The organism is Polaromonas glacialis (assembly GCF_000709345.1).
Classification (GTDB): Bacteria; Pseudomonadota; Gammaproteobacteria; order Burkholderiales; family Burkholderiaceae_C; genus Polaromonas; species Polaromonas glacialis.
This window is the reverse complement of record NZ_KL448323.1, coordinates 3,770,987-3,883,744: the sequence shown is the minus strand read 5'-3', so window position 1 is coordinate 3,883,744 and position 112,758 is coordinate 3,770,987. Positions and strand designations below refer to the sequence as shown.

The following is a 112,758-nucleotide window of genomic DNA, read 5'->3' as shown; positions in this document are numbered from 1 at the left end:
TCGTCTGCGCCCGGTAGGGCTGGCATGCCCGAGGTACAAAACCATAGTGGGCCGCGCAGGCCAGCAGTTTGGCGTTGTAGACAATGGGTTTATTTGCGTCTAGCGGTAGTTTGTTAAATCCGAAGGTAGAGGTTAATCCCGTGGCCGGCGTTCAGGGCGCCGAGCAACGCGGCGAGTTCGGCCGGCGGGGGCGCGCTGGCAAAGGCGCGCCAGCAGCGCGCCAGCCAGTACGCCGGGGTCAGCCAGGCGCGAACCGCGCGCAGCAGGCGCGGCCAGCACGGCAGCGCCTTGACGGGGCCGGTTTTTTTTCCCGCCCCGGGCGGCGCTTTGGGGATACCAGGCAGTGGCGAGTCGTCTGCGCGCGCTTGCAACGCGTGATGCCGCCAGCAAAAGGCAAATGCGCAGCACACCAGCGTCCAGTGCCGGCGGATCGCCCGGTCGCTGCGAACCATGAAGTCGGCCCAGCCGAGCTCGTCCTTCATCTGTTTGTAGCCCTGCTCGATCCAGTTGCGCAAGCCGTAGATGCGCACAATCTCGGCCACAGGCGCGGGCAGGTTGGTCGTCAAATACCAGGTCGACAGCTCCGGCAACGCGCGCCGGTCGGTCGTGGCGCAGAGCGCCCGCACCGGCTTGAGCGGGCCATAGCCGAACAGTGTGAGCTCGGCGGCCCACCAGCGCTCGGTGTGGCCATCCCGGAAGCGGCGAATCACTGGCTGCCAGGCGCGCAGCGGCAGCGAGCGCGCCGCATCCCTGAACGAATGGTCCGCCTCGGCTGGCGCCCAGCCGCGCCCGGGCGCGCCGCGGCGCGCCAGTACATGGGGCAGACCGCGCGTGAGCAGCGCGGTTTCGAGCCCATTGTTGTCGCCATAAAAACAGTCTGCCACGATGGCGCAAAACGCGATGCCGGCGGCCTGCGCGCGCTCGACCAGCTCCAGCGCGATTTGCGGCTTGGTGCGAAACGCCGGATCCCGCTTTCCCTCTGGCTGCCGCTTCTCGGGCGTGTAGGGCATCACATGCAGCGGGTAGTAATGCGCCTCGTCGGCCCACAGCGTGGTCACCGCGACGATTCCGTTGTCGACCTTGCCCACCGAGCCCAGGTACTGGCGCGCCACGTGGTCGGTGGCACTGCCGTCCTTGCGATCCCCCGTGTCGTCAATTGCCAGTACGCCTGTGGCCGAAGGTGCCGTCGCCGGCTCGGCCACCAGCAGCGCCAGGCGCCTGGCATTGATCGCTTCGGCGTCCCAGGCAGCCTCAGACAGGAAAAACTGCAGCCGCTGCACCTGCGCTGCCTGGGCCTGGACGAGAGGCTCGGCGCCGACCAGCGCGGTCAGTGTCTTGGACCGGTCTCGCGGCAGCAGCAAGCCCGACAGGTAGGTGCGAAAGCCATGGCGCTGGGCCGGCGTCTTGAGCAAGGGATCGAACTGCACCGCGTAAGCCTCCAATGGTCCTGGTGCAGGAGGACATGAAAGACGAGCAGACATGATCTGGACCCTCCTGTCACTTGGACAGAACAGGGGATGAAATGGTTCAACAAACTACCGCTAAGCAGCCTCAAGGAATCGGAATAGCCAAAACCAGCATGTATGGCAGGATGTTTCCGGTTTCTATCGGGCTGCCGATCGCCGAGCCAGACTTGGTTCTTGCGCCTCCGGGAAAAATCACCGGCCTTTAAGCAGGTTGCACAGATGTTTTCATGGAGTTTTCAGCCTTTTGCGCAATATCCACGGTACTTATACGCTATCTAATTAATAGCACAACAAGAACTGACGCGGCAAAGTCAGTCCGCCCTTCTTGCACACGCATCAAGTCGATTCGACTGGAACCGCTTTCAACCTGCCATCTGCGCCCGGCCCTACTGATTCACCTTCACCTGGTAGGTCACCGACAGCTGCGCGCTGGGCATCAGCGAGCCGGTAAATGTCCACTGCAGATCGCCCTGTGTGCCTATGCCGGGCTGGGCACTCACGCTGCAGGTGCTGATCCCGGCTGGCAATGCGCCCGGACAAGCGGCGGAAAGATATGTCGTGAATGCAGGCGTGGCATCGTTGATGATCAAGGTGGACAAGGGCTCACTGCCATTGTTCTGCGCCTTGAGGCTGTACTGCAGGACGTTGCCCGGATTGGCAACGACTGTTGTTGCGGCAGGGCCACTCAAAGTGATGTTGCTCACCAGTTTGTTTAATGCCAGCGCGCTTCGCAGGCCTACGGTGGTGACATCGTTGGCAGTGAGGGTACTGGTCAGCGGGGGGGTCGAATTGGTGTAGCTAAACGCTGCGTTGAGGGTAATCATGTTTTTCGCCCCCATCGCCGCAGCGGCCGGTATGAACTGCTTGACGACGAGGCACAGCGTTTGCCCTGCCGTTACGGTGATCGCTGCGGTGACTTGCGGCTCCGAGCCCTCAAGTGTGCTGCTGCAGTCGCTGTCGCGGTAAAGCACCTGGCTCCAGGGCAGCCCGGTGGGAGTGGCCGCGTTGGCGAGCGAAAACGTAACCTGCCCTCCACTGCCTGCAGTGAATGTATGGGCATAAAACACCACCGTGCCGGGCTGACCCGTCTCCGCGCCGTTGGGGGCCAGCGTGTTGGCGGGAACGAGGCCGAAATTCACCCCCGTGTAGGTTTGCCCTGCCACTGGCGTGAAGTTGATCACGTTGGGACGACTGTAGCTGGCGCCGGCGGCGGGCGAGCCGACGGCTCCCCCTGTCGCCACATACCCGCTGGGTGCGCTGGGCTGGATGGTGACGGTGCCTGTGACAGTGGCAGCCACCCACAGCGTGTAGCTTCCGTCTCCAGCCGTGCTGGCGCTGGCTGCAGCGGTGGAACCACTGAGGGCATTCACCGTAATGCTGGCAATACCTGGTTCGGTACCGTCCTTGCTGCCGTTGTTGGCAGTACCAGACCCCACGCCGGTATCAGCAAACACAGTGCCACTGAGCCTGGAGCCGTTGAACAGGCCGAAATTGCTCGGAACTTCGGGTGGCGCACTCTCCACCACGATCTGGCTCACACCGGTTCCGTTTTGCGTTCCAAGCCAGCCGGCAGGGGATGTGGACGTGATGTCGGACAGAGTGTTGTTGTTATCCAGGATCAGGCAGTAGCTGCCCGGGGCGACTGCCTGCAGGCTGTAGGCGCCGGTGCTGGGGGTGACCGCTGCGGCTGCGCTGGCCGGGTTCTGGCACACACCGCCTGTCGATGAGGCGAGCTTGACATAAAGACCCGCAACATTGGTTCCGGCTTCTGTGCCGTCCTGGCTGAAGTTATGGCTGGCATCGTTGTAGACCGTGCCGGTGACGGGAGAAAAAATCGGTGTGTTGGTGAAGGTACAGCGCACCGAATCGCCATATTGCAAGCTGGGAATGGTGTAGGAAGACCCGGAAACACCCACAGGCAACGCCGTTGTAGAAGCCGTATTGGCGTTGACGCATGTCAGTGACACGGTGTAATTGGCCAGCGTGCCGGTACTGCCGCCGGCCATGACTTCATCAACGACAAAAGGATAACTGGCCGCAACGGTAGGCAGACTGGCTGTCGTGAAGCCACTCAAAGCTGTTCCAGAGGTGACGCCAGACGTCATCGTCGCACCCGCCGTGGTTTTTACCGCGTAGGTGAACTGGTCTGGGGCGTTGTAGCGCACGCCGGTGATTTGCGAGACCACCGAAATCGACGCATAGCGCACACCCACGATAAAGCCCTGAAGACCCGAGCCTTTGAATTGGGCCGTTATCTGGGTCGGATTGTTGAAGGAGCCAAAGACATAACTACCTGTTGGCGAAGGCAGCCCGCCCCCGTCCTCATTAACGGTCTTGCTACCGAGACCGGTAACAGTTGGATAGTTCGTCGAAGTGCCGTTTGCAATTTTCGACAACTGCAGCCAGTTATCGCCATTTGTAGTGAATGAAAGGGTTTCACTGCCGTCAGTGGATTCACCATCGCCCACGATGATGGCGTACTTGGCAATACCTGTGCCGCCGGCCGGAGGCGATACGGTGATATTGCTCATGATCACTCTGACCGTCGAACCATTCGAGCCCGTGTACAGAATAGTCTGCCCGGGAATCCCGTTAAACGCGGTGTTGCCAAAAGCGGCGCCGGTCCAGGATGGCACAGTCTTGGTAACGATCTCGGGACTGCCGGTACTGGTGACCTTGACTGTCTTGAGGGTCATGCTCAAGGTCGACAGATCGGGCAAGGTGAAGCTGAACGCCTGGCCGGCGGTGGTCTGTGCTGTTGCGTCGTTATAGCCCGTGAAATCCAGCCAGCAGTAATCCTTGTAATCAGCCGGTGCCGTGCCTTGGGTGGCGGCTGGCGCGCAGGTATTGGCCCACACCAGACCCGGCATCCCCAAAGCTGCGAACAAACCGAAAACGAAGGTGAGGAAGAATTTTTTCATGCGTGTTTCATGCCGGGCGCTCGCCACGCAAGATCAATTGGAGACGGCTGCGGCAGAAGCCGAAGGGGCTCGGTCAGTGGAAGACTCAAACAGTTTTTCGTCAAATTTGAAGCGCAGCCGCAGGTACACGCCGCGCTGAGTGTAAGCGTCGCCTGCCAGCTCTGCCGCCTTGAAGCCCTTGGCGTTGTACCCCAGTGAAAGCCAGAGGTTTTTCCAGACCAGGTAGCCAGCCTCGATACCCATGGCGGTTTCTGCGGCGCCATTGCCCCACATGCGGTAAGCCTGCAGGCCGATATCCAGGCGATCGGTGATGTCCCAGGTAGAACGCCCGCCCATGAGCTGGGTGAAAGAGCGGCTGTCCAGCGTGCCGGCACGGTCGGTTACCCATCGCGCGGCATATCGGCCGGTCATCAGCCAGTGATGGCTGGGCTGGAAATTCACATGGGTGGATACCAGCCAGGACGACTCATCACGATTCAGCCCTGCCCCCAAGGTGCTGTCCAGGTCCCGCTTGAACTGGATGCGGCTCAGCGCGTTCAACTCATCGGTTTCAACGGGACGGTATGAAAAACCGGACTGCGCCGTAACCAGCTTGCGCTCCCCGCCAGCTGCCGCAAGGTTGGTCTGCAGGCTGTACAAGGCACGATTAAGCAGCGTCCAGTCGGCATCGAGCTTGTTCGCCAGAGCTGCTGTGGCAAGCCAGCTGCGCGAGGCCGAAGATGTTTGCCACTGCACCTGGGCGGAGCCCTTCCAGTCGGCGGCGGCCACGTAATCGACACCCAGCGTCACGGCACTGGAATCGTCCGCCACCACGCCAGTCAAAGGCTTGATGCGCTGTACGCTGCCTGTAAGACCAAGGCCACTTTCCAGGCGCCAGAGCCGGCGCAGGCCGACGGCAGCTTCACTGCTGCGGCCATTGAGGCTGTCGCCCATGCGGTATTCATTAAAAACTTGCGTGCTGTCCGGCAACTCGGTGTTGATGCCGGCCACGGTTGTGTATTGCGATACGGCCGGATTGAGGTTGTAGGGGCCATTCAGACTGTTGGCAAGGTCGTGGCGCAGGTACAGCTTGGTTGTTGGATTGACGGCATAGTTGCCGCCCAGGCCCATCTGACGCCCTCCGCTGCCGTCAATGGCGTATTCAGCGATTCCGAAAACATCAGCCTGCGGAAAATTGGGCACGGGCACCGTCAACTTGACGCGTGCGCTGGTAAAGCCGGTCTGCGCAGAAGCGGCGGCAAGCGCAGCTGTATTTGGAATGACCGGCAACGAAGTGCCAGGCAGCGGCAAGGCCGTCAAGACCGAACTTGCATTAGCGCGGCTGTAACGCAACCCGGCTTCAATCCGGGCATTGCCTGGCAGGCTGTGCTCCAGCTTGAGTTCGGCGCCGGTCTGCTCAGCGCCAGTGATGGCATCTGAAGTTTTAAGGGCTTCTGCCACGAGCCGGTTTTTTTCGTCCAGCGGAATGCCTGCCTTGACGCCGTACTCAGACCGGCCCGCTGATTGCGGGCTGTTGGGGTTGAAAAAGCCTGCATCCGTAAGCACCGCCCAGACACGCGCTTGCAAGGCCGGGTCGTCATGCCGGATTTCAATGCGCTGGCCGGCACCGCTACCCTGGAGGTCGGTCGAGCTGCGAGCGATTTCTGCGGTAGCCTGCGTCTTGTCGCCCAACCTGGCGACCATGTTGATGCCTGCCAGACTTTGCTGATTGGCCGGGTCGGCATCGCGAATGAGCGTTGCGCCCACGGCAAGGTTGGGTGTCAGCTGAACCTTGACATCGGTGCCGGCCACCGAATGCTTCGGGCCACCCGAATCCACGGCATAGCTGACCCGGATGAACACCGGATTGAGGTCGGCATCCACGCTGGGCACCGGGCTCTTGAGCAGCAGCTGGCCAGAATAAGGCTCCAGCTCATAGTCAGTGAAGGCGGCGAGCGGAACATCCTTGACAATGACCGAAGGCTGGTTGCGGTCACGCGTGAGAATGTTCACCTGCTGGCTGTTGACCACGCCGTTGACATTCAGCCGGAATGGCCCGGAAGTGCCGTTGGCCCGAAACTCTTCCACCAGTTGCGTAGTCGAGGTGCGACTGGCAAAGCCTTCGACCGTATAGACACCCTCCTGTACGCGACCCTTGACACCATTGAGGGCGCGCGAATATTGCGTCAACTGACGCGCAGGATTGTCGCTCTGGGTCGAGTAGTCGCCCAGCAGCGCATAACTGGTGCCGTTTTGCACCATGACATAGAGTTTTCCAGTCGACTGGGCATCAAAGCCACGGGCTGACGAGTCACCGTACACCGGGTAAAACTGGTTGGGCTGGATGTCTCGGAACAGCGCGGTATCCGAGGGTTTGTCAGAGTCGTAAGCCAGGGTCAGCAGGGTGGAGCCGAGCACCTTGCCCTTCAGAAACAGTGCGGCGCGGGCAGCCACATCGCCCTTGCCGTTGTCAAAGCTGCGCGAGGCACTCTGGATCTGGCGCTCGAACACATCACCGCTTTGCATGGGCTGCAGCCCCGAAGGCGAGAGGTTGCGCAGGTTGATCGTTCCTTCCACAAGGCCGACCGCCATCATGGGGCGCAGCTTGGGCAGAAATTCGACCTTGGCCACGGCACTGACCTTGCCACTGGCGGCACTCAGTTCGGCTTTGCCTGGCTGGGCCGGCGGCAGCAGCAAAAAGCGTGCTTCGCCGCCTTCAACGAATACCTGAATACCCGGCTGTTGCGGGTCAAGGTCGGGCGTCTGCCACTGGCCCAGGGTGGACTGCAGGGTGACCTGGGTGCGGACCGCAACGGGCAGATCTTGCACATCGCGCAAGTGAAGGGTGACAGGCAGTGGCGTGGCGCTGTCGGCAACAGGTTGCGGTGAAACATCAATCCGGATTTTTGCGAGCGCACCGGGCGCTAGCAAGGTGATCCGTTCCTGGCCGCGCAGATTTCCAAAGGGGTCCGTCGCCCGCAGGGTCAAGGTGTTGCGCCCCGGCTTGAGGTTGATGCCGATGTATTCCCAGGCGAGCGTGCCATTCTTTTCCAGGCTGCTCTTCTTGCCGACCTGGGTGACGGGCACCTGCTGGTCATTCACCAGAAGTTCAAAACTCCCGCCCACGGGGCCTTTGACGCGGACCCGGGTCTGGTCGCTGGTCAATACCTGCTCATTGCGCAAGTTGATAAAACCAACTTCAGGGCCAAGACGGGGCAAAAGGTTTTCCAGCGGCTCCATCAACTGGTTTTGCTCGTCAGGCACTGACGGGGAAGCCGGAATATGAGCCGAAGCCACCGCATCAGGAAGCGCCTTGCCGGGCGTGAAAAGCGGCTGGGGCACCCCTTGCGCATTCGGTGCGTAAGAGCCGCCCGGATCACCGACCGCTCCCAGCGCACCGGCTGAGGAAGCCGCCAATACGGTCACACCAGGCGAGGTCGTGGCGGGCAGGAGCTTGGGGCTGTTGCTGCCACTGGCTTGCAGCGCGCCAGGCAGGCCGATGGTGCCGCTGGACGGCAAGGTGCGTCCGTCAACAGTCACCGACGAAGCGGCAGACGAGAGCAGAAGGCCGGCGGCCTGCAGGACTTCGTTGGGAGCGCTCAGCGCCTTGCGCCGCGCCGCGATTTGCTCACGAATGCCCGGTGTGCATTCGGCAATGGCAAAGTCTGCCTTCTGCAATTCACCGTGGGTCAGGTCGACAAACCGGCTGACCGGATCCAGCGCATTGCGGTTGCCCAGCACTTCAAGCGTGGCACCCGCTAGCAAGGTGGTACTGTCGACTTTGACCACATGGGTGCGAGGGGTCAAACCGTACAGGCTGTATTTGCCCTCTTCATCGGTGACGGCATGGGTGCCGTCCTCCAGATAAAGCCGTACACCGGGAATGCCGGGTTCACTCGCATCCTGGATGCCGTTCTGGCGGCAGTCGGCAAACACCTTGCCGATGAGATAGGCCTTGTTTGAAAACACGCCGCCGACAAGCTGAACGCGAACGCTCGAATTGTTGGACAGGACATTGCCGCTGGCCGCCTGCGCCGTGTTCACGCCATTGCCGCCCTGGCTGCCGGCGCCGACGCGAACGCGATAACTCAGGACCGGCTGGGCGCCCACCGCCACGCTACCCAGCGAAAAATGCAGGGCGGGACCGGTTCCGCCAGCGGGATCAGGAAGCGGCACGCCATTGAGCCTGGCCGTACCCCGCACATAGGCAAAACCCGCCGGCAGGCTGTCGTTGACCACGGTAGCTGGAAGCCGCACGGCGGTGACATTGTTGAACTTGACTGAATAGTCGACGAAATCACCGATTTCGGCAGTGGTCTTGTTCGCTGTTTTTTGAATGAAGAGCCCGCCGGTCGCGCCCGCGTCAAGCGGCACATCAAACCGTACCGGTGCCCTGTCCGTGCTGGCGATGATGAACTCCTTGCCATAAGAGCCATGCGCATCAATCAGACGCCCCGCCGGCTGAAGCGCTGCCGGCAGTTTCGAGGGGAAGGTATAACCCACCAGTGTGCCCAGCATCAGTTTGTAGGTGCTGGGCGCCACCAGCGGAAAGGCAAAACTGCCATCGGCCAGGGTGACAACCTGACTTGGGGCCGGTGCGCCGTCAGGCAGGAATACCGTCGCCGCACTGCCCGCTTTCCCGCCATTGCCCGCGCCGGTGACATCGATCAGTTGCACGGTCACGCCTGCAACCGGCTGGTTGGTCTTGCCGTCATAGACCACGCCGCTGGGATCGATCAGCAAGGTGGTGGTCGCCGAAACTGAAATGCTGCCACAGGCGGTGATGGTCGCACTGACCACATCATCACGCAGCACCTCCAGGATGCCATCGCCCGAGGCCACGACATGGAACGCTGCATTGGCTGTCGGCACGTTGGGCAAGATGCGGAACAAGCCCGTGTTGACACCCGTTTCGACCGCAGTAAAGCGTTCCGTATCGCCGGTGAGCTGGCTGACCAGTGTCACCGGTGCCGTATTGATCTGGGTCGAGCTGCTATTGCAGGCGGCCGCATCCACTTGGACGAACAGCGGGCTGCCGGTCAGGTTCTGTATTGCGGGGGTGAGGTAGCTTGTGCTGGTATAAAAAGCAATTTTGGCTGCCCGGGCAGGCAGAGGCAGCACCACGGTATTGCTGCCAGTAACTAACGGGGCGGCTTGGTCCGTCCAGTCGGTATAGGCCGTGCCGGCAATCATGCCCGCCGCATTGGCGTTAACGGTGACGGCGAACTGCCCCTGCAGGTTAGCGCCCGGTGAAAGGCTGGCAACGCCCCAGGCCACGACATCAACCACGGCGCCAGCTGGCAAGCTGGTGACATAGGTATCGGTGGCACTACCCAGAAGATGGTAGAGCACCTGCGCGCCAGGGCTCACCGGCGTCTGGATGGATACAAAAGTCACGTTGACGGGAACGGGTACACGCAGCACAAACAGAGTGGCCGGCGCACCATTCAACGTAACCACCGTTGGCGCAGCGGCTGCGCTGCCCTTGTTGACTGCCGTGGCGGTAAAACTGAGCGACGCTTCAGGTGCGGCGGTGGCAGCCGATGCCGCCAAAGTTGCCACAATCGCAGCCCCGGTGGTCAGCGTTATGGTGTCGGTATTGCTGGCACTGACGCCTTGCAACGAACTCACGGCCGCAATCACCAGCTGTGCGGTCTGCCCCGGCGTACTCGTTGCGGGCGCTTGCGCCGTCAGCAGCAAATTGACGCTGGCCCCGGGCGCCAGCGAGATGACGCCGCCGGAGGCAATAACGGGTTCGCCCGCATCGGCACGGCCATTGGAATTGGTGTCCTGGGTCACCTGCACACCAAGAGGCGTAAACGCGCTGCCAGCAGCAACACTGGCCGTGATGCGGTAGGAGGTCAACGCATTGCCGGTGTTGGTCAGCGTATGGCTGATGGCAAATGAAGTGCCACTGGCCACCAGCACTGTCTGGTTGGCGGAAAGGGTCAAGGCTTCCAGCATCGTGATGGTGGTGTTGACGGTATTGGATTTCAGCCGCACTGACAAGCCGGAGACGGAATCCACATACGTACCCGTACCCGTGTTGCTGATGACTGTGCCTGCAGGCGCGGGCCCCGCCTGTGCCGCAGTCAACAAGACCAGCAACAGCCAACAGGACAACAGCGTGCGAAACAGGCGAAAAAGCATGGAGGGGTTGGATGGGTATGGGCTGGCTCGCGGTATGCCGCTTTTTAGAAACCACGTTGCGGCTGGTTTCTAAAAAGCGGAGGGAGGCTTTCGCCTCCCTCCGCAAGAAGCTCACGACCTTGTTACTGGTCGATCTGCACACCGAAAGTCACCACAGCCGACTGGCTGGAAGTGAGTGTGCCGATAGTGGCTGTGATGGCGCCTGTAGCGTTGACGGCAGGACCGGTAACAGTCCCCGCTGTCGTGGCGGCCAGGTTTTTCAGCTTCGTATAGGTCGGTGTTACGTCAGAAACGACAACCGTGGTGGCATCAGCAGAACCAACATTGGTGGCGATAATCTGGTACAGCACGCATTCGCCAGGCTTGGCGCTCAAGTTGGCGGAGGTGTAGATGGTTGAGCCTGTAGCACCTGCACAACCGGTGTCAAGCGACTGGGCCTTGGTCAAGGTCAGGTTACCGGCGATGACCGTGGTGCTGTCCGTAGACACAGCAGCAGCAGGAACGGTGGTGATGTAGGTGCCATTGGCGGTATTCACCGTGATGGTCGTTGCATTCACCGCACCAGGAACGGCGCCACTGGGAGCAATCACCTTGTCGAAAATGGTGATGGACTGGCCAGGCGCAAGACCCGCAGCCAGCACAGCATTCAGGGCACCAGTGATCAGGGGATCAGCCGCGTCCAGTGTGCCGTTACCGTTGTCGTAATACAGCGTTGAGGTCCAGCCAGACTGGTTGTTCACGGCAGCCAAAGTGATGGAACTGAGCGCGCCATTTCCTTCAAGCACGTTGCCGTTGTTGGTCAGCGTGTGGCTGTATACATAGGAGCCGCCTGGGTAGGTCTGGCCAGCGCCGTTCGGCGTGATGCTGAGCGAACGCACTGCGTTGACCGTCACTGCGTCATGCAGTGTGTCGCCGACACCAGAGGTGGGCGAAAGAACACGGAAATACAGGTCATTCGTTCCTGCAGCATAGCCAGCAGGCACTGTTACCTCGGCGCAAACCATGACTGAGCCGGCAGGGGCCACGGAGCCTGAGTTGATGATGGTTGCACCCGTACTGGTGCAAGCACCTGCAACGCTGGCCTTGAAGGTCACCGTCCAGCCCGCAGGCAGGGTCAACGAACCAAAACCGGATACCGTGCTGGCACTGAAGTTGAAGGTGTCAGGCGATGGGCCCGTATTCTTGGCGACGAGTGTGAAAACCGTCGTGGTGCCTGGATTCGTGGTGTTGGTTGCTTGTGACGTGGCTTCAGGGCCTGCACCAACGCCGGGCACGCCCGCAGCGGCGGCCAGGTTATTGGTCAAGTCAACGGAAGCGTTGGCAATGCTTGTCAGCGTGTCAGCAGCAGTAGCCGACTTGGTGGGATCAAACACCGAAGTGGCGATCTTGTTGATGCTGAACGGCACACCGGTATTGGTGGCATTAGGCGGCAGCGTGGCCTTCAGGATCACGCCGTAGGTAGCGCCAGCGGCCAGCGGGCCGGTGTCGATGGTGCCATCGCCATTGGTGTCGACCAGCGGCGTAGTGCCGCCGCTCTTGAACAGTTGGAACGTGGTTCCCGATGGGAAATTGTTGGTCGCACCCAAAGTGATATTGAACGTGTCAATACCGGTACCGGTATTGGTCACCACATTGGTGAAGCTGACCGTGGAACCCGGTGCGGCAGGACCTGCCACCGTTGCGCCCGTCAGGGTCACATTGGCGCTTTGCGTCACGGTGAAAGGAACGATGTTGGACGTGCCTGAGCCTGTTGCAGGGCCTGTGCCGTTGTTGTACGACGTGGTGGCAACGTTGTTCAGCACGCCGGGTGCCGTGGCAACGTCCACCTTGACCTGGAAAGAAATGGTGCCCGACTGGCCTGCCGTCACTTGGGACAGGGTCGCCAGAAAGGTCTTGGTGCCTGACGTGTACGACGAAGTCACCTGATTGGGTGCAGTACCCACTGCGACCCCGGTATCAATTGCAGTCGTGGAACCCGTTACGCTCCAGCGCGCAGAACCAGCGACATACGTCATGCCGACAGGAATCGCATCGGAAATTGCAACGCTGGTCGCCGTGCTGTTACCTGTATTCGTGTACGTCAGGGTGTAGGTGTAAGGAACTTGCGCAGCTACCGAAGCGGGCGAAGGTCCACTGGAAACACTCACTGCTTTCGTGAGCGTCACCACGGCGTTGGTGGTCACGGTGGTGGTGTCGGTGTTCGATGCATTCTGAGTCGGTGTCAGCGCGCTGGCACCCGTCACGATGATTGCATTGGTCTGCGTTGCAGTTGCCGTGTTAGGCAAGGTGCCGACCACGATGAACTTGAAGGCAGCGCCTGCAGCGAGGGGGCCGCTGGACGTGATGACCGATCCGGTGGGCTGTCCGCTGCCGTTGTCGGCAAAGACCTGCACGGTCGACATCGAGAACATGCCGCTGTTGGTGGTGCTCAGGTTGAATGTGTCCGAACCGTTACCCGTATTGGTCAGGGTGTGCGGGTAATAAACGACACTGCCCGGCGTAGCGGTCTGGGCGCCGTTGGCGGTCAGGGTCATGCTGGCCACCTGCGTCACCGTGGTACTGACCACGTTGGAGGTCACCGTACGCGAGACGCCCGAGCCGTCGGCATAACTGGCTGAGGCCTGGTTGCTAATGGAAGCGCCTGCAGCAGGCGCTGCAGCATGTGCCGGCATGGCGGCCAGCGCCAGCAAAAAGACAGCAAACAAAGCTGCCAGCCATCTTGTGAAGAAATGGGGCAGGCGCAACGGGTGCGGACTGATGGGATGGGCATACATGATGAGGTTTCTCCTGAATTCAAAAAAAGACAAAAACAACGAACAACTGACAACGAACACGCGAACGTTCAGCGCCGGGCCGCCTGGCTCAGCGCTGTCGTATGAAACTCAAACAGATTTAGGGTTTGGCGCCAGAAGCGGCGACAGGTGCGTCAATGCGCACGCGCAGGCTCACCACGGCGCTGGTGCCAGCGCCCAGCGAGCCGACATCCCAGCGCAAAGCGCGGTATTCAGCCAGCGGAACGGTTTCCTTGCGCTCGCTGCCGTCGGCTTGCCTGACCATGCGAGTCAGCGGCAAGGGCGCAAAACGGGTGCCGTCGATGGACGCCAGTGCCGCTGCCGGCAGGGCGCTGCCAGGAACAAACGTGGTTCCGGCAGGCACGGGCACGATGGCCTGGAGCTTGTCCACTGCGGTTGTGCCGGCGTTGCGGTAAATACCGCTGTATTCAATGACCTCGCCCGGCTTGCTCTGGGCCGCGGGTTTGAGTACCGCCTTGCCGTTCACCATGTCCACGCGCTGCGCGGTAAGGGTGGAGGTGACTGCGGGGCTTTGAGCCAGGGCGGCTTGTCCCAAGGTCAGGCTGGCAACTAGAAAGCAAAGATTGAGGAGTTGTTTCATCAGGGTGATATCCGGCGGTGACACATCTGATGCGAACCACTGCGATAAACGCTGGAGGCTGCAGCACAACTTGTTACTGTGTCGATTGCAATTTAAATAAAATGTAACTCTATGCTAAAAGATATTAAGCAAGTTACAAAAATTACGAATAACATAGCAAAAGACGAATAAATTCACGAAAACAACGGAAATTTCCCACTTAAAAACAACAATTAATCAGTTTTTTAGCAAAATAATTACTTACTGTTACTTTTAAAACTGACATTTTCTCTTCTGTATTCGTAACTCTCATGAAACATATTTTGCAAAGAATCGCCCAAGACAAGTGAGGCTGATGGCGCCACCTTCAAAACGCCATGCGCACGAACAGCCGGCCCCTTGCATGCAGTGGCGCAGCCATTGCCCGGCAGCAGGCATTCCTCTAGCGGCAACTGGTTACAACAAGCGTGTATTTCCGCCATCGAATCGGGATTCGAAACAAGGTAACGGACTTGCAATCCACGCAGACGCAATAAAAATCCGGACAGCGCTCTTCATTCGGCTGGGCGCACCGGGGTGATTTCTGTCGAAAACAGGCTGAGATTCCATATGCCCGTGCGTAAATTGCTCTGCAATTAATACCCAATGCAGAAAAGAAAGGGCCTGCAAGCCACCGGTTCCCAGACGCAGCCGGGTAGGCCCGAAAGCGCTTCAGCGCATGCCATCCCGCAGCCGCGTGAATACTTTCCAGAACGCGGCGTCTTGCGTCGTCGCGAAGTTGATCCGCATCAGCGTGCCGGGCTTGCGCACCGCATGGAACAGCGAGCCGGGCGCGATCAAATAGTCCTCGTCGAGCAGGCGTTGCGCCAGCGCGTCGGTGTCCACGCCGGTCTCGACCCAGCCGAACAGGCCTGCGGGCTCGGCGGCGAAGCTGCAGCCATGGGCCAGCGCCAGCTTGACGCTGCGCCCGCGCGCCTGGTCGAGCCGGCTGCGGATGCGTTCGGCGTGGCGGCGCAGCTGGCCCTGGTCGATGCACCACGCCAGGGCTTTCTCCAGCAGCGCGGGCGTCGTCAGGGTGGCGAGCAGCTTGGTGTTGAGCAGGCGCTCGACCAGCTCGGGCGGCGCGGCCATGAAGCCCACGCGCCAGCCGGGCGCCAGAATCTTGGAAAACCCGCTGACGTAAATCGTGCGCTGCAGGCCGTCGAGTGCGCACAGCCGCGTGGCATGGTCGGGTGCCAAATGGCTGTAGGTGTCGTCCTCGGCGATGTGGAAGTCGTGCTGGCTGGCCAGTTGCAGCAGCCGGTGGGCGCTGCCAGGGGCCAGGCAATGGCCAGTCGGGTTGTGGAACACGCTGACGCTGACAAACAGCTTGGGGCTGTGCAATTGGCAATACTGCGCCATCACCTCCAGGTCGGGTCCGTCGGCACGGCGCGGCACCGGCAGGATGCGCATGCCCAGGGCATCGAGCCGGGCAAACTCCACCGCCCAGCCGGGCTCCTCGACCATCACGCAGTCGCCGGCGCGCAGCAGCGTGCGGCTGATGATGTCCAGCGCATGGGTGGCGCCGACGGTGGTGATGATCTGCCCGGGATCAGCCGGAATGTTGAGCGCGCCCAGCCGCTGCGACAGCGCGCGGCGCAGGCCGCTGTCGCCCATGGGCTCGCCGTAGTGCAGCGACAGCTCGCGCAGCGCGCTGGCGCTGGTGACCTTTCGCACTGCCGCCAGCAGGAAGCCCGCTTCCAGCCATTCCGCCGGAAACACGCCCATGCCCGGTTGCGGCTTGTGGCTGACCGAATGGAACATGCCGCGAATCAGCGCAGCGGCATCGACCGGCGCACGCGCTGAGACTGCTATGTTTTCAATAGCTGCTTGCGCATATGCAGCCTGCGCAAACGGCATATTTGATGCCAAATCCCGGACAAAAAATCCCCGGTTCTTGCGCGCCACCACCAGCCCCTGCGCCTGCAGCTGGTCATAGGCGGCCACCACGGTGGACACGCTCACGCCCTGCTGCTCGGCGCACAGCCGCACCGACGGCAGGCGTGCGCCAAGGGCCAGCAAGCGGGTGCGGATGCGTTCGGCGAAACGCGCGCAGAGCTGTTCAGCCAGGGACTGGGAAGCGGTTTTCATCAGCATGGCTGTCTTTTCTGGCAGGGCGCCCTGCCGTGTGCTGTCAAAACGGGCAATACAGTTTTTTGATTTGTTGCTCAAACTGTATTGGCAGTGTGCTGCTGCAAACTATAAAGTCATCGCCATGAACTGGCAAGAATTTACCGCGCTGCTCGTCCTGGCCACGGCCATGAGTTTCACGCCCGGCCCCAACACCACGCTGTCCACCGCGCTCGCGGCCAACCATGGCCTGCGCCGCGCCATGCCATTTGTCTGCGCCGTGCCGGTGGGCTGGGGCGTGCTGCTGGCGGTCTGCGCGCTGGGCCTGGGGGCGCTGGTGGTGGCGGTGCCGCTGCTGAGCTGGGCGATCAAGCTCGCCGGCGTGGCCTACCTGCTGTGGCTGGCGTCAAAAATAGCGCGCTCGCGCCAGTTGAGCCAGGCCGACGCAGCGCGGCTGAGCGTTACCTTCTGGCAGGGCGCGGCGCTGCAGTTTGTCAACATCAAGGCCTGGATGCTGGCGCTGGCGATTGTCAGCGGCTGGATTGCCGGCCGCGCCGACCCCGGCCAGCGCATGGCCGTGGTGCTGCCGGTGATGCTGGCCTTTGCCTTTGCCAGCAACCTGACGTATGCGCTGGCCGGCTCGCTGCTGCGCGAATGGCTGGCCGGACCGCTGGGCTCGGGCCGCCGGCTGGTCGTCTTTAACCGCGCCATGGCCGCCGTGCTGGTGGTCACCGCCCTCTGGATGCTGTTCATATGACTCACCCCGACAACACCCGGCACCCTCAGGCCGATATCACCCGGGGGCTGTGGCTGGGCCTGCTCGGCATCGTGATTTTTGCCGCCACGCTGCCCATGACCCGCCTGGCGGTTGGCAGCCATGATGCGCCGCAAATGTCCAGCGTCTTTATTTCGATGGGCCGGGCTGTGGTGGCTGCTGCCTTGTCCGCGCTGCTCCTGTTTGCGACCCGGGCGCCGTTGCCCCGGCGGCAGGACTGGCGGCCGCTGGCGATCACGGCGGCTGGCGTGGTGCTGGGCTTTCCACTGTTGACCTCGCTGGCCATGCGCCATGTCGAGGCTATGCATGCCAGCGTCATCATTGGCATGCTGCCGCTGGCAACCGCTGCCGTGGGCGCCCTGCTGCATCGCCAGCGGCCTTCGAATGGCTTTTGGCTGTGCGCATCCGTGGGCAGCGCGCTGGTGATGGCATTTGCCCTGCTGCGCTCCGGCTCCACTGACGGTTTGCGCATTCAGCCGGCTGATCTGCTGCTGCTGGCGGCTGTCCTGTGCGCCGCTGTCGGCTACGGCTACGGCGGGCGGCTGTCGCAGCAGATGCGCGCCGACCATGTGATTTGCTGGGCGCTGGTCATGGCCCTGCCGCTGACGCTGCCGCTGTCCATCACCAGCTGGCCGGTGGCACCCCTGAAGGCCAGTGCGTGGTGGGGCTTTTCGTATGTGGCGGTGTTTTCGATGTGGCTGGGGTTTTTTGCCTGGTACCGGGGCCTGGCGCTGGGCGGCACGGTGCGGGTCAGCCAGGTGCAACTGGTGCAGCCTTTCCTGTCGATGCTGTTTGCCGTGCCGCTGCTGGGCGAGCGGCTGGACGCAGTGACGGTGGGCTTTGGCCTGGCGGTGATGGCGACGGTGTTCATCGGCAAGAAAATGCCGGTGAACGCGATGCCCTCCAAGCCCCTGACGGCCAAAGGCTGATTCGGCCGGCATCCCCATCTATCTGACAATCGGGTCATCAACAGGAGACTGAAATGAAATGGACACAGGCGCGACGCGCCGAAAAAATGAACCCGTCGGTGATCCGCGAGATCCTGAAGGTCACCGAAAAGCCCGGCATCATCAGCTTTGCCGGCGGCCTGCCCTCGCCCAAGACCTTTCCGGTCAGCGCCTTCAGCGCGGCCTGCGAAAAGGTGCTGCGCGAAGACGGCCATGCCGCGCTGCAGTACGCGGCCAGCGAAGGCTACGCGCCGCTGCGCGAGATGGTGGCAGCGATGCTGCCTTGGAACGTGGACCCGGCGCTGGTCTTGATCACCACCGGTTCGCAGCAGGGACTGGACCTGGTCGCCAAGGTGCTGATCGACGAGGGCAGCCGCGTGCTGGTGGAAACGCCGACCTACCTCGGCGCGCTGCAGGCCTTCACGCCGATGGAGCCAGAGATTGTCAGCGTCGCCAGCGACGATGGCGGCGTGGACATTGCCGACCTGGCCGCCAAGGCCGAAGGCGCGCGCTTTTTCTACGTGCTGCCGAACTTCCAGAACCCGACCGGCCGCACCATGCCGGAATCACGCCGCGCAGCGCTGAGCGCGGAGGCGGCGCGCCTGGGCCTGCCGCTGGTTGAAGACAACCCCTACGGCGACCTGTGGTTCGACACGCCGCCGCCACTGCCCCTGACCGCGCGCAACCCCGAGGACTGCATCTACCTGGGCTCGTTCTCCAAGGTGCTCGCGCCGGGGCTGCGGCTGGGTTTCATGGTCGCGCCCGCGTCCATCTTCCCCAAGCTGCTGCAGGCCAAGCAGGCCGCCGACCTGCACAGCCCCGGCTTCAACCAGCGCCTGGTGGCCGAAGTGATGAAGGACGGCTTCCTGGATCGCCATGTTCCGACCATCCGCGCGCTCTACAAATCCCAGCGCAACGCCATGCTGGCCGCCATGACGCGCGAGATGCCCGACGGCGTCGAATGGAACACGCCGGCCGGCGGCATGTTCCTGTGGGTGCGCCTGCCCGAAGGCATGAATGCGGTGGAGCTGCTGCCCAGGGCGGTCGAGCGCAATGTCGCGTTTGTGCCGGGCTGGGCGTTTTATGCCGGCAAGCCCGATGCCCGCACGCTGCGGCTGTCCTTCGTGACCTCCAGCGTGGCGCAGATCGACATCGGCATTGCCGCGCTGGCCGCTGCCATCCGGGACATGCGCGCCGACGCAAGCGCTCTAGCGGCCAGCATCAGCCAGCCCCTTGAAGCACTTCCCCTGGTTTGAAACGCCGAGACCCTGCCCAGGAAAGCAATCCATGACACCTCGTCCGTTCCGGCAAGTTGACGTTTTCACATCCGTTCCTTATCAGGGAAACCCGCTGGCGGTCGTGCTCGACGGCAGCGGGCTCGACGACGTGGCGATGCAGCGCTTTGCCCGCTGGACGAACCTGTCGGAAACCACTTTCCTGCTGCCGCCCACCGATGCATTGGCCGACTACCGGGTGCGCATCTTCACGCCCGGCGGCGAACTGCCCTTTGCCGGCCATCCGACGCTGGGCAGCTGCCACGCCTGGCTGCAGGCCGGCGGACAGCCGAAGGAAGCAGGCCTGATCGTGCAGGAATGCCAGGTGGGCCTGGTCAACATCCGGAGTGAAAAGGGAACGCAGCGGCTTGCCTTTGCCGCGCCGCCGCTGCTGCGCACCGAGCCCGGCGCCGAACTGCTGGCGCAGGTGGTCCAGGCACTCGGGCTGCAAGCCGGGCAGGTGCTGGACGCGCAGCTGCTGGACAACGGACCGGTGTGGCTGGGCCTGCTGCTGGGCAGCGTGGAATCCGTGCTGCAGCTGGCGCCCGACCATTCGGCGCTTGAAAAATTCGGGGTGAAGGTCGGCGTCGCAGCCCTTTACCCGCCCGAGGAAACGCCCTTGCTGATCGCCCGGGCCAACCGTGAAGCGCGCGCGTTCGACCTTGACACCGCGAAACAGCACGGCACCCCGGCCGCGCCTGACCTGGAAGTGCGCGCTTTCGCCGCCGCCATCGGCATTGCCGAAGACCCGGTCACCGGCAGCTTCAATGCCAGTCTGGCGCAGTGGCTGATGGCCGAAGGCCGCATGCCCACGCGCTACCTCGCATCGCAAGGCGTTTGCCTGGGGCGTGCCGGCCAGGTCCATGTCGAGCGCGATGCGCAGGGCCAGGTCTGGGTCGGCGGCGAATCGGTGACCTGCATCGAAGGCCAGGTCATGCTTGGCGCGAGCCTGGGCTGAAAACGGCCCCCTGCCAGACCGGCGCTTGCTCTGGGTAACCAGAATCGGCGCCGGTATTTCACTTATCCCTGACCGCTGCAAGGTGGCGGTCCAATGGCCGGGCTGCCAGCCTAGAATCCCGGGAAGCGACACGCGCGCAATGGAGCCTTTCCCTTAATCACGGGCAGGACCTTGCAGCACAACCTCCCCTTGCCAACGATGGATTTCCAGGATGACCCCGAAAACTTTGACCAGTCCCCCTCTGCCCGGAAATGCGCCGGGCGCCGAGTTGTCGCTGCTTGAAGAAGGCGCGCGGTACGCCTTGCTGCAGCGCCTGACACCGGTGCTTCAGCACCAGATCATGGGCAATTTCCAGTCGATGGACATGATTGCCGTCATGATGGACCGGCGCCTCCAGTCGGCCAGCCCGGACCTGGGCAGCATGCGCCAGGACTGCGACCTGCTGGGCAGCGTGTCGGAGTCGGCCATCAAGTCCGTCATCGACCTGCTGACGTGGGTTCATCCAAAACCGGCTGCCTCCCAGCGCTTTGACGCTGGCGTGGACGAATGCGCCACGCTGCTGTTCAACGAGTTCAAGCTCAAGGGTTTCGTCATTGCCAATGAGGTGTCGCAGGTTCCGGCAGAGCTTTCCAGCCGGGCGCTTCGCAGCGTTGTCAGCGCAGCGCTTGTCTGCCTGAGCGACGAATCAACGGCGCCCGCCACGCTCACGCTGCGCGCCCAGGTGTTCCCTGACCGCATCGACCTGTCGATTGACCTGAGCCCGCAGGAACGGCAACAGGCAAGAATGGCGATGGCGAACGGCTACCGGCTGTTGAACTGGCGGGATCTGGAACTGCTGGCGGGCGCCGAAGCCGTCGGGATCGCGCGCAGCGACAGCGGTGCGCGCCTGACCTTCTCCCTTACTTCTCAACATCAGGGATTGCCCGCCGATCGCGCCGGCACGCGCTGAATCATTCCTGCTGGCCATCCGCATAGCGCACCTTTTGACGCAATATTTAACTGACAAATCTCAATTTAATTTTGATAAATTTGATTAAATAAAGTAGAGTCAGGACACGGAAAGCATCCACATTTCGTAAATTTCGGATCGAATCCGACACTTTTGTAATAAAGTGACCTTTCCACGCCTTACTGACGGGTGTTCCGGGCTGTTTCCTGAAAAGCATGTCCTGCCTTCGTTCAAAGGAAAACAATGGCTCTAAGAGTGTTTCTGGTTGAAGACAGTGCCGCCCAATGTGCCTACCTGACGCAAATCCTGACGGCGGAAGCAAAGGCGGTGGTTGTCGGCATGGCCGCCACGGAACCCCAGGCGGTTGGCTGGCTGGATCGCCATCCCGACGAGTGGGACATTGCCTTGGTCGATCTTTTCCTGAGCGAGGGAACCGGTGTCGGCGTCATCAGGCATTGCCAGAACCGGCGGCCCGAGCAGAGCATTCTCGTGATGACCAACCATGCGCGCAACGACCACCTGCTGCACCATTGCGAACGGCTGGGCGTCGATGCGGTTTATCACAAGGCCACCGAACTCGACAGCCTGGTGGCTTACTGCAAGTCGATGGCCGCCAGAATGCCCCAGTGCGCGGCCTAGTGTCGCTAGACGGGTAACACCCATATCTGGGGCGCCCAAGGGTAAACGCCGGGACGGGCTTGTTGCGAGAGCAGGATACGAAAGCGCAACTCGACTGGCGTCGTTTTCATGCCGTGGCCGACGGTCTGAATGCTCAGCATTCCGCCGAAACGATCGAGCGAGGCGACGCCGCCGTTGCCGCGCACCTCGGTTCCCCTGGCGAAATCGGCCTGGCTCTCGATCGCGAGCAGGTAGCCGGTTGGGCTGTTCGAACGGATTTCCAGCGTCGAGGGAATGGCTACGTCCACATACCCGCGGGCGATGTCGGCCTGTGAAATACTGACCGTGCGCGGCGCCGTCAACATATGAATGCCGGCATGGCGCAATACCGTGGCGCCGACGGCGACTTGGGCATTGGCGCCGTCCGCCGCCTCGGCTGGCGGGACTCCCGCCACCGCGCCCACGGCGAGCATGGCCGCCATCGCCAACTGCTCCCGCGTGCGCTGCAGCCGCAACCCGTTGGCAACCCAAAACCACCTGACAGAGCCGGCCCGAGCACGCGTTGCGCCCTTCAGAAATGCCATGACTTGCCCCATGACTCGCAGCCGCATTTCTTTCATGATGACCACCGTGCCTTGCAACCGCGCCAAAGATTACTTGCCACTCGCCGAAATTTCATCGGCACCACATCACTCATTCAAGCAAGGTGGCAACTCATGAACGACCAATAAATTGATCATTTAAAATTAAATTTTACTTATATTAACAATATTGATTAAAAAATCAATATTGTTTTGATGAATAAAAATTGACAGCCGGCTGCTAAAAGCATTTTTCTAGTTGCAGCACGCCACGCTGCCGCCCACTGCGTCCTGTAGCGAGAAACTTTGTGGTGGTGGACTGAACGCGCGCGGCGACCCACCTTGATGCCGATAAAGCTCAGCCATTCCCGGGAGTTGCCTGTGCTTCGGGGAGGTGGCGACCGATAAGGCGCAGGGAGCGGCGGCTAGCGCTCGTTTGGCCACGCCACGCGCGGCGCGCTATGTGGCCGGGCTTGCTTGCCGCTTCAACCGGCGCGCTGCCCTGGCGGCGACGAAGCCGGCGCGCCCAGCCAGCGCACCAGTTGCGCACTTACCTCCGGCCGGCTCAGCAGATCCATGTGGCCCATGCCATGCGCGATCCACTGTTGGTCCGGCGCGAACGCCAGCGTGCGATGCGGGTCTTCGTGCCGGCCGAGCGCGCTTTCAAGCGGCACCAGGCCGTCGCCCACCATTTTGTGGCTCAAGGCGTGCCGGACCGGTGCCAGCGGCCCGGCCCCATGGGCGACGGTGGTGGCGGCTACCGCGTAGCAGGCGACGCCAGCCGGCAGCGGCAAGACCTGCCGGGCATCGGGCACGCTGACAAAGCGGCCGGCGTGCCGCCAGTCGGCCTCCAGCACATTGCCGTAGCGCAGGTCGGTGATGCCGGCACTGCGGATCTGTCCGATTTTGGCGAAGGGCCGGGTGACCGCCTGCTTGTCGAGTACGGCATCGATCCAGTTGCCCACCCGCTCCAGCGGCGCGCCGTGGTGCGGCGTTCCCAGGAACACCAGCCGCTTGAGTTGCGCCGGCCAGGCGTGACCGGCTTGCGTGGCCTGATGCACGGCGCTCCTTGCCAGCAAGCCGCCCATGCTGTGCCCCAGCAGCGTCAGTTCCTGAACCGGCTGCGGCCAGGCGGCAAGCAGTTGCTCCAGCAATCCGGCCAGTTGCAGGCCGTTGACGGAGGTGTGCAGGCCGCTGTTGTAGTGCAGGTAAACCGGCGTGTAGCCCAGTTCGCCCGCCAAGTGCAGGCCGTGGTCGTGCGCGGGATGCAGCGCGCTTGACGCACCACGAGGGCGCCACTGCAGGTCGTTCATGCACAGGCCATGAATCAGCACCAGCACCTTGCCGGTCGCGCCGGTCAGGCGCTGCGCCAGCGCCGCCTTGTCCAGCGCCAGCGGCTGGCCCTGGTGGCGCAGACTCATGGAAATGGCCAGCGGGTTGGCCGTTTCAAGCAGCATGTCTCCCAGCACGCCGTTGAGGGCTGCGAGCATCGCTTCGCGCCGACGGGAAGGGGTTTTCTTGCCCTGCAGCGCCTTTGCCCGCGACAGCAGCGCACCGGCAGCCCCGCCCGCCAGCCGGGTCGCGCCCTTGACGCTGCCGTAAACCAGCCCGGTGATCCCGAAGGCCTTGATGCCGCTGCGCCCGGGCATGCCGTCGACAAACCGGGCCCCCAGCGGGCCAAAGTAGGCAGCGACCGCCTTGTACACATTGCCCTGAACGTTCTCGACCAGGTCGGTGACGCCCAGCGCGCCCTGCATGGCGAGTTGCGCCAGCCCCTGGATGTCGGACAGGTGCAGGTAGCCGGGCAGGCGCGAAAAACGGGGTGTGGCCTTTTCGGCCGCCGGAGAAGTGGGCATGCGCCGATTGTGCTGAGTTTGGGCCGCTTGCGCCAGTGCCCCGCGACCCGCCACACACCGCTATTGATTAAATAGCTGTTTGCGCACGACCCGCCTGCGCAAACAGTTGTTTTGGCTTGAAAAATCCGCTCAGAACTGCTCGTGCGGCATCAGGTAGCGCCACTGGCCGATCGGCAGGTGGCCCAGGTTGACGCGGCCAATGCGCACGCGCTTGAGACCGGTCACGAACAGCCCGACCTGCTCGCACATGCGGCGGATCTGGCGCTTCTTGCCTTCCTTGAGCACGAAGCGCAGCTGCTCGGGGTTTTGCCAGCTGACCTGCGCCGGGCGAAGCGGCTGGCCGTCCAGGCTCAGGCCATGGCATAGCAGCGCCAGCCTTTCAGCGGGAAACGCCGCCTGCACATTGACGTTTTCAGGCCCGTAGCTCACGCGCACCAGGTATTCCTTTTCCATCTCCGAGTCCTCGCCGATGAGCTGGCGCGCCACGCGGCCGTCCTGCGTCAGCACCAGCAGGCCGATCGAGTCGATGTCCAGCCGGCCGGCCGGCGCCAAGCCGCGCAATTGTTCAAAGCCCCAGCGCATGCGGCTGTTGCACTCGCGCCAGCGGTTTTCGGGCTGCACCAGCGCCACCGCCGGTTCATGCCCGTCCTCGGCCTGGCCGCTGACGTAGCCGACCGGCTTGTTGATCAGGATGGTGACCTGCTGGCGCTGCTGCTGCTCGGCTTCGCGGGCGACGTCGATGCGCGCGTTGACCGCCACCGGCTGGCCCATCACGGCAGGCAGCCCGTTGACGCGCACCCAGCCCCGGGCAATCCAGTCGTCGGCCTCGCGGCGCGAGCACAGGCCGAGGTCGGCCATGCGTTTGTTCAGGCGGACGGTGGGCGCGGGCGCGCCGTCGGCGGCCGGCGTGGCGCGAATGCGCACCGCGCCGGAGGCAGGAGGTTTGGGGAAATTTTGGTCGGACATGGCCGGGGTATTTTAGGACGGCTGCGCTGACGCCGATGGCCGGTGCCGATAGGGTCGTTCGCAGGGCCGGTATGACCTTTTGGGCGGGCACGGGTATATTTTCTTTTTTTATCCAGGCGCCTACCGGCGTTGCGAAAATTCGGCCTTGCCGCGCACCTGATCGTCCAAGCCATGAACACCCTCCCCTCGACACCGGACGGCCCCCAGCCCGCTGCGGACGCCGGTGAAAACGCACCCTGCTGGCAACTCAGGCGCCGCTGCGCGCTGACACCCGGCCAGCTGCTGCTGAGCTATGCAGCGCTGGTGGCGTTCAGCATCACCATCGCCCTGTTTTTTGGCTGGCACGGGGTGTGGATGATTCCGCTGTGGTGCCTGCTGGAGATCACGGTGGCCGGGGCGCTGTACCTTTTTTACATGGTGCATGCGGCCGATGGCGAACAGATCAGCTTCGGCCCGGACGGCCACCTGGCCATCGAGGTGGTGCGCGGCATGAACACCGCGCACTACCGCATGAATCCGGCCTGGGCGCGCCTGGAGCGCAGCGGCGTGCGCATGGAGCGCTTGTGGCTGTGCTGCAGCCCGCAGCGGGTCGAGGTGGCGACGCAGCTGGCGTCCGGCCAGAAACGGCGGGTGGAGCGGGAAATAAGGCTGGCTTTGGCCGCAAGACGGGCGGGTGCGCCCGTGCAGGCGCCCTAGCGGTCTGGCTCGCTGCCATTTACTCCTTAATCCATAGCAAACATTGCTTTCTGGACGTGCGGAAACGGCTATTTTTACTTGACTTTCAGGCCGCCAGCCGGTAGCCCACGGCGGTTTCGGTCAGCAGATGCTGCGGCTGGGCCGGGTCAAGCTCCAGCTTTTGCCGCAGGTGGCCCATGTAGATGCGCAGGTAGTGGCTCTGCCCGGCATGCGACGGCCCCCACACCTCGCGCAGCAGCTGGCGGTGCGTCAGCACCCGGCCGGCGTTGGCGATCAAGACGCTGAGCAGTCGGTACTCGATGGGCGTCAAGTGGACTTCCGCGCCAGCGCGGCGCACCAGTCGCGCCTGCCGGTCCACCTCGACCGCGCCGAAGCGAAACACCGGGTCGGCCTCTTCCGCCGTCGTGCCGTCGGCGGCGGCGGCGCGGGGCCGGCGCAGGTTGGCGCGCACCCGGGCCAGCAGCTCGCCAACACCGAAGGGCTTGGTCAAATAATCGTCGGCGCCGGCATCGAGCGCGGCAATCTTGCCGGCTTCGCCGCTGCGCGCCGACAGCACGATGATCGGCACACCCGACCAGCCGCGCACGTCGCGGATCAGGTCCAGCCCGTCGCCGTCGGGCAAGCCCAGATCGAGCACCAGCAGGTCGGGCTTGCGCGTGCCCGCTTCGCTCAGGCCTTTTCTGGCCGTGTCGGCCTCGAACACCTGCCAGCCCTCAGCCTCCAGCGCGCTGCGGACAAAACGGCGGATTTGCGGCTCGTCTTCGATGATGACAACAATGGGAATGGGCATCGGCAGAGTTTATTCCGGCGCCGGCTCGGGCGGCAAACCGCGCGGCAGTGTCACAGTGAACTCCGCCCCGCCGCCCGGGGCATTGCCAGCCACGATCTTTCCGCGATGCGCATCGACGATGGCCTTGCAAATCGCCAGCCCCAGCCCGACGCCCGGCGTGGCCGACTCGCTCTGGCCACGGGTGAATTTCTCGAACAGTTCGGCCTCGCGGCCGCGCAGCGCGCGCGGCAGCCCCGGCCCGTGGTCGCGCACGCTCAACACCAGGCTGCCCTGCGTCGCCCGCGCATGGATTTCAAACGGCGGCGCGCCGTATTTGGCCGCGTTTTCCAGCAGGTTCACCAGCACGCGCTCCATCAGCACCGCGTCAAACTCGACCAGCGGCAAATCCGGCGGAATGTCGGCTCGTACCGCCCGGCCGTCCAGCGCGGGCTGCGCGGCGCGAATCGACGAACCGACCACCTCCTCGACCGACTGCCATTCGCGGTGCAGGCTGACCGCGCCGTTCTGCAAGCGCGCCATGTCGAGCAGGTTGCTCACCAGCGCATTGAGCTGGCGCGCCTGCTGCGTCATCGCCTGCGCCATGCCGGCCTGCTGCGGCGCCAGCGGCGGCTGCGAGCGCTGCAGCGACTCGGCCAGCCCGATCAGCGCCGTCAGCGGTGTGCGCAGATCGTGCGAAATCGCCGCCAGCAGCGTGTTGCGCAGCCGCTCCGACTCCATCTCGACCACCGCCTGCTGGGCAATCTCCACGTAATGCACGCGCTCCATCGCAATGGCGATCTGCCGCGCCAGCGTGTCGATCTGCTGCAATTGCTCGGGAATCAAGAGCCAGCGGGGCTTTGCGGGCTGCAGAGCCAGCACGCCGCGCACCCGCATGGTCGCCTTCAGCGGCACGTAATGCCAGGGCTGGGCCGACAGCGTTGAGGTGGCCAGGCCGGCGGCCTGCGAATGGCGAAACGCCCAGTCGGCCACGCTGGCGTCAAAGCCCGGCGGCGCGTGGCCGGGCGGCACCAGCTGGTCCCGGGCGTCGATGGCCAGCACCAGCGCCTGCCCGCCGAAGTCGCGCTGCACAGCGGCTTCGCCCAGCTCGGCCACCTGCGAGGGCATCAAGGCCGCCGACAGGTCGCGCGTCAGCTCGAACAGCGACTGCGCGCGGCGCTCGCGGCTGCTTGAGATGCGCGCCTGAAAGCGCAGGCCCGCCGTGAGCTGGCCGGTCAGCAGCCCGACCACCAGCATGACGGCGAACGTCACCAGATACTGCACGTCGCTGACCGCCAGCGACAGGCGCGGCGCGACGAAGAAAAAATCAAACGCGGCGACATTGAGGAACGCCGCCAGCGCCGCCGGGCCGCGCCCGAACTTCAGCGCCACCAGCACCGTGCCCAGCAAAAACAGCATGACGATGTTGGCCAGATCGAAAACATTGAGCAGCGGCGTGGCCAGCACGGTGATGGCCACGCTGCTGGCCAGCGCCCAGGCATAGCGCGGCAGGCTGCCGTGCCAGGCGGCAGCCGCGTCGTCATCGCTGCGCAGCGCAGCCGGGGCCAGGCGCCGGGTGCTCTGGGCATGGCCCACTTCCACAATGTCCAGCGTGGGGGCCAGCAAGGCCAGCCGGCGCGTCATGCTGCGCCCGCTCCACAGCGTTCGCCAATCCGCCGGCGCGGGCCGCCCGACCACCAGCGTGGCGCAGTTGAGCAGCTGCGCCTGCGCCACCAGTTCGGCGGCCACATCGCTGGCCGCCAGCACGGCGGTGGCGGCGCCCAGCTCATCGGCCAGCTTGATGACGGCCAGAATCCGGTCGCGCTCGGATTCCTTGAGCCGCTGCAGGCGCGGGGTTTCCACATACACCGCATGCCAGCGCACATTGAGCTGGCCGGCCAGCCGCGCCGCCGTGCGCACGGCCTGCTCGGCGCCTTCACGCGGACCGATGCAGGCCAGCAGCGCGCCTTCGGTGTTCCACACCGGGGCGATGGATTTTTCGACCCGGTAGCTGCGCACATCGTCCTCGACATGCTCGGCAGTGCGCCGCAGGGCAATCTCGCGCAGCGCGATCAGGTTGCCCTTGCGGAAAAAATTCTGCGCCGCGCGCTCGGCCTGCTGCGGCAGGTAGACCTTGCCGGCCTTGAGGCGCGCCGTCAGCTCGTCGGGCGTGACATCGACCAGGATGATCTCGTCGGCCGCGTCCAGCACGGTGTCGGGCACGGTTTCATTGACGCGGATGCCGGTGATGGCGCCGACCGTGCCGTTCAGGCTTTCCAGGTGCTGCACGTTGATGGCCGACCAGACGTCGATGCCGGCATCGAGCAGCTCCTGCACATCCTGCCAGCGCTTGGGGTGGCGCGAGCCGTCCACATTGCTGTGCGCCAGCTCATCGACCAGCGCTATGTCCGGCTTGCGCGCCAGCGCCGCGTCCAGGTCGAACTCCCTGAGCGTTTTGCCCCGGTAGGCCACCTCGCGCAGCGGCAGCTGCTTCAGCCCAACCAGCAGTTCGGCCGTTTCGCTGCGCCCGTGGGTTTCGATCACCCCGACCAACACATCGCGGCCGTCTTTCATCGCGCGCTGGGCGGCGCTGAGCATCGCAAAGGTCTTGCCGACGCCCGCGCTGGCGCCGAAATATATGCGCAGCCGGCCGCGCGCGCCCTGCTTTTCCTGCTGCTGCAGCCGCTGCAGCAGCTCGTCAGGGTCGGGGCGCTGGCTGGCGGGTGTGTTCATTGTGCGCAGGTTACTGCATCAGCCCGGCGCATTGACGCGCTTGAGCGCATCGAGCGCCAGGTTAAGCCTGAGCACATGCACGCGCGGCTCGCCCAGCAGCCCGAACAGCGGCGTTTCGGTTTCCTGCGTGACCAGTTGCTGCACCTTTTCCAGCGGCAACCCGCGCACCCGGGCGACGCGCGCGGCCTGGTAGCCGGCAGCGGCCGGGCTGATATGCGGATCGAGCCCGCTGGCCGAGGCGGTCACCAGATCGACCGGCACGGGGCCGGCATTGCCCGGATCGGCGGCGCGCAGGGCGTCTATGCGGCCCTTGACGGCATCGACCAGCGCGGGGTTCAGCGGCCCCAGGTTGGAGCCGCCGGACGCCGAGGCGTTGTAGGGCATGGGGCCGGTGGCCGACGGACGGCCCCAGAAATGGCCGGGGTCGGTGAAGTTCTGGCCGATCAGCGCGGAGCCGACCGGCTTGCCATCGCGCAGGATCAGGCTGCCAGCGGCTTGGTCCGGAAACAGCAGCCGCGCCGCGCCGGTGACGGCCAGCGGATAGGCCACGCCGGTCAGCAGCGTAAGCAACAGAAACAGGACCAGCGCGGGACGAAGTATGTTTTTCATAATGGACTCCTTTGAAAATTCAGGCCAGGTTCAGCGCGACCAGCAGCAGGTCGATCGCCTTGATGCCGATGAAGGGCACGACCAGCCCGCCCAGGCCGTAGATCAACAAGTTGCGCCGCAGCAGGGCGGCAGCGCCCACTGCGCGGTACTTCACGCCCTTGAGCGCCAGCGGGATCAGGAACATGATGATCAGCGCATTGAAGATCACCGCCGACAAAACCGCCGACGACGGGCTGCCGAGACGCATCACGTTGAGCGCGGCGAGCTGCGGGTAGGTGGTGACGAAAATCGCCGGAATGATGGCGAAATACTTGGCCACGTCGTTGGCAATTGAAAACGTCGTGAGCGAGCCGCGCGTCATCAACAGCGCCTTGCCGGTTTCGACGATTTCCAGCAGCTTGGTCGGGTTCGAGTCCAGATCGACCATGTTGCCCGCTTCCTTGGCCGCCTGCGTGCCGCTGTTCATGGCGACCGCCACGTCGGCCTGCGCCAGCGCGGGCGCGTCGTTGGTGCCGTCGCCGGTCATGGCCACCAGCCGGCCCTCGGCCTGGTACTGGCGGATCAGCTTGAGCTTGTCCTCGGGCGTGGCCTCGGCCAGGAAGTCATCGACGCCGGCCTCTGCGGCAATGGCGGCCGCCGTGAGCCGGTTGTCGCCGGTGATCATCACGGTCTTGATGCCCATGCGGCGCAGCTCGCCAAAGCGCTCCTTGATGCCGGCCTTGACGATGTCTTTCAGCTCCACCACGCCCAGGACCTGCGCGCCATCGCTGACGGCCAGCGGCGTGCTGCCCCGGCGCGAGACTTCTTCGGAGGCACGCGTGACTTCCGCCGGCACGCTGCCGCCCAGCGATTCGACGTGTTTGCGAATCGCATCGACCGCGCCCTTGCGCAACTGGCGCGTGCCACCGCCGGGCTGCTGCACGTCCATGCCGCTCATGCGGGTTTGCGCCGTGAAGGGAACTTCGGAAATGCTGCCGACCAGCGGCTCGGCGGCGCCCGCGCGCTGGGCCAGCGTGACGATGCTGCGGCCTTCGGGTGTCTCATCAGCCATCGACGCCTGCATGGCGCAGACGGCGAGCTGGAGGTCGGTCACGCCCGGCGCCGGGAAGAAGCTCGACGCCTGGCGGTTGCCGTGGGTGATGGTGCCGGTCTTGTCGAGCAGCAGCACATCCACGTCGCCCGCCGCCTCGACCGCCCGGCCCGAGGTGGCGATCACATTGGCCTGCATCATGCGGCTCATGCCGGCCACGCCGACGGCCGACAGCAGGCCTCCGATGGTGGTCGGGATCAGGCAGACCAGCAGCGCGATCAGCGCGGTGATGCTGACCACTGAGCCCGCGCCGGACGCGGCCACGCTGAAGATCGAAAACGGCAGCAGCGTGACCGTGACGATCAAAAAAACAATCGTCAGCGCCACCAGCAAGATCGTCAGCGCGATTTCGTTGGGGGTTTTGGCGCGCTTGGCGCCCTCGACCATGCTGATCATGCGGTCCAGGAAGGACTCGCCGGGGTTGACCGATATGCGCACCACGAGCCAGTCGGACAGGACCCGCGTGCCGCCGGTGACGGATGAGAAGTCGCCGCCCGACTCGCGCACCACCGGCGCCGATTCGCCGGTGATGGCGCTCTCATCGACCGACGCCACGCCTTCGATGACCTCGCCATCGAGCGGCACCATGTCGCCAGCCTCGATCAACACCACATCGCCCTTGCGCAGGTTTTCAGCCTCTTCCGGCAGCCAGGTCGCGCCGTGTGCAGGCTCCTTCAGCTTCTTGGCCCAGGTGCTTTTCTTGAGGCTGCGCAGCGAAGCGGCCTGCGCCTTGCTGCGGCCTTCGGCCAGCGCCTCGGCGAAATTGGCGAACAGCACGGTGAACCACAGCCACAGCGCCACGGCAAAGATGAAGCCGGACTGCGCTTCGCCCGGGGCCTGCAAGGCCTGCAGGCCGAGCAGCGTCGTCAAAATGCTGCCGATGTAGACGACGAACATCACCGGGTTGCGCCACTGCACGCGCGGGCTCAGCTTGGCGAAGGACGCTGCAATGGCGGGCTTGAGCAGCGCCGGATCAAGCAGGACGAAAGGTTTTTTAGTTGTCATGGTTGTAATACCTTGCGGTTTATTGACCGGGCCACAGCATCAGGTGCTCGACCACCGGGCCCAGCGCCAGCGCTGGCACGTAATTGAGCAGCCCGACCAGCAGTACGGTGCCGATCAGCAGCATGACGAACAGCGGGCCATGCGTCGGCATCGTGCCAGCCGTGACGGGCAGTCGCTTCTTGGCGGCCAGGCTGCCGGCAATCGCCAGCACCGGCACGATCACGCCGAAGCGCCCCAGCCACATTGCCACGCCCAGCAGCGTGTTATAGAACGGCGTGTTGGCCGACAGGCCGGCAAAGGCGCTGCCGTTGTTGTTGGCGGCCGAGGTGAAGGCGTACAGGATTTCCGAGAAGCCGTGCGCGCCCGGATTGGCCACGCCCGCCCTGCCCGCGCCTGCCAGCACGGCGATGGCGGTGCCGGCCAGCACCAGGATCGGCGTGACCAGGATGGCGATGGAGGTGAGCTTCATCTCGTGCGCCTCGATCTTCTTGCCCAGGTATTCCGGCGTGCGGCCAATCATCAGCCCCGAGATGAACACCGCCAGGATGGCAAACACCAGCATGCCGTAGAGCCCCGTTCCGGTGCCGCCGAACACCACTTCGCCCAGCTGCATCATCACCAGCGGCACCATGCCGCCCAGCGGCGTGAAGGAGTCGTGCATGGCGTTGACGGCGCCGCACGACGCCGCCGTGGTGATGACGGCGAACAAAGCGGAGGCGGTGATGCCGAAGCGCATTTCCTTGCCTTCCATGTTGCCGCCCGACTGCAGGGCGCTGGCCAACTGGTCAACGCCCAGGGGGCTCAAGAGCGGATTGCCCGCCTGCTCGGCCGGCACGATGGCGACCACGGCAATGACAAACATCACCGTCATCGCCGCCAGCACGGCCCAGCCCTGGCGCCGGTCACCGACCTCGCGGCCAAAGGCAAAGCACAGCGCGGCGGGAATCAAAAAGATCGCCAGCATCTGGAAGAAATTGGTGACCGCATTCGGGTTCTCGTAAGGGTGGGCGGAATTGGCGTTGAAAAACCCGCCGCCGTTGGTGCCGAGCAGCTTGATGGCTTCCTGCGAAGCCACCGGACCCATGGCCAGCGTCTGCGTGCTGGTCCTGGCGTCCTCCATGACAGCAGCGCCTTGTGCGTCTGTCAAAGGCTGGCCGTCGGGACCGGTTTTAGGCTGCTGGTAGCTCGTGGTTTCCAGCGTGCCCACGTCCTTGTAGGCATCAAAATTCTGGATCACGCCATTGCCCGCCAGCAGCAGCGCGAACACCAGCGACAGCGGCACCAGCAGCCAGGCGGTGATGCGCGTCACATCGACCCAGAAGTTGCCGATGGCCCCGGTGGCGCGCGCGGCAAAGCCGCGAAACAGCGCAAACACCACCGCGATGCCGGTGGCGGCGGATAAGAAATTCTGCACCGCCAGCGCCAGCATCTGCGTCAGGTAGCTCATGGTGGACTCGCCGCCGTAGCCTTGCCAGTTGGTGTTGGCGACAAAGCTGATGGCGGTGTTGAAGGCCGAGTCGGGCGAGACAGCCGCCATGCCCGCCGGATTGAGCGGCAGCACGGCCTGAAAACGCTGCAGCGCATAGACCGCCAGCAGGCCCACGGCATTGAACGCCAGCAACGCCAGCGCGTACTGCCACCAGTTCATCGACTTGTCGGGCGACGTGCCCGCCAGGCGGTAGAGCGGCGCTTCCAGCCGCTGCATCCAGCCTGGAAGCCGGCCCGAACTGATGCGCGCCAGCCAGATGCCGAGCGGCCAGGCCGCCAGCAGCAAAACGCCCAGGTAAAGGGCCAGCAGGCCCCATGAAGCGCTGCTCATCAAAACTCCTCGGCGCAGATCAGCGCGTAACCCAGGTAAGCCAGCAGCAAGATGGCGCAAAGGCCGCCAAAGCCGTACAGCACTTCAAGACTGATCATGGGCGGCCTCCCTGCGGTTGATCGAGATTTTTGAAACCCCGGACCAGCAGCGCCGTCAAGCCCCACAGCAGGGCCAGCCCTGCGACATAAGCAATATCCATTCACCTTCTCCCACGTAAAACGATGAAAGGAAGCTTAGCTTTGGGGGTATAAAAACGGGGTAGAAGAACGCTGGCGCCGTATAAAGAAAGCGTAAAAATGCTGTCGCCGGCTGCGATGGCACATTCAACCGTCAATGCTATTAATTTAATAGCTAAAAACACATGCGCAACCTGCGCAAAGCGTATTTTTTTATTAAAAACTGCCGCAGCGCAGCGCCTTGAGGTCGAGCACCCGCAGGCCGCCGTATTCAACGCGAATAATGCCCTGCGCCTCCAGCGTTCGCAGTGACTCGTTGACCCGCTGGCGCGACAGGCCGACCAGGTAGGCCATCTCCTGCTGCGTGATGCGCAGCACCTCGCCCACGCCGGGGTAAAGCACCGGATTGAACAGCGCCGCCAGGCTGCGCGCCACGCGCTGGTCGGGGTTGTTCATGCGGTCGATCTCGCGCGCTGAAATGAACTGGCCCAGGCGCTCGTTGAGCTGGTTCATGACAAAACGGTTGAAGCCGATGGAATGGTCGAGCAGCCAGTGGAAGCTTTCAATCGGCAGGCCGGCCACCACGCTTTTGCGCAGCGCCTGGATGTTGTAGCGGTAGGGCTCTCGCTTGAGCGCCGTGCCTTCGCCAAACCAGCCGCCGGGCGGCAGGCCGGCAAAGGTCATGGTCAGGCCCTGCGCATTGTCGGCGCTCATCTTGAGCAGCCCTTCGACCACGCCGAACCAGTAGGTTACCGGCTTGCCGACGCGGCACACATAGTCGCCGGCCTGCGCATCGCCAACCTGCAGGCTGGCCGCCGCGCGCGCGCGCTCGTCGGGGCGCAGCAGGGCCAGCCACGGAATGCTGTTCAGCTCGTCGGTGGAGGGCTGCCTGCGGCGCTGGTGAAGGGTCAGGTCTGTTGACATGGATCAGGAAAAAATCTCTTGCCACGGCATAGCGCAAATCAAGCCATCCAACTGGCCTTGGATGTAAGCCAAAACACAAATTTAAAGCATAACATCGCCCGCGCCCTTTCACCCCTGAACTACATCCGAGACAAAGCATGACCCATCCCCTTCCCCTCCTGCCTGCTGCGACGAACCATGACGCGGCAGCAACACTGTCAAGGCGGGGGGTTCTGGGCGCCCTTGCGGCGCTGCCACTGGCCCTTCACGCACCGCTTTGGGCACAAGACACCGGCCCGCTGAAAATCTTCCAGTCCACCGCGCTGACCGGGCCGCTGGCCGACCTCGGGCAGGCCGTGCATCAGGGCGCCAAGGTGTACTTTACGGCCCTCAATGCGGCTGGCGGCGTCAACGGCCGGTCGATTGAACTGAATGCCGTGGACGATGGCTACGACGTGCCGCGCGCACTGGCCAATGCCAAAAGCTTCATCGCCGACCGCAACTGCTTTGCGATCTTCAACTGCCTGGGCACGCCCATGGTCGAGGCCATGCTGCCGCAGGTGATCGAATCGGGCATTCCGTTTTTTGCGCCCTTCACCGGCGCCGCGTCGGCGCGCCCCAAAAATGCCCGCAACGTGTTCAACATCCGCGCCAGCTATGCCGACGAGACCGGGCACCTGGTGCAGCACCTGGCGACCATCGGCATCAAGCGCATCGCCATCGTCCACCAGAACAATGCCTTCGGCAAGGATGTCGCCGCTGTCGCCCGGCAGGTGATGGCCAGCAAGGGCTTGAGCGAAGCGGCGGTGGCGACGATCGAGAACAACTCGTCGGACGCCGCCGCTGCGGCCGCGAAGATTGCCGCGTCGCAGCCCGAGGCCGTCATCATGGGCCTGGCGGGCCAGCCCACGGTCGAATTCGTCAAGGCCATCCGCCAGCAGCGCAAGGGGCTGGCGCTGTACGCCCTGTCGGTCATGGGCTCGGCGGCCACGCTCAAGGCCATGGGCGATGACGCCACCGGCATCACCGTGTCGCAGGTCATGCCCCTGCCGGCCAACAACATCCTGCCGCTGGCGCGCGAATTCCAGCAGGCCTGGAAAGCGGCCGGCGTGGCGCTGGCGCCTTCGCACCTGGCGCTCGAAGGCTATGTCAACGCCCGGGTGTTCGCCGAAGCGCTGCGCCGGGCCGGACGCAATCCCACGCGCAGCAGCTTCATCGACAGCGCCTGGGCGATGAAACGTTATGACCTTGGCGGCTTCGAGGTGAGTTTCACCAACTCCTCCAAGGGCGCTTCACACTTCGTGGAACTCAACATGGTGGGACGTGACGGCCGCCTTATCCGATAAAAGCGCCCGACCCCGGGGACACCCCACTAGGACTTTCCCCTAAATTGTCGTTGCAACGACATCCCAGCGTCAAATGGAGCCCTACCATTCGTTTCACACCGCAGATTTCCTTAAAAAGAAACTGCCCCACCTGGAGAGAAGACCCGGATGCAGACCACATTTCCCCAATTGCTGCTCAAGCATGCCGCCGACCGTCCGGCCGCGCCGGCCATGCGCGAGAAAGAGTACGGCATCTGGCAGGCGCACAGCTGGTCGTCGCTGGCCGGACTGGTCGGGCAACTGGCCGCAGGATTGAGCCAGGCCGGCCTGAAGCGCGGCGAGCACATGGTTGTGATTGGCGCCAACCGCCCGCGCCTGTACGCCACCATGCTGGCGGTGCAGTCGCTGGGCGCGGTCCCGGTGCCGCTGTACCAAGACGCCGTTGGCGCCGAATGCGTGTTTCCGCTGAACAATGCCGAAGTGCGCTTTGCCATGGTCGAGGACCAGGAGCAGGTGGACAAGCTGGTCGAAATCCGCGACCGCTGCCCGCAAATCTCCAACATCTATTACGACGACCCGCGCGGCCTGCGCACCTACAGCGAGCCCGGCCTCGCCTCGCTCGATGCGCTGATCGAATCGGGCGCAGCCTTTGCCGCCAAAAACCCGCAGTGGTTTGCCGCCGAAGTCGCCAAGGTCCAGCCGAATGACGTGGCCGCGATGTTCTTCACCTCCGGTACCACCGGCAACCCCAAGGGCGTGGTCCACACCCACAGCACGCTGCTCGACCGCGCCACCGCCGGCGCCGAATTCGACAAACTGACAAGTGCCGAGGAAGTGCTGGCCTATCTGCCGCCCGCCTGGATTGGCCAGAACATCTTCAGCTACGCCCAGTGGCTGGCCTGCGGCTACGTGGTGAACTGCCCCGAGTCGGCCAGCACCGTGACGATTGACCTGAAGGAAGTCGGCCCGACCTACTACTTCGCACCGCCCCGGGTGTTTGAAGGCCTGCTGACCAGCGTGATGATCCGCATGGAAGATGCCGGCGCGCTCAAGCGCAAGATGTTCGAGGCCTGCATGAACGTCGCCCGGCGTGTCGGACCGGCGTTGATGAATGGCGAATCCGTCGGCGCGCTGGACCGGCTGAAATACGCCATCGGCAATGTGCTGGTCTATGGCCCGCTGCGCAACAACCTGGGTTTCAGCCGGGTACGCGTGGCCTACACCGCCGGCGAAGCCATCGGCCCCGACCTGTTCACGTTTTACCGCTCGATCGGCATCAACCTGAAGCAGCTCTACGGCTCAACCGAAACCGCCGTCTTCGTTTGCCTGCAGCCCGACAACCAGGCGCGCGCCGACACCGTGGGCGTGCCGATTCGCGGCGTACAGATCAAGGTCGCCGAAAACGGCGAGATCATGGTCAAGTCGGCCGGACTGCTCAAGGAATACTACAAAAACCCGACGGCCACGGCCGAGGTGCTGACCGCCGACGGCTGGTACCACACCAGCGACGCCGGTTTCCTCGACGCGCACGGCCATCTGAAGATCATCGACCGGGTGAAAGACGTCGGCCGTATCAAGGGCGGACCGAACGATGGCGCGATGTTCGCGCCCAAGTATGTAGAGAACAAGCTCAAGTTCTTCCCCTTCATCAAGGAAGTCGTGGCGCTGGGCGACGGGCGCGACCGCGTCTGCGTCATGATCAACATCGATTTCGACGCCGTGGGCAACTGGGCAGAACGGCGCAACCTGCCCTATGCGGGCTACACCGACCTGGCGCAAAAGCCCGAGGTCTACCAGCTCATGAAGGAATGCGTCGAGAAGGTCAATGCCGACCTGGCCAGCGACGCGCTGCTGGCCGGCAGCCAGGTCAGCCGCTTTTTGATCCTGCACAAGGAGCTGGATGCCGACGATGGTGAACTGACGCGGACCAACAAGGTGCGGCGCGGCTTCATCGCCGACAAGTACGGCGTGCTGGTCGAGGCGCTGTATGCCGGCAAGGCCGAGCAGTACATCGAAACCGTCGTCAAGTTCGAGGACGGCCGCACCGGCAGCGTCAGCGCCACGCTCAAGCTGTCGGATGCCAAAACCTTTTCCCCGGTCAAAGCCGCTGCCTGAATAGACAACCATGACAAAAAAGAAGACCGGCGACGTCATTTTGGACGTCAACAACATCAGCCTGCGTTTTGGCGGCGTCAAGGCGCTGACCGACATTTCCTTCAATGTGAAGGAGCATGAAATCCGCTCCATCATCGGCCCCAACGGCGCCGGCAAAAGCTCGATGCTCAACTGCATCAACGGCGTGTACACGCCGCAGGAAGGCTCGATCACCTTCCGGGGCAAGAAGTTCTCGCACATGTCCTCGCGCCAGGTGGCCGAGATGGGTGTGGCGCGGACCTTCCAGAACCTGGCGCTGTTCAAGGGCATGAGCGTGATCGACAACATCATGACCGGGCGCAACCTGAAGATCAAAAGCAACTTGTTCATGCAGGCGCTGCGCATCGGCCCGGCCGAGCGCGAGGAAACGCGCCACCGCGAATATGTCGAAGGCATCATCGATTTCCTGGAAATCCAGGCCTTTCGCAAGACGCCGGTCGGCCAGTTGCCCTACGGCCTGCAAAAGCGCGTCGACCTGGGCCGTGCGCTGGCGATGGAGCCGCAGGTGCTGCTGCTCGACGAGCCGATGGCCGGCATGAACGTCGAGGAAAAGCAGGACATGTGCCGCTTCATCCTGGATGTGAACGAGGAATTCGGCACCACCATCGTGCTGATCGAGCACGACATGGGCGTGGTGATGGACATTTCCGACCGTGTCGTGGTGCTCGACTACGGCAAGAAGATCGGCGACGGCGAGCCCGAAGAAGTCCGCGCCAACCCGGACGTGATCAGCGCCTACCTCGGCACCAGCCACTAAGCAGCGGAAGAACAAAAATGGCATTCTTTTTAGAAACACTGATCGGCGGCCTGATGGCCGGCATGCTGTATTCGCTGGTCGCCCTCGGCTTTGTGCTGATCTACAAGGCGTCGGGCGTGTTCAACTTCGCGCAGGGCGCGATGGTGCTGTTCGCGGCGCTGGCAATGGCGCGCTTCTCGGAATGGGTTCCGAAATGGACCGGCATTGACAACCTGTTCGTCGCCAACATGATCGCCTTTGCGATTGCCGCCGTGCTGATGTTCGTCGTCGCCTGGCTGATCGAGCGGCTGGTGCTGCGCCACCTGGTCAACCAGGAAGGCGCGACGCTGCTGATGGCCACACTGGGCATTGCCTACTTCCTCGAAGGCCTGGGCCAGACGCTGTTTGGCAGCGACATCTACAAAATTGACATCGGCATGCCCAAAGACCCGATCTTCATGCTGGACTCGGTGTTTCCGGGCGGCATCCTGGTCAACAAGGAAGACGTGATTGCCGCCGCCATCGCCGCCAGCATGGTCATCTTGCTGAGCATCTTTTTCCAGAAAACCACCACCGGCCGCGCCCTGCGCGCCGTCGCCGACGACCACCAGGCGGCCCAGTCGATTGGCATTCCGCTGAACCGCATCTGGGTCATCGTCTGGTGCGTGGCGGGCGTCGTCGCGCTGGTATCGGGAATGATCTGGGGCTCCAAGCTGGGCGTGCAGTTCTCGCTGACGACGATTGCGCTGCGCGCCTTGCCGGTGGTGATCCTGGGCGGCCTGACCTCGGTGCCCGGCGCGATTCTGGGCGGGCTGATCATCGGCGTCGGCGAGAAGCTGTCCGAGGTCTACCTCGGCCCCTTCGTCGGCGGCGGTATCGAGATCTGGTTTGCCTATGTGCTGGCGCTGGTGTTTTTGCTGTTCCGTCCGCAAGGGCTGTTCGGCGAGAAGATCATTGATCGCGTCTGAACTGACAAGAAGAACAAGGAACCCACATGCTCTACCGCGAAAACGGCCAGTTCAAGACGACCTACCGGGCCGACCAGCAAATTTTCCCGATCACGCAGGACCGCATCGCCATCGGCCTGATGCTGCTGTTTGCCTTCATCGCCGTGCCGCTGCTGGCCAGCGACTACCTCTACGCCTCGATTTTGATTCCGCTGGTCATCATGTCGCTGGCGGCCATCGGGGTGAATATCCTGGTCGGCTACTGCGGCCAGATCTCGCTCGGCTCGGGCGCCTTCATGGCGGTCGGGGCCTACGGCGCCTACAACTTCTTCGTGCGGATTCCCGGTCTGCCCTTGATTCCGGCGGTGATTCTGGGCGGGCTGTGCGCCATGGCCTTCGGCATCTTGTTCGGCCTGCCCAGCCTGCGCGTCAAGGGCCTGTACCTGGCCGTGGCGACGCTGGCGGCACAGTTCTTCAGCGACTGGATGTTCCTGCGCATCAAGTGGCTGACCAACGATTCGGCCTCGGGTTCGGTGTCGGTGACCCAGCTGCAGGTGTTCGGCCTGCCGATCCAGAGCCCGACGTCCAAGTATTTGTTCTGCCTGGCGATCCTGGTGGTCGTGGCGCTGCTGGCCAAGAACCTGGTGCGCGGCGCCATCGGCCGCGAGTGGATGGCGATCCGCGACATGGACGTCGCCGCCTCCGTCATCGGCATCCGGCCCATGTACGCCAAGCTCAGCGCCTTTGCCGTGAGCTCCTTCATCATCGGCATGGCCGGCGCGCTCTGGGCCTTCGTGCACCTGGGTTCGTGGGAGCCGGCGGCGTTCTCGGTCGAGATTTCGTTCCGCCTGCTGTTCATGGTGATCATCGGCGGCCTGGGCTCGATCATGGGCGGCTTCTTCGGCGCGGCCTTCATCGTCGTGCTGCCGATTGCGCTGAACCGCTTTTTGCCGGCCTTCATGGGCCTGTTCGGCATCGAGATTTCAACCGCCGGCGTGTCGCATGCCGAACTGATGATTTTCGGCGGCCTGATCGTCTGGTTCCTGATCGTCGAGCCGCATGGCCTGGCCCGGCTGTGGTCCATGGCCAAGCAGAAACTGCGCCTGTGGCCTTTCCCCCATTGAATGGATTCATTCAAGACCCTCGTTTTTCCCCCGTGCTTCAACACTTTTATTCCAAGGAGACATCCATGAAGCTTTCAAAACTCGTCGTTGCTGCGGCCGTGGTCGCGGCCGGGGCAGCGTCGCTGTCCACCAGCGCCTTTGCGCAGGCCAAGGAGCAGTTCTTCCCGCTGCTGTCTTACCGCACCGGCCCCTACGCGCCCAACGGAACGCCCTGGGCCAACGGCAAGCAGGACTACATCAAGATGGTCAATGCGCGCGACGGCGGCATCAACGGCGTCAAGCTGACGTTCGAGGAATGCGAAACCGGCTACGCCACCGACCGGGGCGTGGAATGCTACGAGCGCCTGAAGAACAAGCCCGGCGTGGCGCTGATCGACCCGCAGGCCACCGGCATCACCTTTGCGCTGACCGAAAAAGTCCCCAACGACAAAATCCCGCTGATCACGCTGGGCTACGGGTTGTCGGTCGCGCAGGACGGCCAGGCGTTCAAGTGGAACTTTCCGCTGATGGGCAGCTACTGGACCGCCGCCGACATCCTGATCCAGCACATCGGCAAGAGCGCCGGCGGCCTGGACAAGCTCAAGGGCAAGAAAATCGCGCTGGTCTACCACGACAGCCCGTTCGGCAAGGAGCCGATTCCGCTGCTGCAGGAACGCGCCAAGATGCACGGCTTCGAGCTGCAGTTGCTGCCGGTCACCGCGCCCGGCGTCGAACAAAAAGCCGCCTGGCTGCAGGTGCGCCAAGCCAAGCCCGACTATGTGCTGCTGTGGGGCTGGGGCGTGATGAACTCGACCGCTCTGAAGGAAGCGCAGGCCACTGGATTCCCGCGCGAGAAGCTCTACGGCGTGTGGTGGGCCGGTGCCGAGCCTGACGTGCGCGACGTCGGCGAAGGCGCCAAGGGCTACCAGGCGCTGGCGCTCAACGGCTCGGGCCAGGAATCGAAAGTCATGCAGGACATCCTCAAGCTGGTCCATGACAAGGGCCAGGGCAGCGGTCCAAAGGACGAAGTAGGCTCGGTGCTGTACACGCGCGGCGCCATCATCCAGATGCTGAGCATCGAGGCCGTGCGCCGGGCGCAGGAGCGCTTTGGCAAGGGCAAGGTCATGACCGGCGAGCAGGTGCGCTGGGGCCTGGAGAACCTGTCGCTGGACCAGAAAAGACTCGATGCGCTGGGCTTTGCCGGCGTGATGCGGCCGATTTCCACCAGCTGCGCCGACCACATGGGCTCGACCTGGGCGCGCGTGCAGACCTGGGACGGCAAGAAGTGGGCGATGAGCTCCGACTGGTACCAGTCGGACGACCAGATCATCAAGCCGCTGGTGAAGGCCGGTGCCGAGAAGTACCTGGCCGACAAGAAGCTGACGCGCCGCGACGCAGCCGACTGCCAGTCTTGAAGACTTGACCCCTGCGCGGCTTCTTCGGGAGCCGCCAGGCGAAAGGCCTGCACCGCAAGCCTTTCGCCTGGCACAGACAGACACATTGACAAGAGAAACCCCATGGAACCCCAAAAAATTGTCCTGAACGTCAACGGCATCGAGGTGATCTACAACCATGTGATCCTGGTGCTCAAGGGCGTCTCGCTGCAGGTACCCGAAGGCAAGATCGTCGCCATCCTGGGCGGCAACGGTGCGGGCAAGACCACGACGCTGCGCGCCATTTCCAACCTGCTGCAAGGCGAGCGCGGCGCCGTCACCAAGGGCTCGATCGAGCTGCGCGGCGAGCGCATCGAGAACCTGTCGCCGGCCGACCTGGTGCAGCGCGGCGTGGTGCAGGTCATGGAAGGCCGGCACTGCTTCGCCCACCTGACCATCGAGGAAAACCTGATGACCGGCGCCTACACGCGCAGCAACAAGGGCGAGATTGCCGCCAACCTGGACAAGGTCTACAACTACTTTCCGCGCCTGAAGACGCGCCGCACGTCGCAGGCCGCCTACACCTCGGGCGGCGAACAGCAGATGTGCGCGATTGGCCGCGCCATCATGACCAATCCGAGCATGGTGCTGCTCGACGAGCCGTCGATGGGCCTGGCGCCGCAGATCGTCGAGGAGGTGTTCAACATCGTCAAGGACCTGAACACCAAGGAAAAAGTCACCTTCCTGCTGGCCGAGCAGAACACCAACATGGCGCTGAAATACTCGGACTACGGCTACATCATGGAATCGGGCCGCGTGGTGATGGACGGCATCGCCAGCGACCTGGCCAACAACGAGGACGTGAAAGAGTTCTACCTCGGTGTCGGCGGCGGCGAACGCAAGAGCTTCAAGGACGTGAAAAGCTACAAGCGCCGCAAGCGCTGGCTGGCCTGATGTTGCCCCCACGGTCGCCCACTGCGTGTGGCTCCCTGCCCCCCGAGGGGGCCGCTGCGCCTGCGGTCTGGCTAAGCCAGTCCCGCGGCCCCGGCTGGCAGGGAACTGGCGCTCCCACGCTTTTCGCTGCACGTATTCCGCTGCTCCCCGAAAAGGCCACTGAGCCAATGGCTTCCCTCCTTACGCCCGCCTGCGTGCTTTAACTTTCAACCCAACACCCTTTCATGACATCACTCCACATGGATGCGCTGGAAATCCGCCCCCCAGCCGAACGCGAAGCGGCACTGCTCGCCGCCCTGCCCGCGCAGATCGCCCATGCGCGCACGGCCTCGCCGGCGTTTGCCGAGATCCTGGCTGGCATCGACCCTGGCACGATCTGCAGCCGCGCGGCCCTGGCCACGCTGCCCGTCACGCGCAAGTCCGAACTGCTTGAACGCCAGCAGGCAGGGCGCGCGCAAAACGTGTTCGGCGGCTTCAGCACGATCGGCTTTGGCGCCGCCATGCCGCGCGTATTTTCCAGCCCCGGCCCGATGTACGAGCCAGAAGGCACGCGGCGCGACTACTGGCGCATGGCGCGTGCGCTGTACGCAGCGGGTTTCCGGTCCGGCGAGCTGGTCCACAACAGCTTTAGCTATCACTTCGTGCCGGCCGGCTCGATGATGGAAAGCGGCGCGCACGCGCTGGGCTGCACCGTGTTTCCGGGCGGCACCGGCCAGACCGAGCAGCAGGTGCAAGCGATGGCCGAGCTCAAGCCCGCAGGCTACATCGGTACGCCAAGCTTTCTGAAAATCATCGTTGAAAAAGCCGCCGAGATGAAGGTTGCCCTGCCCAGCGTGACCAAGGCGATGGTGTCGGCCGAAGCCTTTCCGCCGTCCTTGCGCGACTGGCTGGCCGAGCGCGGCATTGCCGGCTACCAGTGCTACGCCACCGCCGACCTGGGCCTGATTGCCTATGAAACCGAGGCGCGAGAGGGGCTGGTGCTCGATGAAGGCGTAATCGTTGAAATCGTCCGTCCCGGCACCGGCGACCCGGTGGCCGAAGGGGAAGTGGGCGAGTTGGTCGTGACCACCCTGAACCCCGACTACCCGCTGATCCGTTTCGGCACCGGCGACCTGTCGGCGGTGCTGCCGGGCCACTGCCCGAGCGGGCGCACCAACACCCGCATCAAAGGCTGGATGGGCCGGGCCGACCAGACCACCAAGGTGCGCGGCATGTTCGTGCATCCGGCGCAGGTCGCCGAGATTGCCCGGCGCTTTCCCGAAGTCATCAAGGCCAGGCTGGTCGTCAACGGCGAGATGGCCAACGACAGCATGAGCCTGCGGGTCGAAACCCGGTCTTCGCCTGCCGGGCTGGACCAGCGCATCAGCGACGCGATCCGCGATGTCACCAAGCTGCGCGGCACCGTTGAACTGCTGGCTCCCGGCAGCCTGCCGAACGACGGCAAAGTCATCGAGGACGCGCGCAGCTACCAGTAGGCGATGAAGGGAATCCCCCTACGTAGTTCCCGCGATATACGCCAAAAAAATGATCTCTTAGACTAGGTTAGCCGATAGGTCAACCCGTTAATTTATTACAAAGGAGACGTTCATGAAACGCCTGTTAGTTCTTGCCGCCGCTGCGGCCACCCTCTTCTCGGCTTTCTCGGCCAGCGCCCAAACCTTTCCCGGCAGCAAGCCCATCAGCTTTGTCGTGCCTTTTGCCGCAGGCGGCCCGACCGACCGCGTGGCGCGCGACCTGGCCGAAGCCATGCGCAAGTCCATGGGCGGCAGTGCCAACTTCGTGGTTGAAAACGTGAATGGAGCCGGCGGCACGATTGGTGCCAACAAGGTGGCCAAGGCATCGCCCGACGGCCACACGCTGTTGCTGCACCACATCGGCATGGCGGCCGCCCCCGGCCTGTACCGCAAGCTGCAGTACAAGCCGCTGGAAGACTTTGAATTCCTCGGCATGATCAACGAAGTGCCGATGACGCTGATCGGCAAGCCCCAGCTGGAGGCCAACACCTACCGCGACCTGGAAAACTATATCCGCGTCAATGCCGGCAAGCTCAACATCGCGCATGCCGGGCTGGGATCAGCCTCGCACCTGTGCGGCCTGATGTGGCAGTCGGCCATCAATGCCAAGGAAGCCATGACGACCATTCCCTTCGGCGGCACTGCGCCGGCGATGAACGCGCTGGTCGGCGGGCAGGTGGACATGATGTGCGACCAGACCACCAACACGACCGGCCAGATCGAAGCCGGCCGCGTCAAGGCCTATGCGGTGACGACGTCCAAGCCGCTGAAAAACAACAAGGTACTCAAGGACTTGCCCACCCTGCAGGAAATGGGCCTCAAGGGCTTTGACCTGACGATCTGGCACGGCCTGTACGCCCCCAAGGGCACGCCGCCTGCCGTGCTGGCGCAAATCAATGACGCCCTGAAAAAAGCGCTGAAAGACCCTGACTTCATCAAGAAGCAGGAAGGCCTGGGCGCCGTGGTGGTGACCGACAAGCGCGTCGAGCCCGCCGCGCACAAGGCCTTCGTGACGGCCGAGATCAACAAGCTCAAGCCGGTGATCGAAGCCGGCGGCAAGTTCGCCGACTGATACGCGCTGCGCGTTCCGTCAAGCCGCCCGGTGAATGCCTGGCGGCTTTTTTCATGCCCGGATTAACCCTGTTGAAAGAGCGACTGCGGGCGGCTAAGGTTGACGCACAACACCAACGGAGATCCTGTCAATGCATTTTTTCAAGCCAAATCGACGCTCTGCGCTTATATACAGTGCGCTAGCAGCTATTACTTTCGTAGCAAATCCGGTCATGGCCCAAAGCACCTGGCCGACGCGCCCGGTCAAGATCGTCGTGCCCTTCGCGCCCGGCGGCACCACCGACATCCTGGCCCGCGCCATGGCACCCGAGTTGCAAAAGGCCTTTGGCCAGCCCTTCGTGGTGGAAAACCGCGCCGGTGCGGGCGGCAACATCGGCGCCGACGTGGTGGCCAAGTCGGCGCCCGACGGCTACACGCTGCTGATGGGAACCGTCGGCACGCACGGCATCAACAAGGCGCTGTACAGCCGGATGGCGTTTGATCCGCAAAAGGATTTCGCGCCGATCACGCTGGTGGCCGGCGTGCCCAATGTCATGGTCGTCAACGCCGAAAAAGCCAGGGCCGCCGGCATCAACAACGTGGCCGACTTCATCCGCGTGGCCAAGGCCAGCCCCGGCAAGTTCAACATGGCCTCCAGCGGCAACGGCACCTCGATCCACATGGCCGGCGAGCTGTTCAAGACCATGAGCGGCACCTACATGATCCACTTCCCCTACGGCGGCTCGGGCCCGGCGCTGATGTCGCTGGCGGGCGGCGACATGGACGTGATGTTCGACAACCTGCCGTCGTCGATGCAGCTGATCAAGTCGGGCAAGCTCAAGGCGCTGGCCGTGACCAGCGCGCAGCGCTCGGCCGCGCTGCCCGACGTGCCGACGGTCGAGGAAGCCGGCGGCCCGGCGCTCAAGGGTTTTGAAGCCAGTTCCTGGTTCGGCCTGCTGGCGCCCGCCGGCACGCCGCCGGACATCGTCAGCCGCATCCAGCAGGAAGCGGCCAAGTCACTGGGCACGCCGGCCATCAAGGAAAAGCTGCTCGCGCAGGGCGCCATTCCCGGCGGCAACACGCCCGAGCAGTTCGCAGCCTTCATCAATGCAGAACACAAGAAATGGGCGCAGGTGGTGAAGACCTCAGGGGCCAAGGTCGATTGACGCGGCGCTTGCCGCCAGACGTACAAAAGCCCCGTTGCCGGGGCTTTTTCAGTTCAGCGCCGTGGCGTCGTGGGCAGGCTTAAACGCCCCAGACCACTTCCTGGCCCACCTGGATGTTCCAGCGCAGCATGTCGATGAAGGGCTTGGCGCGCTGGTGCAGGCCGACGCCTTCGGGCAGGCCTTCGCCGTCCTTGTCATCGCCCGACTCTTCGAGCCTGATCGCGGCCTCCAGCGCCTCGATGGCGGACGGCATCTGCTCGGGCAGGATGATGCCGCGCGGGCCGGGCGTCTTGCCGATGATTTCCAGCATCTGCCGGCCATTGGGCTCCAGCATGATCACATCACCCATATTTTTTGACTTGAATCGGTACAGCATTGAATGCGCCTCCTTGGGTTGAAACAGCGGATTCATTATCCGCAGCTTTGCATGGCATGTATGTAGGTTGAACTCATTTCTTGCGGGACGGGTCCGAGCCCCGGAACATCTGGCCGCAGAGGAGTCTGCGTCAAGCAAAATAGCGCCCATGTTCAATATTGCCACCGTTCAAAAACCCGCCGACCAGGCCCTTCGCCAGGACGGGCTGAGCCTGCTGATGCCGGCTGATCTCACCGCCAGCCTGAAGCTTGATGCGCCGCCCTGGCAGCAAGGCTGGAATGCGCTGACCGATTCCTGGGACCGGCTGCCGCCCGACGCGCACCTGTTGGATGGAGGCCACTACCGGCGCCGGCGCCATGCCTGCTTCATCCAGGAGCTGGCCGGCGGCACGCTTGAGCAGACGCCGCACCGGGCGCACTGGCAACCGCTGGACTACAACGCGCTGCATGGCGGCTTCGAGCGCTGGTTCGACCCGGTCGAGCCGGCCGTGGCCGAGGCGCCGGCGTGGCGCGAACTGCTAGCCAGCCTGGGCCGGCTGTTCGCGCAGGTCAAGGCGGTGCCGCGCTGGTACATCGAAGCGCATCAGTTCCGCATCGACACCACTGAAGGCGTGGGCCGGCCGACGCCCGAGGGCGCGCACCGCGACGGCGTGGATTTCGTCGTCGTGCTGCTGGTGGCGCGGCGCGGCGTCAAGGGCGGCGAAACCCGCGTCTTCGATGCCCACGGGCCGCACGGCATGCGTTTTTTGATGCAGGAGCCGCTGACGGCGCTGCTCATGGACGACGAGCGGGTGATCCACGAAACCACGCCGATATTCCCGGCCGACGGCCAGGACCGCCAGCGCGGCGTGCGCGACACGCTGGTGCTGACCTACCGGGCCGGCGGCTTCCAGTCGCCTTGAAATGCCGAACGAAGCAGGCGAAATTCGTCGCTTTTCGCTTGACGAAATTAGTTTACACATAAACAATTAAGACAAGATCAATCCAGATGCCCTCGCCCGAGCCGGGGGCCGCAACACCGCAGACGACGCAGTGGACACCGCACGGCTGTTCAAGGCCGCCGGCTGTGATCGACGTGATTGACATGTCGCCGGGCCAGACCACGCGCGCTGCCCGGCCGCAAGGCCGGCAGGTGGACCGGCCCCAGCCCTAGCTCAGTGGCCGGGACCAGTTCCACCGCGAGATTTTCAAGCATAAAAATGCGCTTACGCTCGCTGGGCAAGCGTCAGCAGCTATTAAATATATAGCAAATTGAAGTCGATACGCCAAGGAGTCACGATGGACATGGAAGCAAGAGGCCGCAGCGAGCATCCCGAGGCCCTGCGACTGTGGCTGCGCATGCTGACGCTGACGCAGCTGATCGAAAAGCAGGTGCGCACCCAGTTGCGCGAGCAGTTCGGCACCACGCTGCCGCGCTTCGACCTGATGGCGCAACTCGAACGCAAGCCCGACGGCCTGAAGATGAACGAGCTGTCGCGCCGCATGATGGTGACCGGCGGCAATGTCACCGGCATCACCGACCAGCTGGCGGGCGAGGGGCTGGTCGAGCGGGTCGAAGTAGAAGGCGACCGCCGCGCCTACCGGGTGCGCCTGACGCCGGCCGGCCGCGCCTTGTTCGGCGAGATGGCGCGCCAGCATGAAATCTGCATCGTTGCCGCCTTCGACAGCCTGTCGCCCGCCCAAGCGCAAACCCTGCACCAGCTCCTTGGCAAGGTCAAGCAGCACTACCACCGAGACACCCTGCCCGAAAGCGAATGAGCCACTACATTGGCACGGCCAGCCGCCAGAACTGAAGCGCCACTTTCCAGGCGAATCGATTCAGTTCATTTTTACGTGATCGCAACAAATTGTTGCTGAAGCTTCACGCTGCGTTAACACAATAATGAACGGAAACCCCATGTTTCGGAGGCGATGAGAAAGCGCCACCGGCTACCGGCTGGACAACGCTTTCCCCCGGCAGCGGCTGTACAAGACGTTTTTTGCGCCCTTGTGACAGGCCAGACACCCAGCGATATAGCTACCATGCGCCGTTGTTACTCACTATTTCTATCGAAACTGCGTGTTACTTCATTCGGGTTGACCCTCAACAGCTCGACAGACAAAATCCGTTCACTTTTCGTTCACCGGCTCATTTGCCACTTTCGAATGGATTGCAGCCTGTGCAGGCATCGCTTGATGACGCGTACCCCGCCCTGGCTTCGCCGCCCGGCGCCAGGCTGAATTTTCAGCGCTGGCTGGACGCCGGGCTCCTATTTAATCCGCAGTTATTCGGTTCATTCATTGGATCAAATGATCCTTCCACGCCCAAAATTCAACATGATGCATTCACGCCCTCAATTCAATTCGATCACCAAAGCCTTGACTGGCGCCCTTGTACTTTGCCTGGGCCAGGCAGCCAGCGCGGCAGAGGTAGCCCCCTATTTTCATTCATGGGGCGGCTCGTTGGTTGATGCGAAGCAATCCGTCGGCATGAACAGTGCGATGCTTGCCTTTGCCACCACCAATGGCAGCTGCGCGCTGGTTCCCGATCTGACGAACAAGCTCCCGGATGCGCGCAATTACGTCGCTGCGGGCGGACGGCTTCTTATTTCGTTCGGCGGCGCGCATGGCGTGTATGCCGAAATTGCCTGCAACGACGACCAGCTGTTCAACCTGATGGAAAAGCTGATGAGCGACGCGAACACCCGCCGCTTCGATTTCGACATTGAAGGCCACCAGTTGAAGGACGTGGGCGGCACGGCCCGCAGGGCGCGTGTTCTGGCGCGTCTCCAGGCAAAGTATCCCGACCTGTATGTCTCCTTTTCATTGCCAGGCTGGCTGATGGGCCTTGACCCCAATTCCATGAATCTGCTGAACACGACCGTGGCGGCAGGCGTGCGAATCGACATGGTCAATGTGATGACGCAGAGCTTCGGCGTCGAGAACCTGCGGACCATGGTGTCGCCTTCCACAGTGGGCGAGGCGTCGGTCATGACGGTTCGCGCTGCGGCCAATCAGTTGACATCGGTCTTTCGTGGCAAGACCCAGGGACAGATGTACGCCATGATGGGCATCACGCCCATGGTTGGCAAGAACGACGATGGCTCGACCTTCACCCTGGACGATGCGCAAACGGTTGCCAACTTTGCCAGGCAAAACGGGCTGGGCCTTATTTCCTACTGGTCATTCCAGCGAGACCGCGCGCAATCCTACAGTGGCTCGACCAACCTCGGTTCGTACAGCGGCGTGGCACAAGGCGACTTCCAGTTCTACAACATCTTCAAAAATTCCGGCGGCGGCGCTGTGACCGCAGCCGCAGCCGCAGCCCCGGCGCAGGCACCAGCCGCGGCCGGAACCTGCAGCGCATCGAACTGGAGCCAGGGCAGGCAGTACGCGGCTGGCAGCGTCGTGTCCTATCCGGACAGCAAGATGTACATCGCCAAAGTCGCCAACCCTGGCTATAACCCGACCATCAGCACGTACTACTGGTCGCAGTACGTCTGCTGAGGGTTCCTTGAACCCGTGGGCCAAGAACTGGATTTGCCTTGGTCACGGGTTTAAAAATTTGCAAAGCTCAGGGTCCGGTGAAGCAACTTGGGCAAATGTGCATGCTTGAAGCCGCGCGCATGGCGGCATTTTCAATTCGCCAGGCCGCAAAGGCATTCATCGTCTGGCTACTCCTGGTGATGCGCGCTTTCCTCGAACACGTAAGTCGTGAACTCGTCAAGTTCGGTTGACTTGTCAAAAAACGCATCGGCGCCCGCCGACATGCAAAGTTCGCGCATTTGCGGGGTCGGATAATTCGTCAGGACGACGATTTTCTGCGAAAGCGTCCGGTTGAGGTGCTTGATCACCTGCAGGCCATTGCCCTGCGCAAGCCACAGGTCCACCACCGCCACGTCCCACGAACACCTGTGCGCGTTCAGCCAGCGGCATGCTTCGCATTCGGTTCCCGACGAGCCGATCACCTTGGTATCGGTCAACTCCTCCAGGGCTTCGGCCAGCCACTCCAGAATGATCGGATTGTCTTCAACAAGGTAGATTCGCAACTGCATGAACAAGGGTAACCAGCGCGCGGCTGGCAAAGGTAGGACACCGGCCTTCCTGCGCCTAAGGCTGATACGCCCGTTGCGCCTTTTTCCGTCCGCAGGCGGCACATTCGCTGCGCACCCGGCAACGCCCGCCGGCCCGATATGTACGTCAACGCACATACTTTTTCATGTCACCGTGTTAAGTTGGGCGGCAAAACCTCGACGCGACCTGCCTGGTCGAACTCGTTTCGACCAGCAAACACATTTTTAGCATCAAATATGCCTCTGTCGCTGGCACAGCTTGCGCTAGTAGCTATAAATTCAGTAGCGAAAAGAAGTGGGCGCCGTAACGCAAGGCAGGGTTGACTCCGATCTGGCCGTCACGAGATTGATGCAGCGCGCATGCTGGGTCATCAAAGAAGCGGTGGAGCCAGTCCATCAGGAGCAAACGGCTTGAAACGCCAGGAAAACTGACCCCTATGATGAACGATTTTTTAGCCAATAACCGCGACAACCTGATTGCCAGGTGCGTCGAAAAGGTCGCCAAAAGACCGAAACGGGCCGCCACCGCCGGGCAGTTGAAAAACGGCATCCCGATGTTCATCGACCAGCTGACCAGAACCCTGCAGGCCGAGCAAAGCAATCAAGACGCGACCAGCCTTCGGATTTCCGGGCCGTCGGGCGGCGATGTATCCAAACTGTCTGAAATGGGGCTTGCAGCGGCCGCGCATGGCAAGGCCTTGCTGCACCTGGGCTACAGCGTGGACCAGGTCGTGCATGACTATGGCGACCTCTGCCAGGCCATCACCGACCTGGCCTTCGAGCGGGACGCGCCTTTCAGCATCGACGAATACCGAACCTTGAACCGCTGCCTGGACAATGCCATTGCTGACGCCGTGAGCGAATTCAGCGCCCAGCGCGACGCGGCCATCACGGTGCAGCAAAGCGTGCATGAGAACGAGCAGCTCGGCTTTTTGATGCACGAGCTGCGCAATGCGCTTGGAACGGCAAGCCTTGCGGTCAGCGCCATGGAAAAGGCCAACCTGACCCTGGCAGGCGCCACCGGTGCGGTGTTAAAGCGCAGTCATGCGTCCATGGCCAGGCTCATCAGCAACGCCCTGGCCGAGGTGGCCGTCAAAGGCGGAGCACGCGGTCAAACGCAGCCCATCTCGCTGGCGTCTTTCATTGCCGACGCCAAAAGCGGCGCCGACCTGGATGCGACCACCCGAGGCAGCCGTTTCACCGTGGCCGACGTGGACCCGCGCCTGGGCATCAGTGTCGACCGCGACCTGATGCTGGGCGCGCTGATGAACCTGCTGCACAACGCCTTCAAGTTCACGCACCGGCATACCGAAGTCACGCTGGCGGCGTACGCCGTGGGCGAGCGCATCCTGATCGACGTGAAGGACCACTGCGGCGGCCTGCCCCCCGGAAACGCCGAAAAGATGTTCACGCCGTTCAGCCAGCGCAGCGGTGACCGGACGGGCATGGGCCTGGGCCTGTCGATTGCCCGAAAAAGCGTCGAGGCCGACAGCGGCCTCCTGAGCGTTCGGGATAGGCCGGGCGAGGGATGCATTTTCACCATCGACCTGCCGCGCCATGCGCTGGGGTAAACAGCATCGGGCGGCGCGGTGCGCGCGTCGATTAGTGCTTATCTCGGGGTTCAGCCGACGCAAGGCTGGCAAGGGCTTCATTGACAGGATAGTGTTTGGGCATGGTGTGCTCGCGGTGTGAATTGGTTTTGACAAAGCAAAGCCCTATGACGATTTCCGTCATGGGGCGCGTAAAGTGAAATGCTGATGCTTGGCAGTTATTGCCCAGACTTGGCCGAACAAGTCGAGCCAAGCGGGGCGGTAACATGCGGGCGCGTCCTACAGACGCCGATCAGTGGCCGCGTGAAGCTACCTGATGAGCTTATTTCGAACTTAATGGATTCCACAATGACCCGCTTCCTGCACTCCACGACCCCACGCCGCCTTGTCGCGCTGGCCATAACCTCCCTTTTTTTTGCGGCAGCTCCTGGCTTTGCCAAGGACCACGGCGACGAGGGAAATGGCGAGGGAAAACACGCGCAGAAGGAATACCAAAAGGCCCAAAAACACGCTGAAAAAGAATATGCCAAGGATCGCAAGGACGATCACAAGCAGTATGAAAAGGCTCAGAAGCAGGCCGAAAAGCGTCAGCGTGAAGACATTAAGCAAGGCCGCTACTTCGATGACCGGCAACGTACCTCTGTGCGTCAGTACTACACCCAGACCTACGGCAATGGCAAAAACTGCCCACCGGGACTGGCCAAAAAGCACAATGGCTGCATGCCTCCGGGGCAAGCCCGAAACTGGCAAGTCGGCCAGCCTGTGCCCAGGGGCGTGATGGTTTACACCGTGCCCCAGCCCGTGATTCGCCTGCTGCCGCCTGCCCCATACGGCTATCGTTACGCCCGAATCGGCGGCGACATTGTCTTGGTGCAGCAACAAAACAACCTGATCGTGGACATCATCATCGGCCTGCTCGGCTGATCTGATTCGAGCAGCCGACGCAGCGGCTGTCACGGGCGAAGCGGCAGTGACACCTGTGGCGCACGCGAAGCGCGGCCTACCCGATTGCCGTCAGCGGCTGGGTATTGGGACACGGTACGTTGGTGGATAGGCGGTCATCATCCTGAACACTTGGTGGTTAATACCGGCACCATGAACACGCCTTATCCGTGTCAGTGTGCCAGCCGTGTCAGTGAAAATATCGATCGCAGGTCAGGGTCTTTAAGCCCGCACCACTGGCATATCTGCCCAGCACGTCGTATACCCCGGCGTGCGCCTTTCCTGCTTCATTGCCCAGGCCCGCCGGTCTCCTGCCAGCCCGGCGCTGGCCATCTGCACGGTGCCCCGGCCGTAGCGTTGGTTGAGATTGTCCATGGCTGCCATCAGGCCGCTTCTGTCGGACGCTTCATCCGCCTGCAGGTCCAGCTCGGCCTGCAGGACCGTATTGGGCTGGAGTTCGAGCAGCATCACGCCCGCCTTGGCCAGCTGATAGCCCGGCCGGTAAATGGCACGAAGCCCCCTGAGCGCTGCCGCGACGATCACACCCGTATCGGCGCTGGGCCGGCGCAGCGGCAGGCTGATCGAGCGGCTGTACTGCGCTTCTGGCCGAAAAGGACTGGTACGAATGAAGACCAGCACCTGACCGGCCAGGCTGCCTTGACCGCGCAGCTTGTGCGCGGCCCGGCTGGCGAACTCCGTCACGGCTTCGCTCAGGTCCGCCAGACTGGTGACGGGATGCCCGAAGGAACGCGTACAGGCAATTTCCTGCTTGCGCGCAGGGGCCAGTTCCAGCGCAATGCACGGCATCCCCTGCAACTCGCGCACGGTGCGCTCCAGCACCACCGACCAGCGCCTGCGCACCATGCCGGGCTCCAGCCGGGCCAGGTCCAGCACGGTATGGACACCGCTTTCCCCGAGCTGCGCCGTCAGGCGCCGCCCGACGCCCCAGACTTCATTCACGGCCGTCGCTGCCAAGACCTCTTCCAGCACTGCCGGGGCCAATGACGCCAGATTGCACACCTGTGCCAAGTGGGCCGGATAGCTGCCCGGCTTGCGCTCGGCTGTTTTCGCAATATGGTTGGCCAGCTTGGCCAATGTCTTGGTGCTGCCGATGCCCACGCAGCACGGAATGCCGATCCAGTCGAGGATGCGGGTGCGCACCTTGAAGCCACGCTCCAGCAGGCAGCCGCGCACGCCGGTCAGGTCAATGAAGGATTCGTCGATCGAGTAGATTTCCTGCGCCGGCCCGAGACCAGCGGCCAGGCTCATCATGCGGTCGCTCATGTCGCCATAGAGCGCAAAGTTGGCCGACAGCGCCACCAGCCCGCTAGATTCCGCCAGGTGGCGGATCTCGAACCATGGCGCGCCCATGGCAATTCCCAGGGCCTTGGCTTCGTTGGAGCGGGCAATCGCGCAGCCGTCGTTGTTCGAAAGTATGACGACCGGGTGGCCGACAAGGCTGGGCCGGAATACCCGCTCGCAACTCACGTAGAAGTTGTTGCCATCGACCAGGGCATACATGGCGGGCTACGTTTAGGCGGGGAACTGCTTGATGCAGGCGGTGACCACGCCCCAGACCTCCAGCAACTGGCCGTCATGGGGCACGATGTCGGGAAAGGTCGGGTTGGCCGCCTGCAGCTTGGTGCGTCCGTTCAACTGGTACAGGCGCTTGACGGTGAATTCTCCATCGACCACCGCCACGACGATGTGTTTATGCCGGGGGGTGACGGCGCGGTTGACCACCAGGATGTCGTTGTCAAAGATGCCCGCTTCCATCATCGAGTGGCCCTGCGCGCGCAACAGAAACGTTGCCTGTGGATGCGTGATCAGCACCTGTGTGAGATCAATGCGCTGGGCGCCCAGGTCTTCGGCAGGGGACGGAAAGCCGGCGCGGACCCGGCTGATGAGCAGTCTTGCCAACAGCGGCGCGTCGGAAATGAGCACCGGTTGGGCTGGCGAAAATATACTGGTCATCTATGGCGCTGTTCGCATTACGTATTGATTAGCTGTCTTCCGAGCCCTGAGACGACGAAATACTCGGGCTTTAGGTCACCCTTGTACCATTCGGACATACGCATCCAAGCCAAGTAATTGGGCATGTATTTGGTGGCTACGCCTCTTAGGTCGCGATTGAGCCAAGTCTTGAGGCGCTCGTGGTAACTGTTGACGGACTGGACATGGTAGACCCCCTCTACTACGCGTGGTCCATACGATACCGCCACCGAGTGGTACGCCGCACCCAAATTCTTTGCGGCCCCTCTCAGTGCTGCGCTACCGTCAATACACATCAAGGTCTCTGACCCAACGACTCCGCGCAGGGCTTGCGTGGCTTGAACGACGGTCATGGCGCCCAATACCTGGTCTGCAATGTAGGGTTGGCCGCGCAGACGCCCAACCAGTACGGGCACCAGGTCCTTGCGCGACGCACTCTTGCCCCGCTTCTCCCCGGTCGGCGGCTTACCGCCATGGTGGCGCGCGGGCCGTGTCTTGACGGAGTTTTCGGGGGACTTGAGATTTCGGCTGCCTTTCTGGGACTCCCTAAAGTACGTCTCGTCGGCCTCAAAGATGCCTGCTACATCCTTGGGCTGGTGCTCAACGACAGATTCAAGGAACCGGTGTCGCCATCGGAAAGCGGTACTTGCCGCCACGCCCAGTTCCTTGGCAGTTTGCCGGATGGTCAAACCCTTTTGCAGACACTCACCGTGTTGAAAAAACTGTTTCTTCGAGTGAAGGTGGGATAACGGTGTGTTTGTCGCGGCGTTGAAGGTTCTCGAGCAGTCCTTGCAGCGGTAGCGCTGGACGCCCCGTCCTTGTCCGTTTTTGGTGTGCTTGAAGCTGTTGCAATGTGGGCAACCGGCTCCTGCCATCGCCGCATCAATGGAACTCAGCGCTTGGGTGTGCTGGTGCAAGAGGTCTGCTGCCGCCCGCAGATTCGCAAGCTGCTCGGCGCTGAGTTGGGGCAATTGGGCAAGCAGATTTTTGAACTGAGAAGTGCGCATGCGAAATTCTCCTCTGAAAATCCCGAAAACTCAACAAAACCCATACTATTTGCGAACAGCGCCTCATCCGTACAGTATATGGTGCCGCAGGGGTTTGACCTGAAGGTTTCTAGCTCGGCTGTTAGAAACGCTCCTGACGCCATCGAAGGCGAATCGGCCCAAGGGCGGCAAAAAGCCCGCACGTGGCGGGCTTTGCTGGCGAAGTGAACTTTGGCTACACAGCTATTAATCGGCGGCGAAGAATCGGCCGGTTTGATTCAAGGCGTGGTCTTTTTCTCGCCGTGCTTGTGCGGTCCGGTCGGAGAATTGGTCGAACTCTTTTTGGCCTGTGCCTTGTCGCCTGTCTGGCCCGTGGCTGCGGTTTTCTTGGGTGCGTGGTTTTTGCCGCCTTGGGAGTCTTTGGTGTTTTGAGGCATCTTCATTCCTTGGGTCTTACGGCTGAACCATTTCAACCGGCCAGTTCACTTTAGGTAGGCCGCAAGCGCTGCGATGTCGGGAAAATAGCATCTGGCCGTAGGACGATTTCATCAGCTGGACATTCCCGATTTGTCCTCCGTGGTATCTGATCCGTAAGCGGTCCGCGAACCACGCCCTTTTATTCGTGAGCTGATTCGATGATGCTATGTGTCCATCTACAACTACATGGACACCTATGACAGAGATGAACGCAGAGTTGCTGGCCCGGCTGGTGGTCGGGCGCAAACGCGACGGACGGTGCACTTACGACCCGCTGGCCAAGCAGGCGCTAATTGACGAATGCCTCAAGCCTGGCGTGTCGGTGGCGCGCGTGGGGATGCTGTACGGCATCAACGCCAATTTGCTGCGCACCTGGATTGCCAAGTCAGGCCAGCCCAACCATGGCAAAGCGCTGGCGTCGCCAGCGGCTTTCGTGGCCGTGCAGGTTAGCGAGCCGGCAGCGCCGGCTGCAACAACCGCACCAGTCGCACTTTGCCTGCACGTGCGCCTGCCCAACGGGGTGGCGCTCGATGTGGGCCAGGTCCCGCTGGAGGCGATGGCGCCCGTGCTGCAACTGCTGGGCACACTGGCGTGTTCACGCTGAACGCCACCCGTGCGGTGTACCTGCACCAGGAGGCCATTGATTTTCGCAAGAGCATCAACGGTCTGGCCAGCCTGGTCGAGCATGGCCTGGGCCTGGACGCGTTTGCCCAGGCACTGTTTGTCTTTGCCAACCGCAGGCGCGACCGCATCAAGATTCTGGGCTGGGATGTCAACGGGTTTTGGCTGCTGCACAAGCGCCTGGAGAAGGACCGCTTCATCTGGCCGCGAGGCGAACTCGGCGTCGTGACGCTCAGCGTGGAGCAGCTGCACTGGCTGCTCAAGGGTATCGACATCCAGGCCCTGCGCGGACACCAGGCCGTGCGCTACGAGCGCGCAGCGTAAGGGGGACAAATTCTGGCTTGGAAGGCAAGGCTCAGACTCGGATTTTTGGGAACTTTCACCCGCGCCGCCTTGTCTAAACGGGCATGCTCGCTGTGCCTGATGCCCAAGAAATAGACGCCTTGAAAGAGGCGCTGGCGCAGGCTTTGCAGCGCAGCGACGCCCTGGCGGGGGAGTTGCGTATGGTGCGCGCCGAGCGTGACCTGCTCCAGGAGCGGCTCAAGCAGTTCATGCGCAAGCTCTTTGCCGCCCGCAGCGAAGCGGGCAGCCCGCAGCAAAGGGACCTGTTCTTCAACGAGGCCGAGGCGCTGGGCGCGGCCAGCGAACCGGCCACTTGCGACGGCCACGAAGATGGCAGCCAGGAGGTCCGCGCCCATCAGCGCGTGCCGCGCGGACGCAAGCCGCTCGATGCGGCCTTGCCCCGGGAGGTGGTGCGCCACGAACTGCCCGAAGACCAGCGGGTGTGCCCGCACGATGGCACGGCGCTGGTGGAAATTGGCGTGGAGACCAGCGAGCAGCTCGACATCATTCCCCAGCAGGTTCGCGTGATTCGCCATGAACGCGTCAAATATGCCTGTCCCTGCTGCGATGGCGCCTTGCGCCTGGCGTCCAAGCCGGCGCAAATCATCCCCAAGGGCTTGTTCAGCGAAGGCCTGCTGGCCTGGGTGATTACGTCGAAGTATTGCGACGGCCTGCCGCTGTACCGCCAGACGGCGCTGCTCTCGCGCTTTGGCGGCGGCGACCTGGCGCGCAACACCCTGGCCGCCAGCGTCGTGCGCGTGGGCCGGGAGGTGCAGCCCATCATCAATGTGCTGCGCGACCATTTGCTGGACTCGCCCCTCATCCATGGCGACGAAACCCATGTGCAGGTACTCAAAGAAGCCGGCAAAAGCGCGCAGTCCAAAAGCTACATGTGGGTGCAGACAACCCCGTGCTCCGGGGTGCAGGGAGCGGGGCCACCCATCCGGCTGTTTGGCTACGCGCCCTCGCGCAGCACGGCGGCCGCACAAATCCTGTATGCCGGGGTGCAAGAAGGCAGCGTGCTGATGACGGATGGCTACGCGGTTTATGACGCCATCGCGCAGGCGCACCACCTCGTGCATCTGGGATGCTGGGCGCATTGCAGGCGCGGGTTCCATGAGGCGCTGCAGGCGCTGCCCAGGAATGCGCGCGGCCCCGAGCAGCTCGCTGCGCGGTTTCTCGCGCTCATCGCCCAGTTGTATGCGGTAGAGTCGCGCGCACGCGAGCACCGGCTTCCTCCCCAGGAATTGCTGGTCCAGCGGCAACAGCACAGCGTGCCCGTGCTTGGCCAGATAGAGGCGTTGCTGCTGGCCAACGTGCACACCGTGCTGCCGGGCAGTTTGCTGGGCAAGGCGCTGCATTACCTGGCTTCGCAATGGACGAAGCTGGCGCTGTATGTCACCGATGGCGCCTACCCGATTGACAACAATGCTGCCGAAAATTCGATTCGTCCGTTTTGTATTGGAAGACGCAACTGGCTCTTCAGCGATACGGTAGCCGGCGCACAGGCCAGCGCCAACCTGTATTCGTTGCTGCAGACCTGCGTGGTCAACGGCGTCGACGGCTACGCGTACCTGCGCGCATTGCTCACCGCGCTGCCCAGCGCGCAAACGGCAGACGACTACGAGGCGCTACTGCCTTGGCGCATTACATTGCCCGGCCGCTGAGCAGCGGCCGGGCAACGCTCCTCAGCCATTTCAATCACACCCCGGCCAGCGGCGCAAGGTACGCTGTTAATTGACCGCATACTCTGATCCACCCTGACGTGGCGCGCTCAGGCCAGCTGTCCGGCTTATGGAAGGCTGACCTTTACGAAGGCGTGAAGTCCAATGGCGCAAGCTTTGTCCTGCCGCTGACCGGTGCCCGTCTGGGCCGGGAAGAACGCACTGAGAGCCTGAGGGAAGCCATCGCTGCTGCGCGTCACGGCTTAATGAAGGGTCAGCGATCCATGCATACTGACGGTCTCCTTCGCTTCCACGCTAAACGCTGAGCGCAGCCCGTCAACCCGTTAGCTGGTAGGGGTCGAAACGCGTGTTCACAGTTCCCAACCTCTGAGCGTCGAAGGTCAGGAAATCCACAAGCACGTTTCGTTGCCCGGACTGGCAGTCCACCAAAACAAACGTGCTCGCCTTATCGTCAAACACGACCTCGTTTGTTGGCGCATATCCGAGCGGTAGATTCCGGTCGGATATGCGACCTTTGAACACGGCTTGTTTGTATGGAAGTGGTCTTAGGCCCAATTCACGATCCAGCCTAAAAAGACAAAAAAGTGAGCTAACCCCATGTTCTTCCTCTGCACCTTCAACATACCTCTGCGGGTACAAGAGTGCCATTCCGCCATCAATGAATGTAGCAGCAAGCATTGGAGTCTGGTCAGAAGGAAACCCCGCAGATAGTGCGTGCCGCATGCTAGCAGCGGCTGAAATCTGTCCCCTTGGCGAGTCTCCAATCGCAATTGCTGCCCCCGTTTCGTCTGTGGCAACGAGCTTGAATTTCGGACTCTCACACGTGCCAATCCAGTATCCGTCAGGTGCGGCCATCCCGAGAATAAACTGAACATGCGGCTCAGGCAATTGCTTGGGCTGCAGCTTCAAGTATCGGCCATAGGAAAAGCGTAGCTGTCTGGTCAATCGACTCAGGTAGTCCCGCCCATCGCGGGTTTCCTTCGCGGCGTGAGTTACATTGAGTTCGCTCACAAGTTGTTTCGCACACTGAATATCACCGGCGAACGAAAGGAAACTCGAAGAGCTCAGGGCTATGGTCTTGATTAAACAGTCACTGAGCGACACAACTCGCTGGCCTTGCGTATACGTGACACGGCAATCTGAGACGACAAAGACGGCGTCGGGCGCGATACCTGCGGCACAGATAGTCAAATAAAATCCTCATTGTCTTGGTTAGCAGGAAAAACACGATCGTAGTTGTTGCACCCGCTGTTCGCCAGATAGGTGGGTCAAGATCACTGTTGGTCAATAGCACGCTAGATATTATGACGCGGCTGTCAACCCTCGCATCCCTGTTGACTGCGGCGCACTGGCACGTCGCACAGGTTTGATCAGTGTCGGTGTGCCGGTAGTGTCAGTACAAAGCAGCGGGTATGTGCGCGTGGGCACGAAGGCATTGATCCGCAACTTGCTGAAATTCACAGTAGCTGAACTGAATGACTCCTCTACGCTGATTGCTGTCATCCGGAGGCGACTTGGAAACTGGCCAAAACGCTCCTAAACAACAGTCTTACGCACCGATGATTGAACGCAAAGTGGGGACTGCGGAACGCAACTAGGAAAGTTCTTGGTGGGTCAAACAAGCGTATCGAAACGGACTCTTAGGGCGCTTTAGTGACCGTAATCCAAGATCGCTTTTGATTTCAATTGTGCTCGCTGCGCCAGCAAAAGCGGCAACTGCAGATGCTGCGTGTAGTCCGTATGACTCACCCAGCGCCCATCCTCCTGCTACTGCTGGAAGGAATTTCGTTGGACTAAGACTAAATGACGTTTTAATGTTTGACAAATACACAGGGAATTGCCATTCCTTCCCCACCTGTAGCAGGTTTGCACACGCTTGATCGATCTCAGCAGCTCGATTTTTAAGAGCTGCAGGCTTATCGACCGCCGTCTCAATCTCAGTGACGAATGTCTCAAGGTGATACCTGAGCAAAAGCAGTTCGTCGCGGCGGCGCACCCTAAACTCAAGGACTTCTGCTAGTGGAACATCGTGCTTGGGGATTGGAATCGCCCGATGCAGTTCGACTAAAACGCCTGATCCTTCGTCGGCAAAACCGTCTTTCCAGAGAAATGAATTCTCACCTTGCGCCATTGCCCAAACTCCAGGCTCAGCACATTCGAGGTCAAGAAAGGCTTGTATTTGGCCTTTTGCGATGCCTTGAGCTCCATCCCCGTTAATCGTGTAATCGGGACGCGTGAGTATCTTGGCGCTTTCAAGAAACACCTCGTCTGGACCGCTAGCAAAATGAATTGCTCTAGACGATGGCCAAACAAGTTGATCCCAGAATAACAGTGCGAACCGAAGTTCTTGTGGGTCAAGATTCGAGGATCTTGCCAGTAGACGAGTTCCCTCAATTTCAATTGGAGGGCTCACGACTAGGCCACGGAAAGGCGCTTTTTTTGGGAAGCGTCCGAAGTTTGGATCACTATGCTTTCGACGCTGCGCTTCGCCCATAACTCACTCCACCATAAAATGGTATGAATGTTACCTTTGCGGCGCTCAACGGCATCGACAATCGACCATTTATCAATGGTTTTAGCAAAATTAACGAGCTGCTGTTGGCTTAAACATGCTCGATACCGCAGTCTTCCAAGTGTTCGCAATCGCTGCACTAGAGCTATTCACAAGGCAGGTAATCCCTGACTATTCAGCTCAATAGTGCGCCGACGTACTGATAGTTCCTTCCGGCACAGCCGGCACACTGGCACGGGAACACGATTGATATATGTCGGTGTGTCGGTGGTGTCAGTACGACGCATTGGGTATCTGCGCGTGGGCATGAAGACGGTTATCAGCCACTTGCGGGAGAGCCAGCAGATGAACTGAACTACTCCTCCAGACTGAGGGTATGTGAAACCTCAAATAAATTGCAGCTTTTCAGTTGCCAATCAAGACTTTCTTTTTCTGGGTTTCAAATTCAGCCTCGGACAAAATACCTTTTTTTCGTAAATCGTCTAGCTTAATCAGTTCAGCATAAACATCTTTGGGCTTGGCAGATTCGTCCTTAGTACGACTTTCAACAGAAATCTTCTCGGTCTTCTCAATCACTACGTCGGCTCGCGGAACGAGAGATGTACGACGCGCTTCCGGATCGTTTTTTTCAACCACCCGAAATTGGTAGTCAAACTTCGCCCACTTCCCCATGACTCCAACTGGCGTTTCATGCGTCGAAATTGGAATTGCCAATTTACCTTGGGCTGCAGCAAATGCGTTTGCATCCGAAATTACGCCAGCCTTCAAAGCACTGGCACTTCCAAAGATGCCAGCATGGTCTTCTCTGGACAACATGTACGTATCGGGCGAAACTTGCACGATGCTGGGGTTTGCACAACCTGCCAAGACAATGATTAATGCAGCAAAAGCTCTTTTCATAGATGTTTCCACATGGTATTTGGACCTGTCACTCTGCTGAAGAAATGCTGAACTTAATGGTCAGACTGCAAAAACTACTCCAGCATTTCTCAATAATCATCGCTGGCGATTCTCGATAATTCGGTCGGGCGTACTCTGCAAACGCTGACGCTGAAACTCAGGGTCGTCATAGCGCAGGCACCGAAAGTTCAATTCCATGCTTGCCATACCTTCCGTCCAAGTGGGTGATGCGGTTTTCTCGCTCAGTGCTAAAACTTCTAAGCCACCGCGTCGAGCGCATTCTTCACCAGCTTCTTGATAGGCAATCCGTTTCGCGGCAGGAATACCGCCTTTCCCTGGAGATGCTGATGTTGAAATGGTGAATGTGTCGGGACCAATCTTGACGACGCCCGACGAGTTGGCGCAAGCCGTGAGCGCAATCGTTGCTGCGAACATAATTATTTTTTTCATTTGGCCCTTTTTGGTTTTTTGTATAAGCAAAAATATATGACTATTGTCTACGCAGTGAAGTCACTTAAGCACAGCAATTGCCGGCATTCACGGATCCTGTCCCCCTGACGATTCAACTCGATACCGGATTGCCAGAAAAAAAATGGCTTGAGTATTCAGAGTCGGCGCGTCAACTCACCGATAGTTCCTTCCAGCAAAGCCGGCACACCGGCACATCGAACACGTTTGATCAGTGTCGGTGTGCCGGCTATGTCAGTGAGAAATATCGACTGGCAAACACGGCCCGCCGGAAAAGCCATCGGCAGGGGGAGAAGTGGGAGAAGTTTTCGAGGGAAAGCAGCAGCCCGGAAATGGACCGGACACGAGGACTGTTTGTCCCCGGAAACAAAGAAGCCAACCGCATGGGTTGGCTTCTTTGCAAGGTAAACCTTGGTGGCCTGGGGCGGAATCGAACCACCGACACAAGGATTTTCAATCCTCTGCTCTACCGACTGAGCTACCGGGCCTGAGCACAAGAGTATATATCACCGGAAGGGCTGTTTTGCCCCGTTGCGGCGCCAAAATTCACAGGCTGCGCTTGCCGCGTGTCAGGTCCACGCCGAGCTGCTTGAGCTTGCGGTAAAGATGGGTGCGCTCCAGACCGGTTTTTTCGGCCACGCGGGTCATGGAGCCGCCTTCCTTGGCCAGGTGGAATTCGAAGTAGGCTTTTTCAAACTCGTCCCGCGCGTCACGCAGTGGCTTTTCGAGCATGAAGCTCTGGGTTGACTGCAGGCCCCTGTCGGCGGTGGCCACCAGGGCACTGCCGGCCATGATGACTTCAGGCACGAAATCGACCAGGGGCGAAGTTGCCCTCAAGGGACTGGCGGGCAGGCGGGCCACCGCTCGGGCAAGACCCTGCTCGACGGCCTTGAGCAGCTTTTGCAGCGTGATGGGCTTTTCCAGGAAGGCCATGGCACCGATCTTGGTGGCTTCGACCGCCGTGTCGATGGTGGCATGGCCGCTCATCATGATGACGGGCATGGTCAGCAGGCCGGTGGACGACCATTCCTTGAGCAAGGTCACGCCATCGGTATCGGGCATCCAGATGTCGAGCAGCACCAGGTCGGGCCGCGCCAGTGCGCGGGCAGCGCGAGCCTGGGCGGCATTTTCAGCCAGATCGACCTGGTGCCCCTCATCATTGAGAATTTCTGAGAGAAGGTCGCGTATGCCGAGCTCGTCATCGACCACCAGAATATTTGCCATGATTGAATTGTTGCCTGCCAGTTGTTGACGTGTTTGCTGCCGATTGATGAAGATTTTTACGCCTGGATTGCTCCGGTCGCTGTCAAGTCGCAACGCCAAATGATAACGACACTTGCGCGCCCTGCACGAGCCCATCCACGACACGGTTTGAAATATCAATCCGCGCGCCATGCTCGTCGGCGATTTTCTTGACCACCGCCAGACCCAGGCCGGTGCCCTTGACCTTGGTGGTGACGTAGGGTTCGAAGGCGCGCTTGAGGATGTGCTCGGGAAAACCTGCCCCATTGTCACGTACCGTCAGGCGCACCCGGTGCGAGCTGTCGGAATAGTCGGTCTTCAGGGTGACGCGGGCGTTTTCCTGGCCTTCCTGCGCATCCTGCGCGTTTTGCAGCAGGTTGTGGATGACCTGGCGCAACAGCTGGGCATCGCCGCGGATGGGCGGCGCGTGGGGATCGAGCTCGGCCACCACGGGTGCCACCGGACCTTCGGCGTCGCCGTGGTAGAGCTGCAGCACGTCGCCGACCAGCGCATTGAGGTCGACGGCCACCAGCTCGGCGGCGGGCAGGCGCGCATAGTCGCGAAATTCGTTGACCAGCCGCTTCATGGCGTCCACCTGGTCCACGATGGTCTTGACCGACTTGGTCAGCAGCGCCTGCTCGACCGGCGCCAGTTTTCCGTTGAGCTTCATTTCCAGGCGCTCGGCCGACAGCTGGATGGGCGTGAGCGGGTTCTTGATCTCGTGCGCCAGGCGGCGCGCCACCTCGCCCCAGGCCTGCGCGCGCTGCGCCGACACCATGTCGGAAATGTCGTCGAACACCAGCAAATATTCCTCGGTGCCGGGCATCTTGGCGCCGCGCGCAATCAGCGTGATGGCGTTGTCGCTGGCGCCGTGTCCGGCGCCATGCAGTTCAAACGACTGCTGCCAGTGCGCCAGCGTCTGGGCCGCATTGCTGAGGTAGTCGGCAAACTGCGCCAGCACGTCTTTGGCGAACAGCTCCAGCCCGGGAACCTGCCCGAGCGGCTGGCCGTGGTAGTCGTGCAAGGGCGCGCGCAGAATGCGGGTGGCGCCCGGATTGCTGGACTGGATGCGGCCATGCACATCGAGCACGATGACGCCGGCGGTGAGGTTGTCCAGGATGGTCTGCAGGTTGGCGCGCGACGCGTCCACCTGGCTCATGCTGTGCTGCACCGCCGACCGCGCATCGGCCAGCTGCTGCGTCATGTCGGCAAACGAGCGCGTCAGCCCGCCCAACTCGTCCTTGCCCTTGAGCGCGGCCTTGGGCGTCAGGTCGCCCTGGGCCACCTGCTTGACGCCCTCTGCGAGCAGCAGCAGGGGCTTGGCCAGCTGATTGCCCAGGATGACGGCCAGCAGCACTGCGCTGAAGACCGCCAGGAACAGGCTGAGCGTCAGCGTGCCGATGTACATTTTCTGCAGGCCGCCGCGTGCCAGCGCCCGCTCCTGGTACTGGCGGTTGGCTTCCTGCACGGCAATCGCATTGGCCACCAGACTGGCGGGCAGCACGGTGGTGACCTGCAGGAAACGCGATTGCCCGAGCACGCTCAGGTTCGGATTGTTGACCACGGCAATCGCCTTGACCCGGGGCGCCGTGGTGACGCCGGGCGCTGGCGGGCCGGTGCTGGCGCCCAGTTCGCCATTGCCGCCCGGCACGACTTCATCGAGTCCTTCGATCTGGGTCGTGACCTGCTGAGTGCGCGCGCTGCGCAGCTGCTGCACCGAAGGCCGTTCGGGCTGAATCAGAAAGCGCGATTCGCCCGCATTGGCGATCAGCTGGCCGGACGCGCTCCAGAGCACGACGTCGCTGGCACCGAGCTGGTCACGCAGACGTTCCAGCGCCAGGCCGACCGTCGCATCCGGCGTTTCGGCCAGCTGCGTGGCGGCCTGGCGCGTCTTGTTTGCCGTGTCCGCAGCCAGTGTGTCGAGCGTGGCGCGTCCCAGGTTCAACCCAGCCGCGAGCGCGGACTCGACCTCGACATCGAACCAGCTTTCAATCGAACGCGAAACGAACTGGTAGGACACCACATAGATCATCAGGCCCGGCATCAGGCCGACCAGCGCGAAGATGGCGGCCAGCTTGACCAGCAGGCGGCTGCCAAAACGCCCCTGGCGCAAACGCAGCACCAGGCGCAGGGTGATCCACGCGACCACCCCCAGCAGCAGGACGGCGACGGCGACATTCAGGCCGAAAAGCAATGCGTAATTGCGCTCGTACAGTTCGCGGTTGTCGGTCGCCTGGGTCAGCAGATACAGCAGGACCAGGCCCAGCGCCACGATCACACCGGCCCCCACGCCGACGGTCCAGCGAAAGGCAGGACTGCTTTTCAGCGCGATCAGCTTCACGGTGCGGCTCATTTGCCGGCCTCGGCGGGCGGCGCAGGCGTCAGGCGCAGCCGGTCCCTGAACTGGGCAGCAATGGTCCAGTCGCGCTGCCCGGCGACGCCGATCTGGAAAGGACGCGGCAACTGCGACAAATCAAGCCAGAAATTCAGGTTGAGCATGTATTGCTCGCCCGGATCGACCTCGGCGGCGTCGGCAATTTTCCAGTGGGTCACGCGCTGGATGGCCGAAAGCGCTTCGGGCAGGGTTTCGTAGTTCTGGCTTAGCGTGGCGCGCAGGCCCGACGAACTGGTGATGAGGCCGGAAACGATGTTCACGCGCCAGCGGCCGGTCAGGGGCTGGTAGGCCAGGCGCAAGGTGCGGGCAGCGCTGGCCACGCGCAAGTCGGTCCAGTACCAGCGGTCGCGGTACACATCGGCCTCCACGACGAAATAGACCGCAATGCCCTTGAGCAGCGCGTCTTCGACCACGGCAGGAACGTCAAACCGCACCACCGCCGAGAGGTAGACCCCGTCTTCGGTTCGCTCGGTGCGCAGCTGGGTGATCTCGGTCGGCGCTGCCGCCATGGCCGCTGGCGTCCACGGCAGGCACAGGATTGCAGCCAGCAGGAGGCGCGCAATCGCTTCAAGCGCTGCGTTTTTGAAGGACTGCGTAGTAAAAACCATCGTGTTCACGCATCAAATTGTCGGGGAATACGGCGCCTTTGACGCTCCCCTGCGGCAGCAAATGCCCGGGCGAAGGCATCAGCACCGCGTCAAGGTGGCTCGCGGCAAACGCCTGCGCCTGCTGCTCGCCTTCCGCCCGGAAAACCGAGCAGGTGCAATAAACCAGCCGGCCGCCGGGCTTGAGCAGCGGCCAGAGCGTGGCCAGCAGCCGGGCCTGGATGGCCGCCAGCTGGGCAATATCGGTCGGCCGGCGCAGCCAGCGCACGTCGGGATGGCGGCGCACGATGCCCGATGCGGTACACGGCGCGTCGAGCAGGATGCCGTCATACAGCCGGCCGTCCCACCAGTCGCCGGGCCGGCTGGCGTCGCCGACGACGATGTGCGCCTGCAGGCCCAGGCGCGCCAGGTTCTGCGCGATGCGCTCGCAGCGCCGGGCGTCGATGTCCAGCGCGGTCACGTCGCAGTCGGCCAGTTCCAGCAGGTGCGCCGTCTTGCCGCCGGGCGCGGCGCAGGCGTCGAGGATGTTCAAGCGCCCGTCGCCAGCCGCCGTCAGCCCGTCGAGCAGCAAGGGCGCGGCCAGCTGGGCAGCGGCGTCCTGAACCGAAAAATGCCCTTCGGCAAAGCCCGGCAGCGACGTGACCGGCCGCGCCTCGGTCAGGACCACACCATGCTCGCCGGTGGGAAACGCTCCTATATCCATAGCTAACAACGCCTGCAGATACTGCGCAGGAGTCGTTTTTCGTTCATTAATCCGCAAAATCAGCGGCGCGCGGCTGTTGTTGGCGCGCAGGATGTCCTGCCACTGCGTCGGATGGTCCTTGCGCACCCGGTCTATCCACCACTGCGGATGGTTCCAGACGGCTTGCGGGCTTTTCTCGGTCAGCGCCATCAAGGCGTCCCGCTCGCGCAGGAAGCGGCGCAGGCAGCCGTTGATGAAGCTGGCCTGGTGCAGCGTGGCGTCGCTGCGCTTGGCCGCTTCCACCGCCTGGTCGACCAGCGTGTGCGCGGTGTAGGGCGCCGCTTCTTCAGCGCAGGCCAACGCCAGCGCCACGCACAGCAGCGCGTCGGCTTCGGGCGGCGGCGGACGCTTGGCGAGTTGCTGGCGCAGCGCTTCGGCGCGGCCCAGCCAGCGCAGCGCATGAAAGGCCAGCGCCTGAACGCCGGGGCGCAGCTGCGCATCGACGTCTTCCAGCGCCGGCGTCATCGACTGGCCGTCGCGCACCGCCAGCAACACGGAAGCGGCGCCCTGAAGCTGGCGCCATAACGGGACTTGGGCGGACGGGGATAAATTCGGTTGATGTGGCATCGGTTCGGTGTGGTCAAGGCCGGCCTGCACCGGCCGGCGTAAATCCGCCCGGACGGCGGGCGGTGGTTTCGCCCTATTAGACCAGCCTCGGCCACGGACGCGGCAAAGCCGTTGTTGCTGGCGCACGCATGGCCGGACGCAAAAAAAGTGGGCCGGCTAGAACAAGGCGTCGGGCCGCGTCACGGCCTCGTCCTGCCGGGGATGCAGCACCGGCATCGGCCGGCCGTAAATCCGGCGGATGCGTTCGGCCAGCGGCGGATGGCTTTCAAACCAATGCGTCTGGTTGGCGGCGCTGACCAGCAGCATGTGATGCACCGCCGGGTGCAGGCGATGCCCCATGCCGCCTGGCTGCCGCGCCGCCCTCGCCTGCTCGCCCGCCGCCTTGCGCAGCACGCCGCCCAGTCCTTCCTTGCTGCGGGTGAACTGCACGGCGCGCGCATCGGCCAGGAATTCGCGCTGCCGCGAGACCGCCGCCTTGAGCGCCCGGCCCGCCAGCCAGCCCAGAAAACCGGTGGCCATGATGGCAAAACCCGGCAGGGCCAGAAATGAGCGCCGTCCGTGCTGATCACCCTCGCACATGCTGCGGCCCAGGTTGAAGATCATCTCCAGCCCGCATACCATGCCCGCCAGCCGCATGTTCAGCCGGGTATCGCCTTCGCGCAGATGGCTGAACTCGTGGGCCAGCAGGCCCTGCAGTTCATCGCGGCTCAGGCGGTCAAGCGCGCCCTGCGTCACCGCCACGATGGCGTCATCCTCGTCCCAGCCGGCGGCGAAGGCGTTGATGCTGTCCTCGCGCGGCAGCACCATCGCCTGCGGCGGCCGCATGCTGGCGGCAATCGCCAGCTCATGGACGATGTTGCACAGGCGCTGCTCGGCCTCGCGGCTGGCCGGCCAGGCGTCGCGCGCGCCCGCCTGGCGCGCCAGCGCCTGGCCGCCGCCTTCCAGCACCGAGGTTTCCAGCCACCAGCCGCCCAGCACGAACAGCAGCGTCATGCCGGTGTTGACACTGAAAAAATACGCCGGATAGCCAAGCCAGCCGGGCGACACCAGCCGCCAGGTTAGCGCCAGCGCGCCATTGACGGTCAGCACCAGCGCCACCACGGCCAGGCCAAATAGCAGCAGCAGCCGCAGGGTTTGCGTCCGGGCCTTTTCCTGAGCCTCAAAAAACCGCACTTATCGAGCCCCCACGGTCGCGCACTGCGTGTCGCTCCCTGCCCCCCGAGGGGGCCGCCGCGCCTGCGGCCTGGCAAAGCCAGTTCCGCGGCCGGAACTTGCAGGGGCGGGGGCAGCGCAGGGCGCGTTGTGGCAAGCGTGGGGCCATCACATCTGGATGCGAACCGCTTGGCGCTCGGCTGCGTTTTCGGTGGCCTGCAGCATCACGGACGGAACGAAACCGAAAGCGCGGGCGACCAGCAGTGCAGGAAACTGGCCCTGCGCATTGTTGTAGTCAAGCACGGCGTCGTTGTAGGCCTGGCGGGCAAAGCCGACCTTGTTCTCGGTGCTGGTCAGTTCTTCGCTGAGTTCGCGGATCGTCTGGTCGGCCTTCAGGTCGGGATAGGCCTCGGCCAGCGCAAACAGCCGGCCCAGGCTGCTGTCCAGCGTCTGCTCGGCGGCGGCCAGCGCGATGACCGCATCGGCCTTGCCGGGACGGCTTCGCACCGCATCGCTGGCACTGCGGGCTTGGTTGCGGGCGGCAATCACCGCTTCCAGCGTGACTTGCTCATGCTGCAGGTATTTTTTGGCGGCCTCCACCAGGTTGGGAATCAGGTCGTAACGGCGCTTGAGCTGGACATCGATCTGGCCAAACGCATTGGCAATGACGTTCTTGAGCCGCACCAGCCGGTTGTAAGCGCCCACCGCCCAGAACACCAGCATGGCCAGCAAAGTAAGGGAAACAATGGTTTGCAATGACATGGGCAAATTCCTGGTGAATCAGGAGAGTTTCGCACTGAAATCAGTCTTTTACCGGACCCTCTCGGGATGACGGAGGCAAGGTTGACGCCAGTTTTTCTACGCCTTGAACACATCCCACCGCCGCATCGCTATTTTATTAATAGCTGTCAATGCACGCCCAGATTGCGCAAAAGCTTGATTTCATTGATAAACAGCGGTTTTGCAGCCATAAAAAAAGCCCCACCCTTTTTCAAGGGCGGGGCCGGGCGCCTGTCAAGGCACCGTGCGTTCGCAGAAGTTACTCGGCGGCGGCGTTTTCATCGGTGGTTTCAGCCTGCGACGCTTCCAGTTCGGCGGCTTCGGACTCGGCGATGGCGCGGCGCTCGGAGTCGTCCATCAGGTCCTTGGCCTTGCGCGCCTCGTGGTAGGCCATGCCAGTACCGGCAGGAATCAAGCGGCCAACGATCACGTTTTCCTTCAGTCCGCGCAGCTCGTCGCGCTTGCCCATGATGGCAGCCTCGGTGAGCACGCGGGTGGTTTCCTGGAAGGAAGCCGCTGAAATGAACGAATCGGTGGACAGCGAGGCCTTGGTGATACCCAGCAACAGGTTGCTGAACGTCGCCGGAATCTTGCCGTCGGCGCGCAGCGCGTCGTTGACATCCAGCAGCGCCGAGCGCTCGACCTGTTCACCGGCGATGTAGCTGGTGTCGCCGACGTTTTCGACGACCACGCGGCGCAGCATTTGGCGAACAATCACTTCGATGTGCTTGTCGTTGATCTTCACGCCCTGCAGGCGGTACACGTCCTGCACTTCATCGACGATGTAGCGGGCCAGTTCGGCCACGCCCAGCAGGCGCAGGATGTCCTGCGGGTCGGCTGGCCCGTCAACAATCGACTCGCCCTTGTTCACGACCTGGCCTTCATGCACCAGGATGTTCTTTTCCTTCGGAACCAGGTCTTCCCAGACCTTGCCTTCGGGATCGGTGATCTGCAGGCGAACCTTGCCTTTGGTCTCTTTACCGAACGACACGGTGCCGGTCATTTCGGCCAGCGTTCCCTTGTCCTTCGGCGTACGGGCTTCGAACAACTCGGCGACACGCGGCAGACCGCCGGTGATGTCGCGGGTTTTCTGGCCTTCGATCGGGATGCGGGCCAGCACTTCGCCGGGTCCCACGTCCTGACCGTCGCGCACCTGGACCAGCGCGCCAATCTGGAAGCCAATCGTCACCGAATGGTCGGTGCCGGGGATCTTGACTTCGTTGCCGGTGGCATCGATCAGCTTGACCTGGGGACGAATCACCTTGGTAGCGCCGCGACGCTTCGGATCGATCACCACCAGGGTCGAGAGGCCGGTCACGTCATCGACCTGCTTGGCCACGGTCACGCCTTCTTCCACATTCTCGAACTGCACCTTGCCGGCGAATTCGGTGATGATGGGGCGGGTCAGCGGGTCCCAGTTGGCCAGGATCGCGCCAGCCTTGATGGTCTGGTCGATCTTGACGGTCAGCGTCGCGCCGTACGGCACCTTGTGGCGCTCGCGCTCGCGGCCGTGCTCGTCATGGATGATGATCTCGCCGGAACGCGCAATCACGACCAAATCGCCCTTGCCATTGGTCACATAGCGCATCGGTGCGTTGAAACCGATCACGCCGTTGGACTTGGCTTCGACGCTTGAAGCGATGGCTGCACGCGATGCCGCACCGCCGATGTGGAAGGTCCGCATCGTCAGCTGGGTGCCGGGCTCGCCAATCGACTGGGCGGCAATGATGCCGACCGCCTCGCCGATGTTGATCAGGCCGCCGCGGCCCAAGTCGCGGCCGTAGCAGCTGGCGCACAGGCCGAAGCGGGTTTCGCAGGTCAGCGCGGTGCGGACCTTGACTTCGTCAACGCCAGCAGCTTCGAGTCCGTCGATTATGTCCTCGTCCAGCATGACGCCGGCCTTGGTCAGCACCGAGCGGTTCTCGGGGTGCAGCACGTCTTCGACGATGGTGCGGCCCAGAACGCGGTCGCGCAGCGATTCGATGACCTCGCCGCCTTCGACGATGGCGCGCATGACCGAGCCGTCGAGCGTGCCGCAGTCGTGTTCGGTCACGACCAGATCCTGCACCACGTCGCACAGGCGGCGCGTCAGGTAGCCGGAGTTGGCCGTTTTCAGCGCCGTGTCGGCCAGGCCCTTGCGGGCGCCGTGGGTGGAGATGAAGTACTCCAGCACGTTCAGGCCTTCGCGGAAGTTCGCGGTGATCGGCGTCTCGATGATCGAACCGTCAGGCTTGGCCATCAAGCCGCGCATGCCGGCGACCTGGCGAATCTGCGCGGCGGAACCGCGCGCGCCGGAGTCGGCCATCATGTAGATCGAGTTGAACGAATCCTGCTCGACCAGATTGCCGTGGCGGTCAATGACCTTTTCCTTGGACAGCTGGGCCATCATGGCCTTGGACACGTCGTCGCCCGACTTGCCCCAGATGTCCACCACCTTGTTGTAGCGCTCGCCGGCCGTCACCAGGCCCGAGGTGTACTGCTGCTCGATCTCTTTGACTTCCTTCTGGGCGTGCGCAATGATCGCGGTCTTCTCCTTGGGCACCAGCATGTCTTCGATACAGATCGAAATGCCGGCCTTGGTCGCCAGGCGGAAACCCGACTGCAGCAGCTTGTCGGCAAACACCACGGTCTCTTTCAAGCCGCACTTGCGGAAAGACACGTTGATCAGCTTGGAGATTTCCTTTTTCTTCAACGCCTTGTTGATGTTGGAAAAAGGCAGTCCCTTGGGCAGGATTTCCGACAGCAGTGCACGACCGCCGGTGGTTTCCCACAGCTTGGTCGATGGCACGAACTCGTTCGTTTCCTTGTCCTTGCTCCACTCGGTCAGGCGCACGCTGATGCGGGCGTTCAGGTCGAGTTCACCCGCATCAAAGGCGCGGCGGACTTCGCCGGTGTCGGAAAACACCAGGCCTTCGCCCTTGCCGTTGGTGCGGTCGCGCGTCGTGTAGTACAGGCCCAGCACCACGTCCTGCGAAGGAACGATGGAAGGCTCGCCGTTGGCCGGGAACAGGATGTTGTTCGAGGCCAGCATCAGGGTGCGGGCTTCCATCTGCGCTTCCACGGACAGCGGCACGTGAACGGCCATCTGGTCACCGTCAAAGTCGGCATTGAAGGCCGAGCAGACCAGCGGGTGCAGCTGGATCGCCTTGCCTTCGATCAGGATCGGCTCGAACGCCTGGATGCCCAGACGGTGCAGCGTGGGCGCACGGTTGAGCATCACCGGGTGCTCCTTGATGACCTCTTCCAGGATGTCCCACACGACTGGCGTGCCGGTTTCGACTTCCTTCTTGGCCGCCTTGATGGTGGTGGCAATGCCACGCACTTCAAGCTGCGCGAAGATGAAGGGCTTGAACAGTTCGAGCGCCATCAGCTTGGGCAGGCCGCACTGGTGCAGCTTGAGCGTCGGGCCCACGGTAATCACGGAACGGCCCGAATAATCGACGCGCTTGCCCAGCAAATTCTGGCGGAAACGGCCTGACTTTCCCTTGATCATGTCGGCGAGGGACTTCAGCGCGCGCTTGTTGGCGCCCGTCATGGCCTTGCCGCGCCGGCCGTTGTCCAGCAAGCTGTCCACGGCTTCCTGAAGCATGCGCTTTTCATTGCGCGCAATGATTTCAGGCGCCTTCAGTTCAAGCAAACGGCGCAGGCGGCTGTTGCGGTTGATGACGCGGCGGTACAGATCGTTCAGGTCGGAGGTCGCAAAGCGGCCGCCGTCCAGCGGCACCAAGGGACGCAGGTCCGGCGGCAGCACGGGCAGCACGTCGAGCACCATCCACTCGGGCTTGATGCCGGATTTCTTGAATCCTTCCATCAGCTTCAGGCGCTTGGCGTTCTTCTTGATCTTGATCTCGGAGCCGGTCAGGTCATTGCGCAGCTTGTCGATTTCAACGTCGAGGTCCAGCCCTTCGAGCAAGTCCTTGATGCCTTCGGCGCCCATCTTGGCGGTGTATTCGTCGCCGTATTCCTTGCGCTTGGCGTCGAAATCGTCTTCCGACATGATGCTGAATTTCTTCAGCGGGGTCATGCCGGGGTCTGTGACCACATAGGCTTCAAAGTACAGCACGCGTTCGATGTCGCGCAGCGTCATGTCGAGCACCAGGCCCAGACGCGATGGCAGCGACTTCAGGAACCAGATGTGCGCGCATGGCGCGGCCAGGTCGATGTGACCCATGCGTTCGCGGCGAACCTTGGTCTGCGTGACTTCAACGCCGCACTTCTCGCAGATGACACCACGGTGCTTGAGGCGCTTGTACTTGCCGCACAGGCATTCGTAGTCCTTGATGGGGCCAAAGATCTTGGCGCAAAAGAGACCGTCGCGCTCTGGCTTGAAGGTGCGGTAGTTGATGGTCTCGGGTTTTTTGACCTCGCCGAAAGACCACGAACGGATCTTCTCGGGCGAAGCCATGCCAATTTTGATGGCATCGAAATGCTCATCGGGCGTGAACTGCTTGAACAGGTCGAGTAATGATTTCATCTGTAAATCCTCTTAATCAGTTGAGGACAGAGCAGATTGCTGTGCAATCCTGGTCTGTCCCGCAAGGCCACTGGACTAGCTGCGTTCGAGTTCCATGTCGATACCGAGCGAGCGAATTTCCTTCACCAGCACGTTGAACGACTCCGGCATGCCGGCGGTGATCGCATGCTCACCCTTGACGATGCTTTCGTACACCTTGGTACGACCCACCACGTCATCGGACTTGACGGTGAGCATTTCCTGCAGCACGTAGGCGGCGCCGTAGGCTTCCAGCGCCCAGACTTCCATCTCACCGAAACGCTGGCCACCGAACTGGGCCTTGCCGCCCAGCGGCTGCTGCGTGACCAGACTGTAAGGGCCGGTCGAGCGGGCGTGCATTTTGTCGTCCACCAGGTGGTGAAGCTTCAGGAAGTGCATGTAGCCGACCGTCGTCGTGCGCTCGAAAGCGTCGCCGGTGCGGCCGTCATACAGCTGGGCCTGCGTGCGCGTTGGTGTCAGGCCCTTGGCCTTGGCAATCGCATCAGGATAGGCCAGTTGCAGCATGGTCATGATGTCCTCTTCCGAGGCACCGTCAAACACCGGCGTGGCGAAAGGCACGCCAGTGGTCAGGTTTTGGGCCATCTCGATAACCTGTTCGTCCGAGAGCGAAGCGAGGTCTTCCGTGCGGCCCGACTTGTTGTACAGCGTGTCCATGAACTGACGCAACTCGGCCACCTTGGCCTCGGCCTGCAGCATGTCGCCAATCCGGTGACCCAGGCCCTTGGCTGCCCAGCCCAGATGGACTTCGAGCACCTGGCCGACGTTCATGCGCGATGGCACGCCCAGCGGGTTCAGCACGATGTCGCACGGCGTGCCGTCGGCCATGTGGGGCATGTCTTCGACCGGAACGATCTTGGACACCACGCCCTTGTTGCCGTGGCGGCCGGCCATCTTGTCGCCCGGCTGCAGACGGCGCTTGACGGCCAGGTAGACCTTGACCATCTTCAGCACGCCCGATGGCAGCTCGTCGCCCTGCGTCAGCTTTTTGCGCTTTTCCTCGAAAGACAGGTCGAAACTGTGGCGCGTCTGCTCCATCGAGTTCTTGATGCTTTCCAGCTGCGACGCCACTTCATCATCGGCCGGCCGGATATCGAACCAGTGGTATTTCTCGACGTCGGTCAGGTAGGCCTTGTCGAGCTTCGTGCCTTTGGCAAGCTTTTTCGGGCCGCCATTGGCGATCTTGCCGATCAGCAGCTTTTCGATACGGTCGAACGCATCGGCTTCCACGATACGCAGCTGGTCGTTCAGGTCCAGGCGGTAGCGCTTGAGCTCGTCGTCGATGATCTGCTGGGCCCGCTTGTCGCGGGTGATGCCTTCACGCGTGAAGACCTGCACATCGATCACGGTGCCCGAAGAGCCCTGGCTGACGCGCAGCGAGGTGTCTTTCACATCGCTGGCTTTTTCGCCGAAGATGGCGCGCAGCAGTTTTTCTTCCGGCGTCAGCGTGGTCTCGCCCTTGGGCGTGACCTTGCCGACCAGCGTGTCGCCCGGCTGGACTTCGGCACCGACATAAATAATGCCGGATTCGTCCAGACGGTTGAGTTGCTGCTCGGACAGGTTCGGGATGTCGCGGGTGATTTCCTCGGAGCCGAGCTTGGTGTCACGCGCCATCACGACGAGTTCTTCGATATGAATCGAGGTGTAGCGGTCTTCGGCCACCACGCGCTCGGAAATCAGGATCGAATCCTCGAAGTTGTAGCCGTTCCACGGCATGAAGCCGATCAGCATGTTCTGGCCAATGGCGATTTCGCCCAGGTCGGTCGATGCGCCGTCAGCCACCACGTCACCCTTGGCCAGATGGTCGCCCATCTTGACGATGGGGCGCTGGTGGATGTTGGTGTTCTGGTTGGAACGCTGGTACTTGATCAGGTTGTAGATGTCCACGCCGATTTCACCGGCCAGGGCTTCCGCATCATTGACGCGCACCACGATGCGGGTGGCATCGACGTAGTCCACGATGCCGCCACGGGTGGCCGTGACGACCGTCCCGGAGTCCACCGCCGCCACGCGCTCGATGCCGGTGCCGACGAGGGGCTTTTCCGGACGCAGCACGGGGACGGCCTGGCGCGACATGTTGGCGCCCATCAGCGCACGGTTCGCATCGTCGTGTTCCAGGAACGGAACCAGCGAAGCCGCCACCGACACGATCTGCGCCGGCGACACGTCCATGTACTGGACGCGCTCGGCGCTCACCAGGATGGACTCACCCTTTTCACGGGCCGATACCAGGTCGCCGGTCAGGCGGCCTTCCTTGTCCAGCGCTGCATTGGCCTGGGCAATCACGTACTTGCCTTCTTCGATGGCCGACAGGTAGTCGATGTCCATCGTCACCTTGCTGTCAGCGACCCGGCGGTACGGCGTTTCAATGAAACCGTACTCGTTCAGGCGGGCGTACAGTGCCAGCGAGTTGATCAGACCAATGTTCGGACCTTCAGGCGTTTCAATCGGGCAGACGCGGCCGTAATGGGTCACGTGGACGTCACGCACTTCAAAACCGGCACGTTCGCGGGTCAAACCACCGGGGCCAAGGGCCGAAACACGGCGCTTGTGGGTGATTTCAGCCAGCGGATTGGTCTGGTCCATGAACTGCGACAGCTGCGAAGCGCCGAAGAATTCCTTCAGGGCGGCCGAGATCGGCTTGCTGTTGATCAGGTCGTGCGGCATGAGCGGCTCTTGCTCGGCCTGGCCCAGACGCTCCTTGACGGCCTTTTCGATACGCGCCAGACCGGTGCGGTACTGGTTCTCGGCGAGTTCGCCGACGCAGCGCACGCGGCGGTTGCCGAGGTGGTCAATGTCATCGACTTCGCCGTTGCCGTTGCGCAGGTCCACCAGGATCTTCACGACGGCGAGGATGTCCTCGTTCGTCATGACCATCGGGCCGGTGGATTCGTCGCGGCCCACGCGGGCGTTGAACTTCATGCGGCCCACGCGCGACAGGTCGTAGGTGTCCGGGTTGTAGAACAGGCGCTGGAACAGGGCCTGGACCGCATCCTCCGTTGGCGGCTCGCCGGGGCGCATCATGCGGTAGATGGCGACGCGCGCTGCAAACTCGTCGGCCGTTTCATCGGCGCGCAGGGTTTGCGAAATGTACGCACCCTGGTCGAGTTCGTTGGTGTAGAGCACCTGGACATCCTGGATGCCGGCGACACGCAGCTTTTTCAGCAACGCCTCGGTCAGCTCATCATTGGCCTTGGCAATGATCTCACCCGTATCGGTGTCAATGATGTTCTTGGCGACCACACGGCCGATCAGGAAATCTTCCGGCACGCTGATGCTGGTGGTGCCGCTTTGCTCCAGTTCGCGGGTATGCCGAACCGTGATGCGCTTGTCCTTGGCCACAACGACCTTGCCGGCCTTGTCGGTCAGGTCGAAACGGGCGACTTCGCCGCGCATGCGCTCGGCCACAAATTCCATTTGCGCGCCGCTGTCCATCAGGCGGAAATTGTCGAAGACAAAGAAGTTTGCCAGGATCGATTCGTGGTTCAGGCCGATGGCCTTCAGCAGGATCGTGACCGGCATCTTGCGGCGGCGGTCCACGCGGAAGTACAGGATGTCCTTCGGGTCGAACTCGAAGTCGAGCCAGGAGCCGCGGTAAGGGATGATGCGGGCCGAAAACAGCAGCTTGCCCGAACTGTGGGTTTTGCCTTTGTCGTGTTCAAAGAACACGCCTGGCGAACGGTGCAGCTGCGACACGATGACGCGCTCGGTGCCGTTGATGACAAACGAGCCTTTGTCGGTCATGAGCGGCACTTCGCCCATGTAGACTTCCTGCTCCTTGACTTCCTTGACGACCTTGGACTGCGATGTCGAGGACTCGCGGTCATAGATGATGAGCTGCACCTTGGCGCGCACGGCCGAGGCAAACGTCAGGCCACGGGTCTGGCATTCGCGTACATCGAAGGCCGGCTTGGCCAGGTTGTACTCGATGAATTTCATCTCGACAAAACCGTTGTGCGAGACAATGGGAAAAGCGTTTTGAAAGGCGGCCTGAAGGCCTTCAACCATGCGCTTTTGGGGCGCGCGATCGGCTTGCAGGAATGCGATGTACGCATCTTTCTGCATTTGCAGCAAGTAGGGAACCGTCAACACGCTTTCGCGGTTGCCGAAGCTTTTACGGATGCGTTTGCGTTCGGTGAAGCTGTAACTAGAAGTTAGGGCCATGAGTTCTCCGTAATGATGGGCTCTGGGACTCTCGAACCCGAATACACCACGTATTCAGGCAACTTGGTGGTTGGCCACTACCAACCATGGCGGACGGTGATGCATTGCACAGCACCCGAACCAAGGCGTTTCTGCAGTCGGGGATTCAGAAAACACTGGGAAAAAGACTTTTAATCCTTTTTCCAGTATTTTTTCCATCCAGCGTGAAAGACACTTGCCTTTTGGGGAGTTAAAGAAGCTTCAGGCCGGTGGCCGTAGCTGAGCCTTAAACGGGAAAGGCTGGAAGCCCGTGGAGGTCTTCCAGCCTTTGCGAACCGCAAGAATTACTTGAGTTCGACTTTCGCGCCGGCATCTTCCAGCTTCTTCTTGGCGGCTTCTGCGTCGGCTTTGTTGGCGCCTTCCTTGACGTTCTTCGGAGCGCCGTCCACAAGGTCCTTGGCTTCTTTCAAGCCCAGGCCGGTCAGTTCGCGCACGGCCTTGATGACCTGCACTTTTTGCGCGCCAGCTTCGAGCAGAACGACGTTGAATTCGGTCTTTTCTTCAGCAACAGCAGCACCTGCACCGCCGCCGCCAGCAGCGGGAGCAGCCATGGAGGCTGCGCTCACGCCAAACTTCTCTTCGATGGCTTTCACCAGGTCGTTGAGTTCGAGGACCGTCATGCTGTCCAGCACGGTCAAAAATGCGTCTTTATCGAATGCCATTTTGAATTCCTAAAAAAATTTCTTTAACAGTTGGGGACAAGGCCTGGCGCATGAGCGCTGCAACCTGTCCCGCAAAGGTCTGCTGTTTACGCCGCTGCGGCTTCGGTGACTTCTGCGGCAGGTTCTGCAGCCTCGGCCACTTCTTCTGCGCCAGCGCCACGTTGCGCGGACAGCGCTGCCAGCACGGCAGCGGTACGCGAAATAGGCGACATCAGCAAGCCGCACAACTGGGCCAGCAACACTTCCTTGGAAGGAATGTTGGCCAGTTGCTTGACGCCCTCGATGTCCAGGGTTTTCCCAGCAAATGCACCTGCGCGAATCACCAGCTTGTCGTTGGTTTTAGCGAAGTCAGCCACTACTTTTGCAGCAGCGACGGCATCAATGGAAAAGCCGTAGATCAGCGGACCGGTCATCTGGTCGGACAAGACTTCAAATGCGCTACCTGCCACGGCACGGCGAGCCAGGGTGTTCTTCAGAACACTCAGGGTCACGCCTTTTTCGCGGGCTTGGCTGCGCAGCTTGGTCATGTCGGCGACCGTGATGCCACGGTATTCCGCCATCACGAGCGTTTGAGCTTTAGCGGCGAGGCCTGTCACTTCATCAATGACGGCTTGTTTCTCACTGCGGTTGAGACTCAAGGTCTACTCCTTAAAAATGTGTTGTCGGGTTTGAGCTTGCGCTGCCACCCTTCAACACGCTCATGTTCAGCGACCAACTGTTTTCAGATTTCTTTCAAAACCATTCAAGCAGCGGGACCGCCATCTGCGTTGGCTGTCTTTCGATTAAGCGCCTGGCCCGAACGACTTGTTCAGACTGGCACACCAACGGTCTTGGATGACCTGCCCGAGAGAACCCCGGCAGCCCACCACTCTGAACGACGCTTGCGCGCCGTTCAAATTTTTACCCTCAAGCCGCGATGGTCTGCGTGTCGACGCGGACGCCCACACCCATCGTTGACGAAACGGCGACTTTCTTCAGGTACACGCCCTTGCTGGTAGCAGGCTTGGCCTTGATCAGCGCGTCAATCAATGCAGCCAGATTGCCTTGCAGCTTTTCGGTGTCGAACGAGCGACGACCGATGGTGCCATGCACGATACCGGCCTTGTCAACGCGGAACTGGACCTGACCAGCTTTTGCGTTGCGAACAGCGGTCGCGACGTCAGGCGTCACGGTACCGACCTTTGGATTAGGCATCAGGCCGCGTGGGCCAAGGATCTGGCCCAGCGTGCCGACGATGCGCATGGCATCGGGGGAAGCAATCACCACGTCGAAGTCCATCTTGCCAGCCTTGATGTCGGCAGCCAGATCGTCCATGCCGACGATGTCGGCACCGGCGGCCTTGGCTTCTTCAGCTTTGGCGCCTTGTGCGAACACGGCAACGCGTTTGGTCTTGCCGGTGCCGTTGGGCATCACAACGGCGCCGCGGACGACCTGGTCGGATTTCTTGGCATCGATGCCGAGTTGCACGGCCACGTCGATGGACTCGTCGAACTTGGCAACGGCGAACTCTTTGACAAGGCCCAGTGCGTCAGGCAATGCATACAGCTTGTTGCTGTCAACCTTGTCGCCGATGGTTTTTTGACGTTTGGTCAACTTGCTCATACAACACCCTCCACCGTCACACCCATGGAACGGGCGGAACCGGCAATAGTACGGACGGCTGCGTCCAGATCGGCAGCCGTCAAATCTTTCATCTTGGCCTTGGCGATTTCTTCCAGCTGAGCGCGGGTGATCTTGCCAACCTTGGCGGAATGCGGCGTGGCCGATCCCTTGTCGAGCTTGATAGCCTTCTTGATCAAGGTGATCGCCGGCGGCGTCTTGATGATGAAGGTAAAGCTCTTGTCCGCGTAAGCGGTGATCACCACGGGCAGTGGCAAACCTGGCTCAACACCTTGGGTCTGGGCATTGAATGCCTTGCAGAATTCCATGATGTTCAGACCACGTTGACCCAGAGCGGGTCCGATCGGTGGGGATGGATTGGCCTTGCCAGCTGGTACTTGCAGCTTGACGAAGCCGACGATTTTTTTCGCCATACTTTTCTCCTTGCGGGTCATAACGCCTGAGAACTGTCAAACAACAGTTCTCAAGCTTCCCGGGGGTTACACAACTCAAAATGGATTCTTGGGAATCCTTCGCGCCGAGTTGCAAGGCGCAAAATTTTATCTGATCAGCCCAAAATATTTTTCAGGCTTCTTCTGAAAGAAATGGAGATCAGGTCTTTTCGATCTGGCTGAACTCAAGCTCAACCGGTGTTGCACGTCCGAAAATCGTGACCGACACGCGGACCTTGTTCTTTTCGTAGTTGACTTCTTCCACGGTGCCATTGAAATCGGTGAACGGGCCATCCTTGACTCGAACGTATTCGCCCGTTTCAAACTCGACCTTGTGGCGTGGCTTGTCGGTGCCGACCTGCATCTGGCTGACGATCTTTTGCACCTCTTCTTCAGAGATGGGCGCCGGACGATTTTTCGCGCCGCCGACAAAACCGGTGACCTTGTTCGTGTGCTTCACCAGATGCCAGGTTTCGTCGTCCATGACCATCTCGACCAGCACATAGCCTGGAAAGAAACGGCGCTCGGTCGTCTTCTTCTGGCCGTTCTTGATCTCGACGACCTCTTCGGTGGGTACCAGGAAGCGCCCGAACTTGGATTGCATGCCGGCGCGGTTGATGCGCTCGACAATATTGCGCTCCGCCGCTTTTTCCATGCCGGAATACGCATGGACGACATACCATTGCATGCCAGGCGCCAGTGCATGGGATGCATCAGCCACAACACCTCTGGGTGCCGTATCGTTCAGATCGCTCATTATCTTTTCCATCCCAGGATCAGGTCATAAAACACCCATTCGAGCGTCTTGTCCGTCAACCATAAAAACAATGCCATCACCACCACGAAGCCGAACACATAAGCCGTCATCTGGATGGCCTCCCTGCGCTCTGGCCAGACGACTTTTTTAACTTCGCGGACAGAGTCACGGCCAAAAGCCAGAAACTGTCTGCCGAGTTCCGACGATACAAAAACAAGCGCTGCCGCAACCAAGCCCGCAAGCAAGACACCCCACTGCGCAACCTGGCCTTGCTTGGCCAACAAATAAAAACCGACAAGGGCGGCCAACACCAGCACTACGGCCAGGCCCAGCTTGGCTTTGTCCGCATTGGTACTGACGGTTTCAACTTGAGTAGAGGCCATGGCTGCCGAATTTCCTGTTCAATCTTCGCGCGCCCTTGCAGACGCTTAAGCCCACCTGAAGCTTTCAACTTCCGGCGGGCTTGCTTGTTATCTTTTCACACTATCTTCGACGTTAACCACCTCGACAATCGGGTGGCAGGGGCAGAAGGAATCGAACCATCAACCTTCGGTTTTGGAGACCGACGCTCTGCCAATTGAGCTATACCCCTGCATCAAACCTTCAATTCATTACGCGAGGATCTTGGCCACAACGCCAGCGCCCACGGTACGGCCGCCTTCGCGGATGGCGAAACGCAGGCCTTCTTCCATGGCAATCGGGTTGATCAGCTTGACGGTGATCGACACGTTGTCGCCTGGCATGACCATTTCCTTGCCTTCTGGTAACTCGATCGCGCCGGTTACGTCCGTCGTGCGGAAGTAGAACTGTGGGCGGTAGTTGTTGAAGAAGGGCGTGTGGCGGCCGCCTTCGTCCTTGGACAGGACATAGATCTCGCCGGTGAAGTGCGTGTGCGGCTTGATCGAACCGGGCTTGCACAGCACCTGGCCGCGCTGCACGTCTTCACGCTTGGTGCCGCGCAGCAAGATGCCGACGTTGTCGCCCGCCTGGCCCTGGTCGAGCAGCTTGCGGAACATTTCCACGCCGGTGCAAATCGTCTTTTGCGTGTCGGCAATGCCGACGATCTCGATTTCCTCGCCGACCTTGATGATGCCGCGCTCGATACGGCCGGTCACCACGGTGCCGCGGCCGGAGATCGAGAACACGTCTTCCACGGGCATCAGGAAGGCGCCGTCGACAGCGCGCTCTGGCAGGGGAATGTAGTTGTCCAGTGCGTCGGCCAGCTTCATGATGGCTTCTTCGCCCAGCGGACCCTTGTCGCCTTCGAGGGCGAGCTTGGCCGAGCCGTGGATGATCGGGGTGTCGTCACCGGGGAAATCGTACTTATCGAGCAGCTCGCGCACTTCCATTTCAACGAGTTCGAGCAGTTCGGCGTCGTCCACCATGTCGCACTTGTTCAGGAACACGATGATGTAAGGCACGCCGACTTGGCGGGCCAGCAGGATGTGCTCGCGCGTCTGGGGCATCGGGCCGTCAGCGGCCGAACAAACAAGAATAGCGCCGTCCATCTGGGCAGCACCGGTGATCATGTTCTTCACATAATCGGCGTGGCCTGGGCAGTCAACGTGCGCATAGTGGCGGGAGGCCGTTTCGTACTCGACGTGGGCGGTGTTGATGGTGATGCCGCGCGCTTTTTCTTCCGGAGCCGCGTCAATTTGGTCGTAGGCCTTGGCTTCGCCGCCGAACTTGGCCGCCAGCACGGTGGCGATTGCCGCCGTCAGCGTGGTCTTGCCATGGTCGACGTGGCCGATCGTGCCGACGTTGACGTGCGGCTTGGTCCGCGAAAATTTCTCTTTTGCCATTTCCAACTCCGAAAAGTTACAAAAACACTTAACAAACCATTGTCAGTCGCAGAAAAACTCACTGCAACCAACTCAAAAATGGTGCCCATTCCGGGAATCGGACCCGGGACCTCTCCCTTACCAAGGGAGTGCTCTGCCACTGAGCCAAATGGGCTGAATTCAAAAAACCTCTTGCGGCAAACGATGCAATGCTGACCTGCAAATCTCCAGGCACATCGGCACCCTGGAGCGGGAGACGGGAATCGAACCCGCGTCATTAGCTTGGAAGGCTAGGGTTCTACCATTGAACTACTCCCGCGCAACCCTGCCAGATCAACTCACACTCAATTTACCTTACAACCCAAAACCGGCAACGACCCTGACTTTGCAACGCAAACTTGCCAGAATCGACCAGATTTGGTGGATGGGGCTGGATTCGAACCAGCGTACGCGTTAGCGAACAGATTTACAGTCTGCCTCCTTTAACCACTCGGACACCCATCCTTCAAGCGAATCACGGATTATGCCACTGTTTTTCAAGAAAACATAAATCTCGGCAGCAAACCACTTTTAAACTTTCGGATGCGCAATGCGCCAATCGCGCGCCTGTGAAAAGTGCCCGCAGCCGATGAAAGGCAGAGGTGGCCTCATGGCCGACAACGGCGAAGGATGGTTGGCCAGCAGCACCTTGTGGCGGTCCTCGTCGATCAGTGCCCGCTTGGACTGCGCATGCGCGCCCCACAGCATGAAGACCACCGGATGATCGCCCGCCGATACCTGGCGGATCACGCTGTCGGTCAGCATTTCCCAGCCCTTGCCCGCGTGGCTGGCGGGCTTGCCCTCTTCCACCGTCAGGCAGGTGTTGAGCAGCAGCACGCCATGCGTGGCCCAGTTGGCCAGGCTGCCGCCGGGCACCGGAAACTTCGGCGGCGGCGTGTCCAGGTCGCGCCGCAGTTCCTTGAAGATGTTGCGCAATGACGGCGGCAGGGCCACGCCGGGCGCCACCGAGAACGCCAGCCCTTCGGCCTGCCCGCGCCCGTGGTACGGGTCCTGGCCCAGGATGACGACGCGCACCTCGCTGGCAGGCGTCAGCTCCAGCGCGCGCAGGGGCCGGGGCGGAAAGATGACTGCGCCAGCCTCCAGCCGTTCGCGCAGGAACGCCAACAACCTTTGGCCCATGGGGCTGGCAAAAAATTCGTCCACCACCGGCTGCCAGTCTGGCGCCACCGGCCAATCCGATGGATCGGCGCTCATCAACTGGCCTGGGTTTGCAAGGTCAAGCCTTGCGGAAAAATCGTCCTGCGCCATCACACGCTCCCTTGCTTACTCGCCAAACAGCTCGGCCAGCGCCTCGCCCGGCTCGTCGGCGCGCATGAAGGCTTCGCCGACCAGGAAAGCGTTGACATGGGCATCGCGCAGGCGCTTGACATCCTGCGGGGTTGCAATGCCCGACTCGGTGACCAGCAGGCGCTCGGCCGGCACCCGGCCCATCAGGCGCAGCGTGGTGTCCAGCGACACCTCGAAGGTGTTCAGGTTGCGGTTATTAATGCCGATCAAGGGCGTTTTGAGCTTGAGCGCACGTTCCAGTTCCGTTTCGTCATGCACCTCGACCAGCACCGCCATGTCGAGCGACATCGCCAGCGCCTCGAAGGCCTTCATCTGCGCGTCGTCCAGGCAGGCGGCGATCAGCAGGATGCAGTCGGCGCCCATGACGCGCGACTCATAGATCTGGTAGGCATCGACGATGAAGTCCTTGCGCAGCACCGGCAGGCTGCACGAGGCCCTGGCCTGCTTCAGGTAGTCGATGCTTCCCTGGAAAAACTGCTGGTCGGTCAGCACCGACAGGCAGGCCGCGCCGAACTCGGCATAGCTCTGGGCAATGTCGGCGGGAATGAAGTCGGCGCGCAGCACGCCCTTGGACGGGCTGGCCTTCTTGATTTCGGCAATCACGGCGGGCTTGCCGACTGCGACCTTGGCGCGCAGCGCGCCGACGAAGTCGCGTGTCAGCACGCGCGATTCGGCGTCCTTGCGCATCGCCGACAGCGGCTTGCGGTTGATTGCTTCCTCGATTTCCGTGCGCTTGACGGCAATGATCTTGTTCAGGATGTCACTCATGGGGATTCCGGTGGGTTGGTCGCGGGCGGCGGCTGGGCCTGCCCGGCGGAGGATGGGGACGGCTCGGGAGAGCCGTTCTTGAGGATTTTCACAAAGACGCGGTGCATGGCGAATCCGGCGACGATGAACACCAAGGACACGCCCAGCGCGATCCAGACGCCGGCATCGCGCCACATCGGGTCAAGCGCCGGCCGACTGGCTGAAAGCGACCAACTGCGCCAGTTTAGCCCTGGCGGCGCCTGATTCGATAGCGGCACGGGCTTTCTCCACGCCCAACTTCATCGAATCGACCACATTGGCGGCATACAGCGCAGCGCCGGCATTCAGGATCACGATGTCGCGCGGCGCACCCGGCTGGTTGTCGAGCACGCCCAGCAGCATGGCCCTGGACTGCTCGGGCGTTTCCACCCGCAGCGCGCGGTTGCCGGCCATCGGCAGGCCGAAGTCTTCGGGATGAATTTCATATTCAGTGATCTCGCCGTCCTTCAGTTCGCCGACCACGGTGGCCGCACCCAGGCTGACCTCGTCCATGCCGTCCTTGCCGTACACCACCAGCGCATGCTCAGCGCCGAGGCGCTGCAGCGCGCGGACCTGGATGCCGACCAGGTCGGGGTGGAACACGCCCATCAGGATGTTGGGCGCGCAGGCCGGATTGGTCAGCGGGCCGAGAATGTTGAAGATGGTCCGGATACCCAGTTCCTTGCGCACCGGCGCGACGTTCTTCATCGCCGGGTGGTGATTCGGCGCAAACATGAAGCCGACGCCCACTTCGGCGATGCAGCGGGCAATCGCCTCGGGCGACAGATTGAGCGAAATGCCCAGCGACTCGACCACGTCGGCGCTGCCCGACTTGCTGCTGACGCTGCGCCCGCCGTGCTTGCTGACCCGGGCACCGGCGCTGGCTGCCACGAACATGGCGCAGGTCGAGATGTTGAAGGTGTGCGAACCGTCGCCGCCGGTGCCGACGATGTCCACAAGGTGGGTCTTGTCGGCGACATGCACCTTGGTCGAGAACTCGCGCATCACCTGCGCGGCGGCGGTGATCTCGCCGATGGTTTCCTTCTTCACGCGCAGGCCGGTGATCAGCGCGGCGGTCATCAGGGGCGACATCTCGCCACTCATGATGAGCCGCATGATGTGCAGCATTTCGTCATGAAAAATCTCGCGGTGCTCGATGGTGCGCTGCAGGGCTTCGCTGGCGGTGATCTTGTGGCGGTGGGGCATGGGGTTTCCTGTTCGGCTTTTTTATCGAGGGAGAGGGTCAGGTCACCGGATGACCGGAAAAGGCCAGTTTCAGGCCAAAGCCGACGAACATCAGGCCGGCGGCGCGTTCCAGCCCGTGCATGGCCTGCTGCACAGACGTCAGGCGCCCGGCCAGCCAGGCAGCGGCGCCCGCCCAGCCGATGTTGACCCACAACGCATTGAAGTTGAACAGCAGCCCGAGCAGCAAGAACGCCAGCGGCTTGTTGTCCACCCCGGGCGCGATGAACTGCGGCACAAAGGCCAGGAAGAACAGCGCGACCTTGGGATTGAGCGCATTCGTCCAGAAACCCTGGAAAAATACACGTTTCAGTGCTTTTCCGCTTGTCCCATCTGCGCAAGCAGCTACTGAATTCATAGCAGCTGATTGGCCTGGCGCGGATGCGCGGGCCAGCAGCATGCGCAGGCCCACGAACACCAGATAGGCCGCGCCCGCCCACTTGAGCAGCGTGAAGGCGGTGGCGGACGCCGCCATCAGCGCGCTGACGCCAATCGCCGCTGCAAGGATATGCACGAAGCAGCCCGCCGTGATGCCCAGCGCCGCGACGATTCCGGCGCGGGCGCCCGAGCGCATCGCGTTCGTCACGATGTAGAGCACGTCGGGGCCGGGCGTCAGGTTGAGCACGATGCCGGCGGCGACAAACAGCGCAAGGTGGTCAATGCCCATGGACTGGCTGCGGGTTCAGGAATTGAAAAACTGGCGGACCACGGCTGCGGCTTTATCCACGCCTTCGGCATCCACATCGAGGTGGGTGACAAACCGCAGTCGGTACAGGCCGGTGGCCTGGACGCCGTGCGCCGCCAGATGCTGGAGCAAGGCTGCGGACTGGTCGCGGGCGGCGCCCGTCAAATCGACGAACACGATGTTGGTCTGCGGCGCCTCGACCTGCAGGCCATGGATGCCCGCCAGCCCGTCGGCCAGCCGCTGCGCCAGCGCATGGTCCTGCGCCAGCCGCGCGACATGGTGGTCCAGCGCATGCGAGGCGGCAGCCGCCAGCATGCCGGCCTGGCGCATGCCGCCGCCGGCCATCTTGCGGATGCGGTGGGCCCTGGCGATGAAAGCCTGCGAGCCGCACAGCGCTGAGCCGACCGGCGCGCCCAGCCCCTTGCTGAAGCAGACCGACACGCTGTCAAAGGACTGGGCGATGCGGCGCGCCTCGGTGAAGGCATCGCTGCCGGTTTGCAGCGCCTGCGCGACGGCGGCATTGAACAGCCGCGCGCCATCCAGATGCCGCTCCAGGCCCCGGTCTTTCGCCAGTTGCGTCGCCTGCCGCAGATACTCAAACGGCAGCAGCTTGCCGCCCAGCGTGTTTTCCAGCGCCAGCAGCCGCGTGCGGGCGAAATGCGCGTCGTCGGGCTTGATGGCCGCCTCGATGTCGCCCAGCGCCAGCGTGCCGTCGCCCTGGTGGTTCAGCGGCTGCGGCTGCACGCTGCCGAACACCGCCGCGCCGCCGCCTTCCCAGCGGTAGCAATGCGCCTGCTGGCCGACGATGTACTCGTCGCCGCGCTGGCAATGGCTCAGGATGGCGCACAGGTTGCTTTGCGTTCCGGTGGGTAGGAACAGCGCGGCCTCGAAGCCCAGCAAGGTGGCGATTTTTTCCTGCAGCGCGTTGACGCTCGGGTCGCCGCCGAATACATCATCACCCAGCGGGGCTGCCATCATCACGGCGCGCATGGCCGGCGTCGGCTGCGTGACCGTGTCGCTTCGCAGATCAATGATTTTTTGAGTCATTCAGGCCTTTTACGCATACTGCGCGGGCATAAGCAGCTATTAAATAAATAGCGACTCTCATGCCTGCTGTTCCAGGAAGTTTTTCAGCATCGCATGGCCATGCTCGGTCAGGATGGATTCGGGGTGGAACTGCACGCCCTGGATCGGCAGCGTCTTGTGCCGCACGCCCATGATTTCGCCGTCGTCGGTCCAGGCGGTGACTTCAAGCACGTCGGGGCACGTCGATTTTTCAATCGCCAGCGAGTGGTAGCGGTTCACGGTGAACTGTTCCGGCAGGCCGGCGAACACGCCCTGCTGCGTGGTCGTGATGACGCTGGTCTTGCCGTGCATCAATTCCTGCGCCCGGATGATCTTGCCGCCAAAGGCCGCGCCGATGGCCTGGTGCCCCAGGCAGACGCCCAGGATCGGCAGCTTGCCGGCAAAGTGCTGGATCGCCGCGACCGAAATCCCGGCCTCGGCCGGCGAGCACGGGCCGGGCGACACCACCAGGCGGTCGAGCTGCCCCGCGTCGAGCTTGGCGGCAATCCCGGCCACCGTGATCTCGTCGTTGCGGAACACGTCAACCTCGGCGCCCAGCTCGCCAAAATACTGGACGATGTTGTAGGTGAAGCTGTCGTAGTTGTCGATCATCAAGAGTTTCATGCGTGCCATGGCTCAGCCTTCCTGTGACAGTTGCGGACGCAGGCGCTTGAATTCGCCGCGTTCAAATTCGATGAATGCGTCAATCATGGCGCGGTAGGCGGCCTCGATCACGGCTTCGGGCGCGCCCTGTTCTGTGGCCATGGCCTTGACCCGCTCGACGATAAAGTCGATGCGCGCCTGGTCATGGACCTGGCTGGCGTCTTGCTTGATGCGCGCGGCCTGCGCGACGTAGCCGCTGCGCTCGGCGATCAGCGCCACGATGCGCTCGTCGAGCGCGTCGATGTGGCGGCGCACGTCGGCCATGGTGCGGCAGTTTTCAACGGGGTGAATCAGTGTCATGGCTTACTCCAGCCCTTCCTCGACCAGCTCGCTGGCGCGCAGCAGCGCGCGCGCCTTGGCTTCGGTTTCTTTCCATTCCAGCTCGGGCACCGAGTCGGCCACCACGCCCGCGGCGGCCTGCACATACAGCGTGCCGTCCTTGATGATGCCGGTGCGGATCGCAATCGCCACGTCCATGTCGCCGGCATAGCTCAGGTAACCGCAGGCGCCGCCGTACAGGCCGCGCTTGGTCGGCTCCAGCTGGTCGATCAGCTCCATCGCATGCACTTTCGGCGCGCCGGTCAGCGTGCCGGCCGGAAAGGTCGCCCTGAGCACATCCATGCTGGTCATGCCGTCGTTCAGGATGCCTTCGACATTGCTGACGATGTGCATCACGTGGCTGTAGCGTTCGACGGCGAAGGCCTCGGTCACCTTCACCGTGCCGGTCTTGGCAATGCGGCCGATGTCGTTGCGCGCCAGGTCGATCAGCATGACGTGCTCGGCGCGCTCCTTGGGGTCGTTGATGAGCTCAATCTCGGCGGCCTTGTCGGCTTCCAGCGACGAGGCGCGCGGCCGGGTGCCGGCCAGCGGGCGGATGGTGATTTTTTGCCCCGCTTCCACCTGCTCCTGGCGCACCAGAATCTCGGGCGAAGCGCCGACCACATGGAAATCGCCGAAATGGTAGTAATACATGTAGGGTGACGGGTTCAGCGAGCGCAGCGCCCGGTACAGGCTGAGCGGCGACTCGGTGTAGCGCTTCCTGATGCGCTGGCCGACCTGCACCTGCATGAAGTCGCCGCCCTCGATCAGCTTCTTGGCGCGCTCGACGGCGGCGATGTAGTCGGCCTTGGCGAACTCGCGTTCGGCCGGGTAGCCTTGCGTCGGCTTGACGATGGGCGCGCTGACCGAATACTTGAGCTGCTCTTTCAGTTCGCGCAGGCGCTTCTTGGCATTGGCATAGGCTTCGGGCCGGGCCGGGTCGGCATAGACGATCAGGTAGAGCTTGCCCGAGAGGTTGTCGATCACCGCCAGTTCTTCGCACTGCAGCAGCAAAATGTCGGGGCAGCCCAGCGTGTCGGGCGGGCAGGATTTTTCGAGCTTTTTCTCGATGTAGCGCACCGCGTCGTAGCCGAAATAACCCGCCAGCCCGCCGCAAAAGCGCGGCAGTCCGGGCCGCAGCGCGACCTTGAAGCGCTTTTGGTAGTCGCTGATGAAGTCCAGCGGGTTGACTGTTGAGGTTTCGACGACCTGGCCATCGGTCACGACCTCGGTCTGCACGTCTGCGCCAAAGCCCGACGAGCGCAGCAGCGTGCGCGCTGGCAGGCCGATGAAGCTGTAGCGGCCAAAGCGTTCGCCGCCAACCACCGATTCGAGCAGGAAACTGTACTTGCCGCCGTCCTTCGCATGGGCCAGCTTGAGGTAGAGCGACAGCGGGGTTTCCAGGTCGGCAAAGGCCTCCAGCATCAGCGGAATGCGGTTGTAGCCTTGCGCTGCAAGGCTTTTGAATTCGAGTTCGGTCATCACTGGGTCCTTCACCGAAGGGCCGATGCGCAAGTAAAACGCAACCCTTCTTTATTCAAAAATGCCCCGAAGTCCGGGGTGGCGATGCGCCTGCGTGCTGCAGGGGCGCATCAGTTCGGCGTGAAGCGGGCCAGTGACGGGGCAGGCGCCGGACCAGGCCGGAACTGCGAACCCTCAGGCGCGCCAGGCAGGATCAGGGACGCCAAAGCCAGGCTCCCCGGCCTGCACAAGCTGTTTGAACGATGCGTTGAATCGACATAGTGGCGAAAGTGTAGCAAAGCGGTATGGGCCAGCCATGCCCATACCGGCCATTCATGAAAAAAGTCACGCTTCAACGCTGCCGCGCCGGCGAAAGCTAGCGAAAACCCTCCTTGCGCAGGCTTGGCCGCACGCTCAACAATAGGCATATAAAAGCACGACTGTCCTTTTTTTAACTATCGGGGGTTACCAATGTATTTTGCAAAACAATGCCTAGTGGGTCTGACAGGTCTGCTGCTGTCGGCCGGGGTGCTAGCGGCTACTGTGGATGTGGCAGGTGTCAAGCTTCAAGATACCGTTGACGTTGCAGGAGCAAAGCTGCAGCTCAATGGCGCGGGCGTGCGCTACAAAGCGGTTTTCAAGGTATATGTGGCCGCGCTTTACGTAGGCCAGAAGGTCGCCACGCCAGAGGAGTTTTTTGCGGCGACAGGCCCCAAAAGGATGAGCCTGACCATGCTGCGCGAGGTCGATTCCAACGAACTCGGCAAGGCATTCACCAAAGGATTCCAAGAGAACGCACCGAAGACGGAAATGTCCAAGCTGGTGCCCGGCCTGATCCGCATGGGCCAGGTGTTTTCCGACCAGAAAAAGCTGGCGCCCGGCGACATCATCACCAACGACTGGATTCCAGGCTCTGGCACCGTTGTCACGGTCAAGGGCAAGGTCCAGGGAGAGCCGTTCAAGGAAATTGAATTTTTCAATGCCCTGATGCGCATCTGGCTGGGTCCCAATCCGGCCGACTGGAAACTCAAGGACGAGTTGCTGGGCAAAGCCGGCTGACACAGCGCGCGCTTAGCCGAGCGCGAACCCAGGCGCGGTCAGTGCTGCGCCAGTTCCGCCAGCGAATCGACAAACCCGTCGGCATCCACCAGCCGCACCGGCTCGCCATGGTTGTAGCCGTAGGTCACCAGCAGCACCGGGCAACCCGCCGCCCGCGCCGCCCGGGCGTCGTTGCTGGAGTCGCCAATCATCAAGGTGCGCGCCGGCAAGGTTCCCAGGAACTCGCAGGCCTTGCGCAGCGGCAGCGGGTCGGGCTTCTTGCGCTCGAATGAATCGCCGCCAAAGACTTCGCAAAAAAATCCGTCCAGCTTTTTGAGACTGAGCAGGGAACGGGCAAAGGCCAGCGGCTTGTTGGTCAGGCAGACGAGTGGCAGACCGCTGTTGCGCAGGTGGTCCAGTCCTTCGAGCACCCCCGGATAAAGCGTTGAATGCTGGCCGTTGATGGCCGCGTAATGGCGCTGGTAGCTGGCCTGGGCGCGGTCATAAGCCGCTACTGAATCAATAGCTGCATCTGCCCGTCCTGATTGCGCAAACACATGATTCAGCACTGATTTGACGAGATGCTCGGAGCCCTGGCCGACCATGCGGCCCACGGCGGCGGCATCGAGCGTTTCGCCGGCCGGCTCCTGCGGCAGCACGTCGGCCAGCATCAAGCGAAGCGCCACCACGAAGTCGCCCAGGGTGTCGACCAGCGTGCCGTCCAGATCGACAATGGCCGCATCAATGTGGCCGGAATGCAGTTCGACAGGATTCATCATGAAAAATTGGGTTCTGAAATGAGAGCCGCATTTTGCCCGGAGGCTGAACGAAAAATGATTCAGTCCTTGAGCGCCGCCCGCATCGCGTCCATCACCGCCCGGTAGTCCGGCTTGCCGAAGATGGCGCTGCCGGCCACGAAGGTGTCGGCGCCGGCATCGGCCACGCGGCGGATGTTGTCGATCTTGATGCCGCCATCGACTTCCAGCCGGATGTCGCGGCCCGACGCCTCGATGCGCTTGCGCGCCTGCTCGACCTTGCGCAGCGCCGAGTCGATGAAGCTCTGCCCGCCAAAGCCGGGGTTCACGCTCATGATCAAAATCAGGTCGATGTCGTCGATGGTCCAGTCAAGCACGTCCAGCGGCGTGGCCGGGTTGAACACCAGGCCGGCCTTGCAGCCCTTGGCCTTGATCGCCTGCACGCTGCGATGCACATGGCCGGACGCTTCGGGGTGAAAGCTGATCAGGTCCGCGCCGGCATCGGCAAACGCGGCGGCCAGGGCGTCCACCGGCTGCACCATCAGGTGTACATCAATCGGCACGGCCGAGCCATCGGCGCGCACGCAATGGGGCTTGAGCGCCTGGCAGACCATCGGCCCGAAGGTCAGGTTGGGCACGTAATGGTTGTCCATCACGTCGAAGTGAATCCAGTCGGCGCCGCCGGCGATGACGGCTTTGAGCTCGTCGCCCAGGCGGGCAAAGTCGGCGGACAACAGGGACGGGGCGATGCGGTAAGTGGGCGTGGTGTTGGGCATGCGCAGGATTGTCGCAGCAAGCAGGCGCGGCACCCCGGGGGCAAGGCCGGCGGCCTGACAGCTTCAGCCCGGGGCGGTTAACATCACGGCCAACCGATTTTCCTGCCGCCCCTGCCATGCCCAAATACCAATTTTCCTGCGAAGTCTCCCCCCGCTACCTGCCTGAACAGTCAGCACCGGAACAGGGAATTTATGGCTTTTCCTACACCGTGACCGTGACCAATACCGGCGAGGTGGCGGCCCAGCTGATCTCGCGGCACTGGATCATCAGCGATGCCAAGGGCCATACCGAAGAGGTCAAGGGCCTGGGCGTGGTCGGCCAGCAGCCGCTGCTCAAGCCCGGCGAATCCTTCCAGTACACCAGCGGCTCGCGCCTGCGCACCGCCAGCGGCACCATGCACGGCAGCTATTTCTGCGTGGCCGATGACGGCGAGCGCTTCGAAGCGGCGGTTTCCCTGTTTGTGCTGGAAGCCACCGACGGCGACGGCCCTGCCGGGCGCGTCCTGCATTGACCGGATGGCAGCAGGGACTGCAATGAAGGACCTGGCCCGGCTGCTGGGGACGCTGGACCCGGGCGCCGGACTGGCGGACCGGCACGTCTGGCTGATCCGGCTGTTCGAATGGATTCGCGGCGACCGGACCTCGGTCCAGGCCGCCGTGGCGCGGGTGCAGGCCTTCATCGACGCGGTGCAGCGCCAGCCGGAACTGCGCGCCCGCCTGCAGGCCTGGTGGGCCACCCTGACCCGCACGGTGGACATCACGCCACTGCTGGCCGATTTCGGTTTTGCGCCGCGCACCGCCTTTGTCAGCGAACTCGCCGAGCGCCTGCGCCGCAAGCTGCTGCCCGGCACCCCGGAAACCCTTGATGCCTCCGAGCTCTTTCCCCTGGTGGCGACCGCGCGCTTCGACGTGCAGTGGATGAGCGCCCTCGAAGAGTCGCAGGTCGACCAGCTCACCGCGCTGCTGTCGGCCGACCCGGCGCGCGACACGCAGGACTGGCACTACAGCCTGATGGACGCCCTGACCTACTGCACGGCGCAAATCCGCGCCACCGGTTTTGCGCCGGAGTTGCGGCTGCGCATGAACCGGGCCAGCCCGCATGCGCGCGCCTTTCACGCCCTGCCGGCCGACGTCCAGGAGCTGCGAACCGCGTTTTTCCAGCCCGTGCCCGACGAGGCGGCGCTGCAGCACGCCGTCAGGCAGTACCGTGGGCGGCTGGACGCCTGCCGGCAGGCTGTCAACAGCATCTATGCGCATCTGGAAGAAAACGGCATTTCCCTGGGCATGGTGTTCCGCCTGCGCCAGCTGCGCGCCCGCATGCTGCGCCAGCGCGAACTGCTCGAAGCCCTGCTGTCGCCCAAACCGGCGATGGCCGCGCTCAAGCTGCTGGCGCGCCGCGTCACCATCGCGCAGGAAAGCAAGAGCATCGGCGCCTTGATCAGCGCCAATTCGACCCTGCTGTCGGCCAAGATGGCCGAGCGCAGCGCCGAGACCGGCGAGCACTACATCACCCGCAACCGCGCCGACTACAAGGAAATGCTCGGCAAGGCGATGGGCGGCGGCGCCATCACCGCGCTGACGACGCTGCTGAAATTCATGGTCGTGGGCATCGGCCTGTCGGCGTTCTGGAGCGGCTTCTGGTCGGGCGTGGCCTATGCGGGCTCGTTCATCCTGATCCAGTTGCTGCATTTCACACTGGCCACCAAGCAGCCGGCCATGACCGCACCGGCCATGGCCGCCAAGCTCAAGAACATCGATTCGGACGAATCGACCGCGACACTGGAAGACTTCGTCGACGAGGTCACGCACCTGGTGCGCTCGCAGGTGGCGGCCGTGTTTGGCAACGTCTTCATGGTGGTGCCGGCGGTGCTGCTGGTCAATGCGGCCATTGAACTGGCGCTGGGCCGCCCGATGATCGGCGCGGACAGCGCCCGGCATGTGCTGGAGTCGCTCACGCTGCTCGGCCCGACGCTGCTCTGGGCGGCGTTCACCGGCGTGGTGCTGTTTTCTTCGAGCATGATTGCCGGCTGGGTCGAGAACGGCTTCGTGCTGCACCACCTGGACTCGGCGATGCGGCACAACCCGCGCTTCACCGCCGTACTGGGCAGCGAGCGCGCGGCGCGCTGGTCGGTTTTCATGCGCGAGCATATCTCCGGCTTTGCCTCGAATATTTCGCTGGGCTTCATGCTTGGCCTGATTCCGGCCTTCACCGGTTTCTTTGGCCTCGAACTCGAATTGCGCCATGTCACGCTCTCGACCGGGCAACTGGCCGCCGCCGGTGCGTCGCTCGGGCTGGAGGCGTTGCGGCAGGCGGCGTTCTGGTGGAGCGTGGCGTCGATTCCGCTGATTGGCGCGCTCAACCTGGGCGTGAGTTTTTACTTTGCCTTCCGGCTGGCGCTGCAGGCGCACAACGTCAGCAAGCTCGACCGTTCCCGCATCCGGTCGGCCATCTGGGCGCGCTGGCGCCGCCATCCCCTGAGCTTTTTCATCCCCCGTTAACATAGGCGTTTCGCACTTGTCTTACAGGAAGACTCGGACAAGGACTGTAAATTTAAGAAACATTGTTGTTTTTCCCCCTTGGCGCACACCGGTTTTCCTGACCGGTTTGAGGCCTGTTCAAGGTCGCGCCTGCCGTCGTGGCAGCCTGCCATTCCAGGGCAGTCCAGCCCCAATCCTCGCGTGGAGACACTACCCTATGAATGAACTCATGGCCATCTGGGCCGAATGGATCAAGCCTTCAGCCGGGCTGCCCACCGTGCAATGGTCCATCCTGCTGGCGCTGGCGGCGGCCGCCGGCCACCTGGTCAACCGCTACACCGGCCTGCCCAAGGTCATCGGCTATTCGGCCGTCGGCGCCTTTGCCGGCCTGGCCGGCTTCACCGGCGCGGCCTGGCCGCTGCAGGGAACCGGCCTGTTCCTGCTTGAACTGGGTGTGGCGGTGGTGCTGTTCGAGGCCGGCGGGCGCATTTCGCTGCGCTGGTTTCGCCACAACCCGATGCTGCTGGTGCAAAGCGTGGCCGAGTCGGCACTGACCTTTTTTGGCGTGCGCTGGCTGCTCAGCCTGCTCGGCATGCCGTCCGTGGTGGCCGAGTCGCTGGCGCTGGTGGCCATGGCCGCATCGCCGGCGGTGCTGTCGCGCGTGGCCATCGACACCCGGGCCGCCGGGCCGGTCACCGAGCGGGCGCTGGCGCTGTCCACGCTGAGCAGCCTGTACGCGCTGACGCTGTGCAGCGCCAGGGCCGGTATGCTGCCGCGCGGCGAAGCCGGCCTGTCGGACACGCTGATGCCGGTGCTGGTGGTGCTGGGGCTGTCGGTGGTGGTCGGCGCGGTGCTGGCGCTGGTGCTGCGCGCGGCCTTGCGGGTGATGAGCCCGACCAGCGAAAACACCGCTATCCTGCTGCTTGCCGTGATTGCCGCCTGCGCCGCGCTGGCGGCCAACTTTGGCGGCTCGGCGCCGCTGGCGGCGCTGCTGGGCGGCATGCTGCTCAAGCAGCTCAACCCACGCCCCTGGTCCTGGCCCCGGCAGATGGGCACCGCCTCGTCGATGCTGACCATGCTGATGTTCGTGCTGGTGTCGGTGGTGGCCGCGCAGGCCGACTGGAGCCGGCCGGTCGCCGGCCTGGTGATCGGCCTGGTGGTGGTGCGCATGATCGCCAAGGTGGCCGGCGTGTCGCTCGGCAATGCCGGCAGCGGCGCCAGCTGGAAGCAAGGCCTGTGGGTCGGCTGCGCCATGTCGCCGATGTCGTCGGTCGCGCTGCTGCTGGTGTCGCAGTACGTCGCCGCGTCCGGCCCCATCGGCGGCCAGGTCGCCATGGTCGCGCTGCCGGCGATTTTGCTGATGGAAATGCTCGGCGCCGTGCTCGCCACCGTGGCGCTGTACCGCGCCGGCGAATGTTCCAAACCCTGGTCGCCGGTGGTGCGCGGCGCTTCAACCGGACCCGTCCATGAGTCTTGAACACTTTGAAAAATCGGCCGCCCTGTCGCTGGGCGTGGAGCTGGAAATGCAGCTCGTCAACACCCACGACTACGACCTGGCGCCCTACGCCGAGGACATGCTGCGGCTGATGACCAAGATCCCGCTGCCCGGCGCGGTGGTGCCCGAGATGACGTCGAGCATGATCGAGGTCTCGACCGGCGTGTGCCACACCTCGTCCGAGGTGCTGGGCGAGCTGACGCAGATCCGCGATGCGCTGGTCAAGTGCGCCGACAAGCTCAACATTGCCGTGGTCGGCGGTGGCACCCACCCGTTCCAGCAGTGGCACGAGCGTCGCATCTACGACAAGCCGCGCTTTCGCGAGCTGTCCGAGCTGTATGGCTACCTGTCCAAGCAGTTCACCATCTTCGGCCAGCATGTACACATCGGCTGCCCCGACGCCGACACCGCGCTGCTGACGCTGCACCGCATGTCGCGCTACATTCCGCACTTCATCGCGCTGTCGGCGTCCAGCCCCTATGTGCAGGGCCAGGACACGGCGTTTGACTCGGCGCGGCTGAACTCGGTGTTTGCCTTTCCGCTGTCGGGCCGCGCGCCGTTCGCGCTGACCTGGGACGAGTTCACGGTGTACTTCAACAAGATGGCGCATACCGGCGTGGTGAAAAGCATGAAGGATTTCTACTGGGACATCCGGCCCAAGCCGGAGTTCGGAACGATTGAGATCCGCGTTTTTGATACGCCGCTGACCATCGAGCGCGCCACCGCGCTGGCCGGCTACGTGCAGTCGCTGGGCAGCTGGTTCATGAACGACGAGACCTTCATGCCGGCCGAAGACGACTACCTGGTCTATACCTACAACCGCTTCCAGGCCTGCCGTTTCGGCCTCGATGCGGTGTATGTGGACCCGGCCACGGGCGGGCACATGCCGCTGCGCGAACACATCCTGATGACCATGGACCGCATCGAACACCATGCCGCCAGCGTGGGCGCCAGCGCGTCCATCGACCTGTTGCGCCGCAGCGTCGAGCGCAACGACAACGACGCCCGCTGGCTGCGTGAGCGCCAGGGCGAGGAACGCCTGCTGGCCGAAGTCATCCGCCAGGCGGCCGAGCGGTTTCGCGGCGGCGTGGGCCATGCGCAATAGCCGCCAGGCAGAAAAATGCTTCAAAACAAGCTTCTGCGCAATACTCACGGGCACTTATTGATATTTAAATAATAGCAAATTTCATCTTCAGAAACCACTCTTCCCATCGGCAACGGGCTGAACGGAAGCAGAAACAAAGGGCTTTGACAGGCGGGGTAACCCCTTTGGACAATCGCAACGAAACTGCACGCACCGCCATGGACTGGGCGGCCGGCATTGTTGCCTCCACAAAACATCTTCAGCAGACCCGGATTTCCGACAGCGTCACAGACGTTGCGAAAGGGCATGGCCAGCACTTCCGCGCCACCACACAACCCCCGGGTTCGGCCCACGAATATGATTTTGAAACACTTGAAAGAAGCCACCGGTTCGCGCCATGCAGCGCTCGAATCCCGGCTTCCCCTGCTCGACGCAGGCATGTCGCGGGCAAGCTATCTACAGTTCCTGCGGTTGTTCTGGGGCTACTACGCGCCGCTGGAAAGGCAATTGCTGGCACTTCCCTATTGGAATTCAATGGGTTTTGACTACGCCGAGCGGCACAAAACCCCGCGCCTGGTGCAAGACCTGCACGCATTGGGCGAAACGCCCGACACCATCGAGGGTCTGGCCCGCTGCCAGCGCCTGCCAACGCTGGCCAGCCCCGGGCAGCTTCTGGGCTGCCTCTATGTGATCGAAGGCGCCACGCTGGGCGGGCAGATCATCACCCGGCGCCTGCAAGCCAACCTGGGGCTGACGCCGCTGACGGGTGCCGCGTTTTTCGACGGCTATGGCGCGGATACCGGCGGCCAATGGAAGGCCTTTTGCGCCATGCTGAGGGCGAACGCGGGTGAAAGCGTGCGTCAGGACGACATTCTGGACAGTGCCAACCAGACGTTTGAAACCCTGGGCCAATGGCTGTTTCCCCCTTACCCGACGCCCAGAGGTGGCACACCATGAACGACGCTTCGCCTGATTCCGCCTCGCTGCCCTGGGCCAACGGCTTGTACAGCATCCTGCGCCACGGCACCACCCTGACTACCTGCGACAGCGAGCCCGTCCAGACGCCTGGCTGCATCCAGGCCCACGGCGTCCTGCTGGTGCTGCGCCTGGCCGACCTGACGATTTTGCAGGGCAGCGACAACACGCAGCAGTTTTTCGGGGAACCCCTCGCCGCGCTGCTCGGCCAGTGCGTCAGCCGCGTCATCGGGGCAGAGCGGCGGGCTGGTCTGCAAAACATGCTGCTGCGCGAATCGCTGGAACGCAACGTGGTTTACGCCTTCACGCTTGCGGCGCACGAAGGCCAAGCGGCGCTTGACGTTTGCGTTCACACCACGGACGGCGTGGTCGTGCTGGAATTCGAGGCCACCGGGCGACAGGCCAGCCATGCAGGCCCAGCCGAGCGCGACTATTTTTCCTTGCTCAAGTCCGCCGTTGGCCGCCTGCAGACGGCTACGGGCCTGCGCGGGTTCTGCGAACGCGTGGCCACGGAAGTGCGCGGCATGACCGGGCTGGACCGGGTCATGGTGTACCGCTTTCATGCCGACCAGCATGGCGAGATATTTGCCGAAAGCAAGCGCGACGACCTGCCGGCCTGGCTGGGCCTGCATTACCCGGCCACAGACATTCCACAACCCGCCCGTGAAATCTTCAAAAAACTCTGGGTCCGTCCGCTCCAGGACGCCGCCGGTCCGCTGGTGGAACTGGTGCCGCTGGCCAATCCCGACACCGGCCAACCGCTGGACATGACGCACTGCGCGCTGCGCGGCGCCTCGGTGATGTACACCGAATACCTGGCCAACATGGGCGTGGCCGCAACGCTGGTCATGCCGATCCTGGTCGATGGCGAACTGTGGGGCCTGATCGTCGGCCACCAGTACCAGCCGACGTGCTTTGCCTACCAGATGCGGGCGGCTTGCGAGTTGATCGCCCAGGTGGTGTCGCTGCAGCTCAAATCCACCGACGCCATCGAGCAACAGGCCTACCGGCTCAAGGTGGACGCCGTTCACCAGCGACTGATCACCAAAGCCGCGCAAGACGGCGACCTGATGGGGTTTTACAACAGCGAGCCGACCCTGCTCGATGCGATGCAGGCCGATGGCGCGGCGCTTTTCCACATGGGCCGGTGGTGGTGCGTGGGCCGCACACCAACGAACGCGCAGCTCGATGCGCTGGCCGAATGGCTGAACCAGCGCGCCGAATTTGATGTGGGCGAGCGGCCGGTCTATGCGACCGATTCGCTGTTGCGGGACTATCCGGCAGGCGCGGACATCACCGACGTGGCCAGCGGCGTGCTGGCCGTGCGGGTCTCGCGATTGCGCCAGGACCTGATCCTGTGGTTCCGGCCGGAGACGGCGCAAACCATCAACTGGGCCGGCGACCCGAACGACAAGATCGTGGCCACCGGGGTCAACGGCGCCCGCCTGACGCCACGCGGCTCATTCAAATTGTTTGTCGAGTCGGTGCAGGCGCGCGCGCTGCCCTGGAGCGTCATGGAGATCGAGTCTGCCCTGCGCTTGCGGCTGCTGGTGATGGAACTGGTGGTCGCGCGCACCGAGCGGCTGGCCGAACTCAACGTGGACCTGACCATGAGCAACGAAGAACTCGATGCCTTTGCCTATGTGGCCTCGCATGACCTGAAGGAGCCGCTGCGGGGCATCCACCGCTATGCGCACCAGATGGTCGAAAGCACCCAGGGGCTCGACCCCGAGAACCGGCAGCGGGCAGAAAGCCTGATGCGCCTGACGCTGCGCATGGACAGCCTGCTGGAATCGCTGCTGCATTTCTCGCGCATGGGCCGGACCCGGCTGGAGTTTGAAGACGTTGACCTGAACAGCGTGGTGGCCGATGCGCTGGAAATGGTCGGCGTGCGCTCCGTTGACAACCGCTGCACCATCGCGCTGGCCAGGCCGCTGCCAGTGGTGCGCTGCAACGAGGTGCGCGTTCGCGAAATCTTCAGCAACCTGATCAGCAATGCGCTGAAATACACGCGCCGGGAGCGTCCGCGCATTGACATTGGTTACCTGGCCCCTGGCGAGGCTGGGCGCCCCCTTGATGCGCCGACGGAAAGCAGCGGCCAGACCGTGTATTTTGTGCGTGACGACGGCATCGGCATCGAGACGCGGCATTTCGAACAGATCTTTCGCATGTTCAAACGTCTGCATGGCCGCAATGAATACGGCGGCGGCATGGGTGCCGGACTGAGCGTGGTCAAGAAGGTGATCAGCCGGCATGGCGGCATCATCTGGCTGGACTCGACACCCGGCATGGGCAGCACCTTCTACTTCACCCTGCCTGCCGCGAGCACGGCTGCGCGATGAGCGCGGCGCAGTCTGTCATGGTGGTCGAAGACAACGATGAAGATTTTGAAACTGTTGTCGAGGCGGCGCGGCGCACCGGAATTCCCCACCGCCTGCACCGCGCGACCAGCGGCGGCGAATGCCTGGGCATGCTGCAGGCGTCGGTGCAAAGCCACAGCCCCCTGCCAGCCCTGTTGCTGCTCGACCTGAACACGCCGGGCGACGATGGCCGCGATGCCTTGCGGCTGATCAAGACCAGCAGCCAGCTGCGCGCCATCCCGACCGTCGTGCTGAGCACCTCGGCCAACCCGCGCGATGTGGATTTTTGCTATGCGATGCATGCCAACGCCTACCATACCAAGCCGGTCAGCCACCCGGCACACCTGAAAATCATGCAGGACATCTTCAGCTACTGGCTGAACTGCGCACTCTTGCCTTCCGGCCCCCTGCGGGAAAAACCATGAGCACCACCTACCGCGTCCTGGTCATCGACGACAGCCCCGACGACCGTGCCGACCTTCGGCAAATGCTGCTCCGCGGCTCGGACGCGCGATTCGAGTTCACGGAAGCAGAACTGGGCAGCACCGGTTTGCAGGCGGTACGCGACCAGCAGGCGGCGCGGCCGGACCGCATGCCGTTTGACTGCATCCTGCTCGACTTTCACCTGCCCGACATGGACGCCGATGACGTGCTGGCGGCCCTGTGCAACGGTTCGGACCTGCCGCCCTGCCCTGTGGTCGTCGTCACCGGCTGGCATGGCGCGGACCATGACGATGGCGCCCGGCTGCTGCGCGCGGGCGCGCAGGACTACATCGGCAAGGGCTGGACCACCACCGAAAGCGTGACCCGCACGCTGCAAAATTCCGTCGAGCGTTTTGACCTGTTGACCAAGCGAAAAATTGCCGAAACCCAATTCCAGGAATCCGAAGAGCGCTACCACAATCTGTTCAGCTCGATCGACGACGGGCTTTGCGTCATCGAGAAAATCGCGGTTGCGGCGGGCCAGCCGCTGGATTTTCGCTATGTCGATGCCAACCCCGCATTCACCGCGCAATCGGGCATGAGCGGCGCGGTCGGGAAAACCATCCGCCAGATGCTGCCGGACGAGCCCGAGGAATGGTTTGCCAGTTACAACGCGGTTTGCACAATCGGCATGCCGCTCAGGTTTGAGCGCAGCAACCTGATACCGGGACATGTGCATGAACTCAATGCGTTCCGGATCGGCGGGCCGGAAAGCGTGAAGGTGGCCATCATCTTCAGCGACATCACCGAACGCAGGCTGTCCGAATTGCAGACACTGGCCCAGGCGAAGGCGCTGGCAGAGCTGGACCGCCGAAAGGACGAATTCCTGGCAATGCTCGGCCATGAACTGCGCAACCCGCTGGCGCCCATCTCCAGCGCCGTGCGCCTGCTGCGCCTGCAGAAAAACGAAACCCCGATGCAACGACAGGCCTGCGCCATCATCGAGCGCCAGGTCGGACAGCTCAATCACCTGGTCGATGACCTGCTGGAAGTCTCGCGCATCACCACCGGCCGGGTCCAGCTTCGCCGCGAGCAGGTCGCCGTGAGCGACATCGTGGAACGGGCGGTTGAAACCGCCCAGCCCCTGATCACGCAGCACAGGCACCACCTCAGCGTGCGGCTGCCGGCGCAACCGGTCTGGCTGCATGCCGATGCCGCCCGGCTTGAGCAGGTGGTGGTCAACCTTCTCACGAACGCCGCCAAGTACACCGACGAGGGCGGCTGCATCGAGCTGAGCGTCCAGCACGACGGCCCGGATGCCGTGCTGCGGGTCCGCGATACCGGCATCGGCATTGCGCCCGACCTGCTGCCGCACGTTTTCGATTTGTTCACGCAGGCCGAGCGCTCGCTGGACCGCTCGCAAGGCGGCCTGGGAATTGGCCTGTGCCTGGTGCAGCAGCTGGTGGAACTGCATGGCGGGACCGTGACGGCGCACAGCGTTCAGGGACAGGGCAGCGAGTTTGTCGTGCGTTTGCCGTCCATGCTGAGCTGGGTCCCGCCGCCGGGCCCGCTGGTGGCCGCGCCGGTGGGGCCGCTTGAAAAACACTGCCGGGTCCTGGTGGTCGATGACAACGTGGATGCGGCCCAGACGCTGGGGATGCTGCTCGAATTTTCCGGCCATGAGGTCCGCATGGTGCACGATGGCCTGAGCGCGGTGGAGGCGGCGCTGGCCTGGCGCCCCGACGCGGTGCTGCTGGACATCGGCCTACCCGGCCTGAGCGGCTACGGGGTCGCCCGGCGGATTCGCCTGGAAGCCACGCTCGAAGGAATGGTGCTGATCGCACTGACCGGCTACAGCCAGGAGACGGACCGGCAGCTTTCACGCGAAGCAGGGTTTGACCACCATCTGGCCAAGCCTGCCGACTTTGACATGCTGAAAAACATCTTGAAGTCGGTTTCCGAAAAATTGGCGTGATGCCTGGCAGGCGGGTTGAACTGGCCTGCGCCGCCTGCAGGCCTGCTCACTGGCTTGGCAAAGAAATTACTCAAAACTCTGGCAATACGCACGACATGTTTGCTGCCATGGGTAAATTTGACTTGATCGCGCGCTGCTTCACATGCCTCACACGGCGTGGGCGATGCCCGTGCGCTCGTTGAGCGCAAGACATCCCGGCGGGCGGCCGAGCGGTTTCGCGGCGGTCTGGGTCACATCCAATAAAGCGGCGCAGCGCCGAGTTTTCCCAGGATACCGCCCGCAGTCCAGACAGTAAAGTCTGCGCGGCGGCATCGTCTCTTCACTGCATCCCAAAATAAACTGGGGCGAGGTGTCTGCCCCCGCAGGCGCCAGGTCCTTGTCAGGGTCATTTCTTCAGGAAGCGGGCAAAGATGCCGGTGCTGGCAGCTGAGGACAGGGGCGGCTGAGGCGCGGGTGCCGCCAGCGGCGCACCCGCAGCGCTTCCTGATGCCTGGGACTGCGGCTGGGTCATGGCAATGGTGGTGTTAGCCAGTTCCATCAGCATTTTTTCAGCCGCATCACAGCCCATTGCGTAGGGGTTGAAGGCGCTTTTCTGCGAGTATTTCAAGAACAACGCCCGGTTGTCGGCATTCGGCGCGGCAAAACCCATCGACCAGTTGAACCAGTGGCGCTCCTGGATTTCCTTGCAGCTGAGTATGGTGACAGCACGATGCCGCGGGTCTCGCGCGATGCGGTTATAGAGGTCATTGACCTGGTCACGATCGCCTTCCAGCGCCTGCAGAAAAATCTTGCTGTTGAAGGCCAGCATGCCGGTCAGGTCGTGGCGTTCATTGTTGGCTTGCGCTTGCAACAAAATACGCTTGAACTCGTCGAGGTCCACGCCGTCCTGCGATGTACTGACATAGATAAGGCGAATCAACATTGAAATGTTCCTCTTGGGCTGTGAAATTGAAAATCAGGTCAAGGCCGCGCAGGGCAGCGCAGAGCTAAGGGGTGGCGAGCGCTATGCGCAGCTCGGCAAGATGCATGCGGGCAGGCTCGCCGACAGGTGAAATCAGTGCTTCGTAGCCCTGAAGGCTGGCGATGGCGTGTTCGATCGACTTGATATCTTCGAGCGCCAGCACAACCGCCAGGCATTGCTCTGGCAGGTGCGTCATCACAAAATCGCTCATCAGCGAAATCACTTTTCGCAGCTGGTGCTGGGCTGTCGTGGGCACGAGGCCAGCAGGGCTGAACAATGGCCGGTCGCCTGGAGCCAGGGTCTGCTGCAGACCGGCCCACCCGGACATGTCCATGTTTTCGGAGATGGGCGCTTGCGCCTTCGGGGGGCGAAAAGCATTGTTCAACCGGGCCAGGGCACCAGCAGTGGCCAGGCCATTTGATTCGTTGCGGAACGCTTCGGCGTCGCTCCCGGAAAATCTGGCGTCCGCTATGCCGGACGGCCGGTTGGACTGGTCCGCGCCGGGAGTTTGTGCAGCCGATGCAAGCTCCAGCAAGCCGGCATCCATCAACGAATGCAACAGCATCGGTACATCGCCAAAAGACGACAGGCCGCTGGCATAGGTGCTTTCGCCGGTTTGCCCATCAATGGCGATCAGCAAAGTTCGCATCTTGCGCGGCAGCGTTGACCGGGGATTGAGTGCAGCGGCAGTGCCTGCCGGTGTTCGTCTGTAAATGGTCATGTCTGGTGATGTAGCTGCAGCGGTTGTATGAATATTTGATGGATTTTGAAAATTACTTTATTTCTGAAAATTTATTCGAATGTAAGTAGTTCATAGAAATGTATCAAATGTTTCAAAAATTAGGGTTATTGACAAGAAAACCAATACAAAAAGTGCGATGAAGGGACCTTGTGTGTTGAAACGTGCCACGCCCTGCGGACAAGCTTGCCCTGTATGCTTGCCGCCATGGGTGAATTTGACTTGATTGCGCGCTACTTCACGCGCCCCACGCGCCGCGCCGCGCTGGGCGTGGGCGACGACTGCGCGCTGCTCCAGCCCGCGCCGGGAACGCAGCTGGCGATTTCCAGCGACATGCTGGTCGAGGGCCGGCATTTCTTTGCCGATGCCGACCCTTTTGCGCTCGGCCACAAGGCGCTGGCAGTCAACCTGAGCGACCTGGCCGCGTGCGGCGCCACGCCGCTGGCCTTCACGCTGGCGCTGGCGCTGCCCCGCGCCGATGACGCCTGGCTGGAAGCATTTTCACGCGGCCTGCTGGCGCTGGCCGACGCCCACGGCTGCGAACTGGTCGGCGGCGACACCACGCAAGGGCCGCTGAACATCTGCATCACCGTGTTTGGCGAAGTACCGGTGGTCCGTGGAAAAAGCCAGGCGCTGCTGCGCTCGGGCGCGCGCGCCGGCGACGACGTGTATGTCAGCGGCACGCTGGGCGATGCCCGGCTGGCGCTCGACGCGCTGCGCGGCAGCGTCAAACTGCCAGCCGACTTGCTGGCGCAAGCGCGGCAGCGGCTGGAGCAGCCGACGCCGCGCGTTGCGCTGGGCCAGGCGCTGCGCGGCGTGGCCTCGGCGGCGCTGGACCTCAGCGACGGCCTGCTCGGCGACCTGCGGCATATCCTGAAGGCGTCGGGCGTAGGCGCCACGCTGGACACCTCGATTGCTATTGATTTAATAGCTTCTTGCGCCCACCCATCTTGCGCAGATGGCCTTATTTCCTTGGAAAAACAGCTGGAATGCGTGCTCTCGGGCGGCGACGACTATGAACTCGCCTTCACCGCGCCGGTGTCAGCCCGCGAGGTGGTACAGGCTGCCGCGCTTCAGTCGGGAACGCAGGTCACCCGCATCGGCCGGATTGACAGCGAGCGCGGCCTGCGACTGGTTGACGGCCAGGGCCGGGCCGTTTCCAATCCGTACCAATCGTTCGACCACTTCGCCTGAGTCCGCAGAAGCGATCAAGGAAGAATCGCGATTGACGCATTGCCCGCCGCCGGACAGCCGCTCATGCCCGGGCCACCGACCGCGCCAGCCTCGAAAATCGTCATGCCGAACCGGTCCCCGTTGCCGTTGGTGGAAAGCCAGGCCATTGCGCGGCTTTCTCCAGCCAACGCCAGTTGCTGCTCGGTCGCGTTCAGGCCGGTGTAGACCGCCCGCCACTCATTGCTGGTGATGGCATCGCCCGTGCGAAGCAGCCTGCCGGTAGCGCCAGGGATGTTTTCCACCCGCCCGCCGGTGGTGTCTGCGCGAATGTCGCGGCGACCGATGCGGGTGTTGTTCAGGTCCGGATTGATGCTGCGCTGCTCCATCAATCCCAGGGCAAGGGGCGCGCCACTGGCGTCTACGGCGGTTCCATTGATCCGTACCTCGCCGGCGGCCGTGGCAAACGCGGTCCGGGTGATCCGGGCGTCCATCACGCGCTGTGTCTGCCCGGCGAAAAACCCCATGTCCACCACCTTGAACACATCGACCATGTCACCGGGAACAATGTTCGGCGTCTGTCCGGTCCAGCAGACACCGCCGGGGTGGTTGACTTCAAACAGGCCGCCCCTGCCGACGATGCCCCCGGGCCGTGCCGACGACCGGGGCGGCGGAATTGCCCCGGCGCACGACGACCTGCAGGTCGGTTCCTGCCGCAAAGCCTTCGATCGAGATGAAATCACGCTCCGGAAATACGGTGACAGCCTGGAGGGACGGCTGATTGGCCGGATTGGCAGCGTCCAGCAAAGACGCCGGCTGGTAGAAGACGGGCGCACTCGGAGCCCTCGGAAGCACCACGCCATTGGGCCCGGGCGGGCAACCGCCGAGGCCGGGACCTCCGGACTCGCCGACCTCGTAGATGGTCATGCCGAGCCGGTCGCCTGCCGCCGTGGTCTGCTGCCATCCCATGACGCGCGTTTGTCCTTCGACCACCAGCAGGCGTTCATCTGCATTGAGGCCGCTGAAAACGGCGGTGAACGTGGTGGCGGTGCCGTCATAGGCGAGCGTGCCGCGGGTCCCGGGGATCGGGTTGCCGTTGGTACCGTCCACGCGCCCGCCAGCGCTGTCGGCGCGAATGTCGCGCTTTCCGATGCGGCTGCCCGGCGCGCCTATGAATTCAGGATTGACGATCCTGACTTCGAGCCGGTCCAGCGCAATGCGGTTGCCATTGGCCAGCTGGGCTTTGCCCTTGATCACCACGGTGCCGTTTCCGGCATCGAAGGCTTGCGTTGCCGTGACGTTCTGCGTCGTGGCCGCCGCACCCGAACCGATGACCACCGTCGGCACATTCAAGCGGTTGTTGGCGGTATCGCGGTAGGTGACCCGCACCACGTCGGCCGGGACGATGTCGGGCGTGACGGTCCTCCAGCACACGCCGCCCGGGTGGTTCACCTCCAGAAAGCCGGTCGCATCGGTGCGTCCCACGGCATCGCTGACCACCCCGCCCCGCCGGAGCTGCACGAGCAGGTCGCGTTCGGCGCAAACCCGCTGATCGACGTGAAATCGCGCTCCGGAAAGACGGTGATGTCTTGCGGCAGGAGCGGCGGATTGTCGATGTTCTGCGCCGATGCCGCGCCCGATACGAGGACGCCATGCTGGTGGCAAGCCCTGCCAGGGCGCAAGACGCCGCCCGGCGGCTAGTGACAAGTCCTGGCCGGGCTTGAGAAATTTTCGTCAAAAAATCAATCATGGCGTTTCCTTTGCGTGTGGTCATGACAAGCCGCCGAGGTACCGGGTCTGCGAAAGTCCTAGTGAGAAAACGGTGAAAGATTCATGAACGGGCGAATGCCGGCGGTCCGGCCTTTGCGGCCCACTTCCTTGAGGCACATGGTTTCATCGGCTGCGTTGATACCGTTGGGCGAGGCCGATGCGTTCATCGAATGCCCATTGGGCAGGCAAAGCGAAGGATGGTCGAAGGGCGCTTTTTCCATTCGGACGCGCTCGTCCGTCAGGGTAAGAAGAAAGCGCACCAGGTCGATCTTCTCGTTTTCGCTCAGGCCCAGCGGCTCAATGTCGGGCGCGAGGTTTTCGCGGTTGTCTTTGCCGAAGTCTGCGCCCCGGTTGTAGAAATCCACGACCTGCATCAGCGTGGCCTTTCCGCCGTTGTGAAAGTAGGGCCCGGTCAACTCGACATTGCGCAGCCCGGGGGTCTTGAAGGCGCCATTCACATTCACATCCGCCACATTGGGTACGGAATACTTGCCGGGATTGAAGCCATTGCCGAGCAAGCTGGCCGCTTCTGCCTGGCCGGCGGGGCCTTTCATGGCGAAAAGCATGCTCTCCGACAAAGGCAGGGATGCGTCCGTCCCGTCAGTGCCGCCGATGCCGATATCGTCCAGGGTGGGCCGCACGCCAATGTTGTAGAAACCGTTGTCGTACGTCTTGGTCTTGCCGCTGGCCACGACCATGGATTCCAGTCTTTCCTTGAGGACGTTGCGAAACGATGCATTGGTCAGTTCGGCGCCGCCGTGGCAATTGATGCAGTGCCCCTTGCCCTGAAAAATGGCAAAGCCTGCGCGCTCGCTCTGGTTGAGCCTGGAGGTGTCGCCTGCGGCGTACTGGTCGAACCGGCTGTCATCGGCAACCAGCGTTGATTGATACATCTGTAAAGCCAGCGAGAAGAACAGCGAAAAATTGGCCTCCATCTGGCTGACCTTCTCGTCCAGGGGCGCAGCAGGCCGCGAGGCGCGACGCGGAACCAGGTCCATGGACTTGAATTCCTTTGCATCCGCCCGGGTGAAACGGATGATGTCGGGCGACTGCCAGTAGGGCTGCCTGAAGGCCTTTTTGACCAGATTCCGGTAATCGGGGCGGTTTTTTGAGTATTTTCCAAGCACGCTGTCGTCCCGGTCGATTTCCTGGCCGCTCAGGATGCTCTGGTCCAGCAGCTTTTGTCCCAGATGCACAAACGTCCGGTCGCCGCAGCTCATTTCGGTTCCCGACAGGGGCGGGCCGGAACCCTGGGACGCCAGCGATGACGAGGGAATCGCGACCTTGACCTTGCGAAGGATGCCTGCCTCCTTTTTCCATACCAGGGCACTCTGGTTCCTCAGTCCAAACGGGTCGCCGCCATTGAACACGTTGTTGCCGCGCCCGTCCCAGAAGTTCCGGAAATTGAAGACCGCATTGATCACGGTGGGGGTATTGCGCGGTTCGACCCGGCGGCTGTCCATCGCTCCCAGATGAAAGCCGTCCGGGTCCGCCCCATAGTTGCAGCTATCGGCGGCTGCATCCTTCTTGGTGACGTTGAGCTTGTCGAAGGTGCCATTGAAAACACCCTGCGACGAGGCCACGTCATTGATGTCGGTTCGCTCGGCCGGTTCATTGCTTGACAGCGTCGAAAATCGGGTGAAAGGGAAATCACCGCTGCTGACCGAATCGAGTTCACTCTGTGTGAACTGGTGGTTGGGGCCGCTGCCCAGTTGAAACGTCCGGTCGGGATTCATTGCCATCGAGCCTGGAAATCTTCTGAGCAGGCCCGGACTGAGCTGGTTTTTTTCACGGCTGTCGGCC

93 protein-coding genes and 5 tRNA genes (1 of these 98 running past the window's edge) are annotated in these 112,758 nt (G+C 62.5%); 36 read left to right on the top strand and 62 right to left on the bottom strand.

Going from position 1 to position 112,758, the window contains the following annotated elements; all coding sequences use genetic code 11:
- Nucleotides 1–113: 113 nt before the first annotated feature.
- From EC86_RS0118975 to EC86_RS0118950, 6 genes are all read right to left on the bottom strand, one after another.
- Nucleotides 114–1,481 carry an IS701 family transposase gene (locus tag EC86_RS0118975; RefSeq protein WP_198026770.1) on the bottom strand — a complete coding sequence of 456 codons (1,368 nt, stop codon included), beginning with the start codon at nt 1,479–1,481 and terminating at the stop codon, nt 114–116.
- 371 nt (nt 1,482–1,852) lie between these two features.
- Entirely contained in the window at nt 1,853–4,387 is a 2,535-nt protein-coding gene (locus EC86_RS0118970; RefSeq protein ID WP_029527450.1) for a DUF11 domain-containing protein, read from the bottom strand.
- A gap of 33 nt (nt 4,388–4,420) precedes the next feature.
- Complete coding sequence (locus EC86_RS0118965) at nt 4,421–10,516, bottom strand: SdrD B-like domain-containing protein (protein ID WP_029527449.1); 6,096 nt, start codon at nt 10,514–10,516, stop codon at nt 4,421–4,423.
- Between the two features lie 122 nt (nt 10,517–10,638).
- Nucleotides 10,639–13,350: a beta strand repeat-containing protein gene (locus EC86_RS0118960; protein ID WP_156955367.1), complete on the bottom strand. Its 2,712-nt coding sequence runs from the start codon at nt 13,348–13,350 to the stop codon at nt 10,639–10,641.
- Between the two features lie 58 nt (nt 13,351–13,408).
- Nucleotides 13,409–13,909 carry a hypothetical protein gene (locus EC86_RS0118955; RefSeq protein WP_084181446.1) on the bottom strand — a complete coding sequence of 167 codons (501 nt, stop codon included), beginning with the start codon at nt 13,907–13,909 and terminating at the stop codon, nt 13,409–13,411.
- A gap of 690 nt (nt 13,910–14,599) precedes the next feature.
- Nucleotides 14,600–16,024, bottom strand: coding sequence for an aminotransferase-like domain-containing protein (locus EC86_RS0118950; RefSeq protein WP_029527442.1), 1,425 nt, complete (start codon nt 16,022–16,024; stop codon nt 14,600–14,602).
- A 118-nt stretch (nt 16,025–16,142) separates the two neighbouring features.
- Between EC86_RS0118950 and EC86_RS0118945 the strand changes: the two genes are divergently transcribed.
- The 6 genes from EC86_RS0118945 (at nt 16,143) to EC86_RS0118920 (ending at nt 21,539) form a co-directional block, all read left to right on the top strand.
- Nucleotides 16,143–16,754: a LysE family translocator gene (locus EC86_RS0118945; protein ID WP_029527441.1), complete on the top strand. Its 612-nt coding sequence runs from the start codon at nt 16,143–16,145 to the stop codon at nt 16,752–16,754.
- Nucleotides 16,751–17,701, top strand: coding sequence for a DMT family transporter (locus EC86_RS0118940; protein ID WP_029527439.1), 951 nt, complete (start codon nt 16,751–16,753; stop codon nt 17,699–17,701). Before EC86_RS0118945 ends, EC86_RS0118940 begins: the two co-directional genes overlap by 4 nt.
- Nucleotides 17,702–17,754: 53 nt before the next feature.
- A complete protein-coding gene (locus tag EC86_RS0118935) occupies nt 17,755–18,975 on the top strand; it encodes an aminotransferase-like domain-containing protein (protein WP_029527437.1) in 1,221 nt (406 codons plus the stop codon).
- Nucleotides 18,976–19,006: 31 nt separating this feature from the next.
- Nucleotides 19,007–19,951: a PhzF family phenazine biosynthesis protein gene (locus EC86_RS0118930; protein WP_029527436.1), complete on the top strand. Its 945-nt coding sequence runs from the start codon at nt 19,007–19,009 to the stop codon at nt 19,949–19,951.
- 211 nt (nt 19,952–20,162) lie between these two features.
- Nucleotides 20,163–20,900: a hypothetical protein gene (locus EC86_RS0118925; RefSeq protein WP_029527435.1), complete on the top strand. Its 738-nt coding sequence runs from the start codon at nt 20,163–20,165 to the stop codon at nt 20,898–20,900.
- A 243-nt stretch (nt 20,901–21,143) separates the two neighbouring features.
- On the top strand, nt 21,144–21,539 hold the full coding sequence (locus tag EC86_RS0118920; RefSeq protein WP_029527433.1) for a response regulator: 396 nt from the start codon (nt 21,144–21,146) through the stop codon (nt 21,537–21,539).
- A gap of 5 nt (nt 21,540–21,544) precedes the next feature.
- On the opposite strand, the gene EC86_RS0118915 is transcribed toward EC86_RS0118920, so the two are convergent.
- The 3 genes from EC86_RS0118915 to EC86_RS0118905 form a co-directional block, all read right to left on the bottom strand.
- Nucleotides 21,545–22,138, bottom strand: a complete 594-nt coding sequence (locus tag EC86_RS0118915) for a hypothetical protein (protein ID WP_156955366.1) — start codon at nt 22,136–22,138, stop codon at nt 21,545–21,547.
- A gap of 446 nt (nt 22,139–22,584) precedes the next feature.
- Complete coding sequence (locus EC86_RS0118910; RefSeq protein WP_029527431.1) at nt 22,585–23,955, bottom strand: esterase/lipase family protein; 1,371 nt, start codon at nt 23,953–23,955, stop codon at nt 22,585–22,587.
- A 129-nt stretch (nt 23,956–24,084) separates the two neighbouring features.
- Nucleotides 24,085–24,921, bottom strand: a complete 837-nt coding sequence (locus EC86_RS0118905; protein WP_029527430.1) for a pseudouridine synthase — start codon at nt 24,919–24,921, stop codon at nt 24,085–24,087.
- A gap of 171 nt (nt 24,922–25,092) precedes the next feature.
- On the opposite strand from EC86_RS0118905, the gene EC86_RS0118900 reads away from it, so the two are divergent.
- Nucleotides 25,093–25,617 (top strand): DUF2244 domain-containing protein, encoded by a 525-nt coding sequence (locus EC86_RS0118900; RefSeq protein ID WP_156955365.1) that lies wholly within the window; start codon nt 25,093–25,095, stop codon nt 25,615–25,617.
- 85 nt (nt 25,618–25,702) lie between these two features.
- On the opposite strand, the gene kdpE is transcribed toward EC86_RS0118900, so the two are convergent.
- The 7 genes from kdpE to EC86_RS0118860 all read right to left on the bottom strand — a co-directional run bounded on the left by kdpE (nt 25,703) and on the right by EC86_RS0118860 (nt 34,739).
- Complete coding sequence (gene kdpE / locus EC86_RS0118895) at nt 25,703–26,407, bottom strand: two-component system response regulator KdpE (protein ID WP_029527427.1); 705 nt, start codon at nt 26,405–26,407, stop codon at nt 25,703–25,705.
- 9 nt (nt 26,408–26,416) lie between these two features.
- On the bottom strand, nt 26,417–29,116 hold the full coding sequence (locus EC86_RS0118890) for a DUF4118 domain-containing protein (RefSeq protein WP_029527425.1): 2,700 nt from the start codon (nt 29,114–29,116) through the stop codon (nt 26,417–26,419).
- Between the two features lie 18 nt (nt 29,117–29,134).
- Entirely contained in the window at nt 29,135–29,725 is a 591-nt protein-coding gene (kdpC, locus tag EC86_RS0118885; protein WP_029527423.1) for a potassium-transporting ATPase subunit KdpC, read from the bottom strand.
- A gap of 19 nt (nt 29,726–29,744) precedes the next feature.
- The gene (gene kdpB / locus EC86_RS0118880; RefSeq protein ID WP_029527422.1) at nt 29,745–31,820 is read right to left on the bottom strand and encodes a potassium-transporting ATPase subunit KdpB; all 2,076 of its coding nucleotides are present in this window, start codon (nt 31,818–31,820) and stop codon (nt 29,745–29,747) included.
- A 19-nt stretch (nt 31,821–31,839) separates the two neighbouring features.
- Complete coding sequence (gene kdpA / locus EC86_RS0118875) at nt 31,840–33,639, bottom strand: potassium-transporting ATPase subunit KdpA (protein WP_029527420.1); 1,800 nt, start codon at nt 33,637–33,639, stop codon at nt 31,840–31,842.
- Nucleotides 33,639–33,737 carry a potassium-transporting ATPase subunit F gene (locus tag EC86_RS0118870; RefSeq protein WP_029527418.1) on the bottom strand — a complete coding sequence of 33 codons (99 nt, stop codon included), beginning with the start codon at nt 33,735–33,737 and terminating at the stop codon, nt 33,639–33,641. Before EC86_RS0118870 ends, kdpA begins: the two co-directional genes overlap by 1 nt.
- Nucleotides 33,738–34,031: 294 nt before the next feature.
- Nucleotides 34,032–34,739, bottom strand: coding sequence for a Crp/Fnr family transcriptional regulator (locus EC86_RS0118860; protein ID WP_029527416.1), 708 nt, complete (start codon nt 34,737–34,739; stop codon nt 34,032–34,034).
- 137 nt (nt 34,740–34,876) lie between these two features.
- Between EC86_RS0118860 and EC86_RS0118855 the strand changes: the two genes are divergently transcribed.
- From EC86_RS0118855 to EC86_RS0118810, 10 genes are all read left to right on the top strand, one after another.
- A complete protein-coding gene (locus EC86_RS0118855; protein ID WP_029527414.1) occupies nt 34,877–36,064 on the top strand; it encodes an ABC transporter substrate-binding protein in 1,188 nt (395 codons plus the stop codon).
- A gap of 147 nt (nt 36,065–36,211) precedes the next feature.
- Nucleotides 36,212–38,158 (top strand): AMP-dependent synthetase/ligase, encoded by a 1,947-nt coding sequence (locus EC86_RS0118850; RefSeq protein ID WP_029527412.1) that lies wholly within the window; start codon nt 36,212–36,214, stop codon nt 38,156–38,158.
- 10 nt (nt 38,159–38,168) lie between these two features.
- On the top strand, nt 38,169–38,954 hold the full coding sequence (locus EC86_RS0118845) for an ABC transporter ATP-binding protein (RefSeq protein ID WP_029527410.1): 786 nt from the start codon (nt 38,169–38,171) through the stop codon (nt 38,952–38,954).
- A gap of 17 nt (nt 38,955–38,971) precedes the next feature.
- The gene (locus EC86_RS0118840) at nt 38,972–39,901 is read left to right on the top strand and encodes a branched-chain amino acid ABC transporter permease (RefSeq protein WP_029527407.1); all 930 of its coding nucleotides are present in this window, start codon (nt 38,972–38,974) and stop codon (nt 39,899–39,901) included.
- A gap of 26 nt (nt 39,902–39,927) precedes the next feature.
- Complete coding sequence (locus EC86_RS0118835; protein ID WP_029527406.1) at nt 39,928–41,004, top strand: branched-chain amino acid ABC transporter permease; 1,077 nt, start codon at nt 39,928–39,930, stop codon at nt 41,002–41,004.
- Nucleotides 41,005–41,069: 65 nt separating this feature from the next.
- The gene (locus EC86_RS0118830) at nt 41,070–42,398 is read left to right on the top strand and encodes an ABC transporter substrate-binding protein (RefSeq protein WP_029527405.1); all 1,329 of its coding nucleotides are present in this window, start codon (nt 41,070–41,072) and stop codon (nt 42,396–42,398) included.
- A 102-nt stretch (nt 42,399–42,500) separates the two neighbouring features.
- A complete protein-coding gene (locus EC86_RS0118825; protein WP_029527404.1) occupies nt 42,501–43,310 on the top strand; it encodes an ABC transporter ATP-binding protein in 810 nt (269 codons plus the stop codon).
- Between the two features lie 224 nt (nt 43,311–43,534).
- Complete coding sequence (locus EC86_RS0118820) at nt 43,535–44,785, top strand: phenylacetate--CoA ligase family protein (RefSeq protein ID WP_029527403.1); 1,251 nt, start codon at nt 43,535–43,537, stop codon at nt 44,783–44,785.
- 112 nt (nt 44,786–44,897) lie between these two features.
- Complete coding sequence (locus EC86_RS0118815; protein ID WP_029527401.1) at nt 44,898–45,896, top strand: tripartite tricarboxylate transporter substrate-binding protein; 999 nt, start codon at nt 44,898–44,900, stop codon at nt 45,894–45,896.
- 130 nt (nt 45,897–46,026) lie between these two features.
- Entirely contained in the window at nt 46,027–47,040 is a 1,014-nt protein-coding gene (locus tag EC86_RS0118810; protein ID WP_029527400.1) for a Bug family tripartite tricarboxylate transporter substrate binding protein, read from the top strand.
- A gap of 79 nt (nt 47,041–47,119) precedes the next feature.
- On the opposite strand, the gene EC86_RS0118805 is transcribed toward EC86_RS0118810, so the two are convergent.
- Nucleotides 47,120–47,416 carry a DUF1840 domain-containing protein gene (locus EC86_RS0118805; RefSeq protein WP_029527399.1) on the bottom strand — a complete coding sequence of 99 codons (297 nt, stop codon included), beginning with the start codon at nt 47,414–47,416 and terminating at the stop codon, nt 47,120–47,122.
- A gap of 148 nt (nt 47,417–47,564) precedes the next feature.
- Here EC86_RS0118805 and EC86_RS0118800 point away from each other — a divergent pair, with 148 nt between their 5' ends.
- The 4 genes from EC86_RS0118800 (at nt 47,565) to EC86_RS0118785 (ending at nt 50,901) form a co-directional block, all read left to right on the top strand.
- Entirely contained in the window at nt 47,565–48,317 is a 753-nt protein-coding gene (locus EC86_RS0118800; RefSeq protein WP_029527398.1) for a 2OG-Fe dioxygenase family protein, read from the top strand.
- 86 nt (nt 48,318–48,403) lie between these two features.
- Complete coding sequence (locus EC86_RS29555; RefSeq protein ID WP_198026822.1) at nt 48,404–48,568, top strand: hypothetical protein; 165 nt, start codon at nt 48,404–48,406, stop codon at nt 48,566–48,568.
- 125 nt (nt 48,569–48,693) lie between these two features.
- On the top strand, nt 48,694–49,173 hold the full coding sequence (locus EC86_RS0118790) for a MarR family winged helix-turn-helix transcriptional regulator (protein WP_029527396.1): 480 nt from the start codon (nt 48,694–48,696) through the stop codon (nt 49,171–49,173).
- A gap of 711 nt (nt 49,174–49,884) precedes the next feature.
- Nucleotides 49,885–50,901 carry a hypothetical protein gene (locus EC86_RS0118785; protein WP_156955364.1) on the top strand — a complete coding sequence of 339 codons (1,017 nt, stop codon included), beginning with the start codon at nt 49,885–49,887 and terminating at the stop codon, nt 50,899–50,901.
- Nucleotides 50,902–51,068: 167 nt separating this feature from the next.
- Here EC86_RS0118785 and EC86_RS0118780 read toward each other — a convergent pair whose 3' ends face one another.
- Nucleotides 51,069–51,449: a response regulator gene (locus EC86_RS0118780; protein ID WP_036773534.1), complete on the bottom strand. Its 381-nt coding sequence runs from the start codon at nt 51,447–51,449 to the stop codon at nt 51,069–51,071.
- Nucleotides 51,450–51,907: 458 nt separating this feature from the next.
- Between EC86_RS0118780 and EC86_RS0118775 the strand changes: the two genes are divergently transcribed.
- Both EC86_RS0118775 and EC86_RS27170 read left to right on the top strand, forming a co-directional pair.
- Complete coding sequence (locus EC86_RS0118775; protein WP_036773532.1) at nt 51,908–53,038, top strand: sensor histidine kinase; 1,131 nt, start codon at nt 51,908–51,910, stop codon at nt 53,036–53,038.
- A gap of 327 nt (nt 53,039–53,365) precedes the next feature.
- Entirely contained in the window at nt 53,366–53,941 is a 576-nt protein-coding gene (locus tag EC86_RS27170) for an RcnB family protein (RefSeq protein WP_051676065.1), read from the top strand.
- Between the two features lie 240 nt (nt 53,942–54,181).
- Here the strand turns inward: EC86_RS27170 and EC86_RS0118765 are convergent, their stop codons facing one another.
- From EC86_RS0118765 to EC86_RS28985, 4 genes are all read right to left on the bottom strand, one after another.
- Nucleotides 54,182–55,480, bottom strand: coding sequence for a Y-family DNA polymerase (locus EC86_RS0118765; protein WP_029527389.1), 1,299 nt, complete (start codon nt 55,478–55,480; stop codon nt 54,182–54,184).
- Between the two features lie 12 nt (nt 55,481–55,492).
- Nucleotides 55,493–55,933: a LexA family protein gene (locus EC86_RS0118760; protein ID WP_029527387.1), complete on the bottom strand. Its 441-nt coding sequence runs from the start codon at nt 55,931–55,933 to the stop codon at nt 55,493–55,495.
- A 17-nt stretch (nt 55,934–55,950) separates the two neighbouring features.
- Complete coding sequence (locus EC86_RS0118755) at nt 55,951–56,958, bottom strand: IS1595 family transposase (RefSeq protein WP_051676064.1); 1,008 nt, start codon at nt 56,956–56,958, stop codon at nt 55,951–55,953.
- A 257-nt stretch (nt 56,959–57,215) separates the two neighbouring features.
- On the bottom strand, nt 57,216–57,374 hold the full coding sequence (locus tag EC86_RS28985; protein ID WP_156955363.1) for a hypothetical protein: 159 nt from the start codon (nt 57,372–57,374) through the stop codon (nt 57,216–57,218).
- A gap of 236 nt (nt 57,375–57,610) precedes the next feature.
- Between EC86_RS28985 and EC86_RS0118745 the strand changes: the two genes are divergently transcribed.
- The 3 genes from EC86_RS0118745 (at nt 57,611) to tnpC (ending at nt 60,044) form a co-directional block, all read left to right on the top strand.
- The gene (locus tag EC86_RS0118745; RefSeq protein ID WP_029524732.1) at nt 57,611–58,018 is read left to right on the top strand and encodes a transposase; all 408 of its coding nucleotides are present in this window, start codon (nt 57,611–57,613) and stop codon (nt 58,016–58,018) included.
- Nucleotides 58,006–58,359 (top strand): IS66 family insertion sequence element accessory protein TnpB, encoded by a 354-nt coding sequence (tnpB, locus tag EC86_RS0118740; protein ID WP_029524733.1) that lies wholly within the window; start codon nt 58,006–58,008, stop codon nt 58,357–58,359. Before EC86_RS0118745 ends, tnpB begins: the two co-directional genes overlap by 13 nt.
- A gap of 83 nt (nt 58,360–58,442) precedes the next feature.
- On the top strand, nt 58,443–60,044 hold the full coding sequence (gene tnpC / locus EC86_RS0118735) for an IS66 family transposase (protein ID WP_029524734.1): 1,602 nt from the start codon (nt 58,443–58,445) through the stop codon (nt 60,042–60,044).
- 333 nt (nt 60,045–60,377) lie between these two features.
- Here the strand turns inward: tnpC and EC86_RS0118725 are convergent, their stop codons facing one another.
- From EC86_RS0118725 to trpE, 33 genes are all read right to left on the bottom strand, one after another.
- A complete protein-coding gene (locus EC86_RS0118725) occupies nt 60,378–61,073 on the bottom strand; it encodes a hypothetical protein (RefSeq protein ID WP_156955362.1) in 696 nt (231 codons plus the stop codon).
- Between the two features lie 583 nt (nt 61,074–61,656).
- A complete protein-coding gene (locus EC86_RS28980; RefSeq protein WP_156955361.1) occupies nt 61,657–62,556 on the bottom strand; it encodes a DUF6236 family protein in 900 nt (299 codons plus the stop codon).
- Nucleotides 62,557–62,979: 423 nt separating this feature from the next.
- On the bottom strand, nt 62,980–63,474 hold the full coding sequence (locus EC86_RS0118710; protein WP_029527379.1) for an SHOCT domain-containing protein: 495 nt from the start codon (nt 63,472–63,474) through the stop codon (nt 62,980–62,982).
- A 96-nt stretch (nt 63,475–63,570) separates the two neighbouring features.
- Nucleotides 63,571–63,924, bottom strand: coding sequence for a hypothetical protein (locus EC86_RS28975; RefSeq protein ID WP_156955360.1), 354 nt, complete (start codon nt 63,922–63,924; stop codon nt 63,571–63,573).
- A gap of 430 nt (nt 63,925–64,354) precedes the next feature.
- Nucleotides 64,355–64,430, bottom strand: a tRNA-Phe gene (locus tag EC86_RS0118700).
- 58 nt (nt 64,431–64,488) lie between these two features.
- Nucleotides 64,489–65,166: a response regulator gene (locus tag EC86_RS0118695; protein WP_029527378.1), complete on the bottom strand. Its 678-nt coding sequence runs from the start codon at nt 65,164–65,166 to the stop codon at nt 64,489–64,491.
- Nucleotides 65,167–65,248: 82 nt separating this feature from the next.
- Complete coding sequence (locus EC86_RS0118690; RefSeq protein WP_029527377.1) at nt 65,249–67,537, bottom strand: sensor histidine kinase; 2,289 nt, start codon at nt 67,535–67,537, stop codon at nt 65,249–65,251.
- The gene (locus EC86_RS0118685; protein WP_029527376.1) at nt 67,534–68,187 is read right to left on the bottom strand and encodes a DUF4390 domain-containing protein; all 654 of its coding nucleotides are present in this window, start codon (nt 68,185–68,187) and stop codon (nt 67,534–67,536) included. Before EC86_RS0118685 ends, EC86_RS0118690 begins: the two co-directional genes overlap by 4 nt.
- The gene (gene rsmB, locus EC86_RS0118680) at nt 68,147–69,493 is read right to left on the bottom strand and encodes a 16S rRNA (cytosine(967)-C(5))-methyltransferase RsmB (protein WP_029527375.1); all 1,347 of its coding nucleotides are present in this window, start codon (nt 69,491–69,493) and stop codon (nt 68,147–68,149) included. Before rsmB ends, EC86_RS0118685 begins: the two co-directional genes overlap by 41 nt.
- A gap of 156 nt (nt 69,494–69,649) precedes the next feature.
- Nucleotides 69,650–70,666, bottom strand: coding sequence for a M48 family metalloprotease (locus EC86_RS0118675; protein WP_029527374.1), 1,017 nt, complete (start codon nt 70,664–70,666; stop codon nt 69,650–69,652).
- Nucleotides 70,667–70,813: 147 nt separating this feature from the next.
- Nucleotides 70,814–71,407 (bottom strand): LemA family protein, encoded by a 594-nt coding sequence (locus EC86_RS0118670; protein WP_029527373.1) that lies wholly within the window; start codon nt 71,405–71,407, stop codon nt 70,814–70,816.
- A gap of 277 nt (nt 71,408–71,684) precedes the next feature.
- Nucleotides 71,685–75,899 carry a DNA-directed RNA polymerase subunit beta' gene (rpoC, locus tag EC86_RS0118660; RefSeq protein WP_029527372.1) on the bottom strand — a complete coding sequence of 1,405 codons (4,215 nt, stop codon included), beginning with the start codon at nt 75,897–75,899 and terminating at the stop codon, nt 71,685–71,687.
- A gap of 75 nt (nt 75,900–75,974) precedes the next feature.
- A complete protein-coding gene (rpoB, locus tag EC86_RS0118655; protein WP_029527371.1) occupies nt 75,975–80,099 on the bottom strand; it encodes a DNA-directed RNA polymerase subunit beta in 4,125 nt (1,374 codons plus the stop codon).
- A gap of 323 nt (nt 80,100–80,422) precedes the next feature.
- A complete protein-coding gene (rplL, locus tag EC86_RS0118650) occupies nt 80,423–80,800 on the bottom strand; it encodes a 50S ribosomal protein L7/L12 (RefSeq protein WP_011803004.1) in 378 nt (125 codons plus the stop codon).
- Nucleotides 80,801–80,886: 86 nt separating this feature from the next.
- A complete protein-coding gene (gene rplJ / locus EC86_RS0118645) occupies nt 80,887–81,438 on the bottom strand; it encodes a 50S ribosomal protein L10 (protein WP_029527370.1) in 552 nt (183 codons plus the stop codon).
- A 268-nt stretch (nt 81,439–81,706) separates the two neighbouring features.
- Nucleotides 81,707–82,402, bottom strand: coding sequence for a 50S ribosomal protein L1 (rplA, locus tag EC86_RS0118640; protein ID WP_029527369.1), 696 nt, complete (start codon nt 82,400–82,402; stop codon nt 81,707–81,709).
- The gene (gene rplK / locus EC86_RS0118635; protein WP_011803007.1) at nt 82,399–82,833 is read right to left on the bottom strand and encodes a 50S ribosomal protein L11; all 435 of its coding nucleotides are present in this window, start codon (nt 82,831–82,833) and stop codon (nt 82,399–82,401) included. Before rplK ends, rplA begins: the two co-directional genes overlap by 4 nt.
- Nucleotides 82,834–83,011: 178 nt before the next feature.
- Complete coding sequence (gene nusG, locus EC86_RS0118630) at nt 83,012–83,608, bottom strand: transcription termination/antitermination protein NusG (RefSeq protein WP_029527367.1); 597 nt, start codon at nt 83,606–83,608, stop codon at nt 83,012–83,014.
- Nucleotides 83,608–83,991 (bottom strand): preprotein translocase subunit SecE, encoded by a 384-nt coding sequence (gene secE / locus EC86_RS0118625; RefSeq protein WP_029527366.1) that lies wholly within the window; start codon nt 83,989–83,991, stop codon nt 83,608–83,610. The genes nusG and secE overlap by 1 nt, the downstream gene beginning before the upstream one ends.
- Nucleotides 83,992–84,124: 133 nt before the next feature.
- Nucleotides 84,125–84,200 (bottom strand) — tRNA-Trp (locus tag EC86_RS0118620).
- Nucleotides 84,201–84,219: 19 nt separating this feature from the next.
- Nucleotides 84,220–85,410, bottom strand: a complete 1,191-nt coding sequence (gene tuf / locus EC86_RS0118615; RefSeq protein WP_029526562.1) for an elongation factor Tu — start codon at nt 85,408–85,410, stop codon at nt 84,220–84,222.
- A 79-nt stretch (nt 85,411–85,489) separates the two neighbouring features.
- Nucleotides 85,490–85,564, bottom strand: a tRNA-Thr gene (locus EC86_RS0118610).
- Between the two features lie 70 nt (nt 85,565–85,634).
- Nucleotides 85,635–85,708: transfer RNA gene (locus tag EC86_RS0118605), tRNA-Gly, on the bottom strand.
- 99 nt (nt 85,709–85,807) lie between these two features.
- Nucleotides 85,808–85,893: transfer RNA gene (locus tag EC86_RS0118600), tRNA-Tyr, on the bottom strand.
- A gap of 66 nt (nt 85,894–85,959) precedes the next feature.
- Nucleotides 85,960–86,697, bottom strand: a complete 738-nt coding sequence (locus EC86_RS0118595) for a uracil-DNA glycosylase (protein ID WP_036772393.1) — start codon at nt 86,695–86,697, stop codon at nt 85,960–85,962.
- Between the two features lie 15 nt (nt 86,698–86,712).
- Complete coding sequence (gene trpC / locus EC86_RS0118590) at nt 86,713–87,504, bottom strand: indole-3-glycerol phosphate synthase TrpC (RefSeq protein ID WP_029527364.1); 792 nt, start codon at nt 87,502–87,504, stop codon at nt 86,713–86,715.
- Nucleotides 87,501–87,680 carry a hypothetical protein gene (locus EC86_RS26310; protein ID WP_036772389.1) on the bottom strand — a complete coding sequence of 60 codons (180 nt, stop codon included), beginning with the start codon at nt 87,678–87,680 and terminating at the stop codon, nt 87,501–87,503. Before EC86_RS26310 ends, trpC begins: the two co-directional genes overlap by 4 nt.
- A gap of 4 nt (nt 87,681–87,684) precedes the next feature.
- Nucleotides 87,685–88,728 carry an anthranilate phosphoribosyltransferase gene (gene trpD, locus EC86_RS0118580; protein WP_029527363.1) on the bottom strand — a complete coding sequence of 348 codons (1,044 nt, stop codon included), beginning with the start codon at nt 88,726–88,728 and terminating at the stop codon, nt 87,685–87,687.
- 37 nt (nt 88,729–88,765) lie between these two features.
- Nucleotides 88,766–89,431, bottom strand: coding sequence for a LysE family translocator (locus EC86_RS0118575; protein ID WP_029527361.1), 666 nt, complete (start codon nt 89,429–89,431; stop codon nt 88,766–88,768).
- 15 nt (nt 89,432–89,446) lie between these two features.
- Nucleotides 89,447–90,496 (bottom strand): low-specificity L-threonine aldolase, encoded by a 1,050-nt coding sequence (gene ltaE, locus EC86_RS0118570; protein WP_029527359.1) that lies wholly within the window; start codon nt 90,494–90,496, stop codon nt 89,447–89,449.
- Nucleotides 90,497–90,553: 57 nt separating this feature from the next.
- Nucleotides 90,554–91,138, bottom strand: coding sequence for an aminodeoxychorismate/anthranilate synthase component II (locus EC86_RS0118565; RefSeq protein WP_029527358.1), 585 nt, complete (start codon nt 91,136–91,138; stop codon nt 90,554–90,556).
- Nucleotides 91,139–91,150: 12 nt separating this feature from the next.
- Complete coding sequence (locus EC86_RS0118560) at nt 91,151–91,477, bottom strand: chorismate mutase (RefSeq protein ID WP_029527357.1); 327 nt, start codon at nt 91,475–91,477, stop codon at nt 91,151–91,153.
- Nucleotides 91,478–91,480: 3 nt separating this feature from the next.
- Nucleotides 91,481–92,980 carry an anthranilate synthase component I gene (gene trpE / locus EC86_RS0118555; RefSeq protein WP_029527355.1) on the bottom strand — a complete coding sequence of 500 codons (1,500 nt, stop codon included), beginning with the start codon at nt 92,978–92,980 and terminating at the stop codon, nt 91,481–91,483.
- A 447-nt stretch (nt 92,981–93,427) separates the two neighbouring features.
- On the opposite strand from trpE, the gene EC86_RS0118550 reads away from it, so the two are divergent.
- Nucleotides 93,428–94,015 (top strand): chalcone isomerase family protein, encoded by a 588-nt coding sequence (locus EC86_RS0118550; RefSeq protein ID WP_029527354.1) that lies wholly within the window; start codon nt 93,428–93,430, stop codon nt 94,013–94,015.
- Nucleotides 94,016–94,053: 38 nt separating this feature from the next.
- Here the strand turns inward: EC86_RS0118550 and gph are convergent, their stop codons facing one another.
- Together gph and rpe are read right to left on the bottom strand one after the other, a co-directional pair.
- The gene (gene gph / locus EC86_RS0118545) at nt 94,054–94,770 is read right to left on the bottom strand and encodes a phosphoglycolate phosphatase (RefSeq protein WP_029527352.1); all 717 of its coding nucleotides are present in this window, start codon (nt 94,768–94,770) and stop codon (nt 94,054–94,056) included.
- Between the two features lie 62 nt (nt 94,771–94,832).
- Nucleotides 94,833–95,525, bottom strand: a complete 693-nt coding sequence (rpe, locus tag EC86_RS0118540) for a ribulose-phosphate 3-epimerase (RefSeq protein WP_029527351.1) — start codon at nt 95,523–95,525, stop codon at nt 94,833–94,835.
- A 116-nt stretch (nt 95,526–95,641) separates the two neighbouring features.
- On the opposite strand from rpe, the gene apaG reads away from it, so the two are divergent.
- The 8 genes from apaG (at nt 95,642) to EC86_RS27165 (ending at nt 106,315) form a co-directional block, all read left to right on the top strand.
- Nucleotides 95,642–96,037 (top strand): Co2+/Mg2+ efflux protein ApaG, encoded by a 396-nt coding sequence (gene apaG, locus EC86_RS0118535; protein ID WP_029527350.1) that lies wholly within the window; start codon nt 95,642–95,644, stop codon nt 96,035–96,037.
- Between the two features lie 22 nt (nt 96,038–96,059).
- Nucleotides 96,060–98,024 (top strand): site-specific recombinase, encoded by a 1,965-nt coding sequence (locus tag EC86_RS0118530; protein ID WP_198026821.1) that lies wholly within the window; start codon nt 96,060–96,062, stop codon nt 98,022–98,024.
- 196 nt (nt 98,025–98,220) lie between these two features.
- A complete protein-coding gene (locus tag EC86_RS0118525; protein ID WP_029527348.1) occupies nt 98,221–99,480 on the top strand; it encodes a cation:proton antiporter domain-containing protein in 1,260 nt (419 codons plus the stop codon).
- Nucleotides 99,470–100,603: a YbdK family carboxylate-amine ligase gene (locus EC86_RS0118520; protein ID WP_029527347.1), complete on the top strand. Its 1,134-nt coding sequence runs from the start codon at nt 99,470–99,472 to the stop codon at nt 100,601–100,603. The genes EC86_RS0118525 and EC86_RS0118520 overlap by 11 nt, the downstream gene beginning before the upstream one ends.
- A 342-nt stretch (nt 100,604–100,945) precedes the next feature.
- Nucleotides 100,946–101,539 (top strand): biliverdin-producing heme oxygenase, encoded by a 594-nt coding sequence (locus tag EC86_RS0118515; RefSeq protein WP_198026820.1) that lies wholly within the window; start codon nt 100,946–100,948, stop codon nt 101,537–101,539.
- Nucleotides 101,536–103,899, top strand: a complete 2,364-nt coding sequence (locus EC86_RS0118510) for an ATP-binding protein (protein ID WP_051676062.1) — start codon at nt 101,536–101,538, stop codon at nt 103,897–103,899. Before EC86_RS0118515 ends, EC86_RS0118510 begins: the two co-directional genes overlap by 4 nt.
- Nucleotides 103,896–104,342 carry a response regulator gene (locus tag EC86_RS0118505; protein ID WP_029527344.1) on the top strand — a complete coding sequence of 149 codons (447 nt, stop codon included), beginning with the start codon at nt 103,896–103,898 and terminating at the stop codon, nt 104,340–104,342. The genes EC86_RS0118510 and EC86_RS0118505 overlap by 4 nt, the downstream gene beginning before the upstream one ends.
- On the top strand, nt 104,339–106,315 hold the full coding sequence (locus EC86_RS27165; RefSeq protein ID WP_051676061.1) for a response regulator: 1,977 nt from the start codon (nt 104,339–104,341) through the stop codon (nt 106,313–106,315). The genes EC86_RS0118505 and EC86_RS27165 overlap by 4 nt, the downstream gene beginning before the upstream one ends.
- 385 nt (nt 106,316–106,700) lie before the next feature.
- Here the strand turns inward: EC86_RS27165 and EC86_RS0118495 are convergent, their stop codons facing one another.
- Nucleotides 106,701–107,237 carry a BLUF domain-containing protein gene (locus EC86_RS0118495; protein ID WP_051676060.1) on the bottom strand — a complete coding sequence of 179 codons (537 nt, stop codon included), beginning with the start codon at nt 107,235–107,237 and terminating at the stop codon, nt 106,701–106,703.
- A 64-nt stretch (nt 107,238–107,301) separates the two neighbouring features.
- Nucleotides 107,302–107,916 (bottom strand): hypothetical protein, encoded by a 615-nt coding sequence (locus EC86_RS0118490; protein ID WP_156955359.1) that lies wholly within the window; start codon nt 107,914–107,916, stop codon nt 107,302–107,304.
- Nucleotides 107,917–108,222: 306 nt separating this feature from the next.
- On the opposite strand from EC86_RS0118490, the gene thiL reads away from it, so the two are divergent.
- Complete coding sequence (gene thiL, locus EC86_RS0118485; protein ID WP_029527340.1) at nt 108,223–109,209, top strand: thiamine-phosphate kinase; 987 nt, start codon at nt 108,223–108,225, stop codon at nt 109,207–109,209.
- Between the two features lie 14 nt (nt 109,210–109,223).
- On the opposite strand, the gene EC86_RS0118480 is transcribed toward thiL, so the two are convergent.
- The 3 genes from EC86_RS0118480 to EC86_RS0118470 form a co-directional block, all read right to left on the bottom strand.
- Entirely contained in the window at nt 109,224–109,739 is a 516-nt protein-coding gene (locus EC86_RS0118480) for a hypothetical protein (protein ID WP_029527339.1), read from the bottom strand.
- Between the two features lie 61 nt (nt 109,740–109,800).
- Nucleotides 109,801–110,706, bottom strand: coding sequence for a hypothetical protein (locus EC86_RS0118475; RefSeq protein WP_029527338.1), 906 nt, complete (start codon nt 110,704–110,706; stop codon nt 109,801–109,803).
- Between the two features lie 287 nt (nt 110,707–110,993).
- On the bottom strand, nt 110,994–112,758 hold the 3' portion of the coding sequence (locus EC86_RS0118470; protein ID WP_084181438.1) for a cytochrome-c peroxidase. It continues 371 nt past the right edge of the window; only the last 1,765 of its 2,136 coding nucleotides appear in the window; its start codon lies off the right edge, out of view — the gene reads right to left on this strand; the stop codon is at nt 110,994–110,996.

Excerpts from the sequence above, each read along its gene's own strand:
- EC86_RS0118975 (WP_198026770.1), bottom strand. The coding sequence starts at position 1,481 with ATGTCTGCTCGTCTTTCATGTCCTCCTGCACCAGGACCATTGGAGGCT.
- EC86_RS0118970 (WP_029527450.1), bottom strand. The coding sequence starts at position 4,387 with ATGAAAAAATTCTTCCTCACCTTCGTTTTCGGTTTGTTCGCAGCTTTG.
- EC86_RS0118965 (WP_029527449.1), bottom strand. The coding sequence starts at position 10,516 with ATGCTTTTTCGCCTGTTTCGCACGCTGTTGTCCTGTTGGCTGTTGCTG.
- EC86_RS0118955 (WP_084181446.1), bottom strand. The coding sequence starts at position 13,909 with ATGAAACAACTCCTCAATCTTTGCTTTCTAGTTGCCAGCCTGACCTTG.
- EC86_RS0118950 (WP_029527442.1), bottom strand. The coding sequence starts at position 16,024 with ATGCTGATGAAAACCGCTTCCCAGTCCCTGGCTGAACAGCTCTGCGCG.
- EC86_RS0118945 (WP_029527441.1), top strand. The coding sequence starts at position 16,143 with ATGAACTGGCAAGAATTTACCGCGCTGCTCGTCCTGGCCACGGCCATG.
- EC86_RS0118940 (WP_029527439.1), top strand. The coding sequence starts at position 16,751 with ATGACTCACCCCGACAACACCCGGCACCCTCAGGCCGATATCACCCGG.
- EC86_RS0118935 (WP_029527437.1), top strand. The coding sequence starts at position 17,755 with ATGAAATGGACACAGGCGCGACGCGCCGAAAAAATGAACCCGTCGGTG.
- EC86_RS0118930 (WP_029527436.1), top strand. The coding sequence starts at position 19,007 with ATGACACCTCGTCCGTTCCGGCAAGTTGACGTTTTCACATCCGTTCCT.
- EC86_RS0118925 (WP_029527435.1), top strand. The coding sequence starts at position 20,163 with ATGACCCCGAAAACTTTGACCAGTCCCCCTCTGCCCGGAAATGCGCCG.
- EC86_RS0118920 (WP_029527433.1), top strand. The coding sequence starts at position 21,144 with ATGGCTCTAAGAGTGTTTCTGGTTGAAGACAGTGCCGCCCAATGTGCC.
- EC86_RS0118915 (WP_156955366.1), bottom strand. The coding sequence starts at position 22,138 with ATGAAAGAAATGCGGCTGCGAGTCATGGGGCAAGTCATGGCATTTCTG.
- EC86_RS0118910 (WP_029527431.1), bottom strand. The coding sequence starts at position 23,955 with ATGCCCACTTCTCCGGCGGCCGAAAAGGCCACACCCCGTTTTTCGCGC.
- EC86_RS0118905 (WP_029527430.1), bottom strand. The coding sequence starts at position 24,921 with ATGTCCGACCAAAATTTCCCCAAACCTCCTGCCTCCGGCGCGGTGCGC.
- EC86_RS0118900 (WP_156955365.1), top strand. The coding sequence starts at position 25,093 with ATGAACACCCTCCCCTCGACACCGGACGGCCCCCAGCCCGCTGCGGAC.
- kdpE (WP_029527427.1), bottom strand. The coding sequence starts at position 26,407 with ATGCCCATTCCCATTGTTGTCATCATCGAAGACGAGCCGCAAATCCGC.
- EC86_RS0118890 (WP_029527425.1), bottom strand. The coding sequence starts at position 29,116 with ATGAACACACCCGCCAGCCAGCGCCCCGACCCTGACGAGCTGCTGCAG.
- kdpC (WP_029527423.1), bottom strand. The coding sequence starts at position 29,725 with ATGAAAAACATACTTCGTCCCGCGCTGGTCCTGTTTCTGTTGCTTACG.
- kdpB (WP_029527422.1), bottom strand. The coding sequence starts at position 31,820 with ATGACAACTAAAAAACCTTTCGTCCTGCTTGATCCGGCGCTGCTCAAG.
- kdpA (WP_029527420.1), bottom strand. The coding sequence starts at position 33,639 with ATGAGCAGCGCTTCATGGGGCCTGCTGGCCCTTTACCTGGGCGTTTTG.
- EC86_RS0118870 (WP_029527418.1), bottom strand. The coding sequence starts at position 33,737 with ATGATCAGTCTTGAAGTGCTGTACGGCTTTGGCGGCCTTTGCGCCATC.
- EC86_RS0118860 (WP_029527416.1), bottom strand. The coding sequence starts at position 34,739 with ATGTCAACAGACCTGACCCTTCACCAGCGCCGCAGGCAGCCCTCCACC.
- EC86_RS0118855 (WP_029527414.1), top strand. The coding sequence starts at position 34,877 with ATGACCCATCCCCTTCCCCTCCTGCCTGCTGCGACGAACCATGACGCG.
- EC86_RS0118850 (WP_029527412.1), top strand. The coding sequence starts at position 36,212 with ATGCAGACCACATTTCCCCAATTGCTGCTCAAGCATGCCGCCGACCGT.
- EC86_RS0118845 (WP_029527410.1), top strand. The coding sequence starts at position 38,169 with ATGACAAAAAAGAAGACCGGCGACGTCATTTTGGACGTCAACAACATC.
- EC86_RS0118840 (WP_029527407.1), top strand. The coding sequence starts at position 38,972 with ATGGCATTCTTTTTAGAAACACTGATCGGCGGCCTGATGGCCGGCATG.
- EC86_RS0118835 (WP_029527406.1), top strand. The coding sequence starts at position 39,928 with ATGCTCTACCGCGAAAACGGCCAGTTCAAGACGACCTACCGGGCCGAC.
- EC86_RS0118830 (WP_029527405.1), top strand. The coding sequence starts at position 41,070 with ATGAAGCTTTCAAAACTCGTCGTTGCTGCGGCCGTGGTCGCGGCCGGG.
- EC86_RS0118825 (WP_029527404.1), top strand. The coding sequence starts at position 42,501 with ATGGAACCCCAAAAAATTGTCCTGAACGTCAACGGCATCGAGGTGATC.
- EC86_RS0118820 (WP_029527403.1), top strand. The coding sequence starts at position 43,535 with ATGACATCACTCCACATGGATGCGCTGGAAATCCGCCCCCCAGCCGAA.
- EC86_RS0118815 (WP_029527401.1), top strand. The coding sequence starts at position 44,898 with ATGAAACGCCTGTTAGTTCTTGCCGCCGCTGCGGCCACCCTCTTCTCG.
- EC86_RS0118810 (WP_029527400.1), top strand. The coding sequence starts at position 46,027 with ATGCATTTTTTCAAGCCAAATCGACGCTCTGCGCTTATATACAGTGCG.
- EC86_RS0118805 (WP_029527399.1), bottom strand. The coding sequence starts at position 47,416 with ATGCTGTACCGATTCAAGTCAAAAAATATGGGTGATGTGATCATGCTG.
- EC86_RS0118800 (WP_029527398.1), top strand. The coding sequence starts at position 47,565 with ATGTTCAATATTGCCACCGTTCAAAAACCCGCCGACCAGGCCCTTCGC.
- EC86_RS29555 (WP_198026822.1), top strand. The coding sequence starts at position 48,404 with ATGCCCTCGCCCGAGCCGGGGGCCGCAACACCGCAGACGACGCAGTGG.
- EC86_RS0118790 (WP_029527396.1), top strand. The coding sequence starts at position 48,694 with ATGGACATGGAAGCAAGAGGCCGCAGCGAGCATCCCGAGGCCCTGCGA.
- EC86_RS0118785 (WP_156955364.1), top strand. The coding sequence starts at position 49,885 with ATGAACAGTGCGATGCTTGCCTTTGCCACCACCAATGGCAGCTGCGCG.
- EC86_RS0118780 (WP_036773534.1), bottom strand. The coding sequence starts at position 51,449 with ATGCAGTTGCGAATCTACCTTGTTGAAGACAATCCGATCATTCTGGAG.
- EC86_RS0118775 (WP_036773532.1), top strand. The coding sequence starts at position 51,908 with ATGAACGATTTTTTAGCCAATAACCGCGACAACCTGATTGCCAGGTGC.
- EC86_RS27170 (WP_051676065.1), top strand. The coding sequence starts at position 53,366 with ATGACCCGCTTCCTGCACTCCACGACCCCACGCCGCCTTGTCGCGCTG.
- EC86_RS0118765 (WP_029527389.1), bottom strand. The coding sequence starts at position 55,480 with ATGTATGCCCTGGTCGATGGCAACAACTTCTACGTGAGTTGCGAGCGG.
- EC86_RS0118760 (WP_029527387.1), bottom strand. The coding sequence starts at position 55,933 with ATGACCAGTATATTTTCGCCAGCCCAACCGGTGCTCATTTCCGACGCG.
- EC86_RS0118755 (WP_051676064.1), bottom strand. The coding sequence starts at position 56,958 with ATGCGCACTTCTCAGTTCAAAAATCTGCTTGCCCAATTGCCCCAACTC.
- EC86_RS28985 (WP_156955363.1), bottom strand. The coding sequence starts at position 57,374 with ATGCCTCAAAACACCAAAGACTCCCAAGGCGGCAAAAACCACGCACCC.
- EC86_RS0118745 (WP_029524732.1), top strand. The coding sequence starts at position 57,611 with ATGACAGAGATGAACGCAGAGTTGCTGGCCCGGCTGGTGGTCGGGCGC.
- tnpC (WP_029524734.1), top strand. The coding sequence starts at position 58,443 with ATGCTCGCTGTGCCTGATGCCCAAGAAATAGACGCCTTGAAAGAGGCG.
- EC86_RS28980 (WP_156955361.1), bottom strand. The coding sequence starts at position 62,556 with ATGGGCGAAGCGCAGCGTCGAAAGCATAGTGATCCAAACTTCGGACGC.
- EC86_RS0118710 (WP_029527379.1), bottom strand. The coding sequence starts at position 63,474 with ATGAAAAGAGCTTTTGCTGCATTAATCATTGTCTTGGCAGGTTGTGCA.
- EC86_RS28975 (WP_156955360.1), bottom strand. The coding sequence starts at position 63,924 with ATGAAAAAAATAATTATGTTCGCAGCAACGATTGCGCTCACGGCTTGC.
- EC86_RS0118695 (WP_029527378.1), bottom strand. The coding sequence starts at position 65,166 with ATGGCAAATATTCTGGTGGTCGATGACGAGCTCGGCATACGCGACCTT.
- EC86_RS0118690 (WP_029527377.1), bottom strand. The coding sequence starts at position 67,537 with ATGAGCCGCACCGTGAAGCTGATCGCGCTGAAAAGCAGTCCTGCCTTT.
- EC86_RS0118685 (WP_029527376.1), bottom strand. The coding sequence starts at position 68,187 with ATGGTTTTTACTACGCAGTCCTTCAAAAACGCAGCGCTTGAAGCGATT.
- rsmB (WP_029527375.1), bottom strand. The coding sequence starts at position 69,493 with ATGCCACATCAACCGAATTTATCCCCGTCCGCCCAAGTCCCGTTATGG.
- EC86_RS0118670 (WP_029527373.1), bottom strand. The coding sequence starts at position 71,407 with ATGTCATTGCAAACCATTGTTTCCCTTACTTTGCTGGCCATGCTGGTG.
- rpoC (WP_029527372.1), bottom strand. The coding sequence starts at position 75,899 with ATGAAATCATTACTCGACCTGTTCAAGCAGTTCACGCCCGATGAGCAT.
- rpoB (WP_029527371.1), bottom strand. The coding sequence starts at position 80,099 with ATGGCCCTAACTTCTAGTTACAGCTTCACCGAACGCAAACGCATCCGT.
- rplL (WP_011803004.1), bottom strand. The coding sequence starts at position 80,800 with ATGGCATTCGATAAAGACGCATTTTTGACCGTGCTGGACAGCATGACG.
- rplA (WP_029527369.1), bottom strand. The coding sequence starts at position 82,402 with ATGAGCAAGTTGACCAAACGTCAAAAAACCATCGGCGACAAGGTTGAC.
- rplK (WP_011803007.1), bottom strand. The coding sequence starts at position 82,833 with ATGGCGAAAAAAATCGTCGGCTTCGTCAAGCTGCAAGTACCAGCTGGC.
- nusG (WP_029527367.1), bottom strand. The coding sequence starts at position 83,608 with ATGAGCGATCTGAACGATACGGCACCCAGAGGTGTTGTGGCTGATGCA.
- secE (WP_029527366.1), bottom strand. The coding sequence starts at position 83,991 with ATGGCCTCTACTCAAGTTGAAACCGTCAGTACCAATGCGGACAAAGCC.
- tuf (WP_029526562.1), bottom strand. The coding sequence starts at position 85,410 with ATGGCAAAAGAGAAATTTTCGCGGACCAAGCCGCACGTCAACGTCGGC.
- EC86_RS0118595 (WP_036772393.1), bottom strand. The coding sequence starts at position 86,697 with ATGGCGCAGGACGATTTTTCCGCAAGGCTTGACCTTGCAAACCCAGGC.
- trpC (WP_029527364.1), bottom strand. The coding sequence starts at position 87,504 with ATGAGTGACATCCTGAACAAGATCATTGCCGTCAAGCGCACGGAAATC.
- EC86_RS26310 (WP_036772389.1), bottom strand. The coding sequence starts at position 87,680 with ATGTGGCGCGATGCCGGCGTCTGGATCGCGCTGGGCGTGTCCTTGGTG.
- trpD (WP_029527363.1), bottom strand. The coding sequence starts at position 88,728 with ATGCCCCACCGCCACAAGATCACCGCCAGCGAAGCCCTGCAGCGCACC.
- EC86_RS0118575 (WP_029527361.1), bottom strand. The coding sequence starts at position 89,431 with ATGGGCATTGACCACCTTGCGCTGTTTGTCGCCGCCGGCATCGTGCTC.
- ltaE (WP_029527359.1), bottom strand. The coding sequence starts at position 90,496 with ATGACTCAAAAAATCATTGATCTGCGAAGCGACACGGTCACGCAGCCG.
- EC86_RS0118565 (WP_029527358.1), bottom strand. The coding sequence starts at position 91,138 with ATGAAACTCTTGATGATCGACAACTACGACAGCTTCACCTACAACATC.
- EC86_RS0118560 (WP_029527357.1), bottom strand. The coding sequence starts at position 91,477 with ATGACACTGATTCACCCCGTTGAAAACTGCCGCACCATGGCCGACGTG.
- EC86_RS0118550 (WP_029527354.1), top strand. The coding sequence starts at position 93,428 with ATGTATTTTGCAAAACAATGCCTAGTGGGTCTGACAGGTCTGCTGCTG.
- gph (WP_029527352.1), bottom strand. The coding sequence starts at position 94,770 with ATGAATCCTGTCGAACTGCATTCCGGCCACATTGATGCGGCCATTGTC.
- rpe (WP_029527351.1), bottom strand. The coding sequence starts at position 95,525 with ATGCCCAACACCACGCCCACTTACCGCATCGCCCCGTCCCTGTTGTCC.
- apaG (WP_029527350.1), top strand. The coding sequence starts at position 95,642 with ATGCCCAAATACCAATTTTCCTGCGAAGTCTCCCCCCGCTACCTGCCT.
- EC86_RS0118530 (WP_198026821.1), top strand. The coding sequence starts at position 96,060 with ATGAAGGACCTGGCCCGGCTGCTGGGGACGCTGGACCCGGGCGCCGGA.
- EC86_RS0118525 (WP_029527348.1), top strand. The coding sequence starts at position 98,221 with ATGAATGAACTCATGGCCATCTGGGCCGAATGGATCAAGCCTTCAGCC.
- EC86_RS0118520 (WP_029527347.1), top strand. The coding sequence starts at position 99,470 with ATGAGTCTTGAACACTTTGAAAAATCGGCCGCCCTGTCGCTGGGCGTG.
- EC86_RS0118510 (WP_051676062.1), top strand. The coding sequence starts at position 101,536 with ATGAACGACGCTTCGCCTGATTCCGCCTCGCTGCCCTGGGCCAACGGC.
- EC86_RS0118505 (WP_029527344.1), top strand. The coding sequence starts at position 103,896 with ATGAGCGCGGCGCAGTCTGTCATGGTGGTCGAAGACAACGATGAAGAT.
- EC86_RS27165 (WP_051676061.1), top strand. The coding sequence starts at position 104,339 with ATGAGCACCACCTACCGCGTCCTGGTCATCGACGACAGCCCCGACGAC.
- EC86_RS0118495 (WP_051676060.1), bottom strand. The coding sequence starts at position 107,237 with ATGTTGATTCGCCTTATCTATGTCAGTACATCGCAGGACGGCGTGGAC.
- thiL (WP_029527340.1), top strand. The coding sequence starts at position 108,223 with ATGGGTGAATTTGACTTGATTGCGCGCTACTTCACGCGCCCCACGCGC.
- EC86_RS0118480 (WP_029527339.1), bottom strand. The coding sequence starts at position 109,739 with ATGGTCGATGTGTTCAAGGTGGTGGACATGGGGTTTTTCGCCGGGCAG.